Annotated in this window: 91 protein-coding genes and 8 pseudogenes (1 of these 99 running past the window's edge); 62 read left to right on the forward strand and 37 right to left on the reverse strand. The window is 65.0% G+C overall.

Translation table 11 applies throughout. The features are described 5' to 3' along the window. Window positions 1–115 precede the first annotated feature (115 nt). Window positions 116–892, reverse strand: a complete 777-nt coding sequence (locus tag ACP694_RS06390; protein WP_426011308.1) for an alpha/beta fold hydrolase — start codon at window positions 890–892, stop codon at window positions 116–118. Between the two features lie 311 nt (window positions 893–1,203). Between ACP694_RS06390 and ACP694_RS06395 the strand changes: the two genes are divergently transcribed. After that, on the forward strand, window positions 1,204–1,830 hold the full coding sequence (locus ACP694_RS06395; RefSeq protein WP_426011309.1) for a tyrosine-type recombinase/integrase: 627 nt from the start codon (window positions 1,204–1,206) through the stop codon (window positions 1,828–1,830). Between the two features lie 344 nt (window positions 1,831–2,174). Here ACP694_RS06395 and ACP694_RS06400 read toward each other — a convergent pair. Then, window positions 2,175–2,322: pseudogene (locus tag ACP694_RS06400) on the reverse strand (phosphoribosylamine--glycine ligase N-terminal domain-containing protein); the annotation flags it as partial. 189 nt (window positions 2,323–2,511) lie between these two features. On the opposite strand from ACP694_RS06400, the gene ACP694_RS06405 reads away from it, so the two are divergent. Next, window positions 2,512–5,550, forward strand: coding sequence for an alkaline phosphatase family protein (locus ACP694_RS06405; RefSeq protein ID WP_426011310.1), 3,039 nt, complete (start codon window positions 2,512–2,514; stop codon window positions 5,548–5,550). Between the two features lie 483 nt (window positions 5,551–6,033). Beyond that, on the forward strand, window positions 6,034–6,660 hold the full coding sequence (locus tag ACP694_RS06410) for a tyrosine-type recombinase/integrase (RefSeq protein ID WP_426011311.1): 627 nt from the start codon (window positions 6,034–6,036) through the stop codon (window positions 6,658–6,660). A 344-nt stretch (window positions 6,661–7,004) separates the two neighbouring features. Here ACP694_RS06410 and ACP694_RS06415 read toward each other — a convergent pair whose 3' ends face one another. Together ACP694_RS06415 and ACP694_RS06420 are read right to left on the reverse strand one after the other, a co-directional pair. After that, entirely contained in the window at window positions 7,005–7,454 is a 450-nt protein-coding gene (locus ACP694_RS06415) for a GNAT family N-acetyltransferase (RefSeq protein ID WP_426011312.1), read from the reverse strand. Window positions 7,455–7,616: 162 nt separating this feature from the next. Continuing rightward, complete coding sequence (locus ACP694_RS06420) at window positions 7,617–8,276, reverse strand: alpha/beta hydrolase (protein ID WP_426011313.1); 660 nt, start codon at window positions 8,274–8,276, stop codon at window positions 7,617–7,619. A 272-nt stretch (window positions 8,277–8,548) separates the two neighbouring features. On the opposite strand from ACP694_RS06420, the gene trbB reads away from it, so the two are divergent. The 3 genes and pseudogenes from trbB to trbE all read left to right on the forward strand — a co-directional run. Next, window positions 8,549–9,457 (forward strand): P-type conjugative transfer ATPase TrbB, encoded by a 909-nt coding sequence (trbB, locus tag ACP694_RS06425; protein ID WP_426011825.1) that lies wholly within the window; start codon window positions 8,549–8,551, stop codon window positions 9,455–9,457. A 103-nt stretch (window positions 9,458–9,560) separates the two neighbouring features. Then, window positions 9,561–9,821, forward strand: a pseudogene (locus ACP694_RS06430) (TrbC/VirB2 family protein); the annotation flags it as partial. 1 nt (window position 9,822) lies between these two features. Then, a pseudogene (gene trbE, locus ACP694_RS06435) lies at window positions 9,823–12,042 on the forward strand (conjugal transfer protein TrbE); the annotation flags it as partial. Window positions 12,043–12,131: 89 nt separating this feature from the next. On the opposite strand, the gene ACP694_RS06440 reads toward trbE, so the two are convergent. The 3 genes from ACP694_RS06440 to arsH all read right to left on the reverse strand — a co-directional run bounded on the left by ACP694_RS06440 (window position 12,132) and on the right by arsH (window position 14,388). Continuing rightward, entirely contained in the window at window positions 12,132–12,257 is a 126-nt protein-coding gene (locus ACP694_RS06440) for a hypothetical protein (protein ID WP_426011314.1), read from the reverse strand. Between the two features lie 32 nt (window positions 12,258–12,289). After that, a complete protein-coding gene (dinB, locus tag ACP694_RS06445; protein WP_426011315.1) occupies window positions 12,290–13,366 on the reverse strand; it encodes a DNA polymerase IV in 1,077 nt (358 codons plus the stop codon). Between the two features lie 278 nt (window positions 13,367–13,644). Next, window positions 13,645–14,388, reverse strand: a complete 744-nt coding sequence (gene arsH, locus ACP694_RS06450) for an arsenical resistance protein ArsH (protein WP_426011316.1) — start codon at window positions 14,386–14,388, stop codon at window positions 13,645–13,647. Window positions 14,389–14,447: 59 nt separating this feature from the next. On the opposite strand from arsH, the gene ACP694_RS06455 reads away from it, so the two are divergent. The 5 genes from ACP694_RS06455 (at window position 14,448) to ACP694_RS06475 (ending at window position 17,778) form a co-directional block, all read left to right on the forward strand. Then, on the forward strand, window positions 14,448–14,819 hold the full coding sequence (locus tag ACP694_RS06455) for an ArsR/SmtB family transcription factor (RefSeq protein WP_426011317.1): 372 nt from the start codon (window positions 14,448–14,450) through the stop codon (window positions 14,817–14,819). Next, window positions 14,816–15,352 (forward strand): arsenate reductase ArsC, encoded by a 537-nt coding sequence (locus ACP694_RS06460; RefSeq protein WP_426011318.1) that lies wholly within the window; start codon window positions 14,816–14,818, stop codon window positions 15,350–15,352. Before ACP694_RS06455 ends, ACP694_RS06460 begins: the two co-directional genes overlap by 4 nt. Window positions 15,353–15,379: 27 nt before the next feature. After that, window positions 15,380–16,459 carry an ACR3 family arsenite efflux transporter gene (arsB, locus tag ACP694_RS06465; protein WP_426011319.1) on the forward strand — a complete coding sequence of 360 codons (1,080 nt, stop codon included), beginning with the start codon at window positions 15,380–15,382 and terminating at the stop codon, window positions 16,457–16,459. 3 nt (window positions 16,460–16,462) lie between these two features. Continuing rightward, window positions 16,463–16,894, forward strand: coding sequence for an arsenate reductase (glutaredoxin) (gene arsC / locus ACP694_RS06470; RefSeq protein WP_426011320.1), 432 nt, complete (start codon window positions 16,463–16,465; stop codon window positions 16,892–16,894). 272 nt (window positions 16,895–17,166) lie between these two features. Beyond that, a complete protein-coding gene (locus tag ACP694_RS06475) occupies window positions 17,167–17,778 on the forward strand; it encodes a substrate-binding domain-containing protein (RefSeq protein ID WP_426011321.1) in 612 nt (203 codons plus the stop codon). A gap of 329 nt (window positions 17,779–18,107) precedes the next feature. Here ACP694_RS06475 and ACP694_RS06480 read toward each other — a convergent pair whose 3' ends face one another. From ACP694_RS06480 to ACP694_RS06515, 8 genes are all read right to left on the reverse strand, one after another. Further along, window positions 18,108–19,187 (reverse strand): ArsO family NAD(P)H-dependent flavin-containing monooxygenase, encoded by a 1,080-nt coding sequence (locus tag ACP694_RS06480; RefSeq protein WP_426011322.1) that lies wholly within the window; start codon window positions 19,185–19,187, stop codon window positions 18,108–18,110. 81 nt (window positions 19,188–19,268) lie between these two features. Further along, window positions 19,269–19,790, reverse strand: a complete 522-nt coding sequence (locus ACP694_RS06485) for a pyridoxamine 5'-phosphate oxidase family protein (protein WP_426011323.1) — start codon at window positions 19,788–19,790, stop codon at window positions 19,269–19,271. A 35-nt stretch (window positions 19,791–19,825) separates the two neighbouring features. Next, window positions 19,826–22,363, reverse strand: coding sequence for a cation-translocating P-type ATPase (locus ACP694_RS06490; protein ID WP_426011826.1), 2,538 nt, complete (start codon window positions 22,361–22,363; stop codon window positions 19,826–19,828). A gap of 31 nt (window positions 22,364–22,394) precedes the next feature. Then, complete coding sequence (locus ACP694_RS06495) at window positions 22,395–23,243, reverse strand: universal stress protein (RefSeq protein WP_426011324.1); 849 nt, start codon at window positions 23,241–23,243, stop codon at window positions 22,395–22,397. A gap of 100 nt (window positions 23,244–23,343) precedes the next feature. Continuing rightward, entirely contained in the window at window positions 23,344–25,650 is a 2,307-nt protein-coding gene (locus ACP694_RS06500; protein WP_426011325.1) for a glycoside hydrolase family 65 protein, read from the reverse strand. Continuing rightward, a complete protein-coding gene (locus ACP694_RS06505) occupies window positions 25,647–26,426 on the reverse strand; it encodes an HAD family hydrolase (RefSeq protein ID WP_426011326.1) in 780 nt (259 codons plus the stop codon). The genes ACP694_RS06500 and ACP694_RS06505 overlap by 4 nt, the downstream gene beginning before the upstream one ends. Window positions 26,427–26,434: 8 nt before the next feature. Continuing rightward, window positions 26,435–27,097, reverse strand: a complete 663-nt coding sequence (locus ACP694_RS06510; protein WP_426011327.1) for a cyclic nucleotide-binding domain-containing protein — start codon at window positions 27,095–27,097, stop codon at window positions 26,435–26,437. A 197-nt stretch (window positions 27,098–27,294) separates the two neighbouring features. After that, the gene (locus tag ACP694_RS06515; protein ID WP_426011328.1) at window positions 27,295–27,876 is read right to left on the reverse strand and encodes an NAD(P)H-dependent oxidoreductase; all 582 of its coding nucleotides are present in this window, start codon (window positions 27,874–27,876) and stop codon (window positions 27,295–27,297) included. A gap of 99 nt (window positions 27,877–27,975) precedes the next feature. Here ACP694_RS06515 and ACP694_RS06520 point away from each other — a divergent pair, with 99 nt between their 5' ends. Next, a complete protein-coding gene (locus ACP694_RS06520) occupies window positions 27,976–28,299 on the forward strand; it encodes a hypothetical protein (RefSeq protein WP_426011848.1) in 324 nt (107 codons plus the stop codon). Window positions 28,300–28,463: 164 nt separating this feature from the next. On the opposite strand, the pseudogene ACP694_RS06525 reads toward ACP694_RS06520, so the two are convergent. Both ACP694_RS06525 and ACP694_RS06530 read right to left on the reverse strand, forming a co-directional pair. Beyond that, window positions 28,464–28,682: pseudogene (locus tag ACP694_RS06525) on the reverse strand (GNAT family N-acetyltransferase); the annotation flags it as partial. Window positions 28,683–28,830: 148 nt separating this feature from the next. Beyond that, window positions 28,831–31,008: an acetate--CoA ligase family protein gene (locus ACP694_RS06530; RefSeq protein WP_426011329.1), complete on the reverse strand. Its 2,178-nt coding sequence runs from the start codon at window positions 31,006–31,008 to the stop codon at window positions 28,831–28,833. A gap of 208 nt (window positions 31,009–31,216) precedes the next feature. Here ACP694_RS06530 and ACP694_RS06535 point away from each other — a divergent pair, with 208 nt between their 5' ends. The 6 genes from ACP694_RS06535 to ACP694_RS06560 all read left to right on the forward strand — a co-directional run bounded on the left by ACP694_RS06535 (window position 31,217) and on the right by ACP694_RS06560 (window position 38,151). Beyond that, window positions 31,217–33,100 carry a PAS domain-containing sensor histidine kinase gene (locus ACP694_RS06535; protein WP_426011330.1) on the forward strand — a complete coding sequence of 628 codons (1,884 nt, stop codon included), beginning with the start codon at window positions 31,217–31,219 and terminating at the stop codon, window positions 33,098–33,100. Then, entirely contained in the window at window positions 33,090–33,725 is a 636-nt protein-coding gene (locus tag ACP694_RS06540) for a response regulator transcription factor (RefSeq protein ID WP_426011331.1), read from the forward strand. Before ACP694_RS06535 ends, ACP694_RS06540 begins: the two co-directional genes overlap by 11 nt. Before the next feature lie 74 nt (window positions 33,726–33,799). After that, entirely contained in the window at window positions 33,800–34,210 is a 411-nt protein-coding gene (locus tag ACP694_RS06545) for a response regulator (RefSeq protein WP_426011332.1), read from the forward strand. Between the two features lie 99 nt (window positions 34,211–34,309). After that, window positions 34,310–35,344, forward strand: a complete 1,035-nt coding sequence (adhP, locus tag ACP694_RS06550; protein ID WP_426011333.1) for an alcohol dehydrogenase AdhP — start codon at window positions 34,310–34,312, stop codon at window positions 35,342–35,344. Then, complete coding sequence (locus ACP694_RS06555) at window positions 35,344–35,754, forward strand: c-type cytochrome (RefSeq protein WP_426011334.1); 411 nt, start codon at window positions 35,344–35,346, stop codon at window positions 35,752–35,754. The genes adhP and ACP694_RS06555 overlap by 1 nt, the downstream gene beginning before the upstream one ends. 72 nt (window positions 35,755–35,826) lie before the next feature. After that, window positions 35,827–38,151, forward strand: a complete 2,325-nt coding sequence (locus ACP694_RS06560; RefSeq protein WP_426011335.1) for a heavy metal translocating P-type ATPase — start codon at window positions 35,827–35,829, stop codon at window positions 38,149–38,151. A 71-nt stretch (window positions 38,152–38,222) separates the two neighbouring features. On the opposite strand, the gene ACP694_RS06565 is transcribed toward ACP694_RS06560, so the two are convergent. Continuing rightward, on the reverse strand, window positions 38,223–39,770 hold the full coding sequence (locus ACP694_RS06565) for a DHA2 family efflux MFS transporter permease subunit (RefSeq protein ID WP_426011336.1): 1,548 nt from the start codon (window positions 39,768–39,770) through the stop codon (window positions 38,223–38,225). Window positions 39,771–39,970: 200 nt separating this feature from the next. On the opposite strand from ACP694_RS06565, the gene ACP694_RS06570 reads away from it, so the two are divergent. Together ACP694_RS06570 and ACP694_RS06575 are read left to right on the forward strand one after the other, a co-directional pair. Further along, the gene (locus ACP694_RS06570; RefSeq protein ID WP_426011337.1) at window positions 39,971–41,023 is read left to right on the forward strand and encodes a type III polyketide synthase; all 1,053 of its coding nucleotides are present in this window, start codon (window positions 39,971–39,973) and stop codon (window positions 41,021–41,023) included. Next, window positions 41,020–41,529 (forward strand): isoprenylcysteine carboxyl methyltransferase family protein, encoded by a 510-nt coding sequence (locus tag ACP694_RS06575; protein WP_426011338.1) that lies wholly within the window; start codon window positions 41,020–41,022, stop codon window positions 41,527–41,529. The genes ACP694_RS06570 and ACP694_RS06575 overlap by 4 nt, the downstream gene beginning before the upstream one ends. Before the next feature lie 32 nt (window positions 41,530–41,561). On the opposite strand, the gene ACP694_RS06580 is transcribed toward ACP694_RS06575, so the two are convergent. Then, window positions 41,562–41,945 carry a DUF305 domain-containing protein gene (locus ACP694_RS06580; protein WP_426011339.1) on the reverse strand — a complete coding sequence of 128 codons (384 nt, stop codon included), beginning with the start codon at window positions 41,943–41,945 and terminating at the stop codon, window positions 41,562–41,564. A 204-nt stretch (window positions 41,946–42,149) separates the two neighbouring features. Continuing rightward, the gene (locus ACP694_RS06585) at window positions 42,150–42,806 is read right to left on the reverse strand and encodes a TetR/AcrR family transcriptional regulator (RefSeq protein ID WP_426011340.1); all 657 of its coding nucleotides are present in this window, start codon (window positions 42,804–42,806) and stop codon (window positions 42,150–42,152) included. A gap of 267 nt (window positions 42,807–43,073) precedes the next feature. On the opposite strand from ACP694_RS06585, the gene ACP694_RS06590 reads away from it, so the two are divergent. From ACP694_RS06590 to ACP694_RS06650, 13 genes and pseudogenes are all read left to right on the forward strand, one after another. Next, entirely contained in the window at window positions 43,074–45,569 is a 2,496-nt protein-coding gene (locus ACP694_RS06590) for a TonB-dependent receptor (protein WP_426011827.1), read from the forward strand. Between the two features lie 81 nt (window positions 45,570–45,650). Then, window positions 45,651–47,468, forward strand: a complete 1,818-nt coding sequence (locus tag ACP694_RS06595; RefSeq protein ID WP_426011341.1) for a flavin-containing monooxygenase — start codon at window positions 45,651–45,653, stop codon at window positions 47,466–47,468. A 2-nt stretch (window positions 47,469–47,470) separates the two neighbouring features. Continuing rightward, a complete protein-coding gene (locus tag ACP694_RS06600; protein ID WP_426011342.1) occupies window positions 47,471–48,259 on the forward strand; it encodes an SDR family oxidoreductase in 789 nt (262 codons plus the stop codon). Window positions 48,260–48,273: 14 nt separating this feature from the next. Further along, window positions 48,274–48,426, forward strand: a complete 153-nt coding sequence (locus ACP694_RS06605; RefSeq protein WP_426011343.1) for a hypothetical protein — start codon at window positions 48,274–48,276, stop codon at window positions 48,424–48,426. A 655-nt stretch (window positions 48,427–49,081) separates the two neighbouring features. After that, the gene (locus tag ACP694_RS06610; RefSeq protein WP_426011344.1) at window positions 49,082–52,750 is read left to right on the forward strand and encodes a PAS domain S-box protein; all 3,669 of its coding nucleotides are present in this window, start codon (window positions 49,082–49,084) and stop codon (window positions 52,748–52,750) included. After that, complete coding sequence (locus tag ACP694_RS06615) at window positions 52,747–53,127, forward strand: response regulator (protein ID WP_426011345.1); 381 nt, start codon at window positions 52,747–52,749, stop codon at window positions 53,125–53,127. Before ACP694_RS06610 ends, ACP694_RS06615 begins: the two co-directional genes overlap by 4 nt. A 21-nt stretch (window positions 53,128–53,148) precedes the next feature. After that, a complete protein-coding gene (locus ACP694_RS06620; protein WP_426011346.1) occupies window positions 53,149–56,823 on the forward strand; it encodes a CheR family methyltransferase in 3,675 nt (1,224 codons plus the stop codon). After that, on the forward strand, window positions 56,820–57,203 hold the full coding sequence (locus tag ACP694_RS06625; protein ID WP_426011347.1) for a response regulator: 384 nt from the start codon (window positions 56,820–56,822) through the stop codon (window positions 57,201–57,203). Before ACP694_RS06620 ends, ACP694_RS06625 begins: the two co-directional genes overlap by 4 nt. Window positions 57,204–57,313: 110 nt before the next feature. After that, window positions 57,314–57,895, forward strand: a complete 582-nt coding sequence (locus ACP694_RS06630) for a chemotaxis protein CheB (protein WP_426011348.1) — start codon at window positions 57,314–57,316, stop codon at window positions 57,893–57,895. A gap of 168 nt (window positions 57,896–58,063) precedes the next feature. Then, window positions 58,064–58,537, forward strand: a pseudogene (locus tag ACP694_RS06635) (transposase); the annotation flags it as partial. Window positions 58,538–58,804: 267 nt separating this feature from the next. Next, complete coding sequence (locus ACP694_RS06640) at window positions 58,805–59,218, forward strand: hypothetical protein (RefSeq protein WP_426011349.1); 414 nt, start codon at window positions 58,805–58,807, stop codon at window positions 59,216–59,218. A gap of 1 nt (window position 59,219) precedes the next feature. Next, window positions 59,220–60,821 (forward strand): RAD55 family ATPase, encoded by a 1,602-nt coding sequence (locus tag ACP694_RS06645; protein ID WP_426011350.1) that lies wholly within the window; start codon window positions 59,220–59,222, stop codon window positions 60,819–60,821. A gap of 174 nt (window positions 60,822–60,995) precedes the next feature. Further along, window positions 60,996–62,150: a sensor histidine kinase gene (locus ACP694_RS06650; RefSeq protein ID WP_426011351.1), complete on the forward strand. Its 1,155-nt coding sequence runs from the start codon at window positions 60,996–60,998 to the stop codon at window positions 62,148–62,150. 63 nt (window positions 62,151–62,213) lie between these two features. Here the strand turns inward: ACP694_RS06650 and ACP694_RS06655 are convergent, their stop codons facing one another. Further along, the gene (locus ACP694_RS06655) at window positions 62,214–62,468 is read right to left on the reverse strand and encodes a CBS domain-containing protein (RefSeq protein ID WP_426011352.1); all 255 of its coding nucleotides are present in this window, start codon (window positions 62,466–62,468) and stop codon (window positions 62,214–62,216) included. Window positions 62,469–62,845: 377 nt separating this feature from the next. Between ACP694_RS06655 and ACP694_RS06660 the strand changes: the two genes are divergently transcribed. Both ACP694_RS06660 and ACP694_RS06665 read left to right on the forward strand, forming a co-directional pair. After that, a complete protein-coding gene (locus tag ACP694_RS06660) occupies window positions 62,846–64,852 on the forward strand; it encodes a protein-L-isoaspartate(D-aspartate) O-methyltransferase (RefSeq protein ID WP_426011353.1) in 2,007 nt (668 codons plus the stop codon). A gap of 332 nt (window positions 64,853–65,184) precedes the next feature. Beyond that, window positions 65,185–65,316 carry a hypothetical protein gene (locus tag ACP694_RS06665; RefSeq protein ID WP_426011354.1) on the forward strand — a complete coding sequence of 44 codons (132 nt, stop codon included), beginning with the start codon at window positions 65,185–65,187 and terminating at the stop codon, window positions 65,314–65,316. Between the two features lie 541 nt (window positions 65,317–65,857). On the opposite strand, the gene ACP694_RS06670 is transcribed toward ACP694_RS06665, so the two are convergent. Next, window positions 65,858–66,112 (reverse strand): hypothetical protein, encoded by a 255-nt coding sequence (locus ACP694_RS06670; RefSeq protein WP_426011355.1) that lies wholly within the window; start codon window positions 66,110–66,112, stop codon window positions 65,858–65,860. 1,214 nt (window positions 66,113–67,326) lie between these two features. Between ACP694_RS06670 and ACP694_RS06675 the strand changes: the two genes are divergently transcribed. The 4 genes from ACP694_RS06675 to ACP694_RS06690 all read left to right on the forward strand — a co-directional run bounded on the left by ACP694_RS06675 (window position 67,327) and on the right by ACP694_RS06690 (window position 78,693). Beyond that, window positions 67,327–68,184 carry a hypothetical protein gene (locus ACP694_RS06675; RefSeq protein WP_426011356.1) on the forward strand — a complete coding sequence of 286 codons (858 nt, stop codon included), beginning with the start codon at window positions 67,327–67,329 and terminating at the stop codon, window positions 68,182–68,184. Between the two features lie 163 nt (window positions 68,185–68,347). After that, complete coding sequence (locus ACP694_RS06680) at window positions 68,348–69,280, forward strand: diacylglycerol/lipid kinase family protein (RefSeq protein WP_426011357.1); 933 nt, start codon at window positions 68,348–68,350, stop codon at window positions 69,278–69,280. Between the two features lie 515 nt (window positions 69,281–69,795). Continuing rightward, window positions 69,796–69,990, forward strand: a complete 195-nt coding sequence (locus ACP694_RS06685) for a hypothetical protein (protein WP_426011358.1) — start codon at window positions 69,796–69,798, stop codon at window positions 69,988–69,990. A 93-nt stretch (window positions 69,991–70,083) separates the two neighbouring features. Then, window positions 70,084–78,693 (forward strand): GH36-type glycosyl hydrolase domain-containing protein, encoded by an 8,610-nt coding sequence (locus tag ACP694_RS06690; protein WP_426011359.1) that lies wholly within the window; start codon window positions 70,084–70,086, stop codon window positions 78,691–78,693. A 171-nt stretch (window positions 78,694–78,864) separates the two neighbouring features. Here ACP694_RS06690 and ACP694_RS06695 read toward each other — a convergent pair. Further along, window positions 78,865–79,879, reverse strand: a pseudogene (locus ACP694_RS06695) (IS481 family transposase). Between the two features lie 110 nt (window positions 79,880–79,989). Here ACP694_RS06695 and ACP694_RS06700 point away from each other — a divergent pair. Beyond that, a pseudogene (locus ACP694_RS06700) lies at window positions 79,990–80,604 on the forward strand (IS630 family transposase); the annotation flags it as partial. A gap of 62 nt (window positions 80,605–80,666) precedes the next feature. Here ACP694_RS06700 and ACP694_RS06705 read toward each other — a convergent pair. Continuing rightward, window positions 80,667–81,638 (reverse strand): annotated as a pseudogene (locus ACP694_RS06705) (integrase core domain-containing protein). A 66-nt stretch (window positions 81,639–81,704) separates the two neighbouring features. On the opposite strand from ACP694_RS06705, the gene ACP694_RS06710 reads away from it, so the two are divergent. From ACP694_RS06710 to ACP694_RS06745, 8 genes are all read left to right on the forward strand, one after another. Beyond that, window positions 81,705–82,382 carry an ATP-binding protein gene (locus ACP694_RS06710; protein ID WP_426011360.1) on the forward strand — a complete coding sequence of 226 codons (678 nt, stop codon included), beginning with the start codon at window positions 81,705–81,707 and terminating at the stop codon, window positions 82,380–82,382. Window positions 82,383–82,507: 125 nt separating this feature from the next. Further along, a complete protein-coding gene (locus ACP694_RS06715; protein WP_426011361.1) occupies window positions 82,508–82,852 on the forward strand; it encodes a hypothetical protein in 345 nt (114 codons plus the stop codon). 55 nt (window positions 82,853–82,907) lie between these two features. Continuing rightward, on the forward strand, window positions 82,908–83,663 hold the full coding sequence (locus ACP694_RS06720; RefSeq protein ID WP_426011362.1) for a hypothetical protein: 756 nt from the start codon (window positions 82,908–82,910) through the stop codon (window positions 83,661–83,663). 135 nt (window positions 83,664–83,798) lie between these two features. Next, a complete protein-coding gene (locus ACP694_RS06725; protein ID WP_426011363.1) occupies window positions 83,799–84,977 on the forward strand; it encodes an extracellular catalytic domain type 1 short-chain-length polyhydroxyalkanoate depolymerase in 1,179 nt (392 codons plus the stop codon). Window positions 84,978–85,000: 23 nt separating this feature from the next. Beyond that, window positions 85,001–85,210 (forward strand): hypothetical protein, encoded by a 210-nt coding sequence (locus tag ACP694_RS06730; protein ID WP_426011364.1) that lies wholly within the window; start codon window positions 85,001–85,003, stop codon window positions 85,208–85,210. Between the two features lie 12 nt (window positions 85,211–85,222). After that, window positions 85,223–85,879 (forward strand): PAS domain-containing protein, encoded by a 657-nt coding sequence (locus ACP694_RS06735; protein WP_426011365.1) that lies wholly within the window; start codon window positions 85,223–85,225, stop codon window positions 85,877–85,879. Window positions 85,880–85,936: 57 nt separating this feature from the next. Further along, entirely contained in the window at window positions 85,937–86,092 is a 156-nt protein-coding gene (locus ACP694_RS06740; protein WP_426011366.1) for a hypothetical protein, read from the forward strand. A gap of 684 nt (window positions 86,093–86,776) precedes the next feature. Further along, complete coding sequence (locus ACP694_RS06745) at window positions 86,777–87,034, forward strand: GlsB/YeaQ/YmgE family stress response membrane protein (protein ID WP_426011367.1); 258 nt, start codon at window positions 86,777–86,779, stop codon at window positions 87,032–87,034. Window positions 87,035–87,527: 493 nt separating this feature from the next. Here the strand turns inward: ACP694_RS06745 and ACP694_RS06750 are convergent, their stop codons facing one another. From ACP694_RS06750 to ACP694_RS06760, 3 genes are all read right to left on the reverse strand, one after another. Continuing rightward, entirely contained in the window at window positions 87,528–89,672 is a 2,145-nt protein-coding gene (locus ACP694_RS06750; protein WP_426011368.1) for a catalase, read from the reverse strand. A gap of 50 nt (window positions 89,673–89,722) precedes the next feature. Next, window positions 89,723–90,262, reverse strand: coding sequence for a hemerythrin domain-containing protein (locus tag ACP694_RS06755; protein WP_426011369.1), 540 nt, complete (start codon window positions 90,260–90,262; stop codon window positions 89,723–89,725). Between the two features lie 249 nt (window positions 90,263–90,511). Next, window positions 90,512–91,831 (reverse strand): dicarboxylate/amino acid:cation symporter, encoded by a 1,320-nt coding sequence (locus ACP694_RS06760; RefSeq protein ID WP_426011370.1) that lies wholly within the window; start codon window positions 91,829–91,831, stop codon window positions 90,512–90,514. Window positions 91,832–91,980: 149 nt separating this feature from the next. On the opposite strand from ACP694_RS06760, the gene ACP694_RS06765 reads away from it, so the two are divergent. Both ACP694_RS06765 and ACP694_RS06770 read left to right on the forward strand, forming a co-directional pair. After that, window positions 91,981–92,325, forward strand: coding sequence for a CsbD family protein (locus ACP694_RS06765; RefSeq protein ID WP_426011371.1), 345 nt, complete (start codon window positions 91,981–91,983; stop codon window positions 92,323–92,325). 564 nt (window positions 92,326–92,889) lie between these two features. After that, window positions 92,890–93,351: an SRPBCC family protein gene (locus ACP694_RS06770; RefSeq protein ID WP_426011372.1), complete on the forward strand. Its 462-nt coding sequence runs from the start codon at window positions 92,890–92,892 to the stop codon at window positions 93,349–93,351. Between the two features lie 645 nt (window positions 93,352–93,996). Here ACP694_RS06770 and ACP694_RS06775 read toward each other — a convergent pair. After that, a complete protein-coding gene (locus ACP694_RS06775) occupies window positions 93,997–95,379 on the reverse strand; it encodes a PLP-dependent aminotransferase family protein (protein WP_426011373.1) in 1,383 nt (460 codons plus the stop codon). 80 nt (window positions 95,380–95,459) lie between these two features. Here ACP694_RS06775 and ACP694_RS06780 point away from each other — a divergent pair, with 80 nt between their 5' ends. The 11 genes from ACP694_RS06780 (at window position 95,460) to ACP694_RS06830 (ending at window position 104,282) form a co-directional block, all read left to right on the forward strand. Continuing rightward, window positions 95,460–95,849 (forward strand): DUF983 domain-containing protein, encoded by a 390-nt coding sequence (locus ACP694_RS06780; protein WP_426011374.1) that lies wholly within the window; start codon window positions 95,460–95,462, stop codon window positions 95,847–95,849. A gap of 268 nt (window positions 95,850–96,117) precedes the next feature. Next, window positions 96,118–96,465 (forward strand): ArsC family reductase, encoded by a 348-nt coding sequence (locus tag ACP694_RS06785; protein WP_426011375.1) that lies wholly within the window; start codon window positions 96,118–96,120, stop codon window positions 96,463–96,465. Then, entirely contained in the window at window positions 96,465–97,124 is a 660-nt protein-coding gene (locus ACP694_RS06790) for an HAD hydrolase-like protein (protein ID WP_426011376.1), read from the forward strand. Before ACP694_RS06785 ends, ACP694_RS06790 begins: the two co-directional genes overlap by 1 nt. A gap of 155 nt (window positions 97,125–97,279) precedes the next feature. After that, window positions 97,280–97,687, forward strand: coding sequence for a DUF6249 domain-containing protein (locus ACP694_RS06795; RefSeq protein WP_426011377.1), 408 nt, complete (start codon window positions 97,280–97,282; stop codon window positions 97,685–97,687). A 31-nt stretch (window positions 97,688–97,718) separates the two neighbouring features. Then, window positions 97,719–98,306 carry an RNA polymerase sigma factor gene (locus ACP694_RS06800; RefSeq protein WP_426011378.1) on the forward strand — a complete coding sequence of 196 codons (588 nt, stop codon included), beginning with the start codon at window positions 97,719–97,721 and terminating at the stop codon, window positions 98,304–98,306. Then, on the forward strand, window positions 98,299–98,676 hold the full coding sequence (locus tag ACP694_RS06805) for a hypothetical protein (protein WP_426011379.1): 378 nt from the start codon (window positions 98,299–98,301) through the stop codon (window positions 98,674–98,676). Before ACP694_RS06800 ends, ACP694_RS06805 begins: the two co-directional genes overlap by 8 nt. An 81-nt stretch (window positions 98,677–98,757) precedes the next feature. After that, entirely contained in the window at window positions 98,758–99,585 is an 828-nt protein-coding gene (gene panB, locus ACP694_RS06810; RefSeq protein ID WP_426011380.1) for a 3-methyl-2-oxobutanoate hydroxymethyltransferase, read from the forward strand. A gap of 173 nt (window positions 99,586–99,758) precedes the next feature. Beyond that, entirely contained in the window at window positions 99,759–100,511 is a 753-nt protein-coding gene (locus tag ACP694_RS06815) for a tetratricopeptide repeat protein (protein ID WP_426011381.1), read from the forward strand. A gap of 11 nt (window positions 100,512–100,522) precedes the next feature. Then, entirely contained in the window at window positions 100,523–101,935 is a 1,413-nt protein-coding gene (locus tag ACP694_RS06820) for a PQQ-binding-like beta-propeller repeat protein (protein ID WP_426011382.1), read from the forward strand. A gap of 108 nt (window positions 101,936–102,043) precedes the next feature. Next, window positions 102,044–103,828: a ribosome biogenesis GTPase Der gene (gene der / locus ACP694_RS06825; RefSeq protein ID WP_426011383.1), complete on the forward strand. Its 1,785-nt coding sequence runs from the start codon at window positions 102,044–102,046 to the stop codon at window positions 103,826–103,828. Window positions 103,829–103,919: 91 nt separating this feature from the next. After that, a complete protein-coding gene (locus tag ACP694_RS06830; protein WP_426011384.1) occupies window positions 103,920–104,282 on the forward strand; it encodes a hypothetical protein in 363 nt (120 codons plus the stop codon). A gap of 18 nt (window positions 104,283–104,300) precedes the next feature. Here ACP694_RS06830 and ACP694_RS06835 read toward each other — a convergent pair whose 3' ends face one another. From ACP694_RS06835 to radA, 6 genes are all read right to left on the reverse strand, one after another. After that, on the reverse strand, window positions 104,301–105,203 hold the full coding sequence (locus ACP694_RS06835) for an NAD(P)/FAD-dependent oxidoreductase (RefSeq protein ID WP_426011385.1): 903 nt from the start codon (window positions 105,201–105,203) through the stop codon (window positions 104,301–104,303). A 106-nt stretch (window positions 105,204–105,309) separates the two neighbouring features. Beyond that, the gene (locus ACP694_RS06840) at window positions 105,310–106,062 is read right to left on the reverse strand and encodes an SDR family NAD(P)-dependent oxidoreductase (protein ID WP_426011386.1); all 753 of its coding nucleotides are present in this window, start codon (window positions 106,060–106,062) and stop codon (window positions 105,310–105,312) included. Window positions 106,063–106,103: 41 nt separating this feature from the next. Next, window positions 106,104–107,081, reverse strand: coding sequence for a bile acid:sodium symporter family protein (locus tag ACP694_RS06845; RefSeq protein WP_426011387.1), 978 nt, complete (start codon window positions 107,079–107,081; stop codon window positions 106,104–106,106). A gap of 136 nt (window positions 107,082–107,217) precedes the next feature. Beyond that, window positions 107,218–108,720 (reverse strand): amidophosphoribosyltransferase, encoded by a 1,503-nt coding sequence (gene purF, locus ACP694_RS06850; RefSeq protein ID WP_426011388.1) that lies wholly within the window; start codon window positions 108,718–108,720, stop codon window positions 107,218–107,220. Next, a complete protein-coding gene (locus ACP694_RS06855; protein WP_426011389.1) occupies window positions 108,717–109,340 on the reverse strand; it encodes a CvpA family protein in 624 nt (207 codons plus the stop codon). The genes purF and ACP694_RS06855 overlap by 4 nt, the downstream gene beginning before the upstream one ends. Then, entirely contained in the window at window positions 109,337–110,719 is a 1,383-nt protein-coding gene (gene radA, locus ACP694_RS06860; protein ID WP_426011390.1) for a DNA repair protein RadA, read from the reverse strand. Before radA ends, ACP694_RS06855 begins: the two co-directional genes overlap by 4 nt. A gap of 165 nt (window positions 110,720–110,884) precedes the next feature. Between radA and ACP694_RS06865 the strand changes: the two genes are divergently transcribed. After that, the gene (locus ACP694_RS06865; RefSeq protein WP_426011391.1) at window positions 110,885–112,036 is read left to right on the forward strand and encodes a Yip1 family protein; all 1,152 of its coding nucleotides are present in this window, start codon (window positions 110,885–110,887) and stop codon (window positions 112,034–112,036) included. On the opposite strand, the gene alr is transcribed toward ACP694_RS06865, so the two are convergent. The 3 genes from alr to ACP694_RS06880 all read right to left on the reverse strand — a co-directional run. Beyond that, window positions 112,023–113,105, reverse strand: coding sequence for an alanine racemase (alr, locus tag ACP694_RS06870; RefSeq protein ID WP_426011392.1), 1,083 nt, complete (start codon window positions 113,103–113,105; stop codon window positions 112,023–112,025). The genes ACP694_RS06865 and alr overlap by 14 nt on opposite strands. Window positions 113,106–113,154: 49 nt before the next feature. Continuing rightward, window positions 113,155–113,838, reverse strand: coding sequence for a MarC family protein (locus tag ACP694_RS06875; protein WP_426011393.1), 684 nt, complete (start codon window positions 113,836–113,838; stop codon window positions 113,155–113,157). A gap of 72 nt (window positions 113,839–113,910) precedes the next feature. Next, a protein-coding gene (locus ACP694_RS06880; RefSeq protein ID WP_426011394.1) for a replicative DNA helicase crosses the window boundary here: on the reverse strand, window positions 113,911–115,343 show its 3' portion. It continues 91 nt past the right edge of the window; only the last 1,433 of its 1,524 coding nucleotides appear in the window; its start codon lies off the right edge, out of view — the gene reads right to left on this strand; its stop codon occupies window positions 113,911–113,913.

Genomic DNA, 115,343 nt, shown 5'->3' on the forward strand with positions numbered 1-115,343 from the left:
GCTCGATCCGAGCCCACTGATCGTCCCGAAGAACTTCGCCTTCCAACACCGCCTCCAAAAAGCAGCGTTGAATCAGAACCGCCTCTCGATGGGAATCCTAAATCGTCACTACGGCCTAGTCAGTGGTCTGAACTATGATCCGAGCTGTTTCTTCGGGCTGGTCCCAGTGCGGAAAATGGCCGCACTTGTCAAACAAGTGCAGCTTGGCGTTCGGGAAAGCGGCCTGAGCGCGGTGGGCCTGTCGGGGTAGGAGAAGACGATCCTGACGGCCCCAGCCGATGGTCACGCGTCCGGGCGTGAAAGCCGTTCCAGCTTGTAACGGGCCGCTTGCCAACTCGTGCACCACCTCGTCGAAAACCCGGGTGGCGGCGAAGGTCCGCATCTCAGTCAGGACGATCTCGGGCGCGAGCGCCCACGGTCGGTCGGATAGCTGCGCCAGCAGGAGTGTCCGCGTGCCAGAATGGCGCGAAAGGAACGGCATCACCGGTTGGAGCCCTCGCACAAGCCGAATAGATGCCAAGATGGTGGTCTGGAAGAACCGCGTCTCCCAGCCTCGCCAGAATCCGCCCGGGTCCAAGGCGACGCAGTGGCGACCGACGCCCCGACGCGAGAGCTCCAGGACCAGGCGGGCGCCTACAGAACTGCCGACCAGATCCACCGCGCCAAGTCTTTCACGGTCGATGAAGTCTGTCAGGGCGTCGGCAAAGGCGGACATGGTTTGCCGTCCCGGGACCGGCGGCGACTCACCATGTCCGGGCATGTCGATCAGGATCAACTCGCGCGAAAGGCTGAGCGTCGGCGCGATGGTGTCCCACGACCGTATGCTTCCGCCAAGGCCGTGGACCATCAGCAGGGGAGGGCCAACGCCCATGCGCTCGAAATGCAAAGCCATGCTGACACAACGTCGCGTGGTTGCGGTGGTTCAACATAACACGCTGGCTTCTGAGTAAATGTGCGAAACTATAGGCCTCTCTTGGCGCTGTGTTTCTCACCGAGTTTTCTCGCCTCGATTTTGAGGTGAGCCGGACACGTTTAAGCATGTCACACCTCTTGCGAGGCGAAAGCGCTACAGCGTCTTCCATCTGCCGGAGGCCTCGTGGCCGTGACCAGCAATACTCTTGCGTAACAGCTTTCGCTGCTGCCTGAACGCGGAAAACGAGTGTAGAATTTAGAGGAGGGACGTTGGCGCGCTGGAGGCGTGACATGGCCCAGCTCGACCTTTTTCTTTCGCCCAAGCAACCTTGGAACCATCGCAAGCTCATCGGCCCCAAGCCGCCTTTTCAGCCCAAGCACGTTTGGGGGATCAGGCAGCAATTGAAGACCACGGGGCGTGTTCGTGACCTTACGCTATTCAACTGTGCGATCGATGCGAAGCTTCGCGGATGCGATCTGGTCAAGCTGCGGATTTGCGATGTCGCCCCAGGTGGTTCGCTGCGCGCACGCGCCACAGTCATCCAGCAGAAGACCGGCCAGCCGGTGCCGTTCGAGATCACCGAGCCGACGCGAGACTCTCTGGCTACCTGGCTGCAGCGCCGCGGTCGCCGAGCTGACGACTGGCTCTTCCCAAGCCGGTCCCGGCCTGGCGAGCACATCACGACCCGCCAATATGCTCGGCTCGTAAATCACTGGGTGGCGATGATCGACCTGGAGCCCTGCGCCTACGGCACGCATAGCCTGCGCAGAACCAAGGTGGCGCTGATTTACAAGAAGACAGGAAACCTCAGAGCTTGCCAACTGCTGCTTGGCCATCGAAAGCTCGAAAGTATCGTGCGTTATCTTGGGATCGAAGTGGACGATACTCTTGAAATGTCGGTGCAGGTCGCCCTGTAGCGCGCCTCCAAAATTTTAGGGGTGGAGCTATCGGACTGTCCCGAACGCTCCTCATCATTTTTACGGAAGTACTCGGCTATCGCTTTCCGTCGATCGTCGATTCTGAGGACTCGCGTCTCAAGCTGAGCAGCAAAATGTTCTGCTTGCGGGCAGCGCGTTAGGCCCGAGATATTGTTGTTGATGATCACCTGCTCACGCTGCCAAGCAATGTCGGCAGGATCTGAATAATTCGAGACCATAGCGTTGATAAGTGCGCGGTATCGCATCATAACATCGGTCAGACGTCGCACTAGCCAGGTGATTGGCTAGTTATCCATGCTTGGTGCTCGAAAAATGCTCTAGACATCGGTGAGCCTGAGGCTGCGCACCTCGGCGACCTGCTCGATCCCCGGATTGCCGGGAGCGGCCACCAGCCGGCGCACAGCGGCAACCGGCGATCTTCCAAGCCAGGGTGTGTTCGCGCCCACCGGATCCGACGAGGAGAATGGTCAGCTATTCTCTGAGCCGGGGCGTCGCGCGGGCCGGGCGCCGGGTCAAGGCGACTGCGCCGTCCACCAAACCGAACGCCCTCGACCAACAAATACCCCTTATCGTAGATATAATTGACACAACTCTCTATAAGGTAGCACCCTCCCGCCGCGTCTTGAGCGGTCTTGAGAACGCCAACCCGGGGGCATTGCCATGACGATCCAGAACATCGAACACATCGTCGTGCTCATGCTGGAGAACCGCTCGTTCGACAGTATGCTGGGGTGGCTCTACGAAAAGGACTCGCCCGCAGCCTACGTCCCGACGACCACCGGCGCGCCTTTCCGGGGGCTGCAGGCGATCAATCCGAACGACTTCGTCAACACCGCCTTGAACGGCAAGCTCAGCGTCAAGCCCACGCGCGGCGTCCAGGGCTTCACTGTCCCCGACATCGCGCCTGGCGAAGAGTTCGACCAAGTCCTAACCCAGTTCTACGGGACCAACAGCCCCGCCCCAGGCGCACCGGTCACGATGAAGGGCGTGCTGGAGGATTTCGTCGAGGTCCTGCAGAAGCGCAAGGTCGCCGAAGCCGACATCCTCCGCCTGGCGCCGATGGTCATGCAGAGCTTCACCCAGGGCCAGGCGCCAGTGCTGAATCAGCTGGCGCGGCACTATGCCGTCAGCGACGCCTGGCACGCCTCGGTGCCCTCGCAGACCAATCCCAACCGTTCGTTCCTGATGTGCGGCACCTCCAACGGGATGATCAACAACGGCGACCTGGAGACCGACCCACAGGCCAAGGCCCTGGAAAAGATCCTGGGCATGGCCATCGGCGACGACCGGGTAGACGCCCCGACGATCTTCAACGCCCTGCAGACGGCCGGCGTCGACTGGAACGTGTTCTACCAGACCAGCTACCTGCCGCAGAAGATCTCGGCGCTCCTGGAATACCGCACCGCCCTGCTGGCGCTGCTGGTGGTCAGCCCCCTGATGGCCGCCGCCGTGGCGGCTCTGCTGGTGGCGCTGGATCCCTACGTCAAATATCTGATGGACCTGACCTCGGGCGAGCTGGGCTCCTGCTACACTTGGCGCCTGTTCCCGCAGATCAAGGACAAGGTCCCCAACGCCGCCCAGAAGTTCCAGAAGCTGGACGACTTCCACCGCAAGGCTCGCGCCGGCCAGCTGCCGAAGTTCAGCTATATCGAGCCGTTCTGGTCGATCGCCCACAGCACGACCGACAACCCGACCTACGAGAACCTGTTTTCGGCGCTGGGCAACGACTACCACCCGCCCGGCAGCGTCCTGGCGGGCGAGCAGTTCGTCAAGGAGGTCTATACCAGCCTGATCTCCAACCGGGAGGCCTGGAACAAGACCCTCCTGCTGATCACCTTCGACGAGTTCGTCGGCTCGTTCGACCACCAGACGGCCGACATGCAGGCGGGCGCCGTGCAGCCGCCCTGGGCGCCGAACGGCCAGCCGCCCTACAAGAATTCGGCCGGCTTCAAGTTCGATCGCCTGGGTGCGAGGGTGCCGACGATCGTGATCTCGCCCTACGTCCAGAAGGGCACGGTGTTCCGGTCCTCGACCCAGACGCCCTTCGACCACGCCTCGGTCATCGCCACCACCCTGAACGCGATCGGCCGCAAGGACCTAGTGGCGCAGTTCGGCGCGCGGGCCAGCGCGGCGCCCACCTTCGACGGCGTCCTGACGCTGAACCAGCCCCGTTCGGACGCCGCGTCGCTGGCCTTCCTGGACACCCCGCGCGCAGCGGGCGACCTGGTTCACTACGGCGACACATTCAACCTGAAGAACCAGAACGGCCAGTATCTGAGCCCGGCCTACTGCACAATGAAAGTCGCCGGCGGCGGGTCGGTGATCCCAACCTCGCTGACGGAAATCTGCGCGGACCTGGGCGTGGCCGCCTACTTCCCGACGCTCGGCGCCCAACCGGCCCCGATGACCTTCGTGACGTCCGCGCCAGATCCGGCCGCCCAGATCGCCAACAACAGCCAGGTCCTGTTAGTGTCGCGCGAGTCGACCTCCGGGGCGCACAACATCCTGGGCGACTGGGCGGACTCCCACGACTGCTACTATTACGACGAGTACCTGGACGGCGATAATCTCAAGAAGCAGACTTGGATCGTCCAGAAGCTGGCCAACCCCGACCAGCCCCTGCGCTTCGGCGACCAGATCCACCTCGCCAACCTGTACGCCCAGGACAAGCGCCTGACGCGCGACACCCGGTTGTGGCAGTCCGAATGGATCGCCATCGCCGCCGAAGGGGACTACTGGACGGTCGAACCGGCTCCGGCCCAGGTGGCGTCCAACGGCTGGAACGGCGCGCCGCCCTTGGCCGCGATCGCCGCGTCGCAGCAAGGCGGCTCGCGCGGCGCCCAGCTGTGGGGGATCGACACCTCCGGCCAGCTGCGCTCGACCTTCCAGATCAGCGCCGGCGGTCCCTGGTCGGGGTGGTCGGAGGTCTGGAACGGCCTCTCGCCGGGTCAACTGCGGTCCCTGGCCGCCGCCCAGCAGAACGACGGCAAGGTGCGGCTCTGGGCCGTGGACGTCGGCAATGTCCTCTATTCCAACGCGCAGACCGCGCCGGGTGGCAACTGGACGGGCTGGTCGCCCGGCGGCTGGTCCAATCCGCCGCCGCTGCGCCTCATCGCCGCGTCGCAGCAGGGCGGGCCACGCGGCGCCCAGTTGTGGGGCGTCGACACCTCCGGCCAGCTGCGCTCGACCTATCAGGAGACGCCCGGCGGATCCTGGTCGGCCTGGTCGGGCGTCTGGAATGGAGCCTCGCCGGCCAGTCTGGTCTCCCTGGCCGCTGCCCAGCAGAACGACGGCAAGGTCCGCCTCTGGGTGGTCGACGCCAACCACTTGCTCTATTCCAACGCCCAGGCCTCCCCGGGCGGCAACTGGACGGGTTGGTCGCCCGGCGGCTGGTCCAACCCGCCGCCGCTGCGCACCGTCGCCGCGTCCCAGCAGGGCGGTGCGCGCGGGGCCCAGCTGTGGGGGATCGACACCTCCGGCCAGCTGCGCTCGACCTTCCAGGAAACGCCCGGCGGATCCTGGTCGGCCTGGTCGGGCGTCTGGAACGGCGCCTCGCCGCCCAACCTGGTCTCGGTGGCCGCCGCCCAGCAGAACGACGGCAAGGTGCGGATCTGGGTGGTCGACGCCAACAATGTCACCTATTCCAACGCCCAGACCTCGCCGGGCGGCAACTGGACGGGGTGGTCGCCGGCCCTCTAGCGATCCTGTGACGGTAACTCGATCACTCAATCATCATCGACGAAGCCTTTTTGGCCTTGGCTCGCCGCACCATGAGCCAAGACCGCGTGGCTGGCATCGAAGTATCAGGGGAAGCGCGCTTATTCGCGCGGCGAATGCTGGAACTGCAGGCGAGGGCTAACCGAATGGCCGCACCCTTCTCAACCTGGCTGCGCGCTTGCGCCGATAGGGTTTCTCCGGCGGCGCCCACAAGGATACAGAGTTATCGCTTGGCGCGCCTCGGGCCGACACGCCGTGATCTACGACGCAGGCGCGAGGGCATGATTGGGGACAATAAGGTCCTGGCCTCGTCGCCGGCGGTGGTCGTTGGCGGCGATCATTGCCGATTGGGCGCCGGCCTGACGGTCGTCTTTCCGGACCGACGCCAAGGTCCGCTTATGGCGCTAAACGCTGAAAACGATTGTAGAATGGAGAGGAGGGACGTTGGCGCGCTGGAGGCGTGACATGGCTCAGCGCGACCTTTTTCTTTCGCCCAAGCAAACCTGGAACCATCGCCGACTCTTCGGCCCCAAGCCGCCTTTCAAGCCCAAGCACGTTTGGGGGATCAGGCAGCAATTGACGACCACGGGGCGTGTTCGTGACCTCGCGCTATTCAACTGTGCGATCGATGCGAAGCTTCGCGGATGCGACCTGGTCAAACTGCGGATTTGCGATGTCGCCCCAGGTGGTTCGCTGCGCGCACGCGCCACAGTCATCCAGCAGAAGACGGGCCAGCCGGTGCCGTTCGAGATCACCGAGCCGACGCGAGACTCTCTGGCCACCAAGCTGCAGCGCCGCGGTCGCCGAGCTGACGACTGGCTCTTCCCAAGTCGGTCCCGGCCTGGCGAGCACATCACGACCAAGCAATATGCTCGGCTTGTAAATCACTGGGTAGCGATGATCGACCTGGAGCCCTGCGCCTACGGCACGCACAGCCTGCGCCGAACGAAGGTGGCGCTGATTTACAAGAAGACGGGCAATCTCCGAGCCTGCCAGCTTCTGCTTGGTCATCGAAAACTTGAAAGCACCGTGCGTTATCTCGGGATCGAGGTGGACGATGCGCTGGAGATGCCAGAGCAGATCGACCTTTGAAGTCACTTCACAGCTTGAATGAGGTCGTCCGTGGGTCGGGCTGTTGCTCTGCCCACTCCTGCGCCCTTCCCAGAAAATACTTTCAGCGCGGCCCGCTGATCTGCGGGGCTGAGATCCTGCGCTTCAAGCTCGGCGGCGAACCGCTCTGCGCGTGGACATCTGGCCAGGCCTGCGATGTGCTCATCTGCTCACGCGCCAAGCGATGTCGGCAGGGTCTGATGAGGTCCAGCGGCCCATGGCTTACCCTGTGCGCAGCCCCGAACATATCACTGGGGAAGACGTGGCGTCAGGTGAAACGAACGTCGTGTTCCTGGAGCGATCCCAAGGTCCGCTCCTGGCGCAACTCAGCTGCGCTTTCGTAGGGCGCGGGTGAAAATCTCGCCGCTTTCGACAAAACCCGTGGCGAGACAGAATGTGTGCAGATCCCCGGGCTCGGTCGGCGCGTGAAGCACAAGCTCGCCGCACCCCGCGGAGCGGGCGGCCTGGGAGACTGCCTTGAGAAGCAGGCGGGCGACCCCGTTTCGACGCCGGTCTGGATCGACGAGGAGGGCGGAGATCCACCCCACCTTCAGGTCGGCCGTGAGAACCGAATGCCAATGCACCGCGATGACACCCGACGGCGGACCCCATTCGTCGGCGATGAGCAAGGCCCCAGATTGGTCCTGCATGGCGCTCAGGCGCGGGGCAAGTTTGTCCCGGGCGATGGTCAGGCCCGCTGTTTTGAGCAGTTCAACCAATCCGTCCACGTCGCCATTGTCGGCGGCTCGAATAGACAGGCCATGGCGGCTCGACATGGCGGTTGCGTCTCCTGGTCGCGCGGGGTTGCGGTCCTGGCCGCTCACGCGCAAGCCATAGAACGCCTGTCTGGCTGTTGGAAGCGCGCCAGGGTTCTGGTTTGGCGGCAACGCCGCGGGCCCACATCGATTTTGTGGAGGTCGTGAGCGGAGGTTTGCCGCTCAGGCGAAGCGCTCGATCAAAAAGCGCGCGCCGAGCTGAAGACCCAGCTCGTCGATGCTGTGGCCCAGACCTGGCGAGACGTGGGATGCGACCTCGAAGTGCAGGCCTTTGAGCTGGACGTCGGCCTGATGCAGGGCTTCGACGGGTAGGACCTCGTCGCGGTCGCCGTGGATAAGCAGGATCGGTGGCTTGGTCACGACCTCGGCGGCCAGGGCGTCGGGGTCGGCCAGCATGCCCGAGAAGCCGATTACGCCGGCCAGGGTCCTGGTCCGGCGCGGTCCGATGTGCAGCGCCATCATCGTGCCTTGGCTGAAGCCGACCAGCGCCAGCTTGTCTTCGCTGAGGCTGTGGGCGGCGAGCTGGGCGTCGATATAGGCGTTCAGGGCTGGGGCCGAGACGCGCACGCCCGCCGCGCGCGCCTGCGGCGCCAGGCTGGTCAGGGGCCACCATTGACGGCCATAGGGCACGCCGTCGCAGGGCTGGGGCGCGTCGGGCGCGAGGAACAGCGTGTCGGGCAGGGCCGAGGCCCAGTGGGGCGCCAGGTCGATGAGGTCCGCGCCGTTAGAGCCGTAGCCATGCAGGAAGATCACCAGCGACTTGGCCGGGCCGCCGGAGGCGGGCGCCGCGCGGGGACCATCGTGCGTGGGAATCTGGGTCATGGTGGTTCCTGATCGGTTTGGCGGCTGGGCGCTCTTTATAGCCGCGTGGATTTCGGCGCGCCTAGACTTGAACAGAGCGTCGTCGGATCGTTTTGCGACCTTCGTCGGCGGCGTGAACCTGCCGATCGCCTGTCTTTGTACGCCACGGTACGACCGGCCGATTTGGCTGTTGAGATCGGCCGGGTCTAGGTCTTCTTACTCGTCCCCGTAAGCAACGGGGACCCGCCGTGGACCTTTCCGAAACCAAAGCCGGACTTGAGCGCAGCCGCCAGATGCTGCGCACCGCCCTGGGCCCCAGGCTGCTGGGGTTGCTGGAGGATCCGGGCGTGGCCGAGGTCATGCTCAATCCCGACGGCCGCGTCTGGATCGACCGCTTCGATGTCGGCCTGGTCGACGCCGGGTTGACCATTGGTGCGGCCGCCGCCGAGCGAATCTTGCGGCTGGTGGCCCATCACGTGGCCGCCGAGATCCATGCGGATCGGCCGCGGCTCTCGGCTGAGCTCCCCGGTACGGGTGAGCGCTTCGAGGGCCTGTTGCCGCCCCTGGTGGCCGCCCCGACCTTCTCCATCCGCAAGCCCGCCAGCCTGGTGTTTTCGCTCGGCGACTATGTCCGCGCCGGCGTGATGACCGAGCGGGAAGGGCGGGTGCTGGCCGCCGCCGTCGCTGATCGGGCCAACATTCTGGTCGCGGGCCCGACCTCCAGCGGCAAGACCACCCTGATCAACGCCCTTCTGGCCGAGGTGGCCAAGACCGGCGACCGGGTGATCCTCGCCGAGGACCTGCGCGAGCTTCAATGCGCGGCCCCGAATCAGGTGGCCCTGGGCACGCGCGACGGGGTGGCGAGCCTGTCGGACCTGGTGCGTTCGTCCCTGCGCTTGCGGCCCGATCGCATTATCATCGGTGAGGTGCGCGGGGCCGAGGCGCTGGATCTGATCAAGGCCTGGGGAACAGGCCACCCCGGCGGGGTTGGCACGCTTCACGCCGGCTCGCCGCTGGGCGCGCACCTGCGGCTGGAGCAGTTGATCCAGGAAGCGGTGGTCACCGTGCCATGCGCCTTGATCGCCGAAACCATCGACCTGATCGCGGTCCTTTCCGGGCGAGGGCGACAGCGTCGCCTGGCGGACCTCGCGCGTCTGGACGGCCTGGCGCCCGACGGCGCCTACCAGCTCAGCCCTGCCTGAGATCCCGCCCCTAAAACCCCGGAGTTTTCCAATGTTCCACCGACATCGCGCGGCGGCTTCGCCGCACGCGAACCCTCACCCGCGCCCGCTGCTCAGCGGCTTGATGCTGGCCTCGCTCCTCGTGGCCGGCAGCGCCCAGGCCGCCGGCTCGTCCATGCCCTGGGAAGAGCCGCTGCAGCGCATCCTCGAGTCGATCGAGGGACCCGTCGCCAAGATCATCGCATTGATCATCATCATCGTCACCGGCCTGACCCTGGCCTTCGGCGAGACCTCCGGCGGCTCGCGCAAGCTGATCCAGATCGTCTTTGGGCTCAGCATCGCGTTTGCCGCGTCCAGCTTCTTCCTGTCGTTCTTTTCGTTCGGCGCAAGCCCAGGCCTATCCGGTCAGCGCCTTTCCCGATCCGGTCTCGGCCTTGGTCGACGAGGAGCGCAAGGCCGCCTTCGTCCAGACCGGCGATCACTTCGAGAGCCGCTACTTCCTGACCCTGACCTATCTGCCGCCGGCCGATCGCCGAGGTCGCAATGAGAGTCTGTTCGTTGAGGGCCGAGCCCGGGCGGGGCTCGATTGGCGCGCCGAGCTGGCCGGCTTCGTTGATCGCTCCGATCGCCTTCTGGCCCTGCTGGACGGCTTGATGCCCAAGGCCGATTGGCTGGCTGACGCGGCGACCTTGAGCTTCCTGCATGGGGCGGTCTCCACCACCCGCCAGGCGGTGAGTATTCCCACGACGCCCATGCACCTGGACGCCCTGCTGGCGACAGAGGCCCTGACGGGCGGGCTCGAGCCGCGCCTGGGCCTCTTGTACCTGCGGGTCCTGACCCTGACCGGCTTCCCGTCCGCAACGGCCCCGGGCCTGCTCGACGAGCTCAATCGCCTGGGCATGACCTATCGCTGGACCACCCGGGCGATCTGCCTGGACAAGACCGATGCGGCCAGCCTGCTGGGCAAGATCCGGCCTCAGTGGTTCGCCAAGCGCAAGTCGGTGCTGGTCCTGCTGCGCGAGGCGCTGACCCAGGAGCCGTCGCCGCTCGTCGATAACGACGCGGCCAACAAGGCCGCCGACGCCGATCTGGCCCTGCAGGACCTTGGCGGCGACGCGGTGGCCTATGCCTATGTCACCTCCAGCCTGGTGGTCTGGGACGAGGACGCAGGATTAGCCGCCACCAAGCTGGCCCTTGCCGAGAAGGTCATCCAGGGCCGCGACTTCACCGTCATCCGTGAGAGCGTCAACGCCGTGGAGGCCTGGCTGGGTACCATCCCGGGTCATGCCTATGCCAATGTCCGCCAGCCGCCGCTCTCGACCCTAAACCTTGCCCACATCGCCCCGATGTCGGCGGTCTGGGCCGGGCCTGCGCGCAACGCCCATCTGGATGGCCCGCCTCTACTGATCGCCAAGACGGCCGGCTCGAGCCCGTTTCGGTTGAGCCTGCATGTCGGCGACGTCGGCCACACCCTGATCGTCGGGCCGACCGGAGCGGGCAAGAGCGTGCTGCTGGCGCTGCTGGCCCTGCAGTTTCGGCGCTACCCGCAAGCCCGGGTCTTCGCCTTCGACTTCGGCGCCTCCAGCCGGGCGGCCGTGCTGGGCATGGGCGGGGAGTTCCACGACCTCTCCGGCGACGGCGGGCCGGCCCTGACCCTGCAGCCCCTGGCGCGCATCGACGAGCCCGACGAGCGGGGTTGGGCGGCCGGCTGGCTCGCTGCGGTTTTGGCGCGGGAGGGCGTGGCCATCACCCCGGCCGTGCGCGACCACCTCTGGGCGGCGCCGGCGAGCCTGGCCAGCGCGCCGGTCACCGAGCGCACCCTGACAGGCCTGGTGGCCCTGTTGTCCAATAAGGCGCTCAAGGCCGCTTTCGGGCCGTTCATCCTGGGCAGACCGTTTGGCCGGTTGCTTGACGGCGCGGGCGAGGCGTTCGGGAAAGCCAGCGTCCAGGTCTTCGAGACCGAAGGCCTGGCGCGCGGCGCGGCTGCCCCGGCGGTCCTGGCCTATCTCTTTCACCGCATCGGACGGCGGCTGGACGGTCGGCCGACCCTGATCCTGATCGATGAAGGTTGGCTGGCGCTCGACGACCCGGCCTTCGGCGCCCAGCTGCGCGAGTGGCTTAAGACCCTGCGCAAGAAGAACGCATCGGTGATCGTCGCCACCCAGTCGCTGGCCGATGTCGTCGAAAGTCCAATCGCCGCCTCGATCGTCGAGAGCTGCCCGACCCGGATCTTCCTGCCCAACCCGCGCGCCCTGGAGCCGCAAGGGGCGGCGGCCTATGCCCGGTTCGGATTGAACGATCGGCAGATCGAGATCCTCGTCCGGGCCACGCCGACCCGCGACTACTACCTGCAATCGCGGGTCGGCGACCGCCTGTTCGACCTGGGTTTGGGGCCCGTGGCCCTGGCCTTTTGCGCAGCCTCCTCCAAGGCCGACCAAGCCGCGATCGGCGAGGTCCTGGCCGCCCATGGCCCCGAAGGCTTCGCCGCCGCCTGGCTTCGTCGCCGGCGCTTGCCCTGGGCCGCCGGACTGCTGGTCGGCTCCTCGGCGGACGCCACGCGCGCGCCCCGTCACCTTCCAACCCCCTCATCGGAGATGCTGTCATGACCCTGACCCGACGCCGTCTGGCGGCGGCGCTTCTGGCCGGCCCGGCCCTGGCCGGTCGCCCACGACGAGGTCCATGTTTTCTGGTCGCGCTAGGCGCCGGGCAGGACGACCACCAGCGCCCAGGCGGCCGCGCCGACGATCAGCGCCACGGCGAGCAGGCTGGCCCAACCGGCGGGGGTCAGCAGGCGGGCGGTGGGGCGAAGGCGAGGGGGCATGGAGAGAACCTAGAGCAGGGCGGAACGGCGCGCTAGCCGATCAGCGCCGGTTGGGGCAGGCGCTCGGCCGGCGCGGCTTGGAAATTGGACACCGTCACCCCGACCAGGCGGACGCCCTTGGGCGAGGGCAGGACCGAGCCGATCAGGTCGCGGCCCAGGCGGCGCAGGTGCTCGCGGTGCGACACCGGGCCGGGCGCCGAGCGGCTGCGGGTCGCCTGCTGGAAATCGGCGAACTTGATCTTCACCGTCACCGTGCGGCCAAACGCCTGGGCGGTCTCGCACCAGCCCCAGACCTTGTCGGCCAAGGCCAGGACCTCCGCCTCGATGGCGGCCGGGTCGGTCAGGTCGGTCTCGAAGGTGGTCTCCGAGCCCGATGACTTGCGCACTCGCTCGCCATTGACCGGGCGATGGTCCTCGCCGCGCGCTATGGCGTGGTACCAAGGCCCAGACTTACCGAAATGCTGCTGCAGGAAGGTCAGCGACTGGCGGTGCAGGTCCTCGCCGGTGTGGATACCCAGGCGCTTCATCTTGGCCTCGGTCACCGCGCCGACGCCGTAAAAGCGGCCGATCGGCAGGGTCTGGACAAAGGCTTCGCCCTTGCCCGGCGCGACCACGAACTGGCCGTTGGGTTTTCGCTGGTCGGAGGCCAGCTTGGCCAGGAATTTGTTGTAGGAAACCCCCGCCGAGGCCGTCAGGCCCGTGGCCGCCAGGATGCGAGCGCGGATTTCCTTGGCCGTGTCGGTGGCGGTGGCCAGGCCCGCGCGATTGGCGGTGACGTCCAGATAGGCTTCGTCCAGCGACAGCGGTTCGATCAGGTCGGCATAATCGGCGAAGATCTCGTGGATCTGGCGCGACACGGCCTTGTAGACCTCGAACCTGGGCGACACGAACACCAGCTGCGGACATTGGCGCAGCGCCGTGGTCGAGGGCATGGCCGAACGCACCCCAAATTGGCGCGCCTCGTAGCTAGCGGCCGCCACCACTCCGCGTCGCGCTCCATGGCCAACGGCAAGCGGGCGGCCCTTCAGGCTGGGATCGTCGCGCTGTTCCACCGACGCATAGAACGCGTCCATGTCGATATGGATGATCTTGCGAGGGAATTTGGTCATGACGACTCCGACCCTAGCAAAGCTAGAACGGAACAGGAACTGTTCGCTGCTTGAGTCTGGCTTTACCCCGGTTCGCCGGCCATCATGTGGAAGAGCGCCAATTATCGATTGAAGCCGTCGTAATGGGCGTCCGAAAAAAGATGCGAAAGTCAGCAAATTTGGGCGACTATAACGCGAATTTTATGTCAAAAAGTCTAAGTGAAAACAAGGGTTTAGCGCGATCCAAAATGACGTAATCGGTGACGGCGTTTAGCGAAACGTACAGTAGGAAAAGTGGGTCAAAATAGCCGCTTGGCTGAACCGTTGATGATTGAATGGGAATGACGGGGCGTCGTTTCTAGGCTGATCCGGCTGCTGGCTTTGCGTTCGCTGTAGCGATCAACCAGGTAGTCGGCACGGTCTCGGGTCAGCAGCGTGAATTTCACCAGCTCCTCCATCACGTCGACGACGCGATCGTAGTAGGCGGAAGGCTTCATGCGGTCGTTATCGTCGAATTCCTTGTAGGCCATCGCGACCGACGACTGGTTGGGGATGGTGATCATCCGCATCCAGCGACCCAGCAGGCGCAGGGTGTTGACCGCGTTGAACGACTGTGAGCCCCCGCTGACTTGCATAACGGCCAGGGTGCGGCCCTGGGTCGGCCTCACGCTGCCGATCTCCAGCGGGATCCAATCGATCTGGGCTTTCATGATCCCGCTGATGGCGCCGTGGCGTTCCGGGCTGCACCAGACCTGGCCCTCGGACCATAGCGACAGCGCCCGAAGCTCCTGGACCTTGGGATGGTCCGGACCCGTCGCGTCGGGGAGCGGCAGGTCGCGCGGATCGAAGATCCTGGTCTCGCACCCCAGCAGTTGCAGAATGCGCGCCGCCTCCTCGACCAGCAGCCGGCTGAACGAGCGTTCGCGGAGTGACCCATAGAGCAGCAGGATCCGAGGCGCATGAGCCGCGGGCGCCTTTGGCTCAAGCTGGCCCTGCGTTGGCGCGGTGAGAAATTGCGACTGGAGCGCGGGCAGGTCGGTCATGATTTCCAAATTCCTCGAACTGTCTTGGCTTCGTCACACGTTTCCATTAAATTAGAAATATGGAATCTAAAGTCGCCGTCGCAAGTCTCTCCGCACTCGGCCACGAAGGCCGGTTGGCGATCTTCCGTCTGCTCGTCAAGGCTGGTGACCTGGGCGTTTCGGCCGGCGAGATCGCGCGCCAGCTTTCGATGATCCCCAACTCCCTGTCGGCCAACCTCAATGTTCTGAGCCATGCCGGACTGATCGTGTCTCGCCGCGATGGCCGCTCGATCATCTATTCGGCCGCCTACGGCGCGATGACCGGCCTGCTGGGCTTCCTGATGGAAGACTGCTGCGGCGGCAATCCCGAGATTTGCGCGCCCCTGAACGAAATCGTCGCCCGGGCCGCCGAGTGCGATGGGACCTGCCTTGTCGAATTGGAGACAGAATGACCGCCACCCAAGCTGACGTGAAGCACGTCCTGTTTCTCTGCACCCACAATTCGGCGCGATCGGTTCTGGCCGAGTCGATCATGAACCGGGTCGGAGCTGGACGTTTCAAGGCCTATTCGGCCGGATCGATGCCCAGCGGCACGATCAATCCCTACGCCATCAACCTGCTCAAGCACCTCAACTACAAAACCGACACCCTGCGCTCCAAGGCCTGGGATGAGTTCGCCAAGGCGGGCAACCCCGACGCGCCGGATCTCGATTTCGTGTTCACCGTTTGCGACAACGCCGCCGGGGAGGTTTGCCCGATTTGGCCCGGCCAGCCGATGAGCGCCCACTGGGGCATTCCTGATCCGTCAGCGGCCGTCGGAACCGAGGCTGAGATCGCCTTGGCCTTTGCTCAAGCCTATCGCCAACTCAACAGCCGCATCACCCTGTTCTGCGCGCTGCCGATGGCGTCGATCGACAAGATGTCGCTGCAAAAGCGGCTCGACGAAATCGGCAAGTCCAGGGCGCCCGACGAGCCTGCCGCCTAACGCTCTTCCTCCGACCAAGGCTGCTTCATGTCTATTTTCGAACGCTACCTCACCGTTTGGGTGGGGCTGTGCATAATCGTGGGCGTCGCCCTTGGCCACTTCTTCGCGCCGGTCTTCCACGGGATCGCCGCGCTTGAGGTCGCCCAGGTCAACCTGCCGATGGCCGGCCTGATCTGGCTGATGATCATCCCCATGCTGATCAAGGTCGATTTCGCCGCCTTGGGCGAGGTCAAGAACCACTGGCGCGGGATCGGCGTGACCCTGTTTATCAACTGGGTGGTCAAGCCGTTCGGCATGGCGGCGCTGGGCTGGGTGTTCATCGCCCATGTCTTCCGCCCCTACCTCCCGGCCGACCAGATCAACAGCTATATGGCCGGCCTGATCCTGCTGGCGGCGGCTCCTTGCACGGCCATGGTGTTCGTCTGGAGCAATCTGACCGACGGCGAGCCCCACTTCACGCTCAGCCAGGTGGCGCTCAATGACACCATCATGGTCGTGGCCTTCGCGCCCATCGTCGGCCTGCTCCTGGGCCTGTCAGCCATCACCGTGCCGTGGTCGACCCTGACCCTGTCGGTCGGGCTCTACATCCTCGTGCCGGTGATCGCCGCTCAATTGATCCGGAAGGCGCTGCTGTCGTCCGGCGGTCAGGCCGCGCTGGACGCCTTGATGTCCAATCTGCAGCCGCTGTCGATGATCGCCTTGCTGGCGACGCTGGTCCTGCTGTTTGGCTTCCAGGGCGACCAGATCCTCAAGCAGCCACTAATCATCGCCATCCTTGCCGTGCCGATCCTGATCCAAGTCTATTTCAACTCTGGCCTGGCCTACATTCTCAACCGCCTGACTGGCGAAGCCCACTGCGTCGCGGGCCCGTCGGCCCTGATCGGCGCCAGCAACTTCTTCGAGCTGGCCGTGGCCGCCGCGATCTCGATCTTTGGTTTCCAGTCCGGGGCTGCGCTAGCCACTGTGGTCGGGGTTCTGATCGAGGTCCCGGTTATGCTGTCAATCGTCGCGATCGTGAACGCCAGCAAGCCTTGGTACGAGCGCGGCGCCGCAGTTCGCAAGCTCTCGCTAGGCCGTAAACCCCTTTCTTCCTCTTCGCACCGGTGACCCATGAGCGACGCTGACTTTCCTGTGGTGATCTTTCACAATCCCGCTTGTGGTACGTCTCGCAACGTCGTCGAGATGGTCCGCTCCGCCGGCTACGAGCCCAAGATCGTAGAATATCTGCAAGCCGGCTGGACCCACGATCAACTGCGCGCTCTGGCCGGTGAAGCCGGCCTGACCTTTCGCCAGTTGATGCGCGAAAAGGGCACGCCAGCCGCCGAACTTGGCTTGCTGGGGGACGGCGTCAGCGAGGATGCGATCCTCGACGCCATGGTCACAACGCCAGTTCTCGTTAATCGCCCGCTGGTGGTCACGTCCAAGGGCGTGAAGCTGTGTCGGCCGTCCGAAGTCGTCTTCGATCTGCTCGATCGCAAGCCCGACAGCTTCACCAAGGAAGACGGTGAAGTCGTTTCCCTGACCGCCAACCCCCAAGACTGATCAGGAACATCCCGATGAAAACCTTGCTATGCGTCGCCGCCGCCGTAGCCCTTCTGATCGGCGCCTCGACCGCCTAGGCCGTCCGGGACACGGTTTGGGCGGTGGGATCCTCGACCGTCTATCCGCTCTCCATCACCGTGGCAGAAGCCTTCCACAAGAAGACCGGCAAGAAGCCGCCGCGCATCGAGAGCCTGGGCGCCGGCGGCGGCTTCTAGCGCTTTTGCGCCGGGACCGGCGACAAATTCCCTGACATCGCCAGCGCCTCGCGCCCGATGACCAAAGCCGAGTTCGCCGCCTGTCAGGCGGCCGGGGTGAAAGGCATCGTCGAACTGAAGATCGGCCTGGACGGCATCGTGGTCGCCACCGACGACAAGTCGCCCGACTACGCCTTCAAGCTTGAACACCTATACTTGGCACTTTCCGCCAACGTGCTGCGCGGCGGCGACCTCGTGAAAAACCCCTACAAGCAATGGAACGAGGTCGGCGCCGAACTGCCGGCCAGCAAGATCATCGTCTATGGTCCGCCCGCCAGCTCGGGTACTCGCGACGCCTGGGTGGACCTGGCCATCGAGCCGGGGGCCCGCAAGTTTCCGACCAACGAGGCGCCGCGCGCTCAGGATCCGGCGGCCTTCAAGGCCAAGGTCGATCCGATGCTGTCGGACGGCGGCTGGGTCGACGCCGGCGAGAACGACGAGGATATCGTCGGCCTGATCGAAAAGATCCCCGGCACGCTGGGGGGCTATTCGTTCCTTGACGAGCACAAGCGGCAACTGAAGGCCGCTTCCATCAATGGCGTCAAACCCACCCCGCAAACCATCATCGACGGGTTCTACCCCTGTCTCGCCCGCTCTACATCTACGTCAAGAAGGCTAATGTCGGCGTGACGGCGTGCCTGCGTGCCTGCGGGAATTCGTGGCCGGGTTCGTCTCCGACGCCGCCATCGGGCGTGGAGGGTATCTGCAAGGCCACGGCTTGGCGCCGCAGCCGCGGCCCAGCAACAGGCCGCCAAGACGACCGCGATCAAGCTGACGCCGATGGCGGCTTCGTCCAAATAGCATCGCCATCGGCATCGGCATCGGCATCGGCATTGGCTGGCGTCGCGGACGGCTCGACGCCCGCGACGCCAGGCTGGGGCAACCGGACAATGACCAGCAAGGGGCTACGCCCGCTGTCGGATCTGGAGCGGGAAAGCCTCGCCTGGGTCAATCGCCTACTATCTGGCGCTTTCACCCTTGAGAACGCCGAAGACCTCCTGCGCAGTCTGCCGCGCGCCGCGCATGACGCCCACCAGTGTCGCCGAGGCAAAGCCCGTCCATTCGCCATAACCGACCAGCCAGAGCCTTGGCTCGAGAACCGACCGCGTACCTTGGACGTCGATCTTGCCTTCCGTGTTGACGACTCCCAGCGAGTTCAAGTGTTTCAGAGCCGGCCGAAACCCGGTGCACCAAATTACCGCATCAACCGTACTCTCGCTCCCATCCTCCCAAAGGACGCCGGTCGCGACGAACCTGGTGAATGGGCGCACGGCATGGAGCACGCCACGACCGCGCGCTGCTTGAACCGCCGGGATCATCACGATGTCGCCCAGGCCACCAGGTGGCGGACCTTCCGGCCCTGTCCCTCCCTGAGCCTTCCAACGTTGGGTGGCGCGCTCAAATAGAACCCGCCCGTCGACATCGTCAGGCAGAAAGCTTGGAGGTTGCTGTGTCACCCAGGCCGTCCCGGCCACTTGCGAAACCTCGGCTAGGATTTGGGCTCCGCTATTGCCGCCGCCGACGACCAGAACGGCTTGGCCGGCGAATGGCTCGGGGCCTTGATAATGGGCCGAATGGACCTGACGGCCCAGGAATTGGTCACGGCCTTGGTAGTCGGGGATATGGGGCGCACGCCAGGTGCCGGTGGTGCTGATCACGGCGCCGGCGCGCCAGGCCCCCTTGTCTGTCGCCACCTCCATGCCGTCAGAATTCGCGGTCACGTTCAGGACCTCGACCGGACGTTCGATTCGCAAGCCGTACCGAGCCTCGTAGCGACTCAGATAATCGATGACTTCCTCGCGGCTGGGATAGGCGTCCCCGGTGGGCGCCATCGGCCAGCCCGGGAGTGAACTCCATTGCCCCGGGGAAAAGAGACGCAAGGAGGGCCAAGCGTGACGCCATGCGCCGCCAGCCGCCGGTTCGCCGTCGAGAATGACGAAGGACAGGTTGGTGCGGCGAAGAAAGTAAGCCGTCGCCAAGGCTGATTGGCCACCGCCGATGATCGCGACATCGCGGGTCCGAGTTTCATTGGCGACCATCTCATCACCTCCGGGCAGCTTCGATCGAGGGCACTATCGCTGCTGGGGCGAGGCCCTCGACGCGTTCGGCGGCTTAAAAGCTCATTGAGGACCCTCTGTCCGCTGGATCGTCCAACGCTCGACGACGGTGAGGACCTCGCGATGGCCCGGTGGGGTCGCATAGTCCACCAGGGTGATGATTTGAGGCTGGGCTTCCAGCAGAACGACGCTGTTGGCGCCAGGGTGCGGTGTGAACCCGGACTCGGGTGGTAGGGCCTGGATCGTCTTGTTCAGGCGTTCGATCAGTTCGAAGTCGCGAACTTCGGTGGCATGGGCGGACATCGACAGGCTGTAGGGACCCGCCGCGCCGCCGCCGATGGCGATCGACACCCGCGGGTCTCGGGTAATGTTGGCGAACTTCTGGCTGCCGGTGGCGACCACGAAATAGAGCGCGTGCTCGCGCCGGAAATAGTTCACCAGCGTGACCTGGGGCCAACCGTCGGGCCGGTTCGTCGCCAGGGCCATCAGATGGCGACTGTCGAGGACAGAGAGGATGCGCGCCTGAAGGTTGGCTTCATCGGCGCTCTGCGGGATCTGACTTGAAGGCGGGGGCGTAAGGGGCATTGCTGTCTTCCTTTTCTAGCGGCTGAGATGGGTCATCAAGTTGAGCGGCTTGGCAGGCGCGCGCCCAGGGTTCGGACCAAGCCAAACCAGCCGCCACTGGCGAACCCGACCAGCAGGGCGCTGGCCAACAGGCCCGGTGAGGGCGGCGCGACCTTGAAGATGGCGTCCAGGGTCGGCACAGCGAAGATCAGGGCCAGGAAGCCCGCTGCGGCCGAGGTGATCAGCCAGTAGATCTTGCGATGCGGCGCGAACAGACGCCCCCCTGACGACGAGGCGTCGGCCAAGGCCAGCGTGAGGTTGCCGGCGACAAGCGTCAGGAAGGCCGCGCCTCTGGCCTGCTCCTCCCCTTGATGGCCGAGCGACCAGAGATAGACACCCAACACCCCGGCCAGGACGCCGGCGCCCTGCAACATGGCCAGGCCAAGTTGCCTGGGGCCAAATAGCGGCTCATCACGCGGTCTGGGCGGCTGCTTCATCGCGCCGGCGCCGCCCGGTTCGGCCTCGAACACCATGGCGCAGACCGGATCGATGACCAGTTCCAGAAACACGACGTGCATGGGGTAGAGCAGGGGCGGCAGACCCATGACGATCGGGATCAGCGCCACCCCGGCGATGGGAACGTGGATGGCGGTGATATAGACCAGCGCCTTGCGCAGGTTGGCGAAGATCCGTCGGCCCAATCGGACGCCACCGACGATCGAGGCGAAGCTGTCGTCGAGAATGACGAGGTCGGCGGCCTCGCGGGCCACATCGGTGCCCCTCTGACCCATGGCGATGCCGATATGCGCCGCTTCGAGGGCCGGCGCGTCATTGACGCCGTCGCCGGTCATGGCGACGACCTGGCCGCCGGCCTTGAGAGCCTGGACGATGCGAAGCTTCTGCTCGGGCATGATGCGGGCGAAGACCTGGGTCCGGCCAAGGCGCTCCGCCAGGGCGGCGTCGTCCAGGGCGGCGATCTCGTCGCCGAGCAAGACGCCGCCAGAGACATCCAGGCCCGCCGCCTTGGCGATGGCCAGGGCGGTGGCGGGATGATCGCCGGTGATCATCAGCACGGAGATCCCGGCTTCTCGCGCCTCTCTCAGGGCCGCGGGCACGTCTGGACGGACGGGATCGAGGAAACCGACAAGCCCAGCAAATGCGAACGGCGCCTCCACGGGGTCATCCGGGAAGGGGGTCTTCGTCTGGCAGGAGGCCACGCCCAGGACGCGCAGACCCTGGACGGCGAACTCTTCGACAAGGGAAGTCAAGCGCTCGGCCTGGTCATCGGGCAAGCGGCAAAGCCTGAAGATCGCCTCGGGCGCGCCCTTGGCGGCGGCCTGCCACTCACCTCCGGGCGCTGACCAGACCTGGATCATGGCCATCATTTCGGGGCGAAGCGGCCAGGTCCTGGCGGGCTCACTCGCGGTAACGGGCGAGACCGTGTCGCCTGGCGTCAGGAGCGCTCGAACGGCCTTGTCCATTGGATCGACCGGGCGAACGGCGCAGGCCAGTCCGGCGATCTCCAGCAGTTGCTCCGCGCCGCCGCCAGGCGCTGTATCCGGTTCGACGAGGCAGTCGCCGTCTTCCGTCCACAGGCGCGCGACCCGCATCTTGTTTTGGGTGAGGGTGCCGGTCTTGTCGACGCAGAGAAAGGAGGCGCCGCCCAGCGCCTCGATCGCGGCGCTACGACGGACCAGCACCTTTTGCCTGGCCAGCCGCCCGGCGCCCAGCGCCAGGAAGACGGCCAGCACCATCGGGAATTCCTCGGGGATCAGGGCGATGGCGACAGTGATCCCGGCCAGCATGCCCCCGACCCAGTCCTGGCGCAGCAGACCGTAGGCAAGGGTGACGAGGCCGCAAAAGGCGATGGCCGCCAGGCCAAGCAGCGTGACCAGGCGTCCGGCCGTTTTTTGCAGCGGCGTAGGCTCATGGACGATGGCCGCCAGCGACACCCCGATCTTGCCCAGCGCCGTTCTGGGACCGGTCTTGCCGATCCGGGCCACGGCCTGGCCGCGAACCACCAAGGTGCCGGAGAACAGATAGGGTCCCGTCTCGGCGCCGGGCTGGGTGTCGGCATCGGCCGTTTCACCGTCCGTCAACGGACGTTTTGAAACCGGTGCGGACTCGCCCGTCAACGCGGACTCGTCGACGCTCAGGACGTCGCCGGCCACCAGCGCGCCGTCGGCGGGCAGGCGCTCGCCTTCGCCAACCAACACGATGTCGCCGGGGACCAGGTCACGCGCGGCCAGGCGCGCTTCTACCCCATCGCGGATTACCCGGGCGTGCGGTTGCGAGAGATCACGCAGCGCCGAAAGGGCGCGCTCGCTACGGGCTTCCTGCAGGACCACCAAGCCGATGGTGGCTAAGGCCCCGGCCATCAGGAATAAGCCCTCGCCCAGGTCTCCGAGCACCAGATAGAGGCCGGCGGCGCCGATCAGCAGCAGGAACATCGGCTCACGCAGGGTGTCGAGGATGATCCGCGCCAGCCCTCGGGCCGAGGCTTGCGGCAGGGCGTTGGGACCAAATTCGGACAGGCGCTGGGCGACCTCGGTCTTGGTCAGTCCCCTCAGGACGTCGCGTGCCATAGTGCAGATCCGATCCGCCGGCGCTCGCCGGTCTTAGAGGTCAGTGCGACAGAAGGACGGGGCAGCCTGGACGCGCCAGCATGTGCTGGGTGGCGCCGCCCAGCAGGAATTCCTGGGTGCGGGAATGGCCGTAGGCGCCCATGACCAGCAGGTTCGGCGCCGTCCCATCGAGATATCGGTCAAAGGCCGGTCCGATCGCTTCGCCGCCGGCATCCACCTCGTCCAGCGTGGTGTTGACCCCATGAGCAGCCAGATGACGCTGCGCCTGGGCGCCGGTCGTCGATAGGACGCCAGGCTTCTCGTTCAAGACGGTCAGGATCCGCACATGCTTGGCGCGGATCAGGATCGGCAGCGCGTCCGCCAGGGCTCGGGCGGCGTTGCGGCTGCCGTCCCAGGCGACCACAACCTCCTTTGGGCCTTGGGTCAGCGCCGCCGCCGTACCCGGTCGGAAGGTCAGAATCGGTCGTCCGGACTCGAAGATCACACTTTGCGCGGTGTCGAGCTGACCGTTGGGGCCATCGACCAATGGCAACAGGCAAAGATCATAGGTCCTGGCGACCTTGGCGACCTTGCCGGCGACATCATAGTGATTTGCTTTGGCGGAGATGGCGTCCTTGTAGACCCCCGCGTCCCTCGCCCGGCCGATAAAATGCCCCAACACGTCCTGACAGGCTTGGCTGCTGCGCGACTCCTCGGCGGCGGCCATGGCGCTCAGCCCGATCAGGTAGTCGGCCAGGCGATTGCTATGAACGGCGATCTCGATCTCGAAGGCCAGGCCGGTGACCTTGTCGCCAAGGCTGGCGGCCAACAGGACGGCTTCCTCGATCACGGCCTCCGGCGTGGGCGTCGGATAGGTGTCGATATGCATCAACAGGTCACGGAAGGCCATCTCGACAACTCCGGATTTTGGTGGGATCAAAGGTGTCATCGGGCGGCGCGCGTGCCCGTCGGCCGATATCGACGACAGCGGAACGTTGGGGGAGAGCAGGTCACGGGGCTTGCCTAGGATCAGAGGCCAAGGGAGTGAGCTCGGCGATGACCGGTCGCCCAAGGCCAAGGTCATAACGTTCACCCTCGACCCAGAGCACCATCGCCCCGCCGGATTCCAGGGTCGCCTCCAGCCGACACGTCCTGCGGTCGATCTTGATCCTGACTTGGCGACCGCGCCATTGGACGGGGAAGGTCAGGCCGAGCCAGGCGTCGGGCAGTCGCGGTTCCAATGACAGGCCGTCGTCGCGCAGGCCCAGGCCCGCCAACCCGAGCACGGCGATCATCCAGACCCCGCCCTGGGCGGCGGTGTGGATGCCGCCGGCGATAGCCACATGGGTGTCGCCCAGATCTATGGCGGACGACTGCAGCAAATAGGACAACGCCTTGTCGAGCTGTCCCAGGCGAGCGGCGACCAAGCCATGCAAGGCCCGACTAAGCGAACTGCCGTGACCGCATCGCGCCTCGTAATAGGCGAAGTTTGCGCGTGTGGCTTGCGGCGTGAACTCGTCCGGTAACAGCGCCAGCAGGGCTACCACGTCGGCCTGTTTGATCACCTGGGACCGGGCGGTGCGATCGCGACCCAGCACGGTATCCATCGGCACGGACCGCCCGGCATAGGCGGCCAGGTCGATGTCTTCCAGATCGAGAAAGCCCTTGAACTGTGCGGTCAGGCCCGTCGCCAGGTCCTCGCCCGTAGCCATCGTTTCGGCGACACGGGACCAGTCGCTCATCTCGACCCGCGTCAAGCCAAGCCGACCCGAGAGCGCCGTCCACGCCGCTGGCCACCGCGCGGAGAAACAGGCCGCGACCTCCAGGGCCCGGCGGATGTTCCAGCGTGCCATGAGGTTGGTGTAGGCGTTGTCATCAACGCCTACGTGATACTCGTCAGGCCCGATCACGCGCCGGATGTGATGCACACCGTCTGTGTCCGGAGCGGCGCGGCTGGCCCAGAAGCGTGCAGTCTCCAGTAGAATCTCCGCGCCCGCTTCGCGCAGGAACGCCTCATCGTCGGTCGTCCGCCAATATTGCCAGACCGCATAGGCGACGTCGGCGCTGATGTGCTGTTCCTGCTCGCCGGTGAGGATATCGAGGACCTGACGATCGGGACCGACCCACTGGTCTGGGGTCGTTTCCGCGCCGGTGTCGGCTGACTCCCAGGCATATAGGGCCCCGCGCCAGCCCATGGCCGCCGCCTTGGCGCGCGCGCCTTCCAGGGTGTGGAAGCGGTACATCAACAAAGCCCTCGCCGCGCTTGGCCAGGTGAAGGTGTAGAAGGGCAGCAGGAATATCTCGGTGTCCCAGAAGGTATGACCCAGATAGTCCTCTCCGGTCAGGGCCCGCGCGCCGATAGACACGTGCTCGTCCTCCGGGTCGGCCGCGCCGTTCAGGTGATGCAGGGCGAACCGCAGGGCCTGCTGAGCGGCCGGGTCGCCGTCAATTTGCACGTCGCTTGATGTCCAGCGCTCGGCCCAGGCGGCGGCATGGTCCGCGATCAAGCCCGCAAAGCCGCGCCGGACGGCTCGGGCCAGGACCGACGGGGCCGCCTTGACAACATCGACGTCAAAGTCGGCGGCGTCCGTGCGGACAAAAGCAACGATGCGCTCGAAATCGATCTGCTGCCCCGGACTGGCCTTCCACGTCCAGCGCCGATGGAAGGGACTCAAGACTTCGCCCGCCAGCGTTTCGCCATCGATCAACACGGACGCCGTCGAGGCGATCGCCAGTCGCTTTGCCGAGCGCCGCGTGCGCCAAACGCCCCGGTCCCGCTCCTGGCATTCGGGGATGAGCCCCAGATCGAGGCCCTCGAAGTCGGCCTCCAGCGTCAGGTCACTCTCGCCGTCATCGACGCGGAGACGCAGCCCCTGAAGCCCGATCTGTCTTTGGCTCAGCGACACCAGGCGCAGCGACCGCACACCCAGGCGCAAGCCCCTAGCCTCGACGGAGTGGCAATCGCTCGATACAAGGCCGCGCCTCATGTCGAGCGTCATGCTGTGCTCGGAGATCGCCTCGGGATCGTGGGCGAGGAGTCCCGCAGCGGTCGCGAGCCGAACCCGTAGCCAATCGGGACCGGGCGCCAGGGCCGAAACCGACCCTTGCGCCGAGGCGGTGTCGAACAGGCCCGCGACATAGGTGCGGCTTGGCGCGACCCGGCCTCCGCCGCGATTCAGGGCCGGAGCGCCCCTGACACCCAGAAAGCCATTGCTGATCGCCAAGCGTGTCTCGCGGCTGCTCTGGCGCAGCGGGTCGCAGCCCGCCTCCGTCCATAACCAAGTGGGATCGGCTGTCGGCGCGAACGGGTCGGTCATCGCTCAACGTCCGTTCCCGCCAGGCGAAGGCCAAGTCGGCCCTGCTTAAGGCTGCGCAGGCTTATTTCATCGAGGCTGGAGACCACCAGATCGGCTCCGGCCGCGCGCAGCGGCGCCGCATCGTCCAATCGCGCGACGCCCAGCGCGGTCATGCCCGCGGCCCGCGCCGCCATGATCCCGGACGTCGCGTCCTCGATGACCAGACAACGATGGGGGTCAATGCCGAGTTCCGCTGCGGCCAGGCTGAAAATCTCGGGGTCCGGCTTTCCCCGGGCCAGGTCACGGCCACAAATCTCGGCGGCAAAAAAGTCAGCGAGGCGGCGGCCGCCCGTCAAGGTGATCACCCGCAACATGGCGCTCGCGTTCTTGGAGGCCGAGGCGACCGCCATGGGAAAGCCAAGGCTCGCCAAAGCCGCCACCAATCTTAGGGCGTCAGGAAAGGCGCGCACGCCGCCCTTTGCGATCAGGGCTTCGAGGCGGGTCTGCTTGGCTTTGGCATAGGCGCCCGCCTGGATTTCCCAGTTGGCCACCCCCAAGGCCTCAAGCGCGGCCCGCGCCCCATCCTGGCGCGACTTTCCAGCGACCTTGGCTTGATAGAGCCCCGTCGTGAATTGCGCCGAATCGCCGAATCCGGTCAGCGCCTCACGCCAGGCCCGCTCGTGAGGCGACGCCAGCAGCACACCATCTACGTCGAAAATGACGGCGGCCAGCGTGCTGGGTTCGCGCTGGGCGATGGGGCCGGGGGCAAGTCCCTGGACTTCAGGCGGGGGAACCATAAGGTCCTTCAGGCCGCCGCCAGGCAGGCCTGCCGGGTGTGTTGCAAGACCCGAAAGCGGCGGGCTCCGTCGAACACCACCAAACCTTCGGCCTGAATCTGGGTGACCATCCGCGACACGGTTTCGATCGTCAGGCCCAGATAATCGGCAATGTCCTGGCGGCTCATGGACAACTGGGTCCATGCGCCACGCGCTGGAGCGCCTATCTCGAACAGGAAACCCGACACGCGCTCGAAAGCGCTCTTGCGGGTGAGAAGCATCATGTGGTCTTCGGCGCGCTGAAGTTCGAGCCCCGTGGCTAGCCAACTCATACGCTCAACGCGGACCCCGTCTTCGCCATGGTATTTGAGCGCCGAGCGCTCGATGACGAGCACCTTCGCCGCATCCAAGGCTTCGGCCGAGGATCGGTGCTGGCCTCCGATCTCAAGGCCAAAGAAGTCGCCTGGGAAGTAGAAGCCGCCCACTTGCCGGCGGCCGTCTTCCAGCAGGCGGGTCCGGCGCACCGAACCCACCAGAACCCGGTAGAGCAGATCGGCGTCTTCCTCCTGAGCATAGATCTCCTCGCCCGCCTCGAAGCGCAGATGCGCGCCGATGGCCTCGAAAGAATCTTGCGGGGCGCATCCGGCGATCGAGATCGGCGCGCGATCAGGCGTGAGGGTGCAGAAGGTCATCCGGCGTCTCCAGGAACGCCATCATGGATATGGCGTCGCGGGGAGCGGTGACATTGGTGACAATACTTAGAGCGCCGCCGCCGCTAGAGCATTTTTCGAGCGAAGTGGTTCCGGTTCGCGTGAAGAAAAATGCGTCAAAACAGAAGATTAGAGCTCACGGCCTGACGAAGTCAGGTCGGGAAATGCTCTAGCGCCGGTTAGACGGCCAAGACCGAAGCGCGAACCCGCTGGAGAAGATCGTCGGCGGCGTCCTGGCGCATGGGGGCGACGATGCCGCCCAGGTGCTCATGTCCCAGGACCCGAAGGCCCGTCACCGCCGCCAAATGTAGATCGAACACGCTCATCAGGGCATTGAGGGCGCCGGTGGAGTCGATCCAATGTTCCGGCGCGCCAGAGGTCGAGAAGGTCATCAGGGTCTTGCCGACTAGAAGGGGATCGCCGCCGTGGGATCCAGGCTGGTAGCCAAAACCCATGCTGAACACCCGATCGATATAGCCCTTGAGAATGGCTGGCGGCGCGTTGAACCAGAAGGGGTAGACGAACACGAAATGCTCGACGTCAGCCAGGAGAGCACGTTCGGCGATGATGTCGGGCGCCATGGTCCAGCCTTGCGGCGTCGGGAGCTCGCCGGTCTTGAGGCGAGGATCGAAGTCCATCGCATAAAGATCCCGCAGCACCACCTCCGCGCCCGACGCCTCGATCGTCTCAACACAGGTGCGGCTGACCGCGGCGCAGAAGCTTGACGGCTTGGGGTGGGCGAGGATGACGGCGGTCTTCATGACGACTTCCTAGGAGGTGGACGGGCTGCTGGCGCCATCGCTAGCGGCAATTGGGCGCCTCGCCTTGATCCGGATCATGCGCCTTCGAGATCGGATGGCATGCACCTAAGGGAAATTGCGGATGTCGGCGGCGATCAGGGTGAACGACAACGAGCCGTGCCGCTGCGGGAGATCTCCATGCTCAGTTCACAATCGGACTTTGAGTTCGCCGAAAGTTCTCATCGCGAAACGATTCACGACCTGCGCAATCTTTTCACGGTCATCGTCTCCGCGCGACGTCTGCTGGGCAGGGACCGCACCTCCCAGCGGGGTGAGGATCTGTTGGCCGCCATTGAAGACGCGGCCTTTCGCGGAAGCCAGCTGACGACGAACCTCTTGGCGAGGGACGGGCAGGAGGCGGCTCCGCTCACGCGCGCGGAATAGCGCGGAGCCCTTCCCGGCTCAGCCGCCTGGCATGAGCGAGGCGGGCAGGGTGAGCCTGCGCTCCACGATGCGCAGCGCCGGCTCGTCGGGCAGGCGCGGACCGTGAAGCCCATCTCGCATTCCAGGCGGATCGCCCGATCACTGTCAGCGCTCTCGATCGATTCCACGACCTTCGCGCCCCGGGCGCGCGTGTAATGCAGGACATGGTCGAGCAGGGTCCAGCCCAGACCCTTGCTCTTCGGGTCCGAGCGCACCGAAAGGACGACCTCGGCGCGCTCCGGATCGGCTCCGGTGGCGAGCATCGCCGTAGCGATCACCGTCTGCCCGTCCTCAGCAAAGGCCAGGAAGGTGATCGTGCGGCAATAGTCCACCTGGGTCATCATCGCCAGGCGGCCACCATCGGCGGCGCTCAGGCTGCTGAGGAACCGGAGCGCAGGTCCTCGGGCGTCAGATCGGCGAAGAACGTGGTGATCGCCGGCTCGTCGTCGGGGCGAACCGGGCGAACGTGGAGGGCCAGGCCAGAGCGGGTCTTCAGATCGGCTGCGCAGTCAATGGCGCCGGCGCGATGACCATGCGTGTGCCTTGGCTGGCGTGCGCCGTTATGACGATCCGGGCGTCGAGCGCCAGGACGCCTTGGGCGTCGACCAGCAGGGGGTTGATGTCGAGCTCCAGGATATCGGGCAGGTCGACGGCGATCGCCGACAGCGCCTCCAGCACGGCGATCACGCCCGACACATCGGCGGGCAGCTCATCGCGATAGCCCGCCAGGAGCCGCGATATACGGGTCCGGTCGATCATGGCGCGCGCCAGGGCGTCATCGAGTGGCGGCAGGCCGAGCGCCTTGTCGTTCAGGACCTCGACGGCCTTGCCGCCAGCCCCGACCATGATCACGGGGCCGAAGGTGGCGTCGTCGGCGATCCCGACGATCATCTCGTGGCTTCCCGCGCGGACGACCATGGTTTCGACGGCGAAGCCCTTGATGTCGAACTCCGGATGCTCCCAGCCGATCCGCTCCGCCATGGCCCGTGCCGCCGCGACGGCCTCGTCGGCGTCGGCGAGGTCTAGAACCACGCCGCCGACGTCCGACTTGTGACTGATCCGTGGGGAGATGATCTTGACGGCGTAGGGCGCTTTGAGCCCTTCACAGGCCTGGCCGACATCGTCGGCGGTGGCGGCGAACCGGGTCGGGACCACGGGAACCCCGTAGGCTGCGAGCAGCGCCTTGGCCTCGATCTCGCTGAGCAGGGTGCGGCCTTCGACACGCGCCGAAGCGATCAGCGCCTGGGCCGCAGCCTGGTCGCCGACCCCCTCGACACGACCGGTCGGGGCGTCCGTCAAGCTCGCGCGGGCGCGTTGCGCGGCGACGAGGTAGCCGAACCCGCGGATCGCGGCGTCCGGCGTGTCGAACAGCGGGATCCTGGCCGCCGCGAAGATCGGGCCGACGGCCTCTCGATTGGTGTCGCCCAACCAGCAGGCCAGGATCGGCTTGAGCGATCGGCGCGCCGGCGCCTGCGTAAGGCCGGCGATCAGGTCCCTGGCGATTTCGTCAGGGGAGGAGAGGGCGGTCGGGCAGTTGATCACCAGGACCGCATCGACCCCGGCGTCCTCAAGCACGATATCGAGCGCCGCGCGATAGCGGCCGGCATGGGCGTCGCCCATTACATCAATCGGATGGCCATGCGACCAGCCTTCGGGAAGCGCGAGGTCGAGTTTTGAAAGCGTCTCCGGAGACAGATTGGCCAGTCTCGCGCCGGTGGAGGTCATAGCGTCGAGCGCCAGGATGCCCGCCCCACCGCCGTTGGTGACGATCGCCAGGCGGGAACCGGGAAGCGCCGATCGCGACGACAGGGCCGTGGCGGCGTCGAGCAGGCCGCTCAGCGTCTCGACCATGACAATGCCCGCGCGCTCGAACGCGACGGCATGGACGTCGTAAGCCCCGGCCAAGGCGCCGGTATGGGAAAGCGCCGCCTTGCCGGCGGCCGCGGTTCGTCCTGCCTTCAAGGCGATCACCGGCTTGATTCGCGTCGCCGCTCGCGCCGCCGACATGAACTTGGCGGTGTTGGTCACGCCCTCGACGTACATCAGGATGGCGTCGGTGTGCGGGTCGGCGGCGAACAGGTCGAGGAGGTCGCCCAAGTCCGCCTCGGCCATGTCTCCCACCGAAACGATCCCCGAAAAGCCGATATCCCGCGTCGAGGCCCAATCGACGATGCCGCTGATCAGGGCCCCGCTCTGGGAGATCAAGGCCAGGCGTCCGGGCGCGGCCGCGCCGCGCGCGAAGGAGGCGTTGAGCCGCGCCGGCGGAACCAGGAGGCCCAGGCCGTTTGGGCCGATGATCCGCAAGCCCGACGGCTTGGCCGCCGCCAGCATCGCTGCGCGCAATCCATTGGCGTGAGTGATTCCGGAAGAAATCACGACCGCCACCTTCACGCCCCGCGCGCCAAGTTGAGCGATGACCTCAGGCACGGCAGGTCCTGGCGTGATCACCACGGCCAGATCGGGAACCGAGGCAAGACCCGCGATACTGGCCGACCACAGGGCGCCGGCAACTTTCACCCGACGTGGATTGACGATGTGAACGGCGCCGGCAAAGCCCCCCACCATCAAGTTGGAAACCACAACCTGTCCCACCCCGCCTGGACGGTCCGACCCGCCGACAACGACCACGGAGTCCGGTGACAGCAGCTTGGAAAGGTTGTGCAGGGACATGGCGACCTCGGGCGGCGCACGCGGCGCGTGAAAGCCCAGGGACTTGGCTCAGGCGAGCGCGGTCCGGCTATCCGTAGAGTCCCTCAATCAACCGGCGAGGCCGGTTGTCGTTTGCGCCACGCTCACCAGACGGGCATGGTTGATATCTGGTGCGCGGTCCGGGGCGTCCTGTCCGCGTCGCGCTCCAGCGATGCCTGGCGGAGGGCCCATGCCAGACATCCGTCGCAGAGCCCAGATCCTTGCGCAGGGCTACGGCGCCACGTTCGTTACGGTCCTGCTCGCGGCTCTGGTCGGTTGGGTTTTGCAAACCTGGTTCGGGCTTCGCTCGTCCTACCTCCTGTTCATGGTTCCGGTCGTCGCCGCCGCGGCGTTGGGCGGGGTCGGCGCCGGGGTATGCGCCGCTGTCCTGGGGTTGCTTGCGAGCTTGCTCATCAGTGGCGGCCTGTCGCCGCAAGGAGAAAGGTTGATCGAACCGATCAGCTTCGTGATCGCCGCCAGTGGCGTGATCTTTATCGGAAGCCGGATCGGGGGCTTCCGGCGGCGTGCCATCGCCAGCGAGCTGGGCGCCGAACACCGCGCCCAGGAAGCCGCCCGCGTGGCTCGCGAGCTCAATTTGCTAATCGACGGCGCAACGGAATACGCGATCTACATGCTCGATCCGCAAGGTCGCGTGATGATCTGGAACGCGGGCGCCGAGCGTCTAAAGGGGTGGGAGGAGGGCGAGGCCTTGGGCCTCGATCTGTCGACTTTTTATCCGGAGGACGCCCGGCAGGCCGGAAAGCCTCAAGCCGATCTGGCGCGCGCTCGGGCGCAAGGTAAGTTCGAGGAGGAAGATTGGCGGCTGCGCAAGGATGGGTCGGAGTTCCTGGCTCATGTCTCGATCACCGCGCTACTTGACGAGACCGGAGTCCTCCAGGGGTTCGCCAAAGTCCTGCGTGATATCACCGACCAGCGGGCCAGCGAGCAATCCTTGAGCGCGGGCGCCAACCATCTGCGGTCCATCCTCGCGACCGTCCCGGACGCCATGATCGTCATCGACCAGAGTGGATCCATCCTGTCGTTCAGCGCCGCGGCGGAGCGTCTGTTTGGCAGTCCGGAAGCGCAGATGCTGGGCCTTAACATCCGATGTCTCATGCCGCAGCCGGATCGCGAGCGACATGACGGCTACCTCGAACGCTACGTCACGACCGGCGAGCGTCGCATCATCGGTATCGGTCGGGTGGTGGTCGGCATGCGGCGGGACGGATCCACCTTTCCCATGGAGTTGTCGGTCGGTGAGGCGGTCGGGGACGGGCAGAGGGTGTTCACCGGCTTCATCCGCGACCTCACCGAAAAACAGCGTACCCAAGCCCGACTAGAAGAGTTGCAGGCCGAACTCATCCATGTCGCCCGGGTCAGCGGCATGGGAGCCATGGCCTCAACCCTGGCCCACGAACTCAACCAGCCGATCACCGCCGTGACCAACTATGTCGAGGCGGTGCGTGATCTGCTCGCCACGCCTGATCTGAACGATATGCCGATGATCCGCGAAGCTTTGGCCGATGCCGCCGGCCAAGCCCTCCGGGCTGGCCACATCGTGAGACGTCTGCGTGATTTCGTCGCGAGAGGCGAGGTCGACAAGACTGCGGAAAATGTCGAGGCCCTGGTGCGTGAAGCCGCAGCCTTGGGCCTGATGGGCGCGCGAGAGAGTGACGTGGCCTTGGAGTTTTCCCTCGATCCGGCGATTGGCGCCGTCCTGGTGGATAAGGTGCAGATCCAGCAGGTACTGATCAATCTGGCGCGCAACGCTGCGGAAGCGATGGCGGATCGTCCCGATCGGCGACTGTGGCTGTGTAGTCGCCCGGACGGTGAGAACCTGGTGCGGATCACCGTCGCTGATAATGGACCTGGCGTCGCGCCGGCTGTCGCCGACGGACTGTTCACCGCCTTTGTCAGTACCAAGAGCGATGGCATGGGCCTGGGGCTGTCGATCTGTCGCACCATCGTCGAGGCCAATGGCGGCCGCATCTGGTTCGAGGCGCGTCCTGGCGGCGGCGCGCAGTTTCACTTCACGCTGGTCAGAGCAGAGCTGGAGCCTGGCGATGGCCGATAGGCGAATGATCCACATCGTCGATGACGACGAGGCAATCCGGCGCTCGGCCGGTTTCATGCTCAAGACATCGGGCTATGCGGTGACGACCTTCGCGTCGGGTGTCGCCTTCCTGAGCGCCGCCAAGACCGTCGAGCCGGGGTGCGTGCTTCTGGACGTCCGCATGCCGGACCTGGACGGCCTGGAGGTGCAACGCCAGTTGGCCGAACGGGGTGTCTCGATGCCGATCGTCGTGCTCACCGGCCATGGCGACGTGTCCATTGCGGTGCGGGCGATCAAGGCCGGCGCGGTCGACTTCATCGAAAAGCCGTTCGAGAAGATCGTCTTGTTGAGCGCCATCGTGGCGGCGTTCGAGCGGCTCGACGACGCCAACGGACGCTCGGCCCGCGCCACCGACGCCGCAGTGGCCATCGCGGCCTTGACGGGACGCGAGCAGGACGTCCTGAGAGGCCTGGCTCAGGGCCTTCCCAACAAGACCATCGCCTTCGATCTTGGCATCTCGCCCAGGACGGTCGAGGTGCATCGCGCCAATCTGATGACCAAGCTGCAGGTCAACAGTCTGTCCGAAGCCCTGCGGATCGCTTTCGCAGCGGGGCTTCAGGATGGGCAGCCTAGGACCAATACGTAACGACGGCCTGGTAATGCAGTGCGACATGGTGCCCAAGCGTCACCTTTGTCAGGCCGCGTCCGACAGGCCCTAAAATGAACCGCGATTTGATCCCGTCCGAGCAAAGTCGCCCCCAGGTGTTGCTGGTCGAGGATGACCACGGGGTCCGACGCTCTCTTCAATTGCTCTTGCGCGGCCGGGGCCTGGATGTCCGCGCCTACGCCTCAGGGGCGGCGCTGCTCGCCGACCCTCGTGCGCTATCGGCCGCCTGTCTGGTGGCCGACTACAAGATGCCGGAGCTGAGCGGGTTCGACGTTCTGAGGGGACTGCTTGATCTGGGTTGGACGGGCCAGGCGCTGCTGATCACCGGTTTTCATACCGCCGAACTCGTGGCGCGCGCTCACCAGGCGGGGTTCAGCGGTGTGGTCGAAAAGCCGCTGGTGGACAGCGTTCTGGTCGAGGCCGTGGAGCGACTGACCCGGGTCCCCCTCGATCCGGCGACCTAAGTAATAGTCCCAAATGCGCTCGCCGCGCCGGGTCGATATCCAAGGTGTGGATACACGCCGACCGGCTCTTGCTTGGTCCTGCGCCTTTGGAGATACGCCATGGACAAGACCATGAAGGCCGCCTCCGTGCGGTCGTTCGGCCAGCCGCTGGTCATCGAGGAGGTGAAGATCCCCAATCCCGGCCGTGGCCAGGTCCTGGTGAAGATCGCCGCCTGCGGGGTTTGTCACACCGACCTTCACGCGGCGCATGGCGATTGGCCGATCAAGCCGTCTCCGCCATTCATCCCCGGTCACGAAGGGGTGGGAACCGTGGTGGCGGTCGGCGAGGGCGTCGAGCACGTTAAGGAAGGCGACAGGGTCGGCGTGCCCTGGCTGTTCTCGGCTTGCGGCCACTGCGTTCATTGCCTGGGTGGCTGGGAAACGCTCTGCGAGGCCCAGCAGAACACCGGATATTCGGTGAATGGCGCATTCGCCGAATATGTCGTCGCCGACGCCGACTATCTGGGTCACTTGCCCGACAACATGGGCTTTCTTGAGATCGCGCCGATCCTCTGCGCCGGAGTCACCGTATACAAGGGCCTAAAGGTCACCGACGCCAAGCCGGGCGACTGGGTAGCGATCTCCGGGATCGGCGGCCTGGGCCACATGGCGGTCCAGTACGCCAAGGCCATGGGCTTCAAGGTCGCGGCCGTCGACATCGACGACGACAAGCTAAGCCTGGCCAAGAGCCTCGGCGCGTCCGTTACCGTCAACGCCCGCAACATCGATCCGGGTCCGTTCCTGCAAAAGGAGATCGGCGGCGCCCAGGGCGTCCTGGTCACGGCGGTCTCGCCCACGGCGTTCGCCCAGGCGATGGGTATGGTCCGGCGCGGCGGAACGGTGGCGCTGAACGGCCTGCCCCCCGGCGATTTTCCCCTGTCGATCTTCGACACCGTGCTGCGCGGGATTACCGTCCGCGGCTCGATCGTCGGCACCCGCCTGGACCTCCAGGAGGCGCTGGCCTTCGCCGCCGACGGAAGGGTGAAGGCGATCGTTCATGCCGAGGGGCTTTCGAACATCAACAGCATCTTTGATCGTATGAGCCGTGGCGAGATCGAGGGCCGGGTGGTGCTCGATTTCCAGGATAACGCCTGATGAAGACGTTCAATGTCGCGACGTTGGCCACCGGCGTTCTGCTGGCCAGTCTGGTCGGAGCCTGCACGTTGGCCGGGGCCCAACCTCAACGGCCGCCGACCGGGATGTCGGGCGGCCAACGGATCGCGGAACGTAACTGCGGCGGCTGTCACGCGGTGGCGGCGGGCGACAGCAAGCTCGCCGATGCGCCGCCGTTCCGCACGCTGCATGATCGCTATCCGCCTGGCGGCCTCGACGTGATCCTGCAAGAGGGCATGTTGCGTCCCAGCCGCATGCCCGAGGAAGGCTCACCGCCGTCTCACCCGCGCATGCCGATGGCCGATCTCGACGATGACGAGGTCGCTCAGCTCAAAGCCTATCTGAGAAACCTCGATCCGCGCCCGCTGGCCATCCAACCGCCAAGCCGCTGAAGCTCGACGCCGGGCCAAGGCTTGCTGCACCGCTCAAGCAACTGAAGCTAGGTGGAGCGCATTGGAGATTTCATGAATTCGCACCCGATCCCTTCGCCCTCGACCACCGTCAAGGATCCGGTTTGTGGCATGAGCGTCGATCCGGAAACCGCGCGCCACCATGTCGAGGCCCAGGGAGCAACGGTCTATTTCTGTTCAGCCAGGTGCCTGGGCAAGTTTGTCGCCGATCCAGGAGCCTACCAAGCCAAGCCCGAGCCCCCTCGGGCCGCCGCGTCAGGCGGGGCGCTCTACACCTGCCCGATGCACGCGCAAATCCGCCAGGTCGGTCCCGGCGTCTGTCCAATCTGCGGCATGGCTCTGGAGCCCGTGACGGTGACGGTCGACAGCGGCCCCAACCCCGAACTGGCCGACATGACCCGGCGCTTCTGGGTTGGTCTGGCGCTCGCCCTGCCGGTCTTTGTCCTGGAGATGGGCGCCCACGTGATGGGCCATGGCCGATGGGTTCCGGCTCAGATCTCCAGCTGGATCCAGTTCGCCCTCTCGACCCCGGTGGTGCTGTGGGCCGGCTGGCCGTTCTTCACGCGCGGCTGGACATCGTTGGTGACGCGCAAGTTCAACATGTTCACCCTGATCGCCATGGGCGTGGGCGTGGCCTATGGCTACAGCCTGTTTGGCCTGTTCGCGCCCGGACTGTTCCCGCCCGCCATCCGCGACGCCATGGGCGGCGTGCCGGTCTATTTCGAAGCCGCTGCGGTGATCACCGTCCTGGTGCTGTTGGGCCAAGTGCTGGAATTGCGGGCGCGCGAGCGGACGTCGGGCGCGATCAAGGCCTTGCTGGACCTCGCGCCCCGGACCGCTCGGCGGATCAAGGCCGACGGATCGGACGAAGAGGTGACGCTGGACCTGGTGGCTGTGGGCGATCGTCTGCGCGTGCGCCCCGGCGAGAAGGTCCCCGTGGATGGAGAATTGACCGAAGGCCGGGTGTCGATTGACGAGTCGCTGGTCACCGGCGAGTCCATGCCTGTCACTAAGGAAGCGGGAGCCAAGGTGATCGCCGGCTCGATCAACAAGACCGGGTCCTTCGTCATGCGGGCCGAAAAGGTCGGTGCCGAGACCCTGCTGTCGCGCATCGTCCAGATGGTGGCGGAGGCCCAACGCAGCCGCGCTCCAATCCAGCGCATGGCCGACCAGGTCTCGGCATGGTTCGTGCCAGCGGTGATCGGCGCGGCGCTTCTCGCCGCCGTCGTCTGGGCGCTCGTCGGACCCGAGCCGCGTCTGGCCTATGCGCTCGTGGCGGCGGTGTCGGTGATGATCATTGCCTGCCCCTGCGCGCTGGGACTGGCGACGCCGATGTCGATCATGGTCGGGGTCGGCCGCGGCGCCCAGGTCGGCGTCCTGATCAAGAATGCCGAGGCGCTGGAGCGCTTCGAGAAGATTGACACCCTGGTGATCGACAAGACAGGCACCTTGACCGAGGGGCGACCGGCGGTGACGGCGATCAAGCCGGCCGCCGGCTTCGACGAGGTCGAATTGCTGCGCCTCGCCGCCAGTCTGGAGCGCGGCAGCGAGCACCCCCTGGCCGACGCCGTTCTGCGGGCCGCCAAGGATCGCCAGCTGACCCTTTCCGAAGCCTCGGAATTTGACTCGCCCGTCGGCAAGGGGGTCGTCGGTGTGGTCGATGGCAAGCATGTGACCCTGGGCGGCGCCCGCTTGATGGCCGAACAGGGCGTGGATCTTTCGTCGCTGGAGGCCACGGCCGACGCCTTGCGCAAGGATGGCGCGACGACGATCTTCGCGACAGTCGACGGCAAGCTGGCCGGTGTCCTGGGGATCGCCGATCCGATCAAGGCCACGACGGCCGAGGCCATCCGCGCCTTGAAGGCCGACGGTGTGCGGTTGGTGATGATGACGGGCGACAACCGCACGACCGCCCTGGCCGTGGCCGCCAAGCTGGGCATTGACGAGGTCGAGGCCGAGGTGCTGCCGGAAGACAAGGCCAAGGTCGTGCAGAAGCTGCGCGCGCAGGGTCGGTCGGTCGCCATGGCAGGCGATGGCGTCAATGACGCGCCCGCCCTGGCCGCCGCCGAGGTGGGCATCGCCATGGGCGCAGGCGCCGACGTCGCTATCGAGAGCGCTGGGGTGACCCTGCTGCAGGGCGATCTGCAGGGCATCGTCCGGGCCCGGCGGCTATCGCGGGCCGTGATGCGCAATATTCGCCAGAACCTGATCTTCGCCTTCGCTTACAATGTCGCTGGCATTCCGATCGCGGCGGGCGTTCTCTATCCGACCCTCGGATGGCTGCTCTCGCCGGCCGTCGCCGCCCTGGCCATGGCCTTGTCTTCGGTCAGCGTAATCGGCAACGCCCTGCGACTCCGCACAGTGAAGCTCCAGGCATAGCGGGGGTGGGGGGCTAATCGTCTCTCGGAGTTGCCGCCGTTGCTTTGGCTTATCAAACACTTGGGTCGACGTCAGCCATGGGGCTTAATCGGCTCAGCGCCCCTCGCCACCGGAATAGCAAGCACGGCCGTGAGCGTCAAAAGGGCTATTAATGCCCACGCTTCGTTGATTGCGCGGACCAGCGCGAGGTGTTGCACCATTGGCGCCAGGATCGCCACGGTGTCCGCGTCGGCGGGTCCTGGTCCGCGGGCGAGGAACAGGTCCAGGGGTATGCCTACGGCCTTTGCGGTTTCGACGTCGCCGGCCTCCAGCCGTCCGGCGATTGCCCGGCCGAGGATCGGCGCTCGGCTGTAGATCACCGTGTCGATCAGCGCCAAGCCAATCGCGCCGCCGAGGTTGCGCATCAGGTTGAAGAGACCACTGGCGTCCGGAACCCGCGACGCTTCCAAGTGCCCCAGAGCCAGACGGGTGGGCGGCAGCAGGCAGAACATGATCGCCACGCCGCGCAACACCTGCGGCCAGAGCATCTGCGAAAAATCGGTGTCGGCGGTCTGGAAAGCGCTGAGGCCAAGGCCAACGGCGAAGAGAAGAAACCCCGCGCCTGATAGCAGCCGCGCATCGACGCGGCGTTCCAGCGCCACGGCGATCGGCGCGGTGATTAGTTGGGCCATGCCCGTCACCAACATGATCTTGCCGATTTCGAAGGCGTCATGGCCGCGCACGAAGGCCAGGAAGACAGGCATAAGATAGACCGAACCGAACAGCCCAATACCCAGGACAAAGCTCAAGAGGCAGCCGATGGCGAAGTTGCGATCCTTGAAGGTCCGCAGGCCCACGATGGGATGACCCGCCCTGAGGGTGCGCCGCGTGAAGAACCCAGACGCCACCAGGCTGAAGGCCAGGAGGCTCACCACCAGCGGCGAAATCCACCCACGCTGCGGCGCCGCCTTGAGCGCCAGCTCCAAGGCCGCCAAGGCCAGCGCCATCAGCACAAGTGACAGGATGTCCAGGCGCCGGGCCTCCCCCGCCACCGGTCGTTCCACCGGCAGCAGCCAGGCAGCCAGCAAGGCGCAGATCAATCCCGGCCCGACATTGACGAGAAAGAGCCACCGCCACGAAAAGGTGTCGGTGACCCAGCCACCGACGATCGGGCCAATCGTGGGAGCCAGGACGGCCAATACGCCTGCGATGGTCGTGGCCACGGCCTGCCGGCGTTCAGGAAAGAGCAGAAATACCGCCGAGAACACCGCCGGGATCAGCGTGCCACCTGAAAATCCCTGTAGGACCCGCCAGGCGACGAGAGGCGCGAAGCCAGTGCTCATGGCGCAGCCCAGAGAGGCCAAACTGAACACGCCGATGGCAAGGACGAAAAGCCAGCGCATGGTCAGCAGGCGCGTCAGAAACCCGGTCAGTGGAATCGCGATCACTTCGGCGATCAGATAGGCCGTCTGGATCCAACTCATCTGGTCGGGCGCGATCGCCAGGGCCTGCTGAATGGTCGGCATCGAGGTAGCGACGATCTGGATGTCCAGGATCGCCATGAACATGCCGAGGCACATGATGGCGAAGCCGGCCCACACCCTGGCCGGCACGCGGTCGTGTTCGAAGATATGGGGCAAGGCGAGCGTCCCGCAGCCGTGCCGGCCCCCCGGCGAGGCCGTGACGCGACGCTTGGCAAATGCGTTGGCGATGGATGACGTTCCGTCGTCCGGCGGCCAATACCACATGGGCGGAACCTTGAGCGCCGTCGACTGGTTAAGCTGATGACCACAAACCGACCGCGCGTCCGCCGCCGCGAGCGCCTGGTCGGAGTTGCATCATGCCAGCCCCCGTCGCCTTGCTGTCGCTGTCGACCGCGTCGCCGCCCCATCAGATGCCGCAGGTCCAGGTGGCCGAGGTCGCCCGGAGGCTTTTCGAAGGAAAATTTCCGCAGTTTGACCGGATGGCCAAGGTGTTTGAGACCGCCGGGATCAGCACGCGCCAGTCGATCTTGCCGATTGAATGGTACCTGCAACCGCGTTCCTGGCCAGAGCGGACTGCGGCCTATCTGCACGGCGCCGTCGAACTCTTCGTCGAGGCAGCTCAGACCGCGCTCGATGAGGCCAGATTGAAGGGGGCCGATGTCGACATCATCGTCACCGTCTCCTCGACGGGCATCGCCACGCCAAGCCTTGAAGCCCGCGCCATGGCGCGCGTCGGTTTTCGGCCCGACGCGGCGCGCGTTCCGGTGTTCGGCTTGGGATGCGCGGGCGGGGCCACCGGCCTGGCGCTGGCGAGCCGCCTGGCCAAGGCCACGCCGGGGGCAGTCGTGCTCCTGGTGATCGTCGAGCTTTGCACCTTGGCCTTCCGGCTCGAGGACCTGTCCAAGGCCGACATCGTGGCCACGGCGCTGTTTGGCGATGGCGCGGCCGCCGCTGTCCTGCGCTGTGACGAAGGCGGCTTTGCTCATGTGGAGGGCATGGCCGAGCACACTTGGCCGGGTACCCTGGACATCATGGGCTGGCGCGTCGATCCCCAGGGGCTGGGCGTGATCTTCGCCCGCGCCATCCCGCCGTTTGCCCGCGCCAATCTGCGGCCGGCCATGATTGAAATGCTCGCAAGCCAGAGACTGGGTCTGGAAGACGTCGATCGTTTCATTTGCCACCCGGGCGGCATGAAGGTGATCGACGCCATGGAGATGGCCCTGTCGATGGAGCAGGGATGCCTGGATCACGAACGTGCGGTGCTTCGCGACCACGGCAACATGTCGGCTCCGACGGTCCTCTATGTTCTTGATCAAGCGCGCCGCGCCGGCCTCCCGGGCAGGTCGGTCGTGACCGCCTTGGGCCCGGGCTTCACATCAAGCACCGTCACCTTGAGATCTGCGGCATGACGCTGTCGATCATCGTTCTCGGCCTGGTGACCGTCCAAAGACTGGGCGAACTCGTGCTCGCCAATCATAACACCCGCCGTTTGCTGGCCCGAGGCGCGGTGGAGACGGGGGCAGAGCACTATCCGCTCATCGTCATCCTGCATGCGGCATGGCTGGCAGGACTGTGGCTGCTGGCCTGGAACCGGCCGACCAACCTATTGTTGCTGGCGATCTTCATCGCGCTGCAATTGGCGCGGGTCTGGGTGATCGCGACCTTGGGCGATCGCTGGACGACGCGGATCATCACCTTGCCCGGGGCGGATCTCGTGCGAAGGGGGCCATACCGCTTCGTGTCTCATCCAAACTACGTGGTGGTCGCAGCCGAGATCGCCGTCCTGCCCCTGACTTTCGGCTTGCTCGGCTTCGCCGTCCTGTTCTCGTTTTTGAACGCCGCTGTCCTGTGGATACGCATTCGCAGCGAGGGGCGCGCGCTCGCGTCGGCGACCCAGGACCGGCCGCGCTCGTAGCCGCGCGCACGTGGCGCGAAGATCTGAGTTTCCTAGCCGCCGTGTTTGCGGACATAGGCCTCGAGATCGGCCTTGGCCTTGGTATTCTCGTCCACCGTGGCTTGGGCCAGCCTGCGGGCTTCGGGATCATCGCCAGTCTTCAGCACGCTTTGGCTCATGTCGATGGCGCCTTGGTGGTGAGCGATCATCACCTTGGCCCAAAGGACATCGATGTCGGGCGCGCGTGCCGACATCATGCCGCGGCTCATGCGCATGCCGTCGGATTTCAGCGCTTCAGCGCCAGCCTTGTCGCGGGGTGATTTCATCTGTGGTTGAGCGCCAGGGGTTGCGTGGCTGCTCATTGATTGGGCCATGGCCCAGTCGCAGCTCGCGCTCAGCAAGGCCGCCGTCCCTAAAACGCCTAAGATCGCTCGCATTCTTTTTTTAACCCCTGAAACCCAAGGACTGGCCTGCCGGACGCGGCATTGTCGTCGTTGGTAAGAATTTAGAGCGCCAAGCCGATATTTGTTGCGCCGGCGGAGGGATTATCTCGACCTCGTCCAAGCCGGCGCTTCGACACGGGAGCGGCCGGTCAATTGCGGCGCCCCATAGGGCGCGCGCAAAATCCGGCCCAGACATTCCTATGGCGAGCCCTGGTCCGAGGTATTGCTGATCTCCAGTCCCTGGAACGCCATCGCGCCGATGGCCGCCATCAGGCGATCTGGCGTCAAACCCTCTATTTCGGGCACCCATTTGGCCAGCCAGATCAGCATGCCAAGCATCAGATTGACCACCAGCTGCGCCTCGCAGCGCATGATCGAGCCGTCCTCCATGCCATCGGTCAGGAAGCGCTCCAGGTGGCCTTTCAGGAGATCACCCCACTGGGTGATCTCGCGACTCTGATCGTCGTCGAGATAGGAAAACTCCCCATAGTAGAGCTGGGGGCCGTTGCGCGCCGAGTCGCACAAAAGGACGTTGAAAAAGAAGTGCAGTTTTGCCGCGCCCGACCCGCTGGTCTGATCAGCTGAGGCCAGCAGCGCGGCAAACCGTTCCAGGGATTGGCGATGGCAGGCAAAAACCAAAGCCTGCTTGTTGGGAAAATAATAATAGAGCGCGCCTTCGCCTAGATCGAGCGTCGCGGCGATCTCCGCCATCGTGGTGTTGGCGTAGCCCTTAACATTGATGATTTCGATCGCGGCTCGAAGGATCGCGTCGCGCTTCTTGGCCGACTTGCGGCTGTTGGCCAGAGTCCGGGGCTGATCGCGGGCAGCGGGCTTCAAGGCGCCGAGCTTGTTCACGGAAGGCTATCCATCGGCCTTGATTTAGCGGCTCAGCGAGAGCTGATGCAAGCAAACTTAAATTTTGAGCTTGTGTTGAATTATTGAGGTCTGCTTTAAATTACGCCTGGACCGAAGGGCGTAGCATAACGCCACGGTCCGGGAGGAAACCCACGGACGCCCGCCACTCGTCGCGCCGTCGTCCGCGCAAAAGCCGATCAAGGCTGCAATCGAGGGAGGACTACCGTGAAGAAGCTTCAGTTTCTGGGCGTTTCATTGGCCGCGCTGATGGCCGCCAATACGGCGTGGGCTCAAGCTCCGGCGCCCGCTGCGCAAGCTGCGCCGCCCGCCCCGTCTGCATCGATGGTTGAAGAGATCATCGTCACAGCGACCAAGCGCGAGCAGACCTTGCAGGACGTGCCAATCTCGGTGGCCGTGACCGGTCAGCAGACCATTGAGCGGGCCCAGGTGCGCGACCTGATTGACCTGCAGTCGGTCGTACCCTCGCTGAAGGTTTCTCAGCTCAACGCCGTGAGTCAGACCAACTTCATCATTCGCGGTTTCGGCAACGGCAACGGTAATGACGGCATCGAAAGCTCGGTCGGGGTTTTCATCGACGGTGTCTATCGCTCCCGCTCGGGCTCGGCCCTGGACGACCTGCCTGAGGTAGCGCGCATCGAGGTGCTGCGTGGCCCGCAATCGACGCTGTTTGGCAAGAACGTCTCGGCCGGCGCGATCAGCATCGTGACGAAGCAGCCTTCGTTCGACTTCGGAGGCAAGGCCGAGGTCAGCCTCGGCAATTACAGCCTTCGCCAGTTCAAGGGCACGATCACCGGGCCTATCGCCAAGGATCTGGCCCTGCGCGTTTCGGGCAGCGTCAACAAGCGCGATGGCTACTCGCATAATCTGACCACAGACAACGACGTCAACAATCGCGATCGCTGGTCATTGCGCGGCGATCTCTTGTGGGAGCCCACAGACCAAACCTCGGTGCGGATCATCGCCGACTACAACAAGATCCACGAGGTCTGTTGCGCGGTGTCGTCGATCTATAACGGTCCCGCCACCCAATTCGTCGGCGCGCCCGCACCGTTCGGCCTTGGCAAACCGGTTGGCGATCCCTCGAAGGTCTTTTCCCGCGATATCATCTTCAACACCGATCCGGACAATCGCCTGACCGGCAAAGGGATTTCGGGGCAGGTCGATCAGGATCTAGGCTTCGCCGCCCTGACCTCGATCACCGCGTATCGCAAACAGACCACCCAATCAGTACAAGACGTCGACTTCACCGGCGCTGATTTGGCCAACAAGGCAGACGGCAACGACATCAAGACCTTCACCCAGGAACTACGCCTGGCGTCCAAGGGCGACGGGCCGTTCAGCTGGCTGATCGGCGGGTTCTACCAACACGAAAAACTCCAAACCGGCCGGACGATCAACTATGGGCGCGACATTCGCGCCTATGGCGATGGTCTAAGCGGCCAGGCGCCCGCGAGCCTGATCGGCGCGCTGCCGCCGGCCCTGCGGCCGGCCCTGACCGGCCGTTCGAACCTCTACGCCCTGGAGTTCCTGCAAAGCCTGGTCACCCCTTCCATCGTGCCCGGTAAGACCTATTTCCAGGCCGGCCAAGGCATCGACGATGACTATGCGATGAAGCAGACCTCGTACTCGATCTTCGGCCAAGCTGACTACAAGGTCACCGACAAGCTGACGATCACCGGCGGGTTGGCCTATCTGAACGATGACAAGCAGGCCACCTCGGGTGTGGTGCTGCGCGATCCGTTCTCGGCCCTCAATCTGAACGCCGTGCCGCAGTTCATCGCCCTGGGCCTGCCAGGTAATATCTACGCGCCCCTAGGCGGCCTGCAGTTCTACTACGGCAACACCCCCAACCACGGGCCGGTCAACTTCCCCAACGCCGCAGAGTCCGGCCAGTTGAAGGGCGACAAGGTCACCTACGCGGTTCGCGCCGCCTACGACTTTGGCTGGATCAACGCCTATCTCAGCTATTCCACGGGCTGGAAGGCGGGGGCGTTCAACCTGTCGTCCGACAGCCGACCACCGAACGCCAATGGCGTCGGCCGCACGGCGGCTCCCGAGAATGTCAGCGTTTACGAGGCGGGGCTGAAGGCCAAGTTCCAAGGCGGCTACCTCAACCTCGCGGTCTTCGACCAGTCGATCAAGGGCTTCCAGTCCAACGCCTATACCGGGATCGGCTACAGCCTGGTCAATGCCGGCGAGGAGTCGGTCAAGGGCTTCGAGGTCGATAGCGCCTGGCGGCCGACCAGTTGGCTGGCCCTGACCGGCTCGGTCACCTATCTCGACCCCACCTATGACAGTTTCACGGGCGCAGCTTGCGTCAACTATGACACCACCCGTTGTCCGGTGAACCCGGCGACGGGCCTGCGGCCCAACTTCCGCGACCTGACCGGCGATCGGCCGGCCGGCATCGCCAACTGGAGCTATTCGACCTCCGCGACGCTTTCGCACGACTTGGGCCGAGGCTTCAGCGGCTACCTGCGGGCCGAATATGACCACACCAGCAAGACCCAGCTGACGGAGACCACGCCGCCCAACCTATCGACCTGGGGCCAGAACCTCGTCAACGCCAGCCTGGGCGTGGTTCACGCCGACAGCCAGGTGGAAGTCATGCTCTGGGCGCGCAACCTGACCAAGGACGACAGTCTGATCGCGACGTTCCCGACGGTCGCCCAGGACGGCAGCTACAGCGGCTATCCCAATGCCCCACGCACCTATGGCGTGACGGTGCGCAAGACGTTCTGACCTACCTCGGAACGCACCTGCCGCCCGGCTCATCCTTCCCGGGCCGGGCGGCTATTTTTCCCATTCCTCGACGGAACCAAGATGTCTGAGCCCGACGAAACGCCCCAAGCCAACGCGCCGGATATGGCCGCCCTGCGAGAGCGCTATCGCCAGGAAAAAGATCGGCGGGCCAGTGCGGGCGACCGCCGCTACCTGGACCTCAGCGGCGACCTTTCGCACTTGTTGGCAGACCCCTACGCCGCGCCTGTTGCGCGCGGCCCCGTCGATGACTCGGTCGATGTGCTGGTGGTCGGCGGCGGCTTCGGCGGCCTGCTTTCGGCCGCGCGCTTGAAAGAGGCGGGCGTCGCCTCGGTGCGGATTGTCGAGGTCGCCTCCGATGTTGGCGGGACCTGGTACTGGAACCGCTATCCCGGCGCGGCTTGCGATATCGAGTCCTACATCTACTTCCCGCTCTTGGAAGAGACCGGCTACATGCCCGCCGAGCGCTACTCCAAGGCGCCGGAAATCCGGGCCCATACACAGCGCATCGCCAAGCATTTCGGTCTCTACGACAATGCTCTGTTCTCTACCCAGGTCACGGCCCTGGACTGGGACGACCAGGCCGCGCACTGGGTCGTCGCCACCGATCGCGGCGACACGATCCGCGCCCGCTTCGTGGTCCTGGCCACCGGTCCCCTCAACAAGCCCAAGCTGGCGGCGATCCCCGGCGTCGAGACCTTCAAGGGCCACAGCTTCCACACCAGCCGCTGGGACTATGACTACACCGGCGGCAGCTCGACGACGCCGCTCGACAAGCTAGGCGACAAGCGCGTGGGGGTGATCGGCACCGGCGCGACGGCGATCCAGTGCGTGCCGCCCTTGGCCGCCAGCGCGCAACACCTCTACGTCTTCCAGCGCACGCCCTCGTCGGTCGATGCGCGCAACAACAGCCCAACCGATCCGGCTTGGGCCGCGAGCCTTCAGCCGGGCTGGCAACAGGCGCGGATGGAAAACTTCACGGCCCAGATGGCCGGTCACCTGGCCGACGAGGACATGGTCGCCGACGGCTGGACCGTCCTGGCCCGGGCGATCAAGAAAATGTTCGCGGAAGACCAGGGCGCCGACTTTGGCCAGCTGCTCGAGCGCGCCGACATGGAAAAGATGGTTCAGGTGCGCGCGCGTATCGAAGACCTGGTCGAGGATCCGGCCACCGCCGAGGCCCTGAAGCCGTGGTTCAGCCTGTTCTGCAAGCGGCCTTGTTTTCACGACGGCTATCTGGGCGTCTTCAACCAACCCAACGTCACCCTGGTCGACACCGCCGGACGCGGGGTCGAGAAGATCACCGAGACGGGCGTGGTCGTGGACGGCCAGGAATATCCGCTCGACTGCCTGGTGTTCGCCACCGGCTTCGAGGTCGGCGGCGATTTCGCCAAGCGCTCGGGTTTTGATCTGCGCGGCGTGGATGGCCAGTCCCTGTCGGACAAGTGGGCGCAGGGGCCGGCCACCTATCACGGCATGCACAGCCGCGGCTTTCCCAACTGCTTCATCATCAGCCAGGCCCAGTCGGGCATGTCGCCCAATTTCCCCCACATGCTCAGCGAGCAGGCCAAGCATCTGGCTCACATCATCGGCCATTGCGTCCAGACAGGCGTCGCCACCGTCGAGGCTTCGGCCCAGGCGCAGGACGACTGGGTCGATCAGATCGTTCAGACCAGCGCCGACCGCATCAGGAAGCTCGAGACCTGCACGCCGGGCTATTACAACAACGAAGGTCGCCCCTCGATGGAGACCGCCCGGGCCCTCCCGCACGGCGCGGGCCCGGTGATGTTCATCGACATGCTGCGCCAATGGCGTGAGAGCGGCGATTTCGCCGGCCTGGAACTCGACGGCGCCCCCGTGCGCGCCAAGGAAAGCGTTTGACCATGACCGAGCAAAGCGGCCGCAAGGCCATCTTCATCACCGGCGCGGCCTCAGGGATGGGCCGCGAAACCGCCCTGCTGTTCGCGCGCCAGGGGTGGTTTGTCGGCGCCTATGACGTCAATGCCGAAGGGCTCGTCTCCCTGGAGGCGGAAATCGGCTCCGGCAACGGTCTGTGCTCGACCCTTGATGTCACAGATCCAGAGGCCTTCGCCACGGCGATGACGCGGTTTGGCGAGGCCACGGGCGGGCGCCTGGACCTGATGTTCAACAATGCCGGCATCGCCGTGGCGGGCCTCTTTGACGAGGTCGCCTGGGAGGACATCGTCAAGGTCGTGCAGGTCAATCTGCTGGGGGTGATGATCGGCGTGCGCGCCGCCATTGGCCTGCTGAAGGTGACGCCCGGTTCGCTGTGCCTGACCACCTCCTCGTCATCGGCGATCTTCGGCACGGCCGGTATCGCCACCTATTCGGCCACCAAGCACGCGGTGCGCGGGCTGACCGAGGCGCTGTCTATCGAATTCATGCGCCACGGCGTTCGCGCCGCCGATCTCCTGCCGGGCCTGATCGACACTCCGATCCTGTCGGACACGATCAAGGCGATGGCCCCGCCCGACGGGATGTGGCGACTGACGCCGCCCTCCGAGGTCGCCCAGACCGTCTGGTCCGCCTACCACGGCGACAAGCTGCACTGGTATGTGCCCGAAGAGCTCAAGGCCTTCGACATACAGGCCACCGCCGAGCCAGAGGTGGTGCGCCAGGAACGCGCGGCCCTGGCGGCTTTCCGCGAGTAGAGAAGGGCAAACCGATGTCGATCCTCGAAGCCTCCGCGCCGATTTCACCACCTGTTGAACGACAAGACCGGGCTATAGCCAACCTTCACATTGGCTTCGGCGCCCAGCGTGAAGCCTTCGCGGCCGATCGCTATCCGTCCCGGCAAGAGCGCAAGCGCCGCATCTAAGCGCTCATCGGTATGATGCTGGCGCATCGCGAGGCCATCAGCGGGCTTCCGATCGCGGCTTTATCCGCAGGCGGACGGGGAGGCGGGACTGACAGTATAGCGCGCACCTGTCTCTACCGCCATCAGCCGCACGCAAGGCGGCGGTGCATCTCGGCGATCAGAGCGAGAACACGCCAAAACATGCCCTTAGTTATGGCGGCGATCTGAGGTTCGAATCGTGATCGTCGCACCTACGCTATGTTGCGCCTGGGTATCCCAGATCTGCCCCGGAACCGCCGAAGCTACGCCAGGAGCTGCCCACTACGCTGCGACACGGAGACTTGCTGGCCGTCAGAACTGGGACGTTTTCATCGTCTGAGAAGGGGCGAAAAAGTGGACTTGGCGCCGGTGCAAACCGACAAGCCCATCGACAAATCGCAAGATGCACTCTGGCAATGATCTGAGCGCGGACGAGCGGAGAGAGAAAAAAACGTAGACTCTTTTTCGATACACGGCGAGGACTCCAATAGTCACCTGGACGGGAGGCCCGGCATGCCGACCTTAGAACCTGAAGTTAAAACGGTGGCTGTGACGATCGTCTCGGCAAGGTCACGTTAGTGCAACTTGAGCTACACAGCGGCGTTTCGCAAACGTGAAAGAGCACGCGGGCTACGACATGGATGCCGTCATCATAACCGGCGATCTCGATCGCCGGCCGTCCAGGGTGTCCGACTTCCAAGCTGAAAATCAGGCGCTCAACTCGCTCGCCGAAGCGATGAGCAACAGCCCCGACACGGTGTTTCAACGCTTGGTTGAGGTGGCGATGGAACTGACAGGTTCCGATTCCGCGGGGATCAGCCTGCTGGAGCCTGGTGGCGAGAACGGCGCCTTTCGCTGGGTCGCGACAGCCGGAGCCTGGTCGCCTTATCGAGACAAAACGATGCCGCGTGAGGCCAGCCCGTGCGGTGAAGTCATTGCGCGGGAAGCGGTCCTGCTGATGAAGAACCCCGCACGATTGTTCCCGGCGTTGCTACAGGCAGAACCCGGCATCAGTGAGGGGCTGTTCGCTCCGTTTTACATTAGCGGGGTTCCGGTCGGCACGGTATGGACAATTAAGCATAGCCCCAACAATCATTTTGAGGCTGAAGACGCTCGCATCATCAAGAGCCTGGCTCGTTTCGCCTCGGCCGCACATCAGACAGTGCAGGCTCTTCAGTTGGCAAAGTCCTCCGAGCAGCGGGCCGAGTTGCGTTTCCAGCAGCTAGTCACGCTGGCGGAAGTCAGCAGCGAGTTCTTTGGCACGTGCGACATGGAGTTCATGCCGATCTACGGCAACGCTGCGGCAATGCGAATGGTCGGACTAACCGATCTGGAACAGGTTCAGAGAACGCCGCTGCAGGAGTTTTTCTTTCCCGAAGATCTGGCCTTCATCACTGAAGAGTTCTTGCCGCGCGTGGTGCGTGAAGGTCAAGCCAAGGTCGAGATTCGTTTTCGCCATTTCGTCACAGGTGAGCCAGTCTGGGTCGATTACAGCCTTGTCGTCCTAAAGGACGAGACGGGGCGAGCGACTGGCTTGGGTACTGTCACTCACGACCTTACCGAACGCAAACGAGCCGAGGTCGCGCTTCGGGTCAGTGAGGCGCGGTTTCGTGCGCTTGCAACGGTCGGATCATCCTCAATCTATCGGATGAGTCCGGACTGGCGCGAGATGCGCCATCTCGACGGGGCCGCCTTTCTTGCTGACAGCGACGAGCCGACTGCCGACTGGGTTGATACCTACATTCCGTCCGATGAGCGTTCTCGCGTCCGCGAAGCGATTCATCGGGCGATCGGCGCCAAGGATGTCTTTGAGCTGGAGCACCGCGTGCTGCGCGCGGACGGTACGGTTGGTTGGACGTTTTCGCGCGCTATCCCGCTTTTCGACGACGTTGGGGAGATTTCCGAATGGTTCGGGGCGGCGACGGACGTAACCGCGCGCGTTAAGGCGGATCAGAGCTTCACACGGTTGTTCCGTGCATCACCAGCACCGTTCCTGGTCGTCAAGCCCGACGCGCCGCGCTTCACCATCGCCGAAGTCAACGACGCCTACCTGTCCGCTACCATGCGGACGCGCGACGAGGTGGTCGGGCGTGGGATTTTCGAGGCCTACCCCGATAATCCGTCCGACGAGACGACTGGAAGCGTGAGCACCTTGCGGGCCTCGCTTGAACATGTGCTCGCTTCACGACAGCCAAACACACTGCCCCGCCTGAAGTACGACGTCGCGCGGTCAGATGGCACATTCGAGGAACGCTGGTGGAGCCCAGTCAACTCAGTGGTGCTCGATGACGACGGCGAGGTGGAGGCCCTCATCCACAATGCCAACGACGTGACCGAGGAGCGCCGGGCCGCAGTCCTGTTGCGCGAAAGCGAGGTGCGGCAGACGTTTCTGCTCCAGCTGAGCGACGCTCTTCGTCCGCTTTCCGACGCGGCTGAAATTCTCGCTACCACAACTCATCTGCTGGGCAAGCACATAGGCGCGGACCGAGTGATGTACGCTGAGGTCGATGGCGAACTCGGCGCGGAGACAGGGACCATACGCGGCCAATATGTCCGGCCATCGAGTGGGGGGACGCCGTCAGCCGCGCCCTTTCCGGAGCGCTTCGCATTCTGTCCTTTTGGCACGCACACAATGGCCGCACGCCATCGTGGCGAAACGCTGGTCGTTGCAAACATCGACACCAACCCTGGCTTCGCCGATTTGGAGCGAACGGCCTGGGCCGTCGCCGACGTGCGGGCCGCCGTAGTCGCGGCCTTGGCCAAGGGCGGCCGACTGGTGGCCGAATTTGGCGTGCACGCCACGGCGCCTCGCGATTGGACCAAGGCGGAGGTTTCGCTCGTTGAAGAAGTCGCCGAGCGTAGCTGGGCAGCGGTCGAGCGCGCCCGCGCCGAAGCAGCGCTGCGAGACAGCGAGGCCCGCTTCCGCGAGTTCAGCGAAGCTTCTACCAATATCCTCTGGATTCGGAATGCGGCGACGATGCGGATGGAGTTCGCTAGTCCGGCGTTCGATAGGATTTATGGAATTGCGGGTCCCGATCGGGGCGGCGACCCCGGTTTGCGGGCCTGGGCTCGGCTGATCGAGCCGAAAAGTCGCAAGACCGCGCTGGCTAACTTTCGGCGGGTTCGCGCCGGCGAGCGGATCGAGGCGGAGCTTCAAGCCAGACGGGCCACGGACGGCTCGCTGCGCTGGGTCCGTAACACCGACTTCCCGATGTTTGATGCGGCAGGGCGCGTAACGCGGATCGCGGGACTGGGTGAAGATATCACTGACCTGAAGGCGGCGGAACATGCGCTGGCAGACGCCGAAGCGCGCCAACGCACGTTGATGGAAGGCATTCCGCAACTTGTCTGGCGGTCACGCGACGAGGGGCTCTGGACCTGGGCAAGCCCGCAGTGGCTCGAATTTACGGGGCAGGGGCAGGAGGAGAGCCACGGAATGGGCTGGCTCGACACCGTTCACGTAGATGATCGCGCGGCGACCACGCTCGCCTGGGAACAGGCTCGGTCGCACGGGAGGCTGGACGTGGAATACCGCGTGCGGCGTGCGGCCGATGGGGCGTGGGTATGGCACCATACCCGCTCTGCCCCGGTGCTCGACGCCGAGGGACGGATCTTGGAATGGCTTGGCACTTGCACCGACGTTCAAGACTTGCGCGAGTTGCAGGAGCGACAAAAAGTGCTGGTCGGCGAGCTCCAGCACCGCACCCGCAACGTCATCGGGATCGTCAGATCGATTGCGGAAAAGACTGTGCGGGAGAGTGCCGACCTGGCGGATTTCCGCGCCCGGTTCACGGACCGGCTCGACAGCCTCGCGCGAGTACAAGGCTTGCTCTCACGCCTGAACGAGCATGATCGGGTCTCCTTCGACGAGCTGATCGAGGCCGAACTCTCAGCTATGGATGCGGCTGGAGAGCGGGTGACGCTGGTGGGGCCGGTAGGCGTTCGTCTGCGCTCCTCGACAGTTCAGACCTTGGCCATGGCTCTTCACGAGCTGGCTACCAATGCGGTCAAATACGGCGCCCTCGGCCAGGCCTCGGCTGGAGCGCGCTTGGCCATCACCTGGTCCTTGGAGCCCATCGGACCCAGGGATCAGCCGTGGCTTCACGTTGATTGGCGAGAGAGCGGTGTCCAGATGGCGTCGGATGGAGCGCCGCCGCGAGGCGGGGGCCATGGGAGGGAGCTGATCGAGCGCGCCTTGCCCTATCAACTCGGCGCGAAGACCAGCTACTCGCTTGGACCGGATGGCGTGCATTGCACGATCTCGATGCCGGTCTCGGCAGACGAACCGGTGGGAATGCAAGTATGACTGAGCGGACACTGAGGGACTGCCACATACTTGTTGTTGAAGACGAGTATCTGCTCGCCGACGAACTCGCCACAAACTTGAGCGATGCCGGCGCGGTGGTGATTGGACCGGTTGCGACGGTTGAGGACGCCTTGGCGTTGATTGACGCCGAACCGCGCATCGATGGCGCCGTTCTTGACGCGAACCTACAGGGTGCGTTGAGTTTTCCCGTGGCTGACCGGCTGCTTGAGCGCGGCGTGCCTTTTGTCTTCACCACAGGCTATAACAGGTCCATGATTCCGAGCCCCTACCGAGAAATCGTCCGATGCGACAAGCCCGTGGATTTAGCTCAGGTAGCGCGCGTCATCGGAAAGGTGATCCACTCGGAGGCCAAGTAATGGCCGCTTGAACGAGGCTGAGTGGCGTCGCGTGAAGCCGACCAGATCAGCGTGCTTCACAGATCATCTGGGCAACGTCATTGCATTGACGGCAGTGCTGACCGATTGTTAGGTATGGCAAAGCGTCGATCATCTTCACCTATCCAGCCTGCGGTTCCTCCGCCGTCAGCCGCTAAGGTGCAGTCGGGCGGCGGCGCAATCGATAGCGGCCCCGCTCGGGTAGATCATCTGATCGTAGGCATCGGCGCCTCAGCGGGCGGACTTGATGCTTTCCGGGCATTTTTCGCGCAAATGCCAGCCGATAGCGGCATGGCCTTTGTCTTGGTCCAGCACTTGGACCCGGACTACAAGAGCGCCTTGGCCGAAATCATTGGCGAATGCACCGCGATGCCCGTGGTGCAGGCCTCCGACGGAACGGTCGCCGCCCCGAACACCGTCGCGGTCATTCCTCAAAACGCCATCCTGAAGATCGAGGCTGGCGTCTTGCGAGTCGCCCTCCCGGAAAGCCCGACGGCGCGACGGTCCTCCGTCGACACCTTTCTCGTGTCGCTGGCCGACGATCAGGGTGAAAACGCCGTCGGGATCATCCTCTCGGGCTACGGGAGCGACGGGACGATTGGGATCGCGGCGATCAAGGAAGGGGGGGGGCTGACCTTAAGCGAAGCGGCGTTCGACCACCGCGCAAAGTTTGGGATGCCGCAGAGCGCCACCGCCGGCGGCTTTGTTGACTACGTCCTCCAACCCGAGGAGATGCCTGCACGCCTGTTGGAGCACCGAGACTTCAAATCCCGAGAGGCGATCCATGGCCTCAATGAAACCGCCGAGCCCGGCCGGGTCAACCACCTGATGACCATTTGCGCGGTGCTCAACAGCCGCCTGGGTCGCGATTTTGGGCAATACAAATCCAGCACGCTGATGCGTCGCGTTCGCCGGCGAATGCAGGTGCTCCATATCGAAGACCCGGCCGAATATATCGCCCAGCTACGCAGTCTGCCGAATGAACCCGAGCTGCTGTTTCGCGAGATCTTGATCGGCGTAACCCGCTTTTTCCGCGACCCAGCCATGTTTGATGCCTTGGCCGCGACAGTCTTGCCGGACTTGATCGCCAACGGCGGTGCTGAAGAACCGATCCGGGTATGGGTCGCTGGCTGTGCGACGGGCGAGGAGGCCTATTCTCTCGCTATCCTGTTCCGAGAAGCGTTGGCCCGTGCGGAGTCGCCACGAAAGGTGACGATTTTCGCCACCGATATAGATGATCGCGCCGTCACGATTGCCCGGGCAGGCCTCTACAGCGATGCAATCGAGGCAGATACCACAGTCATCCGACTCGAGCAGAATTTTTGTAGAGAAGGCCAACGCTATCGCGTCGCGAAACACATTAGAGAAATGTGCGTTTTCTCAACACATGACTTAGTTAAAGACCCGCCGTTTTCGAGGCTCGACATGGTTACTTGTCGAAATCTGTTAATCTACTTTGAGTCTCCGCTACAGCAGCGCGTCATTGCAACCTTTCATTATGGACTTAAAGCCAATGGCCTCCTTTGGCTCGGCCCTTCAGAGACGATCGCCGCGAGTGGGCGTCTGTTTAAGGCGTTCGACAAGCGCAGCAAAATCTTCAGGCGTCTCGACGTCGCCCCCGAAATCCCGCGCCCCAAACCAAGTAGCCGAATGAGCCCAGCTTCTCCTTCTCAGCGAACCGCTGAGCCCGACAACATCGACGCTCAAGCAACGCGGATGATCGCGCAATACGCGCCCGCCTATATCGTTTTCGATGGCCAGCACGAGATCCAGCGGTTCTCGGGACCGGTCGAAAAGTTCATGCAGCCAACAACTGGCGGCGCCAGCCTGAATCTCTTCCGAATGCTGCACGCTCAGTTGCGGTCACCCGTACGCAGCCTCATTCGCAAGGCGCTCGAGCAGCAACGTCCGGCCCAGGAATACGTCACCTTCCAGGTGGCCGGCCAGCCGCACACCATCAATCTGATCGCTGAACCGATGGCGGAGCCAGCCGGGGGGCAGCGATGTTTCCTGCTGGCGTTCCAAGAGCTGACGTCGGCAGCGCCACAAGCTGATTCCGCGAAGCCTGATCAGCCCGTCGCGGCTGCGGATCCGGAGCATAGCGAACTGATCACGGCACGCGAAAAGCTGCAGACCATCACTGAGGAACTGGAGACGGCGAACGAGGAATTGCAGAGTTCCAATGAAGAGTTCCAATCCGTCAATGAAGAATTGCATTCTACGGTTGAGGAATTGGAGACTTCGAAGGAGGAGTTGTCGTCTATCAATGAAGAGCTCCAGACCGTAAACGCAGAGTTGAATAACCGCGCGGACAGCTTGGTGCGATCCAACAGCGATCTCGCCAATCTGTTCGATAGTACTTCGATCGCGACGCTCTTCCTCGACAATAAATCACATATTCGGAGGTTCACCCCGGCGATCACCGAGATTTTCAATGTCCGGGAAGGGGACGAAGGTCGCCTCATCAGCGATTTCTCATCCCGCCTGGCCGGCTCCGCCCTGACCCAAGACATCGTCACGGTGCTGCGTGATCTGGGCTCGATCGAACGCGAAGCGGAGTCTGAGGACGGCGCCGCGACCTATCTGGTTCGCGTGAAGCCATATCGTGACCTGAACAATGTCATCGATGGCGTCGTCATCACGCTCATCGATATTTCCGACCGCAAGAAGCTGGAGCGGGACCGGGCTCACCTTGCCGCCATTGTCGCGTCCTCTGAGGACGCCATCATCAGCCATGATCTCGAGGGGACGATCAGAAGCTGGAACGCTGGCGCGGAGAAGATCTACGGCTATACGGCGAGTGAGATGATTGGGCAGCCGATGTCGACCTTGCTGGACGACGTGCAGATCGACGAATGGCCGACCAATCTGGCCCGCCTACGGCAGGGCGAGCCCATTACCGACATCGACATCAGCCGGGTCACCAAGGGCGACCGGGTCATCTACGTATCACTGAACATCTCACCGATGCGCGACGCGCAAGGCGTTATCATTGGAGCCTCGGCCGTGGCGCGGGACATCGCCATGCGAAAGATGGCGGAAGAGCGCGCTGAGATGCTGATGGAGGAACTCGATCATCGTGTGAAAAACATTTTGGCCGTTGTCTCGTCAGTGGTCACTCAAACGCTCAAGGCAGGGGGCACTGCGGAGGCTGCGGGAGCCGAGATTGAAGGTCGGATCCAGGCAATCTCGCGCGCTCACGGCCTCTTGACCGAACTTGGCGGCGTGGAGGGGTCGCTGCGCGGGCTCGTGGCGACGGAGTTACAGCCTTACCAGCACCGCTCGAACGTCACGATGTCGGGCGAAGATGTTGTGCTTTTATCGAGGGCAAACCTGAGCGTGGCGTTGGCGATCCACGAACTGGCGACAAATTCGGCCAAATACGGAGCCCTTTCGACCGAGGAGGGGCGCCTTAACGTCACCTGGCGCGTTGTTCGAGTTGATGGGAAATCAGAGCTCGAAATCATGTGGCTAGAAACCGGCGGCCCGCCCGTTACTCCCCCCACGCGCCGGGGCTTCGGAACCAAGCTCATCGAGCTTAGCTTGGTTCGAGGACTGAAGGCCAAGGTGGATCGGGAGTTCCTTGCAACCGGGGTCCGGTGCCAAATCTCGGTGCCGTTTACCGAGGAGATCGGTCGCGTCCTTTCCGCAGCGGGTTCTGAGACGCCATCTCGATGACTGGTGGTTTAGCCAGATTGCGTGTGCTCGTGGTCGAGGATGAGCCTCTGATCGGGATGGACATAGAGGACGCCGTTGCAGGACTTGGTCATGAAGTCGTCGGTCCGATAGCCGAGCTCGATGAAGCCTTGAACGTAGCCACCATCGCGGCGCTCGGTTGCGCAATTCTCGACATCAATATCATCGGCGGCCATTCCTATCCCGTCGTTGACATACTTCTAAAGCGCGGCTTGCCAGTGTTGCTGCTGAGCAGCTACCGCGCCGAGACGCTGCCGGTGCGACTGCACCAAGAGTCCCGCCTTCCCAAGCCCTTCACGAGCACGCAACTGGTCGAAGAAATACGAGATCTGTGCGCCAGGGCCGTAGACTCGAGTCGTTAGAGGCCCGGGCCCCTTTGCTAGGAGGGGGACGACGATCAAACTAGCGGCGTTGGCGCGGGGCTCGCTGAGGTAGGCATCCGCTTTCGGCAACTTGCATAGGTGGCTAGGTTATGGCGAAGGACTTCCCGGTCGTTTGTGTCGGCGGCTCAGCTGGCGGTCTAGAGGCCTATATCCGGCTACTGAAAAATCTGCCGAGCGACCTGGGTGTGGCGGTCGTCATCGTCAATCACATCCGAACCGTTGCCACCAGGCTGCACCAAATTCTTCCGAACTCCACGCGCATGCCCGTGGAGTTGATTTCAGACAGGCTGGTCGTCCGCCCCAACTGCGTGTTCATCATCCCAGAAGATCGTGATCTGCACATCCTGAACGGGGAGTTTCGACTAAAGCCAATCTCGAAACCAAGGGGTTGGCCCGACGTCATTACGGTCTTTCTGCGCTCGCTGACGGAGAACTGGTCCGGCCAGCTGATCGCGGTGATTGTCTCGGGCTATGACGGAGACGGGGCAGCCGCATTGTGCGGGATAAAGGGCGTCGGCGGGATCACGATCGCTCAGAAACTCGACACTGCCGGTCAGCCCGACATGCCGCAAAGCGCCATCGACAGTGGCTGTATTGATTTCGTTCTTTCGCCGGAGGAAATCGCACATGAAATTCGGCGGATTGCGGACGGGGACCCGGTTATCCGCTGACGCCTCCATCCTGGGCGACGGGCGCCGTGGCGACGCCGATGTTCGGGGCGCCGCCGGGGATGCGCTAGAGCATTTCACGGCCTGACTGGGTCAGGCCGTGAGCTCCAACCTTCTGTTTTGACGCATTTTTCTTGACGCGAACCGGAACCACTTCGCTCGAAAAATGCTCTAGTGGCGGTGATGGACTGGGCGATGAGGAAGGTGCTGTCCTGGCGGCTGTCCAACAGCATGGACGCCGAGTTCTGCATCCAGGCCCTGGAGCAGGCCATGGCCCGTTACAGGCCGCCAGAGATCTTCAACACCGACCAGGGCAGCCCGTTTACCTCGCCCCGCTTCGTCGACGTGCTGAAGGACGCCGGCGTGCGGGTCTCCATGGACGGCCGCGGCCGCTGGATGGACGATGTCTTCATCGAGCGGCTCTGGCGCAGCCTCAAATACGAGTGCGTCTACATCCATGCCTTCAAGACCGGATCGGAGCTGCGGGCCGGCCTGACCAAGTGGATCGGCTACTACAACACCAACCGGCCCCACTCGGCCCTTGCCGGGGCCACCCCCGATGAGGCCTATGGGCAAATCCAGGCGCCGCCCTGTCCGGGGCTCGCCCCGGATAGGGCCAACCTCGAGCACAAACTGGCGGCGTGATCTGAACCTGAACCAACCTTAGCCAAGCCGCCAAACCGTGCGGAGAACCGGCGCCACCTCAGACCCTTCCGGCCTCGACCCGAAGCCCGCTGTTTGTCTAGGGCAGCACTATAATTAGTAGTCCGCGTTTTAATGGTGCAAGGTGAAGACCGACCCGTCCCGAGGCGACCGTCGTATGTCAACGAAGTCAGCTGGACGCTCAATGCCCCCACCTCGATCGCGAGCAAGGTTTTCTCTGAATAGCGCCGCGTTCGAGCACGTTCCTGAATGAACCGAACTACTCCGAAGCTGCGTATCTACGCTGAGCGTCTCATCGCTTATGAGATGGGCCAGAATGCGTATTCTAAATCAAAACCCACTGCGGGCTTTGTCGTCATAGAGACGTTGAATGCACATTTTGGCGCACTCATGGGCGCCGCAGGGTTTCGCGCGCTCATTTCGCGCGCCCTCGTGCTGGCTAGCGCGGAAGTTGCTTGGCTGAGCGATCTGAATGTCAAAGCGGATTGCTCTTTCGAAGGGCTGAACCAAGTTGAAGCCCAAGCGAACCCAGAAGAAATCGCTACTGGCGGGCTTGTTCTGCTTGCCCGGCTGCTAGGGTTGCTAGTAACTCTCATTGGCGAAAATTTAACACTGCAGTTGTTGAACAACGTCAACGGCTTTCAGTTGGTCCCGGAAGACTAAGATGGCAAAGAAACCTAACCCCGCAGCTACCCGCAAACTGACGGACAACGCCGCGAGCCAACCGGCAAAGGTCGCGATCCGTAAACTGCCGACCGGCGTTCGCGGCCTCGACGACATCATGGGCGGCGGCGTTCCGGAATTTTCGTTCAACGTCATCGCCGGCCTGCCCGGCTGCGGCAAGACCACGATGGCCCATCAGATCGTTTTCGCCAACGCGACGGCGGAAAAACCCGCGCTCTTCTTCACCGTCCTCGGTGAGCCCGCCATAAAAATGTTGCGCTACCAACAGCAGTTTTCATTCTTCGACGGATCCAAGTTGGGAAAGGCCGTCCGCTTCATCAATCTCAGCGACCTGGTGTTGAATCAGAACCTGGATGCGGTCCTTGCTGAAATTATCAAGCAGGTCACAGCGACCAATCCGGGCGTCGTGGTGGTGGACTCCTTTCGCACCGTGATGCGCAAACCACAGGCCGCCGCCGGTGAAATGGAGATGCAATCGTTCATTCAGCAGCTCACTCAGTTTCTAACCAGTTGGGAAGCCACGACGTTTTTGGTCGGCGAATTTGGGCAGGAAGAGACCCAAGGCAATCCGCTGTTCACCATCGCTGACGGCCTCTTCTGGCTTTCGCAGAAGGTGGAAAGAAATTCCGTGGTGCGAAAACTGCAAATCCTGAAAGTGCGCGGGTCCGGTTCGGTGCCGGGACTGCACACCGTCCGCATCAACGACGACGGGTTGCAAGCCTTCTCGCGCACGCTGGGATTCATCCCCAAAACGGGGAAGCCGGCCAAGCCCCGGCGGCTTTCGATGGGCATTCCCGATTTGGACAAGATGATGGGCGGCGGCGTTCTCGAAGGCGACAGCCTGCTCATCGCGGGGCCGTCGGGAACGGGCAAGACGGCGCTGGCCACCCAATTCATCGCCGCGGGACTGCGCAATGGCGAGCCGGGGATCATGGCGATCTTCGAAGAACGACCGAAAGGCTATGCCGATCGCGCCGACGGCTTTGGTTTGAATTTGAAGACGCCGCTGGAGAAGGGAAAGCTGGAAATCATCTACCTTCGTCCGCTCGACCTTTCGGTGGATGAAACCATGCAAGAGATTCTCGACGCCGTCGAAAGGGTCGGCGCGAAACGTCTGGTGATCGATTCTTTGGTCAGTCTCGAGATGGCGCTGGCGCCCGGTTTCCGCGAGGACTTTCGCGAGTCGCTGTACCGGCTGATCGTGGCGTTGACGGGAGCCGGGGTCACGATTCTCAGCACCGTCGAAATCGAGGATACGTTCACCGGGTTTTCCTTCAGCCATTACACGATCTCGTTCCTGACCGATGACATCATCAGGATGCGCTATGTGGAAATCGACGGCCAGCTACGGAAGGTCATGGTCGTGATCAAGATGCGCGGCGGCAATCACAGCAAAGACATCCGCGAGTATGTCATCACCGACAAGGGCGTGGTCGTCATCCAGCCGCGATCCACCGACTATGACGGACTGACCACCGGAATTCCCACGCGAACCGGCCCGAGCCCGGCGCAAAAAGCAGAGCCCCCTCCGGAGCCGAAGGCTGGGGCGAAGCCGAAGGCGAAGGCGAGGATTGTGAAATAGAAGCCTGGCAGCAAATAGACTTGAGGTCCGGTCTCTGGCAGGCCATCCGGGCCGCGCTTACCCTCGACAGGAGGGGGGTAGCCAAGCCTAGCCGCCCGTTCGATTTTCCGGCGCTGCCTCACGGTTGTGGTATACACGTTGGGAGACGAGCCTCTCGTCGGGCCGATGACCCAAATGACTGAAGCCACGCAGTTCCATAAAAATACGATCGCGATGAACGAGGCGCTGATCCTCAGTTCGTTGCGCCAGCAAGAATTCGTCGACACAGCAGACGCATTGAACGTTAGACTGCAACTCGAAATCACTGAGCGAAAGCTAGCGGAGGCAACGCTAAGCGCGAGCGAGGCGAGATTTCGGATGCTCTTCGAGTTCATCGACGAGGGCTTCTGCACACTCGAAAAGCTCGTTACCCGCGCCGGCGCGCCCAGCGACTTCCGCTACCTCTCCGCCAATGCCGGTTTTGAGAAACAAACTGGTGTCGGCGGCGTCGTCGGCAAGACCATTCGGGAAGCGTTTCCTGACGAGCCCCAGGAGTGGTTCGACACCTACGACGCCGTCATGGCGACGGGAGAGCCGATTCGTTTCGAGCGCGAGCTGGCGTCGCAAGGGCGGACACTGGAGTTGTTCGCTTTTCGCTTCTTGGATGGGGCCGTCCTGAAAATCGGTGTGATCTTCCTCGATGTGAGCCTGCGCAAACATCATGAGGAGCAGCAGGATCTGCTCCTCAAAGAGATGGATCACCGGGTCAAAAACCTGTTCGCCATCGTTGGGGGAATGGTGGCGTTGAGCGCCAAGTCGGCGACCACGCCCAAGGAACTGGCCGAGACAATTCAAGGCCGGCTCGGCGCGCTCGCCAGCGCCCACCAGTTGATCAGACCGCGGCTTGCGGCGGCCCCGGCCGAAAAGCGGGAAACCACCTTGGGCGAATTGGTCCGGCACGTGCTCTCGCCCTACGTCGATCCGGCGGGGACGGGCGAAGGCGCGCGCACCGAAATCGACGGGCCGGAGATCGCGATCGGCGCGGAGGCCGCCACGAACGTCGCGCTCGTCGTGCATGAGTTGGCGACGAACGCAGCCAAGTACGGCGCCCTCTCGGTCCCCGGCGGGCGTGTCCGCATTTCGTGGGCGGTGGCCGAGGGCCGCCTCGCTCTCTCGTGGCAAGAGAAGGACGGACCCGTGATCGAGGCCCCGCCCGACCGAGAGGGCTTCGGCAGCGTGTTGGCCCGCAGAAGCGTCAACGGGGGGCTCCGCGGGGACCTGATTTTCCACTGGAATCCCGATGGGTTGGTGGCCCTTCTTTCAGCAGAAACGGAACGTTTGGCACTTTGAGCGCTTACCCGTATGCGACGTTTTCCAACTTCGCGTCGCGGCGCCTTAATTGCTCAACCACTATCAGTCCTCGTGGCCGAGGATCAGCCGCCCATTGCCTTGGACATGACGCTCGTCGTGGAGGGCGCCGGCGGCAGAGTTCTCGGTCATGGCCCGGACTGCCATGTCCCGATCGGTGAACATTCCCACCAATCGGTCGTTCTCACCGACCGGCAAGAGACCGGCGTCGTTCTCCTTCATGGTCCGCGCCGCGTCCCCGATGGTGTCGTCCAGCGCGCAGACGCGCACATCGGTGCTCATGCATTCGCTGACGTTCATGTCGATTGTCCTTCGCTGACCAGAACTGCCTGATGAAGCAACCGTTCAGACACTTGAGAGACGACAACATGGATCAGTACACGTTTCGATAGAGCGGAGGTCGAGGCGGACCTGTGTCTTGCCTTGGCTCGGTGGCCTCGCGAAAGCCACCAGGAGGACGTCATGAACAGGCACTTGCCTCGGGCCGCGCGCCCAACACGCTGCCGGCCGGCATCGGCGGGCAGCGGCCGCTTGAGGGACGCGACCATCGCTGGTGAGGCCCCGGACATTCTGAAGGGCGAAAACACGGTGGAGGGCGGTGTCGAGAACAACGCCGGTCTCGTCGGCGGCGTCGATTCTGATCAGCGCCGCCGAAGCAAGTCCCTGAGGGTTCCGCCATGTTGGATCTGACCCATGCCCGCGAGTTGATGGTCGATCGCCAGATTCGGCGTCGCGGGGTGAATGACGACTACGTGCTGGCGGCGATGAGCGAGGTCCCACGCGAGATCTTTGTGCCTGAAGGCCTGCAGGAGTTCGCCTATGAAGACTCGCCGCTGCCGATCGAAGCCGGACAGACCATCTCCCAGCCCTATATTGTCGGGCTGATGATTCAGGCCGCCGCGATCCGTCCGGGCGACCGGGTGCTCGAGATCGGCGCCGGGTCAGGCTATGCGGCAGCGGTGATGAGCCGAATCGCCGACCAGGTCTTCGCCGTCGAACGCCACGACGCCCTCACAGAACTCGCCCGAGAGCGCCTGCAGCGTCTGGGTTATGACAACGTCGAGCTGCGCACCGGCGACGGCACGCGTGGCTGGCCCGAGGCGGGACCGTTCGACGCGATTCTGGCGGCAGCCGGCGGTCCGGCGATCCCTCAGGCGTTGAAGGACCAACTCGACCTGGGCGGGCGTCTGGTCATGCCGGTAGGCGAGAGCCAAGCCGAGCAGCGCCTGGTCAAGGTCACCCGGGTCAGCGCCAGCCATTTTGAGGAGGACGACCTGGGCGGGGTCCGCTTCGTTCCGCTGATCGGCGAGCATGGCTGGCCGGAGGCTAAGAATGAGCCCCGCCGGGACGCCGAGCCACGCAGCTTCCGCAAGGTTGAGCCGGAGCCTTCAATCTCGGCGCTGATCCGCGCGGCCGCCGAGCCGCTGCCAGACCTCGACGACCCTGCCTTCGGCCCGCTGTTTGACCGTTTCTCCGAGGCGCGCGTGGTGCTGCTCGGCGAGGCCAGCCACGGCACCTCGGAATTCTACCGCGCCCGCGCCGCCATTACCCGCCGGTTGGTCGAGCATCACGGCTTTACGATCGTCGCGGTCGAAGCGGACTGGCCGGATGCGGCCAGCCTGGATCGCTACGTCCGCCAGCGCCCGTCGCCGACGCATGCGCAGCCGCCATTCCGGCGCTTTCCGACCTGGATGTGGCGCAACACCGATGTCGAGGCCTTCATCGAATGGATGCGCGGCTGGAACGAGGGGCGGCCGGCTGAAGCGCGCACGGGCTTCTACGGCCTCGACCTGTACAATCTGTCCGGCTCGATCCAGGCCGTGCTGGATTACCTAGACCGGGTCGATCCCGAGGCGGCCAAGGTCGCGCGCGAACGATATGGCTGCCTGACGCCCTGGGCCACGGAGCCGCAGGGCTATGGTCGCATGGCTTTGACCGCCGGCTACTCGCGGTGCGAACAGGGCGTGGTCAGGACCCTGACGGAGATGCTGGAGCGACGCCTCGAGTACACCGCCCAAGACGGCGACAGCTTCCTCGACGCCAGCGCCAACGCGCGGCTGGTCAAGAACGCGGAGGCCTACTATCGCGAAATGTATTACGGCGCCGCTGCGAGCTGGAACCGGCGCGACACTCATATGTTCGAAACGCTTTGCGCCATCCTCGACGCCAAGGGACCGGACGCCAAGGCGGTGGTCTGGGCCCACAACTCGCATATCGGCGATGCGTCCAAGACCGAAATGGGCTTGGTCCGGGAAGAGCTCAACATCGGCCAGCTGTGCCGCGAGCGCTTTGGCCGCGACGCCGCCCTGATCGGCCTTGGAACGCATGCCGGCACGGTCGCCTGCGCCAGCGACTGGGGCGAGCCGATGGAGGTCAAGCCCATCAACCCTTCACGACCCGACAGCTACGAGCGCCTGGCCCACGACAGCGGGGTCAGACGCTTCCTCCTCGACTTGCGCGAGGGTGTGCATGAACCGCTGCGACAGCTTCTGCTCGCTCCGAAGCTGGAACGCTTCATCGGCGTCATCTACCGGCCGGAAACCGAGCGCTGGAGCCACTATTCGGGCTGTTCCCTGCCGCAGCAGTTCGACGCCTGGGTCTGGTTCGACGAGACTACTGCTGTCACGCCCCTGCCCACGCGCCAGTTGGAAGGCGAGGACGAAACCTGGCCGTTTGGTCTCTGATCAACCCGACCTTCTGATCCGACGAGGAAGAGAGGCCTGCTGTGTCTCAACGGCAGGGCTCCCCTCAGCAACGGCTCCCGCGTGACGACGACACGGGGGGTGTCAGGATGAGTTTTTCGGCTCGTGCAACAGGATCTTGAGCGAAAACCGGCGGCTGAGATCATTCCGAATTTGGCTGGCCGCTGTGTGGGTCTAAGCCTAGAGCATTTTTCGAGCGAAGTGGTTCCGTTTTGCGTGAAGAAAAATGCGTCAAAACAAAAGATTAGAGCTCACGGCCTGACGCAGTCAGGTCGGGAGATGCTATAGACGCAGTTAAGGCGACGGCAGATGTAGTGACGCTCGCGGACCATGGCACGGGCGCCGTCCACGCCGAAGGGCCGGACAATATCAACAGCATCTTCGACCGCATGGCGCGCGGCGAGATCGAAGGCCGGTTGGCGCTGGACTTCGATGATCGGCTGTGAGCGGCGTAAGGACGATCGGCGCTGGACTGGTCGCCATCTTGGTCCTGGGCATGGCGGCCCAAGCTTCGCCAAACCCAAGCCGCTGCGGTCTTCGCAGACGTTTTGGCGCCAGGCGATCGCCCAGTGCGATTGCGGGATCTGCCATGCCGTGGACGCCCGGCCCAGCCCGCTGGCCGATGCGCCGCCGTTCGCGACCTTGTATCGGCGCTGCCCGCCAGGCGGTCTTGACCAGATCCTGACCGAAGGCATGCTGGCGCCCAGCCGCAACCCGGGGAGGGCTCTGCCGAACGCCATCCGCGCTTGCCGACGGTCGAACTGGGTGACGAGGAAGTTGCTCAGTTGAAGGCCTCTCTCCGGAGCCTTGATCCTCGGCCTGGGACCAAGCTGCGGAAGGCGGCGCATTGAGAAGCCGTCTCGCGGAGCGCCGACAGCGCCTGCGGCGGCCAAGTTTTTTTCCCGCGATTGAGCAAGATCAAGTTCATCGGCGCGGCGCGGCGAGATCATCGGACAACGAACAGGAGGTTCGCGTCATGACCGTTCTTCAACTGGCCTTCGTCATCTTGAATGTCGCCGCATTCGCGACCGTCGTCCTGACCTTGAGCGCGGTGTCGGTGCAGGCCGCCGCCGGCGAAGGGACGGTCATGCGCAGGTCAAAAAGGCCCTGGGACGGGAGAACCGAACGATGACCCGCCGGCCTTCCTTCAAGCTTCAAGCCGCTTTGGTCGCGGGTCTTGTCGTTCTGGCCGTGGCGTCGGCGGCCGGCTGCCAACTGCGGCAGTTTCGTCAGCCCCATCACGAGCCAGCCATTCGGCCGCTGAGCGTTCGCTAGCCCTAGGACGTCCAAGGAGCCTTCCCGATGCCTATCCTTGCGGACATGCCCATCGACGCCCCTCGGATCATGGGGCGCGACGGGTGAAGCGACGATCGGCGCGGCGGTTATGCCTTGACCCGCGCTGGATCTTTCCAACCGTCGCGCTGGCCGCTCCGCTGGCGAGCGGCTCCTCGGCTTCGCTGTTGCAGTTTCGCCCTGCTCGCCTGAGGCGGCTTAACTAGCGGCTTCGGCGCCCTGCTGGCCATCCGCGATGCGCCCAACGGCCAGAGCCTCACCCTGGTGGTGCTGGTCGTGGCTGGGGCGCAGGCCTTGGCGCTGCTGGCCCTCGCCAGCCTCGCGACGACTGCGGGATGGCGCGCGCGAATACGGGCGCTGCTTTCGCTTTGCGGGCTCTTGGCCTTGGTGATCCTGGCCGTCAACGCCATGCCCGACTGGCGCAGCCTCGGGGCCGCCTTGGCGGTGGCGCTCGATCGGAGTGTCGCGCACCAAGATAGGGAACCAGGGGGAAATCGGAGAGTTGAGTGGAGGCGCCGCTTGCCCTGAGCGATCCCGCTTGTGGCGTCCAACTCGCTTATGGCCTCGTTTTATGGCCTGGTTTCAAGGAACGCATCGAGGCAGCCTCCAAGACGGCCGGATTGCCAATGAACCGTCTTCTGCTCGTGGCCCTGGCCTCCGTTAGCATGACCGCCGCCGCCGCGAACGCTGCATCTCCGGCCTCGACGCTGAAGGGCCACGAACTCGCAGCCCGGGCCAAAATCACGCTCGTAGCCTTGGCAAGGAGCTCGAGGTCGGGGTCGATGCCAAGACCGGAAAGGCGCCTGAGAACGGTTCCGAGACATTGGTCAAGGAGGCCCAGGAAGCCGTTGGGAAGGTCACCGCAGAAGTATTAAAAGCATCTCGGCGCATCGCCAGCATCGGCTTTTGGCGAGCGGGCATCTGGCTGTTTCTGGCGCGAACCCGCCGCCAGGGCCATCGATCCGATGGCCACTCTCCACCGAGCATGGGCGGATGCAGCGAGAGTAGCTTAGATTTCTGACCATCAGCTTTGGGTTGGGCTGAAGCGGTTCCCCGCGCCGCTCCGGCTCAGCATTCAGTAGATGTCAGGCCAAGCGCTTGATGTCGCTCAAGGCAGGGTGGGAGCCAGGGGTAGAAGAGTGAATGAAGCAGGAGCGACCGCCATGACCTATGCCAGCATTCTCGCCATCCTGACCAGCGGCCCGGACGATGCCGTCGTCCTATCCGCTGGCGCGCAGTTTGTCCGCGGACAAGGCGGCGAAGTGAGGGCCAGGCTGGCCCTGCCCACGGCCTCCAGCCTGATGTTCTCGGAAGGAATGTCCGGCGGCTATATCAGCCAGGAGATCGTCGCTCTCATCCAGCAGGCCAATGACGACGCTCGTCGCAATACCGAGACGTTGGTCTGCGAGACGTCCAAGCGCGAGGGCCTTACACTCGACGCAGAGGGCGGTCGCATTGTCTTACTACCGGAGGGGTCTATGGCCGAGTCGGACATGCTGGGCGAGACTCCGCTCTGCGATCTCATCATCGTCGGCCAATCGACGTTCAAGAGCCTAGGGCTCTGGAGCGGCCTGGTTTCTGGGGCGTTGATGCAGGCCAGGCTGCCATTCTACATCGCGCGCCGGGTGGCGCCCGAACATGGCGTCGCCGCGATCGCCTGGGATGGAAGCCAAGGAGCCGGTCGCGCGGTGCGTGCTGCTCTGCCGCTGCTGACCGCCGCATCGAAGGTAGTCCTCCTGCAGGATGCCGACCACATCAGCGCCACCGATCGTCTCGCCGCAGACCTGACAAGTCTGGGGGCCTACCTCAAGCTCCACGGCGTCAAAAACATCCTTGCCGTTAGCCAGTCTGGGCTGAGCCGTGGCGGCGGCCTGGGCGCAGCCGCGCGGCAAGCCCGCGCTGATGTGCTCATCGCCGGCGCGTTCAGCCATGCGCGCGCCATGGAGGCCCTTTTCGGCGGCGCCACCGACGACATGCTGCTGCAGCCCGCAGGCGATTTCAACCTGCTGCTGGTCCACTAGCCAGGTCACCCTTAGGCGCGTCTTCGCCCCGCCGAGCGACGCAGCGCTGCTTGAGAGCATCCGCCGATGAGGGCGCGCAGGTTTTTCATGGGTCAAAGTTTCTTACTTCCCACGAACCTGGAAGTTTGCCTCCTGCTCCGGTTATACTTGGACGAAAATGGGTGTGCTTCTCACCATGGATCTGACGCCTCTTAGCGTCCCAACGCTGCGCATTGGCGCGCTCGTCAATACGTCGAGCGGTGGCTACGCACCCGGTTTCGAAAACGAGTTGGAAGCCGTGCTGAAGGAGATGGGCTGCCGGGTAGCCAAGATCTGGTGTGTCCGGGGCGAGGCCGTGGACGCCGCATTGCAGGAGGCCCGGTCTCTTCAGCTCGCCGTCCTAATCGTGTTGGGAGGCGATGGCACGCACCGCGCCGCCGCCGAGGCGTTTCCGATTGGTGGCCCTTACCTGGTCCCACTTCCCGGCGGGACGATGAACAGACTACCCAAGGCCCTCTATGGCGCCCTCAGTTGGCAAGACGCGCTGGGCGCAACGCTAGCGGCGCCTACCGTGCAATCGATTGGCGGCGGACGCATAGGGGAGAAGCCGTTTTTTGTTTCCGCCATCATCGGCAATATCTCCCTGTTCGCCGAAGCTCGCGAGGCCCTTCGGGATGGCGATATCGGCGAGGCTGTTCGCGAAGGCCTTGAGGCGATTGGCAAGAGTTTCGAGGGATCCCTGCACTACGATTTCGAAGGCCAATCCGGCCAGGCGCAGGTCGTGTATGTTGGATGTCCGCTAAAGCCGATGGGCCTAAAACCCGATATCGTGGCCTTCCGCGTTGCAGTGATCACGCGCGATGGGGCTCTCGACGCCCTAATGCTGGCGCTACGAAAAGTTATTCCGGGGGCGGCAGCAGATCAAATGATCCGGAGCGCCAATGTCCGGCACGTGGAAGTACGATCGGACGAGCCCATGTCGGCGGTTCTCGACGGCGAAACCGTCGATCTAGGCAAAGTCGCCATCGTGGACTTCGTGCAGGCGGCTTTCAACGCCCTAGTCCCCCGTACACTGCCGGATCCTGCACAACTCAAGCGGGGGCGCTCCCTAGGTTGAGAATGTAGGCGATGACGTCTTCGCGATGACGCCACCGTCGGTCAGGCTCCAGACCGCCCACGATCACGTGGAATCGGTGCCCACCATCGCCTGGTACGGCTGCCCACGATCACTGGAATGCGCACGTGTCCGTAGCGGCTGGTCGTGCAGCCATTCCACGAAGAGAGCCGCAACGCCGGCCAGTCGAGGTCATCTTGTAGGCGCCCACCATGATTTCGATCAAGCCCATCGTCGATCGGTATCGACAGCCAGATCCGGTCTCGACGCTTGGTGGTCACGACGCTAATCCGGCGCCTCCATGGTCTGTGCCGCTTCACGTAAGGAACCCGGAACGACACGAACCGGCGATCGCCACGGACCGAGCCGCATCTTCGGAGTCATCCTGGCCCTAATGCCTGTCGACGTGAATCAAAGCGGCTCGCGCAGCACGACGCTTACTTGCGCTGGGATTACCCGCAGCAGCCTTTGCCAAGGTCGCGCGTTGCTAAACCACCAGCCAATAGAGGGCCTGCGCGATGATCACCTTCAACGTCGTCAAAGAGAGGCACGGATGGGCCATCCGGCTGGGTGAGGGCATGTCGACGCCATTCTGGTCAAGGGATTTGGCCGTTCGAGAGGCGAACTGCATCGCCGATGCGATCGGCCGTCACGGCGAGCGTACTGAGGTGGTCGTCGAACCCTCAGATCACCATGAGCGGGCGCGGGGTTGAGTTAGCCCGCCCACAAAGAGCGCACCGCCGCGGTTGCTGGGTAGGACTGTGGCGCACCAATGACTCCCCGCCCGGTAGAGGGCCTGCAACATCATGCGTTACGAGACAAATGCTCCCTCGCGCGAGCGCCGACTGCGCCACGGGTCGGATTTGATCGCCCCGCTCCACGGCTTGCTCGCTAGCGCTCGACAGAGACCACCCTGGGACGACGGAGCCCCCATCCGCGCCGAACTTTTCAGCGTCGATCGGCTTGAGGAGCACGCGAGAAGCCTGGCGTCCGCGCAGGCCGTGACGCCTCGCGAGGTGAAGGGCGCTTCGCTCGCGAAGCGGCTCGCCGACAACGAGGTTGTGCTCCTGTCAGCCTACCGTGACGTCTCTGACGCAATCGACGCGGGCGCAGCCATCACGCCCGCAGCCGAATGGTTGATCGACAATTTCCATGTCGTCGAAAAGCAGATTCGTGAAGTCCGGGGCGATCTGCCGCCGGGCTATTATCGGCAGCTGCCCAAACTTGCAGGGGGGCCCTTGGCGGGGTACCCGCGGGTCTTCGGGGTGGCCTGGGCGTTCGTGGCCCATACCGACAGTCTCTTCGATCCCGAAATCCTGCGTCGCTACCTCCGCGCCTACCAAGAAGTTCAGCCGCTGACCATCGGCGAGCTTTGGGCCGTCGCCATCACGCTCCGGATCGTTCTTGTCGAAAACCTCAGACGGATCGCCAAGCGAGTCATGGACAGCCGCGCCGGTCGCCGGAGCGCCGACATACTGGCTGACCGACTACTGGGCGCCAGGGGCCGTGAACCTGAACCGGCCGCGGCTGTCCTTCAGTCGCATCCCAAAATGACCTTCCCCGACGCCTTTCTGGTGCAACTGGTCCAGCGGCTCCGCGATCAGGATCCTAGCATCTCACCGGCGTTAGACTGGCTCGAAGAACAACTTCGACGAGCGGGAACGACCGCTGACGCCGTCGTCCGCGATGAGCACCAGAGGCAAGTGTCCGGCAGTGTCACAGTGCGAAACATCATCACCAGCATGCGTCTGATCTCTGACGTGGATTGGACGGAGCTGTTCGAGCGCGTCAGCCTGGTCGATGAAGTGTTTGAGGCCGGAAGCCCCTTTGGCGACATGGATTTCCCGACACGAAATCTCTACCGCAGCGCCGTCGAGCACCTCGCACGCAGCTCCGATCTCACCGAACTTGAAGTCGCGCATCGGGCCGTGGCGGCTGCGTCACGAGCGCTAAAGACCGACCAAGATGCGAGCGACGCTCGGATGGCCGACCCGGGCTACTATCTGATCGCTGGAGGCCGGGCCGGGTTCGAAGCGGCGATCGGCTTTCGACCGCCTGCCCAGGCCTGGCCGGGACAGTTCTATCGCACGTTGGGGATCGGAGGCTATGTCGCCGCGGGCGCCGCGGTCGCAGCCAGTCTCTTGGCCATTCCTCTAGCCATCGCGGCTGCAAGCGGCCTCGGCGCGACCTCGCTACTTGTGCTTGGGATTCTGGGACTGATCCCGGCGGTGGACGTCGCCGTCGCCATCGTGAACCACGTGGTGACCCAAGGATTTCGGGCCACCCTGCTGCCGGCGATGGCGTTACGTGGCGGGATCAGCGCGGATCTCCGCACGCTGGTGGCAGTGCCCACTCTCCTGACTTCGCTCTCGGAGGTCGGGGAATTGGTCGCCCGCCTGGAGGTTCACTACCTGGCGAGCCCCCCGGGGGACCTCCACTTTGCGCTGCTGTCGGACTGGTCCGACGCGACGAGCGAGCACGTAGGGGGCGACGAAGAACTATTGGCCGCAGCCAAGGAAGGCATCGACCGTCTGAATCGACGGTACGGGCCAGCTGCGGGCGGAGAGCGCTTCCTGCTGCTGCACCGGCGGCGGGTCTGGAATAAGGGCGAAGGACGCTGGATCGGTTGGGAGCGTAAGCGCGGAAAACTTTGTGAACTCAATAGGCTTCTTCGCGGTGCTTCGAACACGACATTTCTCTCGCCGCCTGTTGTGCCATCAAGTGTCCGTTTCGTCATCACCCTCGACTCAGACACACGCCTCCCGCGCGAGACCGTCGGTCGACTCATCGGCAAGATGGCCCATCCTCTCAATCGACCGCGCTTCGACGCTGAGCTAGGCCGGGTCGTCGAGGGCTACGCCGTGCTGCAGCCGCGGGTGACGCCGGCGCTTCCGGTCGGGCGCGAGGGCTCGCTGTTCCTTCGTATCTTCTCCGGCGCTTCCGGCATTGATCCTTACGCGGCCGCCGTGTCCGACGTGTACCAAGACCTGTTCGGCGAAGGGTCTTACACGGGTAAGGGCATCTACGATGTAGACGCCTTCGAGGCGGCGCTTGCAGGCCGTGTCCCCGAATCCAGCCTCCTCAGCCACGACTTGTTCGAGGGGATTTTCGCCCGCGCTGGACTCGCCTCGGACGTGGAAGTCGTGGAGGAGTTTCCTGCCCGTTATGAGGTCGCCGCCCAGCGTCACCATCGCTGGGTCCGGGGGGACTGGCAACTTCTGCCATGGATCGTTGGGCGCGGGCCGAAGGGGGCCTCCCATCGGCCGCGACGCGGCGTTCCCGCTATCGGGCGCTGGAAGATGCTCGACAATGTCCGACGTTCGCTCTCTGCGCCCTCGATCGTCATCGCGCTTATCGCCGGTTGGGCCCTTCCCATCCACGCCGCCGCGACCTGGACGATCTTCATCCTGTCGACGATGGCCCTGCCGCCCCTAATCCCGGTGATAATCGGGCTCGTCCCGCGTCGGCCCGGCGTGGCGCTTCGCAGCAATCTCCGCGCCCTGGACGCGGAGATTCGTGTCGCGCTTATCCAGGTCGGCCTGATGATCGTCTTTCTCGCGGACCAAGCCTGGCTGATGGGAGACGCCATCGCCCGCACCCTGATCCGCCTCGCGCTGACCCGCCGCCACCTGCTCGAATGGGTACCGGCGGCCCAGGCGGCGTCGGGTTCTAGCTTGGGGGTGCGCGGCTCCTACAAGCGGATGGGCGGCGCGGTGCTAACCGGCGCCGCAGCCATCAGCGTGGCGTGGATTTGGGGCCACGGCACTTGGCCCCTGGCCTTGGCGTTTGCGCTCGCCTGGTTCGCCTCCCCGGCGGTGGCGTTTTGGGCGAGCCTCTCGCCTCGGGTATTGGGCCGGCGTCCGTTGGCCGAGGCGGACGCCCGGTCCTTGCGATTGATCGCCAGACGGACATGGCGCTTCTTCGAGGACTTCGTCACGCCCGCCGAAAATGCCTTGCCGCCAGACAACTTCCAGGAGTCGCCGGAGCCTGTGGTGGCCCACAGGACCTCACCAACCAATATCGGCCTTTACCTGTTGTCGGTCGCTAGCGCGCGGGACTTCGCCTGGATCGGAACCGTCGAGGCCGTAGATCGGCTGGAAGCGACCCTGGCCACCATGGCTCGCATGGCTAAGCATCGCGGTCACCTTTACAATTGGTATGATACGCGTGACTTGCGTCCGCTCGATCCGCAGTACGTATCCTCGGTCGATAGCGGAAATCTGGCCGGACATCTGATCGCTTTGGCCAACGCCTGCGGTCAATGGCGAGGGGACACGTTGCCAGAACAGCGGCGGTTCCAAGGTGTCGCCGACGCTCTAGATTTGGTCCGGGACGAGGCACGTCGATTGCGCGATCTGCGCGATCTGCGCAAATCGCAAGACGTGTCGTGGCGGAGGCTAGGCGAAGAGATCGAACGTCTCGCGGGCGGTCTGCTTGAAGCAACCGCGCTCGGCGGCACGGTTGAAGGGCGTGTTGAGAAATTCTCGGAGCAGGCTGCGATCCTGGGGGACGCGGTTCGTGAAATTGTCCTTGAAGAACACGACGACGCTGGCGCGGATCTGCAGTTCTGGGCGGACGCCGTAGGCGCCTGCATTGAAAGTCATGGGCGTGATCGCCGGGCGCCTTTGGCCGCTCCGCTTGTAGCAAGACTTCAGGCGCTTGAAGATGCCGCGCGGTCGATGGCGATGGCGATGGAATTTGGCTTTCTGATCGACCCCGACCGCCTTCTGCTATCGATTGGGTATCTGCCGTCCGAGGGCGCGCTAGATCCGAGCTGTTACGACCTCCTTGCTTCTGAGGCTCGGCTGGCAAGCTTCATGGCGATCGCTAAGGGCGACGCGCCCGCCCGCCACTGGTTTCGCCTGGGCCGCGCTGTGACGCCGGTGGCCAATGGCGCGGCGCTGATCTCGTGGTCCGGATCGATGTTCGAGTACCTGATGCCGTCCATCGTCATGCGGGCGCCGGCGGACAGCCTTGTGGAACAGACCAATCGGCTCGTCGTCCGCCGTCAGATTGACTACGCGGCGACACGGGGGACCCCGTGGGGCGTATCGGAATCTGCCTACAATGCGCGCGACCTCGACTTGACCTATCAGTATTCCAACTTCGGCGTGCCTGGCCTCGGCCTAAAACGCGGGCTCGCCGACAACGCCGTCGTTGCGCCTTACGCCACCGCCCTTGCTTGCATGATCGATCCTCAGGCGGCAGCGCGCAACTTCGAGCGCCTCGAAGCTCTCGGCGCGCGCGGTCGCTATGGATTCGTCGAAGCGCTGGACTTTACCCCGGCCCGGATCCCGGACGGCGGGACTGTCGCCTTAGTGAGCGCTTTCATGGCGCACCACCAGGGTATGACGATCACTGCGATCGCCGATACCCTGCTGGATGGCTTGATGCGCAGCCGCTTCCACGCAGAGCGCATGGTGCAGGCGACGGAGCTCCTTCTGCAGGAGCGGGCGCCTCGCGAGGTTACCGCGACGCCGCCGTTGGTTTCCGAGACCACCTCTGAAGCGAAGGTCCGCGAGATTGAAGGGCCTGCTGCTTGGCGCAACACCAGCCCGCATAGCGCCACCCCCGCCACGCAGTTGCTGTCAAACGGCCGCTACGCGGTCATGCTGACGGCCGCGGGATCTGGCTACAGCGCCTGGGGGGATCTAATGGTGACCCGCTGGCGAGAGGACGCCACCAGCGATGACTGGGGCTCGTACGTCTTTCTGAAAGACGTCGCCAACGGGGACGTCTGGACGGCGGCGTACCAGTCGATCGGGAGCGAGCCGGAGGCTTACGAGGTCACGTTCAACGAAGATCGGGCCGAGTTTGCCCGCCGAGACGGGGCATTCGCGACCAATCTCCAGGTGCTTGTCTCTGCGGAAGACGACGCAGAGGTGCGCCGCGTGACGATCTCAAACCTCAGCGATAGCGCCCGCGAAGTCGAGGTCACATCCTACGCCGAACTGGTTCTGGCGCCCCAGGCCTCTGACGTGGCGCACCCGGCCTTCTCCAAGCTGTTCATCGAGACCGAGCACCTCGCCGGACTGGGCGCCATTCTCGCTACGCGGCGGCAGCGGTCGCCGACGGAGCCTCAGGTCTGGGCAGCGCACTTGGCGGTTGTCGATGGCGAGGCCGTGGGCAAACGTGAGTTTGAGACAGACCGAGCGCGATTCCTCGGTCGTGGCGGCAGCATTCGTGCGCCCGGCGCTGTCATGAGCGGCCGGCCGCTTTCAGGCGCCACCGGCGCGGTGCTCGATCCAATCTTCGCACTGCGCCGGCGTGTACGGATTGCGCCCGGGGCGACAGCTCGCATTGATTTCTGGACGATGGTCGCCTCGTCCCGCGAAGCGGCGCTAGATCTGGTCGACAAGCACCATGACTTGGGCGCGTTCCAGCGCACGGCGGTTCTGGCCTGGACCCAGGCCCAAGTGCAATTACACCACCTTGGCATCAATCGAAACGAAGCGGGCCAGTACCAGCGTCTTGCCGGTCACATGCTCTACGCCGCGCCGATGCTGCGTCCGCCATCTCAGACCATCGGCAGCGGGAGTGGCGGTCAGCCGGGTCTGTGGTCTCTGGGGATTTCCGGCGACTTGCCGATCATTTTAGTCCGGATCGATGACGTCCATCAGCTGGGTCTCGTGAAGGAGGCGCTTCAGGCCGTCGAGTATTGGCGGATGAAGCAACTCGCGGTCGATCTAGTGATCCTCAACGAGCGCGCTTCATCCTATGTACAAGAACTGCAGATCGCGCTTGAGACCTTGGTGAGAGCGAGCCAGTCCCGGCCACAGATCGGCGACAAGCGGCCACCCGGGCATACCTTCATGCTTCGGTCGGACCTTGTTCCGCCCGAGGCCCGAGCCCTCCTTGGGTCTGTCGCGCGGGTCGTACTGGTAGGCGACCGCGGGCGGCTGGTCGATCAACTCGAGCGAGCTTCAGACGCCGGGCTTGCGAGACGCGTCCCTCCAAGGCGTCCTCTCGCCACCTCCCAGCTTCAAGTGTCGCGTCCGGCGCCGGGAGTGGAATTTTTCAACGGACTTGGTGGCTTCGCCGAAGACGGCCGAGAATATGTGACGATCCTGGGGCCAGGCCAGTCAACGCCCGCCCCCTGGATCAACGTAATCGCCAATCCAGGCTTCGGCTTCCAGGTGTCGGCGGAGGGTGGCGGCTACGCCTGGTCGGTGAACAGCCGCGAACATCAGCTAACGCCCTGGTCGAATGACCCGGTGACCGACCGACCTGGTCAGGCCTTCTATCTGAGAGACGAGGATAGCGGAGATCTGTGGAGCCCCACAGCGCTGCCGATCAGGGATGAAGCGGCGACCTATGTTGCGCGCCATGGCTGGGGGTATAGCCGGTTTGAGCATACCTCTCACGGGATCGCCGCCGAGCTGCTGGAGTACGTGCCGCTCGCCGACCCGCTGAAAATCTCCCGGCTGAAACTGCGCAACCTCACTGGCCGCGCAAGGCGCCTCTCGGTGACAGCGTATGTCGAGTGGGTGCTCGGACCTTCACGGGCGGCAGCGGCGGCCTTCGTGACAACGCGGGTCGATGCCGAGAGCGGGGCGGTGCTTGCGAACAATCCGTGGAACCCGGCGTTTGGCGAACGGGTCGCCTTCGCCGATCTCGCGGGACGCCAGACGGCCTGGACGGGTGACCGACGAGAGTTTATCGGCCGAAATGGAACGCTGGCTTGGCCTGCGGTCCTGGCCAACGGCACTTTGCTTTCGGGGCGGGTCGGCTCTGGCCTCGACCCCTGTGCCGCGCTACAGACCACGGTCGAGATTGCGCCGAACGGAGTCGTCGAGATCGATTTCTTCCTCGGCGACGCTCTGGACGAGACCGAGGCGCGGTCACTGATCGCCCGCTACCGCGGGACCGATCTGGACACCGTGCTCTCCGACGTCCGGGCCTTCTGGGACGATATCGTCGGCACGGTTCAGGTGAAGACCCCCGACCGGTCGATGGACATTATGCTCAATGGCTGGCTGACCTATCAGACCCTTGCCTGCCGGGTCTGGGCCCGGTCGGGGTTCTACCAGGCCAGCGGGGCCTACGGCTTCCGCGACCAGTTGCAGGACTGCATGGCCCTGGCCACGGTGCGGCCATCGATGACCCGTGAGCACCTGCTGAGAGCCGCGAGCCGGCAGTTCGGGGAGGGCGATGTCCAACACTGGTGGTTGCCTCATTCCGGCCAAGGCGTGCGGACGCGGATCTCGGACGATCGGGCCTGGCTCGCCTATGCAGCGGCGCACTACATCAAGGTGACTGGTGACGCCGCCATACTGGATGAAGTGCGACCCTTCCTGACTGGTCCGATGCTTGAGCCGGGCGAGGGCGACAGCTTCTTTCTGCCGACCGTAAGTGATGAACTCGGCAGCCTCTACGAACATTGCGCTCGCGCCTTGGACGCCAGTCTGGCGGTCGGCCGCCACGGACTGCCGCTGATCGGCGGCGGCGATTGGAACGACGGCATGAACCGCGTCGGGGAGGGCGGAAAGGGTGAGAGCGTCTGGCTCGGCTGGCTATTGTACGCCGCGCTGGGCGACTTCGCAGACGTCGCTGTGATCCGCGGTGACAAGGCGCGAGTCGCGAAGTGGCGGGCGCACACCAAGGCGCTGAGCGACGCCCTTGAACGCGAGGCCTGGGATGGCCACTGGTATCGGCGAGGCTGGTTCGACGATGGCTCCCCGCTCGGCTCGGCGACCAGCGAGGAGTGCCGCATCGACTCCATCGCCCAGTCGTGGGCGGTCCTGTCCGGCGCTGCGCGGCCGGACCGCGCGGCCCAGGCGATGGAAGCCGTTGATCGCGAATTGATTCTGCCAAACGACAGACTGGCCTTGCTGTTCACGCCGCCGTTCGATCATTCGGCGCCCGACCCCGGCTATATCAAGGGCTATCCGCCGGGCCTGCGCGAGAACGGCGGGCAGTACACCCACGCCGCCCTATGGTCCGTGATGGCTTTCGCGGGCCTGGGGGAGGGCGACAAGGCCGCCGCCCTCTTCGGGCTGCTTAACCCGATCAACCACGCTCGTACACGCACCGACATGCATCGCTATAAGGTCGAGCCCTATGTGGTCGCGGCCGATGTCTACGCCGCACCAGGCCACGTGGGGCGGGGCGGCTGGACTTGGTACACGGGCTCGGCCGGCTGGATGCAGCGCGCTGGCGTCGAGAGCATCCTTGGGCTTCGGATTGAAGGCGGCCTGCTACGGCTCGACCCCTGTATCCCAGGGTCCTGGCCTGGCTTCAATATGACATTACGTCATGGTGCGTCACACTACGAAATCACGGTCGAAAACCCGCAGGGCGTGCAGCGGGGGGTCGCGGTCGCCGAATTCGATGGCGTGGCGATCGCGGCGAGGCCGGTGTCAGTCCCCCTGGATGACGACGGCGCCGTTCATCGCCTCGTCGTCCGGCTCGGGTGATCGATCAGGGCTGCAAGGCGAGACCGTGGACCTCATCAATCCGATGGCGGCCCGGGGCCCTGAGTGGTGACGGGCAGGCCAATTCGATCCGCATCAGAGGCCGCAGGTGCGGGACGCGGGAGCCAAAGGAGATAGAAGCTGATGTTAGGCGATGTCGATCCAGGGCTCACCTCATATGTGGACGACCCCCTCCTCGCAAGTTGATAGGCAGTCGTTTGGATTAGATCTGTAGGGTCCCGGAATGAGGTGGCGCGGGTTGATCTTGAAGATTGACGGGCCTTTCGTCCAGGCCTCGCAGATCACCTGGTAGGGTGTTCGCCATCGCAGGACTTCAGGTGCTTGGCGAAGTTGTAGGCGGTGACGAAGACCACGACATGGACCTTGAGGCTTTCCAGGTCGTCGTAGTGGTAAATCTTCACCGTGGCGTCCTTGATGGTGCGGTTTATCCGCTCGGCTTGGACGTTGGTCCACGGATAGTAGGGCTTGGTCAGCCTATGCTCGATACCGGTTTCGATGCAGACGCGGCCGAAGATGTGACCGCCGGCGGAGCCATGGCCTTGGCTATCGCGATATGTGGGCAGGTCGGCGAAGGCCATGCCGTCGTCGGTAAGCACGATATGGATCTTGTAGGGGAAGGCCTCCACGACGTTCCTGAGGAAGGCTGAGCCTGCCATCTTGCCGGCTTTGTCGTGGAACTCGACGTAGGTGAACTTCGAGACCCGGTCGATGGCCAGGAACATGATCGGCTTGCCGTCGGCATGGCGCAGCTCGCAGCTGTCGATGTGGACATAGCCGATCTCGTAGGTCTTGAACCGCTTGCGCTTGTCCTTGGTCTCTTCGACCGGCAGCCGGGAGATGCAGTGGCGCTGCAGGCAGCGGTGCAGAGCGCTGGGGCTGAGGTTGGGAATGGTGTCCCTCAGGCAGCCGAGCACGTCGTCCAGCGGCAGCAGCGTCTTCTGCCGGCAGGCCACCACGATGGCTTCCTCGGCCGGCGTCAGAACCGGCTTTTGGGAACCTTCGGCCCCATAGGCGCATCGGCCGTCGTCGTGCGCTGGCGCCACTTGCGTACCGTCTTGGGGTTCACGCCGTAGCGGGCGGCAAGGGTCCGGCTACTCTCTTGCGACGCTTGGAACTCGGCTCGAACACGCGGTGTCGTGCGGGCGCCGCCGTGAAGAACGCTTGCCATAGGCCATCCTCCTCCTGACGAGACAGGACCGATGATGCACCATCAGATTCCGGGACTACACACCTATTACCAGCTTCCCCGATTGCCTGATTCAGGATTCAGCGTTGGGGATGGTTCCCAAGGCTGCTGTGGTCCGGTTGCGTCCGGAAGGTCGTGTTGTTCTGGAGGCTCGGGTTCGGGCCCCGACGTCGCAGCAGCGTGACGTGCTTCGGGCACGGATAGTGTTGCTGGCTGACGAAGGGCGCTCGACGCGTTCGATCGCCAAGGCGGTGGCGGTGATGCCGCGCACGGTGAGCCTTTGGCGCGGTCGCTGTGCGCGCGAGGGGCTTGCGGGACTGGCGGAAAGGCCGCGCCGCGGGCCGCCGGCCAAGTACGACGCCCATACCGGACGGCGGGTTCTGGCGGGTTTGGATCGGCCGCCGCCGGCGGGGTTCGCCCGCTGGACGGGGCCGCTGATCGCCGCCGCGTTGGGGGATGTGCATGCCCAGCACGTCTGGCGGGTGCTGCGCGCGCAAAAGCTCGACCTGGCGGCCAGCAAGTCCTGGTGCGGGAGCCGCGATCCGGATTTCGTGGCCAAGGCCGCAGACGTGGTCGGGCTCCACATGGAGCCGCCCGAAAATGCGGTGGTGATCTGTGTTGACGACAAGCCGTCGATTCAGGCCCTGAAATTGCCCAACGGCCGGGCGCTCAGCGGCCATAGCCACGACGACAAGCGCCACGGCACAGTGAGGTGGCGCCGGTTCTCCGCACGGTTTGGCGGCTTGGCCAAGGTTGGTTCGGGTTCAGATCACGCCGCCAGTTTGGGCTCGAGGTTGGCCCTATCCGGGGCGAGCCCCGGATAGGGCGGCGCCTGGATTTGGCCACAGGCCTCGTCGGGGGTGGCCCCGGCAAGAGCCGAGTGGGGCCGGTTGGTGTTGTCGTAGCCGATCCACTTGGTCAGGCCGGCCCGCGTCTCCGATCCGGTCTCGAAGGCATGGATTTAGGCGCACTCATATTTGAGGCTGCGCCAGAGCCGCTCGATGAATACATTGTCCATCCAGCGGCCGCGGCCGTCCATGGAGACCCGCACGCCGGCGTCCTTCAGCACGTCGACGAAGCGGGGCGAGGTAAACGGGCTGCCCTGGTCGGTGTGGAAGATTTCTGGCGGCCCAGGTACAGGAAGCCCCGCCGCATCGGGATGTACGTAATGTCGGCGCACCAGACCTGATTGGGCTTGTCGATGGTCAGCCCGCGCAGCAGGTACTTGCAGGCCCGGTGCTCCGGGTGCGGGATCGTCGTACGCGGCTTCTGATAGATCGGCGCCAGGCCCATCCTGGCCATCAGCCTGCGCACCCGCATCCGGCCGACCCTGTAGCCTTGGCGGCGGAGATGGCGGGCCATCTGGCGCGAGCCGTACCAGGGCGTCTCCAGGAACGCCTCGTCGATCAGCCGCATCAGCGCCAGGTTCAGCGGGGTCTCGCCCGGCGGCTGGTAATAGAAGGCCGAGCGGCTGATCGACACCAGGGCGCACTGGCGCTGGATCGAGATCTTCGGGTCGTTGGGGTCGATCATCGATCGCCTCCCCTCGGTCGCCTCGGCCTTGCCCGACAACACCCCGGAAAGCCCCTCGATGGCCTGTTTGCGCCACGCTGCGATCATCGTCTGGTGGACGCCGTGCTTTGTCGCTCGCCAACTGCGACAGGGTCAGCTCCCCCTTCAACGCCTCCAGCGCCACCTTGGCCTTGAAATCAGCCGCGTATCGCTTCCGCTTCCCAGTCATAAAGTCCGCCCTTCATCGAGGTCAAACCTACCTTGGCCAACTGTCCGAATTTCCGGCGCCGCCACATTGGTCAACAGCGACCACGCCGAGGCCGGCGATTATGTGGCGATCACAGTGACCGACACGGGCCTCGGCATGCCGCCCGACGTGCTGCAGAAGGTTTTCGACCCCTTCTACACGACCAAGCCTCTGGGGGAGGGCTCCGGCCTGGGGCTGTCGATGATCTATGGCTTCATCCAGCAGTCCAGGGGCCACGTTGTCATTGACAGCAAAGAGGGACGGGGCACCACCATCCAGCTTTTCCTTCCACGTCATCAAGGTCCCGTGGAGCCGACGGCTCCGATCGACGAGGCCTTCGCACCGGCCGGCGCCGGCGAAATCGTTCTCGTTATCGAGGATGGCGCCGCTGTGCGCCTGCTGGTGATGCAGGTGCTGGAGGAGCTTGGCTATCGGGGCGTCGAGACCGCAGATGGTCGCCAGGCTGTGCCTATCCTTGAATCCTCGATGCATATCGACCTGCTGATCAGCGACGTGGGCCTGCTGGGCCTGAACGGGCGACAGCTGGCCGAGATCGCCCGCGAGAGCCGGCCGCAACTTCCGATCCTGTTCATGACGGGCTACACCAGGCAGGCCGCCGACCAGGCGGCTTTCCTCGACGGCGGCATGGAGATCATCAGCAAGCCGTTCGCCATCGAACAGCTTGGTCGTCGCATCGGTGAAATCCTGCGGCGCAACATCTCCTGAGGTCCACGACCGGATCCCGATGCGGCGAATTCCAAGCGGGAAATTGGCGCCTCAGCCGAACGATAAATTCAGGAACCTTGTCGGGTTGAAAAGTCTTTCTCTCCCACCTCTGGGAGATCCAAGACATGCTGAAATCAATGACGGGCCTTGCGCTGGCCGCGATACTGCTGGCCGCTTGCGGCCAGAAAAATGCCGACCATGAAAAGGTCGAGGGTCCCGCCGTCTCCACAGCTGAAGCGCCGACCAACGCCGCTGTCGACACGGCGCCGACGACCGGTGAAACAGGTCCCACGCCGGGCGCCAGCTCCTACACCGCCGACCAGGCACGGGCCGCGATTGAGAAGGCTGGATACACCGAACTTGGTCCGTTGAACCAGAACGCCAACGGCGTCTGGCAAGGCAACGCGACCAAGGACGGCAAGCAGGTCAGCGTTTCGATCGACTACAAGGGCGCGATCACCACGCTCTAGCTCTGACTAACCGCACCACAATCCATAAAAACCATAAAAATCTCGGGAAAAAGCCATGAGCAAGACGATTACCCGGCTGTTCGACAGCCATACCCAAGCCCTTGACGCGGTTTCCGACCTGGAAGCCCGCGGCATTGATCACGACAAGATCAGCCTGGTCTCCAACAACACCGATAAATGGCACGACGGCCACGCGCACGCCGGCGGGGCGCCCGGCGCTGACGGCCCGCTTGGCGATCGTAATGGCGACGGCGAGAACGATGTCGCCGACGGTGCTGGCAAGGGCGCGGCCACGGGCGGCGTCATCGGCGGCGGCGCGGGCCTGCTGGCCGGTCTTGGCATGCTGGCCATTCCGGGCCTGGGTCCAGTCGTGGCTGCGGGCTGGTTGGCGGCCACCGCCGTCGGCGCCGTGGTCGGCGCCATGGCTGGCGGCGCGACCGGTGGCCTGCTGGGCGCGCTGAAGGAAGCGGGTCACAGCGACGAAGAGGCCAATGTCTATGCCGAGGGGGTGCGCCGCGGCGGCGCCTTGGTCAGCGTCAAGGCGCACGACGACGAGATCGCGACCGTCGAGACCATCCTCAATGAGCGCCGTGGTGTCGACGCAACTAGCCGTGGTGGAGCCTATCGCGACACGGGCTGGACCGGCTTTGACTCGGCCGCAACACCCTATAGCGCCGACCAGATCGGTCGGGAGCGCACCTTGTACGGCGAAGATCGGGCTTTCAACTCGAATGATGAAGTCGCCGTCACGGACGACGAGTTGAGCCGCAGCGATCGTCCGGCCGCGCCGCCGACCACACGGTCCTACTGATCAGGCGCCGCATCCCCGGTTCGCCGGGGGTGCGGTCGTATCAGACCCAGAGGCCGTAACGAATCGTGATGCGACTCTATGCTGCACTGCAGCATTGTCTTGCTGGGCTCGTTAGCGGCCCGGGCGGACACACCGATGCAAGGCCTTGGCGAAACCACCGCGATGCTGGCGCGCCTGCGCCGTTCGATGCCCGGTTTGTTGAATCCTGCCGTTACCTCGCTGGACGGAATGGTGGACACTGAGACCTTCGGTGAGAACCCCGGTGCGCTACGCATGCTATCCTACTCGCCACCCGGCCTACCCCCGGGCGCGCCCTTGGTGGTCGTGCTCCATGGCTGCACCCAGAACGGTCAGGGTTACGCGCGCGACGCTGGCTGGATCACCTTAGCCGATCGCCTGGGCTTTTCCGTGCTGGCCCCCGAACAGCGGGCCGCCAACAATCCCAATCGTTGCTTCAACTGGTTTGAGCCAGGAGACACTCGGCGCGGCCAGGGCGAGGCCGCCTCGATCGCCGCCATGGTGACTACCGCGCTGGCGGCGTGCGAAGGCGATCCTCGCCAAGTGTTCGTCACCGGCCTGTCAGCGGGCGGAGCGATGAGCGCGGTGATGCTCTCCGCATACCCCGAGATGTTCGCGGGCGCGGCGATCATCGCCGGATTGCCCTATGGCGTGGCGCGCGGCGTTCCCGACGCGCTGCGGGTGATGGGCCAGGGAGACGGGCGCTCGGGCGCGGCCCTGGGCGGTCTGGTGGCCCGCAAGACAGGGGCGACCCTCAGGCTGTCGATCTGGCACGGCGACGCTGACTATACCGTCAATCGGGCCAATGCCGAAAATCTTGCCGATCAGTGGACAGCGGCGACGGCGCTGGACGGCGGGTCGGCGACGATCGAGCGACTGAAGGGCAGGACCCGTTCGGTCTGGCGGGGCGAGACTGGCGGTTCGGTGGTCGAACTCAACATCGTCCACGGCCTGGGTCACGGTACGCCGCTCGCGACCAAGGAAGCGGACGGGATTGGCCGTCCGGCGCCCTACATGCTGGAGGCGGGCATCTCTTCGACGCAGGAGATCGCGCGATTCTGGGGCTTGGGCGCCGGTGTGGCGCGTCGGGCTGAGGCGGGGCAATCCCCCGTGCGGCCGGAAGAGCAAGACGCCGCCGCCGAGGAGGCTCCCGTGCAGAAGTTGGGCCAGGACGCCGGTCCCGCGCGACCTTCGGGTGAGGCGGCGCAGGTGCTGGACGCGGTATCGGCCCACGTGCCAGCCGATGTGCGCGCGGTCATTGCCAAGGCGTTGCGCGCCGCCGGACTCATGACCTGATCGGCTGCGGCGCAGCAGGCCGAGTGCGCTATGAGCGACGCAGTCCAGCCGGCCATCTCTCTCTCTGCGGTGATCAACCCGCCGCGTCCACGGCGCAGGGTCGCGCCGACCGCAAGGAACTCGCGTTCGTCGCGGTCGAGCGCACGCGCATGCCCATGGTGATTGCCGACGCGCGAAATGGCGACCATCCAATCGTCCTGGCCAACCAGGCGTTTCTGGACCTGACGGGCTAAGGGCCTGATGAGGTGGTCGGGCGCAATTGCCGATTTTTACAAAGGTGGGAAACCTCGAAAGGGGCCATTGCCGAGATTCGCGCGGCTGTTGGCGAGGGCCAGGAGTGCGACGTCGAGATTCTCAACGATCGCAAGGACGGATCGGCGTTCTGGAACCAGTTGCATCTGAGCCCGGTCCGCGATGAAACTGGACAGTTGCTGTACATTTTCGCCACCCAGCGCGATGTCACCGAGTCTCGCAAGATCCGCAGTCTGGAGGCCGCCGAGCACCGGCTGCTTCGGGAAGTCGATCACCGGGCAATGAACGCTCTGGCCATTGTTGAAGGCATCGTCCGGCTGACCCGAGCCGATAATCCGTCTCAGTATGCCGCCGCTATCCAGATCCGAGTGCAACCCCTCGCCAGGGCCCACGCGCTCTTGGGGCCAGAAGGTTGGCGCGATCTTCAAGTCGACGTGCTGCTGCGTGCATTGGTCGAGATGCAAGGTGGCCGGCGTATCACGTTGCAGCGGCCGCCGATCGAGGTCGGCGCGGCGCTGGTTCAGCCCTTGGCGATTGTTCTGCATGAAATGATCGCCAATGCGGCCCAGCATGGGGCTCTGTCGGCGCCGAATGGCGAGGTTCGCCTGGGGTGGTCGCAAGGGGGCGGTGGGGGTCTCGTCCTGACCTGAACGGAAATGGGCGGACCGCCACCGGCGGCCGCGCGCCCACGCGGGTTCGGCGCGACAATGATTTCGGCGATCATCGAGCGGCAACTGCGAGGCCAGGCGCTGCTGGAATGGCGGCCGGAAGGCCTGTCGGCGCGATTTGACCTTCCGCGGCGCAACCACGCGCGGGGTTTCACGCTTTCGGCGGCGAACGAGGACGGCGCGTCGCGAGGCTGAACACGACGGCTGTGTTTTGCTGGGGCTCCGTGTCGGCAGGCCTCCAGCGAGCCAAGGTCGAGCTGAATCCTGATCATCGGTCGGTGGCTGTAGAGATGCGGCCCGCGATAGGTGGGCACCTCTGACGCGCATGTCAGGCGGCTTTGGCGCTGATCAAATGATGATCTCGGACGGGCGCTTGCGCCGCGCAGATGTCGCGGATCACCAGAGCCGCAGCCAAGACCTTGGATCGGACGACGCCACTCGTGCGCCTTCGGCCTTGCGCATCCAAGGTCTCCCAGCGCCAGCCGTCAGCCCGCAGACGGATTGAAAACCGCACCATGCTTGATTGGTCGTTCATAGTTCCCGCCCTGCCGGAGAAGGATGCAAAAACGGCAGGTGGTCAGCGTGGTTGCCTAGGGCGGGTTGGCGACACATCGCCTGATGGCCCACGGCTCTGGCCATCGGTCGCGGCGCTGCGCCGCCGATCGTCTCAAGTGAGCGGAATTGGCGAGTCGCAGTTCCCGTGTTTCAAGACCTGCCACAGCGATCTGTGTTTTCGCTTAACGGTCCCACACGGGAGCCAAGCCCGTGCGGCCTGTAATTATGCGAAATGGAAAGACGAAACGGCCGGAACAAAATTTTTCCCTGGGCCTTATTGCTGGCGACCGGCGCGAAGGCGCGCCATTCTTTAGGGAGGCAAACATGTCTATTCTCGCATGGATCGTTCTTGGCCTTGTCGCCGGGTTCATCGCCAGCAAGATCGTGAATCGTTCGGGCGGAAGCCTAGTCCTCGACTTGGTTCTGGGCATCATCGGCGCCGTCGTCGGCGGCTTTCTGTTCAATCAGTTCGGTAGCGCCGGCGTTTCTGGCCTCAACCTCTACAGCCTGCTCGTCGCCACGATTGGCGCGGTGGTCGTTCTGGTGATCTACCACATGCTTTCGGGCCGCCGCGCGCTCTAGCGCCGAGGTTCATCACGAACGCGAAAGCCCCCTGGCGACAGGGGGCTTTTTGCGTTTGGTCCCCCGCCGAAGGTCCATCAAATGAGGTCACTGGACCCGAACATTGGGCTTCGCGCGATGGGCAAAGGCGTTCCGTGGGCTAGCACGGAACAGCCTGACGCACTGGGATTGGGATTGGAGGCGAGCATTTCCATTGAAGGGGGTGTCCTGGCCCGCCTGCGACTGAACTTCACCATCGAGACACAATCCTGATCGCGGTGCGATCTTCCGCCTGCCGAAGCTGGGCGCCCTTCAATCTTCTTGAGGCTCTGCAGAGTTCGGTGGGTATGGACGACCGACATGCCAGGGGCGTTCGCGGTGTCCGACTGCGGGGCGGGGAAGGGACAGCGGCCGCGCACATAGCTCGGGATTGGAACGGGCCAGGGGTAAAGAGCCTATCGGCGTCCCATGCGCCTTGGTTCGGCGCATGGGACGAAACGACGGTTCAGGAGACCTAGAACACCTTGCGAACCGTGGGCTCGCGCGCCCAGATCCGCCCCGCCTGGGCCGCTGCGATGAAGTCGGCGACGGCCGCCTTGGGCAGGTTGATCAAACCGGCGTCGGCGTCCGGATTGGCCTCGGAGAGGCCGCCCTTGACGAACAGCGGCGCGGCTGACGGCAGGTAGGCGATCACCTTCAGATGGCCGAACGCGTCACGCACGAAATTTATCGCCGTGGCCTCTAGCGCCAGAGCCGCCCCGCCTTCATCCGACGGCAGCAGGACCACGGCGTCGAACAGCATCGAGGGACCACCATCAACCCGGAAGTCGGCGGCAACGAGTTCGCCGCTCGCCGTCACCACGCCGGAGATCGTCGGTGCGACGATGGCCAGCTTGGCGCCAGCGGCCGCCACCGCTTGGCGGACTTCAGCCAGAATGGCGTCGTCCACGCCGTCGGTCACCAGGCAGCCGACCTTTCGACCGATCAAACCCGGCGCGGCCTTGGCCAGGATACTGAGGGCCGGGGAGAGCTCCATCTCGCTAGCGGGGATGGGCGCAGGCGCCGGCGTGATTTCGCCACGCAGGCCAAGACCGGTCGCGACGCGCAAGGCCAGTGTTTCGTCGATATTGACCAGGCGCGACAGCATGGCTTCACGAACGGAGGCCAGATCGCATTTGCTCAGCTCGAAGATCAAGGCGGCGACGATATGGTTCCGTTCCGGCTCGGTCTGGCTGAAGAAGAACATCCGAGCCTGGGTGTAGTGGTCGGCGAAAGCGTCTGGACGCACACGCAACTGCTCGCCCGTCTCGAGCGCGGGGAAGGTCTTGTAGCCCGTCGCCTGGGATTCCCGCGCCACGTCCGCACCCATGTTGGAGGGCTCGTAGTTCACCTGACCCTTGGGGACGTTCATCTGCATGTGGCCGTCGCGCTGCAGATTGTGGAACGGACACTTGGGCTGGTTGATCGGGATCTGGTGGAAATTGGGTGAGCCCAGGCGCTTGAGCTGGGTGTCCTGGTAGGAGAACAGCCGGCCTTGCAGCAGCGGATCGTTGGTGAAGTCGATGCCGGGCACAACGTGCGAGGCGCAATAGGCGACCTGCTCGGTCTCCGCGAAGAAGTTGTCGGGGTTACGGTCAAGCACCATGCGACCGACGACGCGTAGCGGAATGACTTCCTCGGGAATGAGCTTGGTGGGGTCCAGGACGTCGAACGGGAGGGCGTCGGCCTGTTCCTGGGTGAAGGTCTGCAGGCAGAACTGCCATTCGGGGAAGTCGCCGGTGTCGATGGCCTCCCACAGGTCGCGGCGGTGGAAGTCGGGATCGGCGCCGTTGATCTTCACCGCTTCATCCCAGACGACGGACTGGGCATTGAGCTTGGGCCGCCAGTGGAACTTGACGAAGGTCGAGGCGCCGGCGGCGTTGACCAGCCGGAAGGTGTGAACACCGAAGCCCTCCATCATCCGGTAGGAGCGCGGGATGGTCCGATCTGACATGATCCACATGATCATGTGCATGCTCTCGGGCGTCAGGGAGATGTAGTCCCAGAAGGTGTCATGGGCCGTTTGGGCCTGCGGAAATTCCCGGTCGGGATCCTGCTTGGCCGCATGGATCAGGTCGGGAAACTTGATGGCGTCCTGGATAAAGAACACCGGGATATTGTTCCCGACGAGGTCGAAATTGCCCTGTTGAGTGTAAAACTTCACCGCAAAGCCGCGCACATCGCGGGCCAGGTCGGGCGAGCCCTTGTTTCCGGCCACCGTCGAGAACCGGGTGAACACCGGGGTTCGCTCGCCGGGCCGCTGCAGGAAGTCAGCGGACGTGATGTCGGACAGGTTCTCGAGACACTCGAAAAAGCCGTGGGCCGCCGAGCCGCGGGCATGGACAACGCGCTCGGGAATCCGCTCGTGGTCGAAGTGCATGATCTTTTCGCGCAGGATGAAGTCCTGCAGCAGCACCGGTCCGCGCGGGCCGACCTTCAGCGAATTCTGATTGTCGCTGATCGGCACGCCCTGATTGGTGGTCAACTGGCTGGCCGGGTCGCCGGCCTGCTGGTGCAGTTCGCCGCCCGGCGCGACCAGGGTTTCACCGACGGAGCCATTTCGGTCCTGGGCGCCGTTCACGGGAGATTTCGCAGTGGTGTTGGAGGGGCTCTTGGCCATGGGGTGTCCTTCGAGCCGCGTGGGCTCGCCGTGGAGGGAGGGGGGGGCTGTCAGACGGGAACGGGGGGAACGGCCAGCAAAGCCATCAGCTCTGCCTTACGCGCGACGAGCTTGGCGCCCAGAGCGTCCAGGTCGATCGTGGTCTGGCGGACTTCGGGAAAGAGCTCCTCCTCCTCCTCCTTGACGTGGTGGCGGACCTGCTCGCCCAGCACCTTGACCTTGGCGTCGTAGAGGGGCTGACGTGGCGCGCCGGCCTTGATCTGAGCGATGAGGGTCTTGGGCCCCATGTGCTCGACGATGGCCTCATCGATCAGGTCGTTGTCGCCAGTCTCTTCGCGGGCTGTTGGGTAGAAGAGCTCTTCCTCGATCCGGGCGTGAACCTTGAGCGCCAGGCAGATCTTGTCGGCCAGCGCCTTCTTGGCCGTGTCGTCGGTGAGGGTCTCGTATTGGTCGAAATAGTCGTCCACGTCGCGGTGGTCGGCGATGAGCAGCGAAAGGGCGTCGGGTCGGCTGGCCTTGGGTGCGGCAGCGGCCTTGGTCGCCGCGCGTGTCGAAGTCTTCCTGGCTTTGGTCTTAGCCGTGCTGGCCATGAGAGGAATTCCAAACGGGGATGAAGCCTGATCAACCGACCCCGTGGCCCCTCGTTCCAGTCATCGCGGGCAGCAACGTTTTTCCGAGCGGCTTGCAGGACTCACCAGCGAGGAGGGTTTGCGCGTGCGCGCCACCGAAATGGCCGGCAACACCCAATTTCATGGCTGTCGACCAGTTTGGCTTGATTGAGGATCACGCCGGCCAGATCGGTCGGCCGGTCGTCCCATCGGTCTCAGCGGGCTCGGAGCTCATTTATCAAATGATACATTGGCGGCGCGCTGTGGAGACTGCTCGATATCGTCGTCAATGAACTGGCCGTCGTTGCGAGGACGCCCCACAATCCGCGCCACGGCCAGGTCCGTGGTTACATTGCCCAAGGTTCGGAAGATGTCGGGGACAGTCTCGACCGCCAGCAAGACCGGCAGGGCGTCGAGGGGCACGCCCATCGCCAGACAGACCGGGCCGATGGTCGCGAAGAATGAGACCTGAGCGGGCAGGCCGACGGCCGCAAGGCTCACCGCCGCGGCGACGAGAACGCCTATGCCCAGATTGGCTGGCGACAGACCGACGCCGTGAAGATGGGCCAGATAGATGGCCACGGCGATATTGGCCGCCGCGCTCGCGGCCCGGAAGATTGACACCGAAAGCGGCAAAACGACCTCTGCGGCCCCGGGTGAGGTTCGCAGAGCACGGGTCGCGGTGATCATCGCGGGCAGGCAGGCGAGCGAGGACTGCGTGCCCAGGGCCACGACCTGAACGGGCAGGGCCGCCTTGGCGAAGGTCATGGGAGAAATTCGCCCCACCAACGCCGCCAGGACATACGCCGCAAGGGTGATCGCCAGGCAGGCGGCGACCACGATCAGGACGTAATGAGCCAACGCGCCAGCCGCCCCCAGCCCCATCTTGGCCCCAACCCCGAAGCCGAGCGCCATCACGCCAAGCGGGCCGGCCAGCAGCACCCAGCGAACGATGACCAACATGGTCGCCACGACCGCCTCGAAGAAGGTCGTCAGCGATGTCCGCAGGTGGGTTTCGATCCGGCTCGCCGCGAACCCGAAGAAGAGGGCGAAGACGACCAGGGGGGCCATGTTCATCTCGGCTGCGGCCTTGACCGGGTTCGCGGGGATCACGCCCTTGAACCATGCCCCAGCTTCGGCCACGACGGGCGGAGCTGAGCCGGCCACATGCAGGGCGCCGCTGCCCGCGAGGATCGGCGCCCAGGTCAGCGCCAGGGTCGTGAGCACCGCGCTCAGCGCGCAAGCCGCGACCAGCAAGACCACGAACCAGACCATCGCCCGGGCCGCGACGCCGCCCGCCGCGGCGCTGGCCGTCGCCGAGCCGACCCCCGTGACAAGCAGGCCAAACACCAGGGGAACGACCGTCATCGTCAAGGCGTCGAGCCACAGCTGGCCCATGGGCGCGGCGATGGCCGAGAGCAGATCGAGCATCCCCGAAGAACGCCCGCTGAGCGCCGCGCCAGCCAAGAGCCCGACGACAAGCCCCAGGAGGATTCGCGTGGACAATGTGTTCCAAAGTCTGGTGGTCAAACCTGGTCGCGGCGGGCTCATCGTCTGGCTCCTGTTGAGCAACGCAAACGACGATGAGGGACAATCGCTCCGCCGTGACGGCCGACTCGCGCTCGCGGAACAAGGCGCGAAGACAGGGGTTTGAGGAGGGCTTCGCGATCAAGCGGGCGTCAAACCAGCGGGAACCGGTGATGGACGAGCAAATGACGGGCGTGGCCAACCAGGGCCTGGGACGCCTTCAAGACGGGATTGGCGGCCTGACCGGCAACGACGAGCTCCAGGCCAAGGGCAAGCTCAAGGAAGCTGTCGGCTCGGTGCAGCAGGCGTTCGGCGAGGCCAAGAGCAGCGTCCAGGATGCGTTCGAAGACACGCTGGAAGGCGTGCGGGGCCAAGTTCACGAACAGCTCAATGCGGTTGAGACCTATGTGGTCTCCAAGCCGCTGCCTGCGGTGGCCATCGCCGGCGCCATCGGCATCGTCCTGGGGCTTCTCCTGCGCGGCCGCAGCAAGACCATCTATCTTCGCGACGCGCGCTGATATTTCGCAGCCGGCGACGATGAAGACGCTCTCGGAACGCGGTTCCGAGGGCGTTTTCCATGGGGCGACCACCAGCAGCAGGCGTTCGACGGGCTCGCGTCGCTCCGCGTCGCTGTCGGTCGGCGACGTAACCACGATCTTGCCGTTGTCCAGAGAGAACCCGGCCGCCACGCGCGACAGACGTTTCGCGGCGGCCTGGGCGGCGAGGGCCGTCAGGGTCAAGGCCACGCCCTTGGGGACGGCTCGGACCTGACGCACACCCGTGGCACGGGCGATGGCCTGTAGACGCGCCCGAGATAGCAGCGTCGTGCCCTGGGTTGGGATCGTGCCGAGCGCGGGACGACGACGAAGCTCTGGCCTCGCCGCTTCTCGCGAAGCAGGGCGACATCATTTGATGTGGAGCCCCAGACCCTGTCGATTGTCGCGCCCAAGCGCTCGCCGCGCCATACTTCAGGCGTTTGCGCCTAAGCGCCCTGTCGCATTTCAGACATGGGAAGCCTTTGACTTCGCGGCAGGAACACCTGTCCGCGCGAGCGGTTGGAGCCGGGCAGGAGGAACTTCCCCATGTCCGATAAGACCATTGCCCGCGTCTTGGAAAGCGATGCGCCTCTGACCGCCACCGTCCACCAGCGCGACATCGCCCACGAGGTCGCCGAGGAACACGGCTGGAACAACGCCGCCCTGGTCGGCCGTACGGTGACGACCAATCGGCCGCGCGCTGAGCTCTACGCCTTCTGGCGCGATTTCCGGAACCTGGCCCTGTTCATGGAGAACGTCGAGAGCGTCACGCCAAGCGACGGTGAGCGCTCGCACTGGGTCGTCAAGGCGCCGGCCGGCAAGACGGTGGAGTGGGACTCGGTCCTGACCGAAGAGGTCGAGAACGAGGTCCTGGCCTGGGAGTCGGCCGAGGGGGCCGACATCAAGAACGCTGGCCGGATCGAGTTTCGCGACGGCCCGCCCGGACGAGAGACCGAGGTCACCGCGACCATCGTCTACGCCCCCCCGGCGGCGACCTTGGAAAGCTGACCGCGAAGCACTTCCAGAAAAAGCCGAAAATCCAGGCCCGCCGCGAGCTTCGCCGCTTCAAGCAGTTGATGGAGACCGGCGAGATCTCGACCACCAAATCCGCGGACGCCGCGCCGCAAGGCTGACCCAAACCTCACATTGATGGAGAATCCCACGTCGCCGGAGCTTTGGCCCTGTCGCCGAACCTGGGCTACCGCAAAGGCGGAACAAGTGCTCTGATCCGCAGTTGCTTTGGCGACGGCGTCCTCTGGCGCGAACGCTTCGCTGACCTCAGAACTCTGTTGAAGGAAATTGAGCCATGACCGACGTCGCCCTGAAGCCCGGCACGCAGGACATCGTGGCCGACGAGGTGTTTTCCACATGCGCAGGAGACGCTTTGGAAGGCACTCACGACAGGTGACCTGATTGCCCGCCGGCTGATGGAGCCCACCGGCTTGGCGTGGATTGGAAAGTTTCGGAGTTCGTTCTGATCCACAGCCTGGTCGGCCAAACCCGGCACATTCCCTTGGGGCGACGGAAGCTTGCCTGATGTCCCAAAGGACATCGCTCTCCGGACTGAACCAATCGTCAGCTGGCGAATTGTCTAGCCGTATCCCCCTCTTGATTTGCACTGTCCCGGAGCTTCGCGCTCCGGGACTTTTTCGTTCAGACGACCAGGCGCTGGCCCGGTCCCCTGGCGAGTAGCGCCGCGACATGGCTCAACGCCTCGCGCAGCACAGATTGCTTGGCCGGGCCGCCCAGCGAGATGCGCAGGCCGTTGGCGTGGTCTGGCGTAGTGGCGAAGGCCTCGGCGGCGACCAGCGACAGGCTTTGGGCGGCCCCCTGGGCGTGCACCCGTCCCGCATGCCAGCCCGGAGGCAGGTCGAGCCACACATGAATAGACTCCGCCGCGCCCCTCGCGGTCGGCAGGATTTCGCCGGCCAGGGCCCGCCGCGCGCGAGCCTCGAGACGGACCGCCGAAAGAACGCGCTCGGCGGCGCCGTCGCGGATCCAGCGCACGGCCACCGCCGTGGTCAAGGGCGAGCCCATCAAGGCCGTGGCGCGCAGGCGCGACGTGATCCGCTCGGCCATTCCGCTGGACGGCGCGACCACGAACGCCGTCCGTAAACCCGGAGACAGCGTCTTGGACAGTGTCGCTACATGGAAGGCCAGATCCGGCGCAAGCGTGGTCAGGGCCGGAAGCGGAGCGTCGAACAGGCGGCTATAAGGATCGTCCTCGATCAGCCAGACGCGGTGTGCGCTGGCGATCGCGGCGACCTCGCGGCGTCGGGCCAGGCCCATCGTCGTGGCGACCGGGTTCTGGGTCGTCGGCACCACATAGATCGCCGCAGGCCGCTGCTCGCCGCAAAGTCTGTCCAGCGCCTCGGGCACGAAGCCCTGGTCATCGACCGGACAGGCCAGCAAGCGAAGGTCCAAGGTCTCGGCCAGGGCGAGCAGGCCGGGATAGGTCAGCGGCTCGACGACCAGACTCTGGCCGCGGCCGGCGATCGTCAGCAGGAGAGCGGTGAGGGCGGCCTGGGCGCCGGGGCAGACCATGATGCGGTCAAGGGCGATCTCGCCCATGACGGGGGCGAGCCAGGCCGCGCCGGCCGCGCGCTGACCCGGCGTGCCGGGTCCAGCGTGATAGGCCATCAGGGTGGCGAAGTCGGTGCGATCCAGGATGGCGGCGGTGGTCTCCTTCAACAGCGCGGCCAGCGACAGGCCGGTCGGCGGCGGCGGAAGGTTCATGCTCAGATCCACTACCCCCGCGTCATCGTCGCCGACCCGGCGGCGCACGAAGGTGCCGCGTCCGACAGCCCCCTCCACCAGGCCCTTGGCCCGGGCCGCGCCATAGGCGCGGGTTACCGTCGTGAAGTCGATGCCGAGCTGAGCGGCGACGGCGCGCTGTGGAGGAAGTTGGTCGCCTGGTTGCAACTCTCCCCCCCGGATCGCGGTTTCAAGAGCCTGGACCAGCGCCAGATAGATCGGCAGGCCGCCGCGTGGCTCGATACGCCTCAGCCAGCCGGCGATGGGAAGGTCGCGGGTCACGGTTGTGTATCCATGACGAAATACATACATTCTAATCATAATGTATGCAATTCGCTCCACTTTGTATGTAAGGCCCGGCGATGACTCCCGTCCTCAATTCTCCATCGAGCCTGAAGGCGGGTTTGCTCTGCCGGTGTCCGCGCTGCGGTGAAGGGCGGCTCTACAGCGGGTTCCTGACGCTGGCGAAGGCCTGCGATCGCTGCGGCCAGGACTTCGCCTTCGCAGAACCCGCCGACGGCCCGGCCTTCTTCGTCATGACCGGCGTCGGCATATTGGTGATCGCCGTCTGGGCCTGGAGCGTCGTGGCTTTCCAGCCGCCGATCTGGGTTCAGTTCGCGACGGTTTTCCCCGCGCTGCTGGTGGGTTGCCTGGGCACGCTACGGCCGGTGAAGGCCTGGCTGGTCGCCGAGCAATATATTCACAAGGCCAGCGAGGGCGGCGCTTCGAGCGTCCAGAGCCGACCGGAGTAGCGGGGAGCGCCGCCTGGTTTCAAGATCACCAGTTGAACAGTGCGCCGTCTTCGAGGCGGTTCACCGGCAGGCTGGCGGGGCGGTAGGGTGCTGGGCGGCCAAGGCCTCGTCGATATCGACGCCATGGCCCGGCGCTTCGCCAGGGTGAAGTTCGCCATCCTTGAAGGAGTAGGCGGGGAATGAGCCCGCCCTTTTTCCGTTTTGCCCGATGGCGCGCGAACTCTACTGTGGCCAGAACAAGAATCTGACCGCGCACGGAGCAATCGGCGTGACGACCACGATCTACGGGATCAAGGCCTGCGACACGATGAAGAAGGCGCGCGACTGGCTGGACGGTCACGGCGTGGCCTACGGATTCCACGACTACAAGGCCGCCGGTGTCGATCCCGCCAGCCTGGAGGCCTGGGCCAAGGCCGTGGGCTGGGAGACCCTGCTCAACCGCGCCGGCACGACCTTCCGCAAGCTGCCCGAGGCCGACAAGCAGGACCTGGACGAGACCAGGGCCATCGCCCTGATGTTGGCCCAACCGTCGATGATCAAGCGTCCGGTGCTCGACTTTCGGGGCCGACTCCTGGTTGGGTTCAGGCCCGATCAATACCAGGAGGCGATGGGCTGATGGGCGCCCGCATCGATCTCGTCATCTTCGACTTCGACGGCACCCTGGCCGATAGTACCGCGTGGGCGATGCGCGCGGTGCGGCCGCTGGCCGAGCGGTTCAAGTTCAAGGCCGTGACCGAAGACGAGATCGCCATGCTGCGAGGCCGCTCCAGCCGCGAGATCATCGCCTATCTGGGCCTGCCGCTCTGGAAGGTTCCGCTGGTCGCCGCCCAAGGCAAGAAGATGATGGCGGCCGAGGCCCATTCCATTCCGCTGTTCTCCGGCACCGGCGACTTGCTGCGCAGCCTGTCGGCGGCGGGGCGGAGGCTGGCGATCGTCAGCTCCAATTCCGAGGCGACCATTCGTTCTATCCTCGGGCCCGACCTGGCCGTCCTGGTCAATCACTTTGGCTGCGGCGCGGCGATCTTCGGCAAGGCCGCCAAGTTCAGGTCCGTGGTCAAGGCCTCGGGCGTCGCCAAGGACCGCGTGCTGTGCATCGGCGACGAGACTCGCGACATCGAGGCGGCCCGCGAGGCGGGTCTGGCCTGCGGAGCCGTGGAATGGGGCTACGCCACCCGGCGGGCCCTGGCCGACCACGCACCGACCATGATGTTTTCGGCCATGGATGAAATTATTTCCAAGGTCGCCGCATCCAATCAGGGCCTCGGCGCCGACTAGTCTGGCAATGCGGCGAGCAGCCAGGTGTTGGCCCATCGCTAGGCTTACGAAAGTTTCATGTGCCCGGGCGCCTCCAAACGCCATGGCCCAGGTCTCTTACTTACAGAGGGCGATGGCGAGACGCCGCCGCCAATACCGTTGAGGGGACTTAAGCCATGGACCTGGGATTTCTGATTCCGATGTCACCGTTTTTGATGGTCGCGGCCATCGTCATCGTGCCAATTTGGCTGAAAAGCCGCGAGCGGCGCGAAATGCAACAAACCGTCCGAGCGGCCATTGAAAAAGGCCAGACCCTTCCCCCGGAACTGATCGAAGCGCTGTCCAAGGATACGAGGTCGCCGCGAGTGTCCTCCGCGCATCGCGACATGCGGATCGGCATCATTCTTCTGTTTATCGCCGGAGGCACCGCACTGACCGGCCTCGCCCTGGGGCAAGTCAACAATACCGGGATGCACATCGCGATGTATTGCACCATGGCCGGCGCGGCTCTCCCTGGTGCTGTCGGCCTAGCCTTCGTCATTCTCAGCTTCTTCAATCCCGTCAAGCATCCGCCGCAAGACTGATTCCGAACGCGGGGAAGAGGGGACAGATCTGATGGGCATCGAGCGCCCACCCACCGGCCACGATATCGAGCTGGCCGCCTTGGCGGCGGCGGGAGATCGGATGGCCTTCGGCGAGCTGGTGCGTCGCCACGGCTCGGCCGTGCGGGGCCTGCTGCGCCGGCTGGGCGCGGACTCCGCCACGGCTGACGACATCGCCCAAGACGCCTTCCTGGTCGGGTTCGAGCAGATCGCCGACTATCGCGGCGAGGGGTCCTTTGGCGGGTGGATCAAGAAGACCGCCGCCCGGCTCTATCTGCGCCGGGTCAAGCGGGACTCGCGGTTCGTGCTGACCGAGACCGCCGAGGACTCCGCGCCGATCGCGTTGGACGGCCCCGGGGCGACGGCCGACCGTATGGATCTGGACGAGGCGCTCAAGATCCTGTCGCACGCCGAGCGCCTGTGCATATCCCTCTGCTACGGAGCCGATTGGTCGCACACCGAGGCCGCAGAGCTCTTGAATATCCCCCTGGGGACGGTCAAATCCCATGTCAAACGTGGTCTGGATAAACTCAGGACCCGAATGGCCTCGCCATCGGGACGCGTCTCGAACGACTCCGCGAGGAGGGAAAACCTTGGCTGACCTCGATTTCGAAACCCAACTTTCGCGGCTCTTTGGCCAGCCGCCCGTGTTCCGCGATTCCGAACAGTTCACCCAGCGCGTCACGGACAAGCTGGATCGCGGCTGGGCCCTGCGCCGCGCGGTGATCGGCGCGACTGGCGTTGTCGCCGGTTTGGCGGTGGCCGTGCAGTTGATCGGTAGCCGTTTCGCCGAGGAGTTCTCGAACGTCTCGCGCGACGGCGCTCAGCAGCTCGACCTGGGCCTGGGCAAGGTGGTGGCCCGCTACGACCAGTTCTTCTCGATGGGCAGCACCGAGACCATCTGGCTGGCGGCGGTGCTGGCGGCCCTGGCGCTGGCCTTCGTGGTGACCCGGCTGGTGGACGAGGTTTAAACCCGCCTTTTTCATCGATCATGTTGCGGTGCGGAACGATCTGGCGGAAAACGGCGCACGCTTTTTCCAGGAGGGCTCGCCTTGTCCGCTCATCGCGAAGAAAAGATCCGTCGCCTGGCGGCCCCTGACATCACCGCCCGCAAGGGGGGCGAGCCTCTGGTTTGCCTGACGGCCTACACCGCGCCGGTGGCTGCTGCCCTGGACGACGCCTGCGACGTGCTGCTGGTGGGCGACTCGCTGGGCATGGTGGTGCACGGCCTGCCCAACACCGTTGGCGTCACCATGGAAATGATGATCCTGCACGGCCAGGCGGTGATGCGTGGCTCACGCAAGGCGATGGTGGTCGTCGACATGCCCTTCGGCTCGTACGAGGGCCCGCCCGAAGAGGCCTATGCCAACGCCGTGCGGCTGATGAAGGAAACCGGCTGCCAGGCGGTGAAGGTCGAGAGTGGCCCTACGGTGCCCGAGACCATCGCCTATCTGGTGCGGCGCGGGATCCCGGTCATGGGCCATGTCGGCCTGCGCCCGCAGGCGGTGCTGGTCGATGGCGGCTTCAAGGCCAAGGGCAAGGACGAGGCCGGCCGGGCCGTCGTGCTCGAAGAGGCTCGCGCCACCGCCGAAGCCGGGGCCTTCGCCGTGGTCGTCGAGGGCGTCGCCGAAAACCTGGCTCGCGAGATCACCGCCGCCATCGCCCCACCGACCATCGGCATCGGGGCCTCGGCGGGGTGCGACGGCCAGATCCTGGTCACCGACGACATGCTGGGCCTGTTCGACTGGACGCCGAAGTTCGTGCGGCGCTACGCCGACCTGAAGAACCAGATCCAGCAGGCCGCCGCCGACTACGCGCGCGACGTCAAGGCCCGCACCTTCCCGGGCGAGGCCGAGACCTATTACGCCAAGAAGGGGTAGGGCGGCTGTCGCGTTGAGGCCGCTCCGCCCCGTTGCGGCTGACCCAGACACGCTATAGGTTCGCCGCCTCGGCGAGCCCGCTCGCCATTGGTTTTCATCTATGGCGGCAATCTCGGAGCAATCCGGCGTTGCCGCCGTCGGGCGCTGTTCTCGCCCCTACCGGAGCCTCGTTCGTGGTCGATGTGTTTGACGAGGTCGAAGAGCAACTGCGCTCCGACCGCTACAAGTCCCTCGCGCTGAAGTCGCTGCCTTGGCTGGGCGTACTGGCGGCCGTGGCGATTCTCGCCGTTGGCGCCTGGTGGGGCTGGACCCATTATCAGGAGGGCCAGATCGCCAAGGCTTCAGAAGCCTACCAGGCGGCGTTGGAGAGCGAGCAAAAGATCGGCCCGGTCAAGGCGTTCCCGGCCTTCGAGGCGATCTCCAAGACCGGCCCGGCCGTTTACAAGACCCTGGCCTTGATCGAGATGGGCGGGGCGCGCCTTGAAGAGAACAAGACCCCCGAAGCGGTGGTCTATTTCGACCAGGCGGCCAAGCTTGCGACCAATCCCATCCTGGCCGACCTGGCCGGCCTCAATTCCGCCTTGGCGCTCCTCGACACGGCTTCCTACAAGGATGTCGAGGCGAGGCTGACCCCGTTGATGGGCGAGAAGAGTCCCTATCGCGTTCAGGCGAAGGAAGCGCTGGCGTTCGCCAAGCTGCAGGCTGGTGATCTGGCCGGCGCGCGGGCTGACTTCAGCGTGCTTTCCAACTCGCTGGACAACCCGTCGGACGAGGTCCGCCAGCGCGCCCAAGGCGCGATCGCGATGATCGATTCCGGTTCGGCCAAGAATCTCGCCGCCGTCGTCAAGGCCGCCAAGGCCTTGCCGCCGTCGGCCCTGCAGGCGCCGCCCGCCGGCCTTCCCGCCGCCCTCAATTCCGCCCAATGAGCCGCCGCACCATGACTTCAAAGCGTTCCCTGCTTCTCGCCGCGCTGCTGACGACCGCGGTGTCGGTCGCCGGCTGCTCGACGATTTCCAAGATCAATCCGTTCGACAAGAAGGAGGCCAACAAGACCCTGGCCACCCAAGGTCAACGGATTTCGGTCATCGCCTTCGACCAGAAGGTCGAGCCGGCCGAAGCGCTGAAGGGCTCGGACTTCTTCCTGCCCGAAGCAAAGGTGCAGACCGACTGGCCCCTGCCGGGCGGCAACGCCGAGCAGTCGGTCGAACACGTGGCCGCCGCAGCCAACTTCGACATTGCCTGGCGCAAGGGTTTTGGCCAGAAGGCCAACAGGAAATTCCACGTCACCGCGCCGCCCGTGGCCGCCGACGGCAAGATCTTCGTGATGGACGGCGAGGCCACCGTCGTGGCCATGGACGCCCGCAGCGGCGCGACCGTCTGGCGCAAGGACCTGCGTCCCGCCAAGGCGCCGGGCAAGAAGCGCGGCATGTTCGGCTTCGGCGGCTCGGGCGATCGCACCGGCTTTGGCGGCGGCGTCGCCTATGCCGGCGGGAAGCTCTACGTCTCGTCCGGCTTCCGCTTCGTGGCCCAACTGGACGCCGCGAGCGGCGCCGAGGGCTGGCGCCAGGAAACCAGCACTCCTGTCCACTCGGCGCCGACCGTCTCTGACGGCCGGGTGTTCGTTACCTCGACCGACAACGAGCTCCTGACCTTCAATGCCGCCGACGGCGCGCCGGGCTGGACCTATCAAGCCCTGATCGAACCGGCGCGGATCCTGTCCGCCTCGAGCCCGGCGGTCAGCGGCGACACCGTCGTGGCTGGCTTCGCCTCGGGCGAACTGGTGGCCCTGCGCACGACCAACGGCAACGACCTGTGGAGCGAGGCGCTCAGCCGCGCCAGCCGCACCAACGCCCTGTCGGAAATCCGCGACATCGCCGGTCGTCCGGTGATCTTCAAGGGCGACGTCTTCGCCGTCAGCCATTCGGGCGTCTTCGCCGCCACCGACCTTCGCACCGGCCAAGCCCGCTGGACCCTGCCCGTAACCGCCATCACCACCCCCTGGGCGGCCGGCGACGTGGTCTTCGTGGTCGACAAGGCCGGACAGGTGATCTGCGTGTCGCGGGAAGCCGGTCAAGTCTATTGGATCCGCGACCTCAACAACACCGACAAGCTGTCGAAGCGGCAAAAGAAGAAGCGCGCCAAGCATCCGCTGCTGTGGTCGACGCCGATCCTCGCGTCGGGCCGCCTGATCACCGTGTCGAGCGAGGGCGAGGCCGTGGCGTTGAACCCCAAGACCGGCGAGACGCTGAAGACCCTGAAGATCGGCCAATCGGTGCTGCTGGGTCCGATCGCCATGGGCGACGCCGTCTATCTGGCGACCGACGAAGCCAATCTGATCGCTATCCGCTAGACGTTTCGGGCGTCGCCCGAAGCCACAATTCAAGCCGCGCGAACCCGGGCTGGTGCTTACCAGTCCGGGTTTGTCGCTTTTGTCCCCGAAATCGACTAATCACACTCCATGCCTTTGAAACTCGCCATCGTCGGCCGCCCCAATGTGGGCAAGTCGACCCTGTTCAACCGTCTGGCCGGCCGCAAGCTGGCCCTGGTCGATGACCAGCCCGGCGTCACCCGCGACCGCCGGTTCGCCCACGGACGCCTTGGCGACCTGGACCTCGAGCTGATCGACACCGCCGGCTTCGAGGATGTCACCGACGAGAGCCTGGAGGCGCGGATGCGCGCCCAGACCGAGCTGGCGATCGACGAGGCCGACGTCTCTCTGCTGGTGTTCGACGCCCGCGAGGGCCTGACGCCGCTGGACAAGACCTTCGCCGAGATCCTGCGCAAGCGGAACAAGCCGGTGCTGGTCGCGGCCAACAAGTCCGAGGGCAAGGCCGGCGACCACGGCGCGGCTGAGGCCAACAGCCTGGGCCTGGGCGAGCCGATCCAGATCTCGGGCGAGCATGGCGAAGGCATGGCCGAGCTCTATGCCGCCCTGATCGCCATCGCCCCCGAGGAACTGCAGGGCGAGCACGAGGAACTGGGCGACGACAAGCCGATCAAGATCGCCATTGTCGGCCGTCCCAACGCCGGCAAGTCGACCCTCATCAACCGCCTGATCGGCGAGCAGCGGCTGTTGACCGGCCCCGAGGCCGGGATCACCCGCGACTCCATCTCGGTGGATTGGGACTGGGGCGGCCGCAAGGTCCGTCTCGTCGACACCGCCGGCCTGCGCAAGAAGGCCAAGGTCAACGAGAAGCTGGAAAAGCTCTCGACCGGCGACACCATCCGCTCGATCACCTTCGCCGAGGTCGTCCTGCTGATCATGGACGCCACCCACCCCTTCGAGACCCAGGACCTGCAGATCGCCGACCTGGCCGAGCGGGAAGGGCGCTGCGTCGTCTTCGTGCTGGCCAAGTGGGATCTGGTCGAGGACCAGGCCGCCACTCTGAAGGGCTTCGTCGAACACGCCGAACGCATGCTGCCACAGCTGCGCGGCACGCCGGTGGTGGCCCTGTCGGGCGAGACCGGCAAGGGCGTCGAAAAGCTGATGCCGGCCGTGCTGAAGAGCCACAAGGATTGGTCGACCAAGGTCAAGACCCGCGACCTCAACGACTGGCTGCAGATGGCCATGCAGCGTCACCCGCCGCCCAGCGTCGGCGGCAAGCGGATCAAGCCGAAATACATGGCCCAGATCAAGGCGCGCCCGCCCACCTTTGTGCTGTTCTCCAGCCGCGCCGACCAGATGCCCGAACAGTATCGGCGCTATCTGATCAACAGCCTGCGCGAAAGCTTCGACCTGCCCGGCGTGCCGCTGCGCATCACCATCAAGTCAGGGGCCAATCCCTACGCCGAGGGCGAGGCCAAGGGCCACTCCGGCAAGGGCAAGCGCGAGTTCGAACGCAAGGAGCGCGAGGCCGAACGCATCAAGGCGTCGCGCAACACCGTCAAGAAGTCGGTCCGCCTGGCCGAGGCTGCGGCGGCCGCGGCCGGCGTCGAGTTCGAGCCTGGCCATCAGGAGGCCACCCCGACCAAAGCGGCCGTCCGGATCGCCAGGAAGGCTGGCCCCACCGTGACCAGAACCGCCAAGCCAATCGTTCCGACCAAGGCCGCGCCTGCGGTCGAGCCCGGCAAGGCGGCGGTCAAGTCGGTCAAGAAGCTGGGCCCCAAGGCCCAAAAGAAGTCCGAGACCCCGAGCTACAAGGTTGGCTTCAAGGCGGCTGGCGGCAAGGCGGCGGGTCCGCGCCGTCCGGTGGCCGGTTCGCGCACCGTGCGGGGCAACAAGGCGCCGCCCAAGGGGCGCTAAAATCGTTCCTCGATCGCCGATCGCGATCGACTTCAGGTGGCGCTTCCCCTGACAGCTTGGCTATAGTTGCCGTGTCAGGGGGAGTGATTACATGTTTCTTGCCGCCGTAGGGTTCGCCGCCGCGCTGAACCAGGCCGACGCCGTCGCTGGCGCGGCGCCGATCGCCAAGCTTTCCAGCCGTATCTGCAGCGCGCCGACGCCGCCGCAAACCATCCGGCCCACCTTGCCGCCTATTCCGAAACTGCCGTCCTGCGTTAATGTGGCCAAGGGCACGCACACCTGTCGGAAAGGCGAACTCGATCGCTACAATGCCAGCATGAAGGTCCGAAACCGCGCGATGGACGAATTCATCGGCGCGGTGAACGGCTATACGGGCCTGCTCAACCAGTACACCCTGGCGGCCAACGAATACGCCCGGTGCGAGATCAGCGAGATCCGCAAGGCCGATGAATAGAGGCGATCACCAAGCGCGTCAGCAACCTCTCAGACGATTGTGCATCGCCGTCGCGGCGATCGACCCCTCGCCCTGGGCCGTGGTGATCTGGTTTAGGCCGCGCACCATATCTCCAGCCGCGTAAAGGCCGGGGATCGAGGTTTGCTGGTGTTCATCGACCACCAGCCGGCTCGACTCGTCGTGGTGGGCGCCGATCGCCAAGGCCAGGCCCGTGCGCGGCGTGACTCCCAAGGCCGTATAGAGCGCGTCAAACTCCAGGCGACTGGCGCCTGAGAAGCAGAGGGCGCGTGGGCGGTCGATCTGCAGTTCGACGCTCTCGATCGGGGTTTCGACGATCGTGATGTCCGCGCGCGCCAACTGATCACGCTCGTCCGCCGTCAGGGCGTCAGGCGCGCCCACATGGATCAGGGTAAGTTGGTCGGCATAGGTTTGAAGGAACAAGGCCTCCCGCGCGCCCAAGCCGTCGCCGCCGATCACGCCCACGCGCTTGCCGATCACTTCGAAGCCGTCGCAGATGGGGCAGGTGCGGAGCAAGGTTTGGCGCACGGCGCGTTCGACGCCAGGCAGGGCCGGCTCGTTGTCCTCGACGCCGCATGCCAGCAGGACGGTGGGCGACAGCACGGTTTCGCCGTCAATCGACAGGCTGAAGCCTTCGCCGGTCGATGAGAGGGCGTCCACGGTCCCCGACCGGATCTGCGCCCCGTAACGCACAGCATGCCGGCGTTGCAACTCCAGCAAATCCAGGCCGGAAACGCCTTCGGGAAAGCCCGGATGATTGTGGGTCTCGGGGATCCAGGCGGCCCGGCTGTCGCCGCCATCGATGACCAGGACCTGGCGGCGGAACCGAGCCATGTAGAGCGCCGCAGTCAGGCCAGCCGGACCCGCCCCGACGATCACGGCGTCATATGAGGTCTGGCTCATGGGTGGGCGACGGACAGCGAAGGGCAATTCGTCATTGCGAGTCTCCAGCGCCCATAGACGCGCAAGCCCCTCCTGAGGTTGCGTGAAGGGTCTCGCAAAGCGCGCCTTATCCGATGCTGGCCGATTCCTGACCGCGCGCCTTGAACACCACGACGCCTCCGGGCGGCTCCCGGTCGGCGCGAGCCAGCTCGACGATCAGCGGCGCGAGGGTGTCGGGGGCCGGCACGCTAAGTGGATCCTCGCCGGGGAAGGCGCCGGCCCGCATGCGGGTGCGCATGGCGCCCGGATCGACGCAGAGGGCGCGGACCGTGGTGTTCTCCATTTCGTCGTTGTAGCAGCCGACAATGGCCTCAAGTCCGGCCTTGGACGCCGCGTAGCCGCCCCAGAAGGCGCGGTGGCTCTTGGCGACGCTGCTGGTGATGAAGATCGCGCGGCCGGCGTCGGCGCGGCGCAACAAGGGGTCCATGGCCCGGATCAGCCGCCAGTTGGCGGTCAGGTTGGTGGCCATGATCATGTCCCAGCCCTTTGGGTCCAGATGGCCCACGGGCGTCAGGGCGCCCAGCACCCCGGCGGCGCCGACCAGGATGTCCAGCTTGCCGAAGCGCGTTTGAAGGGCCGCGGCCAGCTGGTCCAGGCCATCGGCCTCGCGCAGGTCCAGCGGGACTAGCGTGGCGTGTTCGCCGGTGGCGGCGAAGATCGTGTCGTCCAGGGCTTCCAACGCGCCCTGGGTGCGGCCCAGGGCGATGACATGGGCGCCGGCCTTGGCCAGGCCGACGGCGATGGCTTCGCCGATGCCGCGCGTGGCGCCGGTGACGAGGGCGATGCGGCCGGCCAGCGGCGTTGCGGAGTCGGACTTCATGAGCGGGTTCTAGTGGCTAAGGCGACGGATTGGAACCGCTGTCAGGCCTCGTCCGCCGGTCGCGCGCCATAGTGCTGGGCGATGACCGAGCAGGCCATCAGCTGGATCTGGTGGAAGATCATCAGCGGCAGCACCAGTATACCGGCCGTGGCGCCGGGAAACAGGATGCCGGCCATCGGAACGCCACTGGCCAGGCTTTTCTTGGAGCCGCAAAACACGATGGCCACTTCGTCAGCCTTGGAAAAGCCCAGGGCCCTGGCGCCGAACACCGTGGCGGCCATGACGATGGCCAGAAGCACCGCGCAGACGGCCAGCAGCAGAAACAGCTCTGGGATCGACACAATTTTCCAGATGCCGCCAACCACCGCCGCGCTGAAGGCCGAATAGACGACCAGCAGGATCGAACCGCGATCCACCTTGCCGACGATGGCCTTGTGCCGTTCGATCCACGGGCCCACCCACGGTCGCAGCAGTTGGCCGATCACGAACGGCAACAGCAGTTGCACGACGATCGATACGATGGAGTCCAGCCCGCCGCCGGTGTCCCCGTGGGCATGGATCAGCAAGGCCACCAGCACCGGCGTCAGGAATATGCCCAACAGGTTCGAGGCCGAGGCGGCGCAGACGGCGGCGGCCACATTGCCCCGGCCGATCGAGGTGAAGGCGATCGACGACTGCACGGTCGAGGGCAGGCAGCACAGGAATAACATGCCGGTCGAGAGGGTGGGGGACAGCACGCCCGACCTGGCGATCAACAGGCCCAGGAGCGGGAACAGCACGAAGGTGAAGGCCAGGATCAGCAGGTGCAGCCGCCAGTGGATCATGCCCGCCACCACAGCCTCGCGCGACAGCTTGGCGCCGTGCAGGAAGAACAGCAGGGCGATGGCGATCTTGACGATCCAGCCGAGGATCACGGCCAATTCGCCGCGCACCGGAATGATCGAGGCCAGGATCACCATGCTGACCAGCAGCAGGATGTAGGGGTCGATCTTCAGCTTGGCGAGGAGGTCTTTGAACAAGCGCAGCATCCTAGCGGCGACGCCCTGCGTCCTTCGAGGCCGCTGCGCGGCGCCTCAGGATGAGGGATTCAAGATTTGGCTCAACGTTCCTCGTCCTGAGGTGCGAGCCATCGGCGAGCCTCGAAGGACGCAGGGCCTAGGCGCTGACCAGAAGCGACAACTGACGGTCAACCTGGTCGTTGCGGCCCTCGGCGATCTCGCGGTCGGTCAGGCGCGTGGGATAGTCGCCGGTGAAATAGTGGTCGGTGAACTGCGGGCGGGCGGGGTCACGAGGACCGGCCTCCAGCGCTTGATAAAGGCCATCGACCGACAGGAAGCCGAGGCTGTCCACTTCCAGGAACCGGGCCATCTCTTCCAGCGACTTGTTGGCCGCCAGCAGTTGGTCGCGCTCGGGCATGTCGATGCCATAGAAGTCAGGCCACTTGATCGGCGGGCTGGCCGAGCGGAGGTGGACCTCCTTGGCGCCGGCCTCGCGGACCATGCGGACGATCTTCAGCGAGGTTGTGCCGCGCACGATCGAGTCGTCGATCAGGATCACGCGCTTGCCTTCCAGCACGGCGCGGTTGGGGCTGTGCTTCATGCGCACGCCCAGTTCGCGCACGCCCTGGGTGGGCTGGATGAAGGTGCGGCCCACATAGTGGTTGCGGATGATGCCCAAGTCGAAGGGCAATCCGCTCTGCTGGGCGTAGCCGATGGCGGCGGGCACGCCGCTGTCGGGCACCGGCACCACGACGTCGGCCTCGATGCCGGTCTCGATGGCCAGGCGCTGGCCCATGCGCTTGCGCACGTCATAGACCGAGCGACCGTTGACCACGCTGTCGGGGCGGGCGAAATAGACATATTCGAACACGCAGGGGCGAGCTGGCAGGCTGTTGAACGGCTTGGTCGACTTCACCCCGGTCTCGGAGATGACCACCATCTCGCCGTGCTCGACGTCGCGCACGAAACGGGCGCCGATCATGTCGAGGGCGCAGGTCTCGGAGGCCAGAACCGGCTTGCCGTCGAGATCGCCCAGGACCAGCGGGCGGATGCCCAGCGGGTCGCGCACGCCGATCATCTTCTTGTTGGTGATGGCGACCAGAGCATAACCGCCCTCGATCTGGGCGACGGCGTCGATGAAGCGATCCACGATGCGAGCCTTCCGCGAGCGGGCAATCAGGTGGAGGATCACCTCGCTATCGCTGGTCGACTGGAAGATGGCGCCTTCCTGCACCAGCCGCTCGCGCAGGGTCAGGAAGTTGGTCAGGTTGCCGTTGTGGGCGATGGCCACGCCGCCGGTCTCGAGATCGGCGAACATTGGCTGGACATTGCGGATGCCGCTGCCGCCGGCCGTGGAATAGCGGGTATGGCCGATGGCCATACTTCCTGGCAGACGCTCCACCAGGTCATTGCCGGTAAAGGCGTCGCCCACATGGCCCATATGCCGTTCGGTGTGGAAGCGCTGGCCGTCGAAGGCGGCGATGCCGCAGGCTTCCTGGCCGCGATGCTGCAGGGCGTGCAGTCCCAGGGCGGTGATGGCGGCGGCGTCGCGAACGCCATAAACGCCAAAAACCCCGCATTCGAGACGCAGGGTGTCGTCCTCCGGGTCACGCCAAGGGGCGGAGGAAAAGCGGTCGGTCGACTGGCCGAAAGACGTCATCGCGATTTCTCCACCAGCTCGTCGACGGAGCGACGCTGGGTTCTATCATAGCCTGGTTCGCCCGGCTTGGGTTCGGACGGTTTGTCGCTGGCGCCATCATGGACGGCGTCCTCGATGGCGGGCGCCAGTTTTCCGGCAAGGCCGGCGCCCTTGGGGGCAAAGACCTTCAGCACCTTGGCGCTGGCCGTAGATAGGGGGTAGAGCGCCGATTTCGAGACCCAGGCGGGAATGCGGTCGGGCGGTGTGGCCATGTTAAACACCAGATTGAACACCCCCAGCACCACCAGGCCCCGGATCAGGCCGAACGCCATGCCCATCAGCCGGTCCAGGGTTCCCAGCGCGCCGTCGGCGTGCAGCGTCCGGCTGATCGAGGCGCCCAGTAGCCGCAGCAGGATGAAGGCGATGACGAAGGTGACCAGGATGGCGGCCGCCGTGGCCGCCCAGTCGGGGTCCATCAGGCCACGAAACAGCGGTCCGGTGATCCGCAGCCCCAGCAGGGCGACCAGCGCGGCGATGATGAACGACAGGGCCGAGGTCAGCTCGCGGGAGGCGCCGCGCGCGAAGCCCACGATGGCCGAGACCAGCAGGATCAGGCCGAAGATGATGTCGAAAGGCGTCACGTCAGCTGACCCCAGATTTCGTCGCCGATCCGCCGCACCGCGTCGGCCAGTCGCGACACGCCGGCCACCGGCAGGGCGCCGCCGCCTTCGGGCAGGCCCGACAACGGACCCAGGGCTCGACCAAAGCCGAGTTTCGCGGCTTCTTTCAAACGCGTCTCCATACGGCTCACGGGCCGCACCTCACCGGAAAGACTGACCTCGCCGAACACGACGCAGTCCTGCGGCAGGGCGATGTCCAGGGCCGAGGAGGCCAGGGCCGCCGCCGCCGCCAGGTCCGCCGCGGGCTCGGTGATCCGCAAGCCCCCAGCGACGTTCAGATAGACGTCCTTGTTGCCAAAACCAAGGCCGCATCGGCTTTCTAGCACGGCCAGCACCATGGCCAGGCGCCCGGAATCCCATCCGACCACCGCGCGTCGCGGTGTTCCGTACGCGGAGGGCGCGACCAGGGCCTGGAACTCCACCAACACGGGTCGCGAGCCCTCGATACCGGCGAATACCGCCGCCCCCGCCGCCCGCTCGCCGCCCTCGTTGAGGAACAGGGCCGAGGGGTTTTTGACCTCGCGCAGGCCCGAATCGCCCATCTCGAACACGCCGATCTCGTCGGTGGCCCCGAACCGGTTCTTGGCCCCGCGCAGGATGCGGAACGGATAGCCGCGCTCGCCCTCGAAGCTGAGCACCGCGTCGACCAGATGCTCGACCACGCGCGGCCCGGCGATCTGGCCGTCCTTGGTGACGTGGCCGACCAGCAGGATGGCCACGCCCTTTTTCTTGGCAAGGCGCACCAGTTCTTGGGCGCAGGCCCGCACCTGGGTCACCGTGCCGGGACCGGCCTCGTGGGCGTCGCTCCACATGGTCTGGATCGAGTCGATGACCACCAGGTCGAAATTGTCGCGCTTCAGTCCGTCGAGGATGTCACGCAGGCTGCTCTCGGCGGCGAGCTTCACATCGGCATGGGCCAGGCCCATGCGCTCGGCGCGGCCCCGGATCTGGGCCACGGCCTCTTCGCCGGAGATATAGGCGCAGGACGCGCCGCGCATCGAGGCCTTGGCCACCACCTCCAGCAACAGGGTGGACTTCCCCACTCCGGGGTCGCCGCCGATCAGGATGGCCGAGCCCGGCACCACGCCGCCGCCGCACACCCTGTCGAATTCGTCGACCCCGGTGATGATGCGGGGTGGGGCGGGGGTGTCGCTTTCCAGGCCGGTGAACTGCAAACCGCGCGCGCGGCTGGCCTTGGTGACCGACAAGGCCCCTGGGGCGCGAGCGCCGGTTTCCTCAACCAGGGTGTTCCAGCCCTGACAGGCCGAGCATTGCCCCGACCACTTGGTCGTGACCGCGCCGCAGGACTGGCAGGCATAGACGGCGCCGTCTCGGGCCATGGGGTCTCCTGATTCGCGCGTGACTGGAGACTACAGGGTGCCGGGGCGATGCGCCAAAGCCGGACGTGGGATGGGCGTCCGTCCGAGCGGGGAAGAATTGGCTCCGACCACCACACCGACCTTGTATGTTCGGCGGTAGATGTTCGGATTCGGGGGAAACGCACGATGTCAGCTGCTGAACACGGCGCCGGTTCGTTCAACCTTTTCGGCCGCTTGGCGAATTTGTTGCGATCTCCTTCGGCCGAATGGGATCAGATCGACCAAGAGCCAACCAGACTTGGCTATCTCAATCTTGGCTATGTAGGACTTGTCGCCGCGATCCCATCGGCGGCCAAGTTGGTCCTCATCCAGCTCTTCGGCCACGGGTTCTTGCCCTTAAAACCGATGATCGCCGGCGCGGCCGTTCAGTATGCGCTGACCTTGTTGTCCGTTTTTGCTCTCGCCTTGGTCATCAACGGTGTTGCTCCGGGTTTCGACGGGCGACGCGATTTCGTTCGGGCTCTGAAGGTTGCCGCCTACGCATCTACACCAGGCTGGCTCTTTGGTCTGCTGGGTGTGTTCCCTCTGCTGGGCATCGTGGGCGTTTTGGCGAACCTCTATGGCGTGTACCTGTACTATGTCGGGCTGCCCAGGCTGATGAGGTCGGCCAAGGAGAAGGCGTTCGGCTATATGGCCGTTGCAACGATTTGTTGGATCGTGCTGTTCGTCGGGACCAGTACAGCAACCAACCTGACGGCGGGGTGGATCGCCTTTCATGGCGACGCCTTCACGGGAAGCACGCCGAAATCCATCCTAAACGACGACAAGGCCGCTGCCGAGATGTTCGAGGCGATGCAGGCTCAAGCGGCTACGAACGCCAATGTCGCAGCCGCCCGTGCACCGGTGAAGGGGCTGGGCGCTCTGCTGCCGCTTGATATCGCGGGTTATCAGAGGGCTGGCGGTGAGAGCGGCTGGAACGAGACCACCGGCACCTCGGTGGGCAAGGGTGACTATATTCGGGGCGCGTTGAAATTCAGCCTGACGATTACCGATCTGGGGCCATCTTCTATCATGGCGAGCGTGGCGACGGCGATTAGCAATCCCTCCACGCGCAAGACGGCCAACGGCTATGAAACCGTCGAGAAGCTCAATGGAAGGCTGGTCACGGAAAAATGGGACAACACCACTAACTCGGGGAGCTACAGCATGCTGGTGGCTGACCGCTTCACGGTGGAGGCTGCTGGTCAAACGGCGGACATCGACGAACTGCGGCAAGCGGTGAATGCGGTGGACGCCGCGCGGCTGGAGGTCTTGTCCCGCGAGCCTATCGAGCCTTGACCACCCGCCGCGCCCGGGGCGCGATGCGGGTGAGCAGCTCATAGGCCGTGGTGCCCGCCGCCGCCGCCGCGTCGTCGACCAGGCGGTCGGGGCCGATGATCTGCATCATCGCACCCGGCCTTGCCGCGTCGCAATCGGTGATGTCGACGGCGATCAGGTCCATGGAGACCCGGCCCAGCATCGGCCGCAGGGCGCCGTCGAACCACATCGCCCCGCGCGGATGGGCGGCGCGGGGCACGCCGTCGGCGTAGCCGGCCGCCAGTATGGCGACGCGGGTGGTCTCGGTGGCGGTGAAGGCCGCGCCATAGCCGATGCTCTCGCCGCGCGGCACGACCCGCGCCTGCAGGATCGGCGCTTCCAGGGTGGCCACGGCCTTGATCCGGGCGTCGGGCAGGTCGCGCGGGCCGCCGCCATAGAGGCTGATCCCGGGACGCGCCTGATCGAACTGGTAGTCGCCGCCCAGGAAGATCCCGCCGGAATTGGCCAGGCTGCGACGGGCGTTGGGGAACAGGGCCGCCGCCTCGGTGAAGCGGGATAGCTGCCGGGCGTTCAAAGCATGGTCCGGCTCGCTGGCGCAGGCCAGGTGGCTGATCACGAGGGTGAGGTTGACGTGCTTGAGGCGGTCCATGGCCCCGGTCAGCACGACGGCCTCCTCCGGACGCAGGCCCAGGCGGTTCATGCCGGTGTCGATGTGCAGGGCGGCGTCCAGCACTCGGCCGCGCGCATGGCTATTCCAAGCCTCGATCTGCGGCAGGCTGTTGAGCACCGGCGTCAGGCGCGCGGCCTCGATGGCCGGGGCCGCGCCGGGCGTCACGCCGTCGAGCAGGTAGATCGTGGCGTCCCGATCACCCAAACTCGCGCGCAAGGCCAGGCCCTCCGACAGCCGGGCGACATAGAAGCTCCGCGCGCCTTCGTCCCACAGCCGGCCCGCCACCAAGGCCGCGCCCAGTCCGTAGCCGTCGGCCTTGACCGCCGGCGCGATCTCGGCCCCGCCCGCCGCGGCCTTGAGCACGGCGTGGTTGGACGCCAGGGCGTCGAGGTCGAGGGTGAGCAGGCTGGTTTCGGTCACGGGGCAGGGCGTAACCGAGGCCGCCGTCCAAGGCCAGTGGAGATCGCGTTCAGTGATGCAGCAGAAACTGTGTCGCCAGGTTCTCCACACCGCTGGCCAGGATCTGCACGCCGATGCACAGCAATAGAAAGGCGACCAGACGCGACATCACCCGAGCACCAGAGACGCCAAGCAGGGCCATGACCCGATCCGAGGCGCGATACAGCAGCCAGATCGACAAGGCGATCGCCACGGCCGCCAGGCTCGCGCCCAGGAAAAATGGCACCACGGTGTGTCCGCCGGCCGGCCTCTGGGAAGACAGGGCGATGGCCACGGCGATCGAGCCTGGTCCGGTGGTGAACGGCATGGTCAGGGGGAAGAAGGCGATGTCCTCGGCGCGTTGCTGGGCCGGCGCGGCGTCGCCGCTCTTGCGGTCCTCGTAGTCTTCTGGATCCATCAACAGGCCCCACGCGCGGATCGCCACAACCAGCCCGCCAGCCACCCGCAGAGCGCCCAGGCTGACACCGAAGAAGTTGAGGATATAGCCGCCCAGTAGCAGCGAGCCGAGCAGGATGGCCAGGGCGTAGACCGCGATCTTGGCGGCCAGGGCGTGGCGCTCGGCCGGCGTGCGATGGCTGAGCACCTGGTGGAAGATCAGCGAGGCGCCGACCGGATTGACGATCGAGAACAGCGCCGGAAAGGCTAGCAGGAAGGCGCCTGCCACGGTGTCCAGGGGCAGGGGGTGGAAGTCCATCGATCAGCCTCGCGATGTGAACGGCGCGACCCTGACCCGTGTTTGTCCGTCAGGTCAAACCTCAGCGCGCCCCTATTCCTCGCTGCCGCTGCGGTGCTGGTGGAAATAGTGGTCGCGGGCCAGATTGCCAAAGCGGGTGGTGTCGCTGTTGAACGACAGGCGCACGGTCCCGATCGGGCCGTGCCGCTGCTTGGCGATGATCACCTCGGCCAAGCCCTGCAGGCGGTCCATGTCCTCCTGCCATTGGAGGTGCTCGGGCGTGCCTTCGCGGGGCTCGGCGCGGCCGACATAGTAGCTCTCGCGATAGACGAACCAGACCATGTCGGCGTCCTGCTCGATCGAGCCCGATTCCCGAAGGTCGGAGAGCTGGGGCCGCTTGTCCTCACGGTTCTCGACCTGGCGAGATAGCTGCGACAAGGCGATCACCGGGCAGGCAAGTTCCTTGGCCAAGGCCTTGAGACCCATGGTGATCTGGCTGACTTCCTGAACCCGGTTGGCGTTGGCGCCCAGGTCCGAGCCGGTGACCAGCTGCAGGTAATCGACCACCACCAGGTCCAGGCCCACCTGGCGTTTCAGGCGACGGGCCCTAGCGGTCAGCTTGGCGATCGAGATGCCGCCGGTGGCGTCGATATAGAGCGGCGCCTCCTGCAGCTCGATGGCCGCGTCGCGCACCCGGCCAAACTCCGAGGCGTCGATCTCGCCCTTGCGCAGCCGGTCGCCCGACACGCCCGAGGCGTCGGCCAGCATCCGCAACGCCAGCTGCTCGGCGCTCATTTCCAGCGAGAAGAAGGCGACGACGCCGCCGCTGACCGTCTTCTTGCTGCCGTCCGGCTGGGGTTCCCAGGCATATTTGCGGGCGATGTTGAAAGCGATGTTGGTGGCCAAGGCCGTCTTGCCCATCGATGGGCGGCCAGCCAGCACCACGAGGTCGGAGGGGTGCAGACCGCCGATCTTCTGGTCCAGGTCGATCAGGTCACAAGCCAGGCCCGACATGCCGCCGTCGCGGCTGTAGGCCTCGGCGGTCATCTCGACCGCGCCGCGCAGGGCGTCGCCGAAGCTGACGAAACCGGAGCTGGCCACGCCGCTTTCGGCCAGGGTGTAGAGCTGCTGCTCGGCCGCCTCGATCTGGTCACGGGCCGGAAGCTGCACCTCGCCATGGCCGTGGGCGGTCGTCGAGATCGTCCCGCCGATGCGGATAAGGTCGCGGCGCAGGGCCAGGTCGAACACCGCCCGCGCATAGTCGCCGACATTGGCGGCGGGGGGCGCGCGATCGACGAGGTCGGCCAGATAGCGCAGGCCGCCCAGTTCCTCGAAGGCCGGGTCCTTCTTGAACTCGTCGGCCAGCAGGATCGGCTCGGCCAGCTGGCCCTTGCGAATGTGGGTCTCGATCGCGCCGAACAGCCGGGCGTGGAAGGGCTCGTAGAAGTGACGGCCCTGCAGGCTGTCGGTCAGGCGCTCATAGGCGGCGTTGTCGTACAGCAGCACGCCCAGCAGCGCCTGCTCGG

The sequence above is a fragment of the Caulobacter sp. DWR2-3-1b2 genome, from assembly GCF_049896345.1.
Classification (GTDB): Bacteria; Pseudomonadota; Alphaproteobacteria; order Caulobacterales; family Caulobacteraceae; genus Caulobacter.

Excerpts from the sequence above, each read along its gene's own strand:
- ACP694_RS06390 (WP_426011308.1), bottom strand. The coding sequence starts at position 892 with ATGGCTTTGCATTTCGAGCGCATGGGCGTTGGCCCTCCCCTGCTGATG.
- ACP694_RS06395 (WP_426011309.1), top strand. The coding sequence starts at position 1,204 with ATGGCCCAGCTCGACCTTTTTCTTTCGCCCAAGCAACCTTGGAACCAT.
- ACP694_RS06405 (WP_426011310.1), top strand. The coding sequence starts at position 2,512 with ATGACGATCCAGAACATCGAACACATCGTCGTGCTCATGCTGGAGAAC.
- ACP694_RS06410 (WP_426011311.1), top strand. The coding sequence starts at position 6,034 with ATGGCTCAGCGCGACCTTTTTCTTTCGCCCAAGCAAACCTGGAACCAT.
- ACP694_RS06415 (WP_426011312.1), bottom strand. The coding sequence starts at position 7,454 with ATGTCGAGCCGCCATGGCCTGTCTATTCGAGCCGCCGACAATGGCGAC.
- ACP694_RS06420 (WP_426011313.1), bottom strand. The coding sequence starts at position 8,276 with ATGACCCAGATTCCCACGCACGATGGTCCCCGCGCGGCGCCCGCCTCC.
- trbB (WP_426011825.1), top strand. The coding sequence starts at position 8,549 with ATGCTGCGCACCGCCCTGGGCCCCAGGCTGCTGGGGTTGCTGGAGGAT.
- ACP694_RS06440 (WP_426011314.1), bottom strand. The coding sequence starts at position 12,257 with ATGCCCCCTCGCCTTCGCCCCACCGCCCGCCTGCTGACCCCCGCCGGT.
- dinB (WP_426011315.1), bottom strand. The coding sequence starts at position 13,366 with ATGACCAAATTCCCTCGCAAGATCATCCATATCGACATGGACGCGTTC.
- arsH (WP_426011316.1), bottom strand. The coding sequence starts at position 14,388 with ATGACCGACCTGCCCGCGCTCCAGTCGCAATTTCTCACCGCGCCAACG.
- ACP694_RS06455 (WP_426011317.1), top strand. The coding sequence starts at position 14,448 with ATGGAATCTAAAGTCGCCGTCGCAAGTCTCTCCGCACTCGGCCACGAA.
- ACP694_RS06460 (WP_426011318.1), top strand. The coding sequence starts at position 14,816 with ATGACCGCCACCCAAGCTGACGTGAAGCACGTCCTGTTTCTCTGCACC.
- arsB (WP_426011319.1), top strand. The coding sequence starts at position 15,380 with ATGTCTATTTTCGAACGCTACCTCACCGTTTGGGTGGGGCTGTGCATA.
- arsC (WP_426011320.1), top strand. The coding sequence starts at position 16,463 with ATGAGCGACGCTGACTTTCCTGTGGTGATCTTTCACAATCCCGCTTGT.
- ACP694_RS06475 (WP_426011321.1), top strand. The coding sequence starts at position 17,167 with ATGACCAAAGCCGAGTTCGCCGCCTGTCAGGCGGCCGGGGTGAAAGGC.
- ACP694_RS06480 (WP_426011322.1), bottom strand. The coding sequence starts at position 19,187 with ATGGTCGCCAATGAAACTCGGACCCGCGATGTCGCGATCATCGGCGGT.
- ACP694_RS06485 (WP_426011323.1), bottom strand. The coding sequence starts at position 19,790 with ATGCCCCTTACGCCCCCGCCTTCAAGTCAGATCCCGCAGAGCGCCGAT.
- ACP694_RS06495 (WP_426011324.1), bottom strand. The coding sequence starts at position 23,243 with ATGGCCTTCCGTGACCTGTTGATGCATATCGACACCTATCCGACGCCC.
- ACP694_RS06500 (WP_426011325.1), bottom strand. The coding sequence starts at position 25,650 with ATGACCGACCCGTTCGCGCCGACAGCCGATCCCACTTGGTTATGGACG.
- ACP694_RS06505 (WP_426011326.1), bottom strand. The coding sequence starts at position 26,426 with ATGGTTCCCCCGCCTGAAGTCCAGGGACTTGCCCCCGGCCCCATCGCC.
- ACP694_RS06510 (WP_426011327.1), bottom strand. The coding sequence starts at position 27,097 with ATGACCTTCTGCACCCTCACGCCTGATCGCGCGCCGATCTCGATCGCC.
- ACP694_RS06515 (WP_426011328.1), bottom strand. The coding sequence starts at position 27,876 with ATGAAGACCGCCGTCATCCTCGCCCACCCCAAGCCGTCAAGCTTCTGC.
- ACP694_RS06520 (WP_426011848.1), top strand. The coding sequence starts at position 27,976 with ATGCACCTAAGGGAAATTGCGGATGTCGGCGGCGATCAGGGTGAACGA.
- ACP694_RS06530 (WP_426011329.1), bottom strand. The coding sequence starts at position 31,008 with ATGTCCCTGCACAACCTTTCCAAGCTGCTGTCACCGGACTCCGTGGTC.
- ACP694_RS06535 (WP_426011330.1), top strand. The coding sequence starts at position 31,217 with ATGCCAGACATCCGTCGCAGAGCCCAGATCCTTGCGCAGGGCTACGGC.
- ACP694_RS06540 (WP_426011331.1), top strand. The coding sequence starts at position 33,090 with ATGGCCGATAGGCGAATGATCCACATCGTCGATGACGACGAGGCAATC.
- ACP694_RS06545 (WP_426011332.1), top strand. The coding sequence starts at position 33,800 with ATGAACCGCGATTTGATCCCGTCCGAGCAAAGTCGCCCCCAGGTGTTG.
- adhP (WP_426011333.1), top strand. The coding sequence starts at position 34,310 with ATGGACAAGACCATGAAGGCCGCCTCCGTGCGGTCGTTCGGCCAGCCG.
- ACP694_RS06555 (WP_426011334.1), top strand. The coding sequence starts at position 35,344 with ATGAAGACGTTCAATGTCGCGACGTTGGCCACCGGCGTTCTGCTGGCC.
- ACP694_RS06560 (WP_426011335.1), top strand. The coding sequence starts at position 35,827 with ATGAATTCGCACCCGATCCCTTCGCCCTCGACCACCGTCAAGGATCCG.
- ACP694_RS06570 (WP_426011337.1), top strand. The coding sequence starts at position 39,971 with ATGCCAGCCCCCGTCGCCTTGCTGTCGCTGTCGACCGCGTCGCCGCCC.
- ACP694_RS06575 (WP_426011338.1), top strand. The coding sequence starts at position 41,020 with ATGACGCTGTCGATCATCGTTCTCGGCCTGGTGACCGTCCAAAGACTG.
- ACP694_RS06580 (WP_426011339.1), bottom strand. The coding sequence starts at position 41,945 with ATGCGAGCGATCTTAGGCGTTTTAGGGACGGCGGCCTTGCTGAGCGCG.
- ACP694_RS06590 (WP_426011827.1), top strand. The coding sequence starts at position 43,074 with ATGGCCGCCAATACGGCGTGGGCTCAAGCTCCGGCGCCCGCTGCGCAA.
- ACP694_RS06595 (WP_426011341.1), top strand. The coding sequence starts at position 45,651 with ATGTCTGAGCCCGACGAAACGCCCCAAGCCAACGCGCCGGATATGGCC.
- ACP694_RS06600 (WP_426011342.1), top strand. The coding sequence starts at position 47,471 with ATGACCGAGCAAAGCGGCCGCAAGGCCATCTTCATCACCGGCGCGGCC.
- ACP694_RS06605 (WP_426011343.1), top strand. The coding sequence starts at position 48,274 with ATGTCGATCCTCGAAGCCTCCGCGCCGATTTCACCACCTGTTGAACGA.
- ACP694_RS06610 (WP_426011344.1), top strand. The coding sequence starts at position 49,082 with ATGGATGCCGTCATCATAACCGGCGATCTCGATCGCCGGCCGTCCAGG.
- ACP694_RS06615 (WP_426011345.1), top strand. The coding sequence starts at position 52,747 with ATGACTGAGCGGACACTGAGGGACTGCCACATACTTGTTGTTGAAGAC.
- ACP694_RS06625 (WP_426011347.1), top strand. The coding sequence starts at position 56,820 with ATGACTGGTGGTTTAGCCAGATTGCGTGTGCTCGTGGTCGAGGATGAG.
- ACP694_RS06630 (WP_426011348.1), top strand. The coding sequence starts at position 57,314 with ATGGCGAAGGACTTCCCGGTCGTTTGTGTCGGCGGCTCAGCTGGCGGT.
- ACP694_RS06640 (WP_426011349.1), top strand. The coding sequence starts at position 58,805 with ATGAACCGAACTACTCCGAAGCTGCGTATCTACGCTGAGCGTCTCATC.
- ACP694_RS06645 (WP_426011350.1), top strand. The coding sequence starts at position 59,220 with ATGGCAAAGAAACCTAACCCCGCAGCTACCCGCAAACTGACGGACAAC.
- ACP694_RS06650 (WP_426011351.1), top strand. The coding sequence starts at position 60,996 with ATGACTGAAGCCACGCAGTTCCATAAAAATACGATCGCGATGAACGAG.
- ACP694_RS06655 (WP_426011352.1), bottom strand. The coding sequence starts at position 62,468 with ATGAACGTCAGCGAATGCATGAGCACCGATGTGCGCGTCTGCGCGCTG.
- ACP694_RS06660 (WP_426011353.1), top strand. The coding sequence starts at position 62,846 with ATGTTGGATCTGACCCATGCCCGCGAGTTGATGGTCGATCGCCAGATT.
- ACP694_RS06675 (WP_426011356.1), top strand. The coding sequence starts at position 67,327 with ATGACCTATGCCAGCATTCTCGCCATCCTGACCAGCGGCCCGGACGAT.
- ACP694_RS06685 (WP_426011358.1), top strand. The coding sequence starts at position 69,796 with ATGATCACCTTCAACGTCGTCAAAGAGAGGCACGGATGGGCCATCCGG.
- ACP694_RS06690 (WP_426011359.1), top strand. The coding sequence starts at position 70,084 with ATGCGTTACGAGACAAATGCTCCCTCGCGCGAGCGCCGACTGCGCCAC.
- ACP694_RS06715 (WP_426011361.1), top strand. The coding sequence starts at position 82,508 with ATGCTGAAATCAATGACGGGCCTTGCGCTGGCCGCGATACTGCTGGCC.
- ACP694_RS06720 (WP_426011362.1), top strand. The coding sequence starts at position 82,908 with ATGAGCAAGACGATTACCCGGCTGTTCGACAGCCATACCCAAGCCCTT.
- ACP694_RS06725 (WP_426011363.1), top strand. The coding sequence starts at position 83,799 with ATGCAAGGCCTTGGCGAAACCACCGCGATGCTGGCGCGCCTGCGCCGT.
- ACP694_RS06740 (WP_426011366.1), top strand. The coding sequence starts at position 85,937 with ATGATTTCGGCGATCATCGAGCGGCAACTGCGAGGCCAGGCGCTGCTG.
- ACP694_RS06745 (WP_426011367.1), top strand. The coding sequence starts at position 86,777 with ATGTCTATTCTCGCATGGATCGTTCTTGGCCTTGTCGCCGGGTTCATC.
- ACP694_RS06750 (WP_426011368.1), bottom strand. The coding sequence starts at position 89,672 with ATGGCCAAGAGCCCCTCCAACACCACTGCGAAATCTCCCGTGAACGGC.
- ACP694_RS06755 (WP_426011369.1), bottom strand. The coding sequence starts at position 90,262 with ATGGCCAGCACGGCTAAGACCAAAGCCAGGAAGACTTCGACACGCGCG.
- ACP694_RS06760 (WP_426011370.1), bottom strand. The coding sequence starts at position 91,831 with ATGAGCCCGCCGCGACCAGGTTTGACCACCAGACTTTGGAACACATTG.
- ACP694_RS06765 (WP_426011371.1), top strand. The coding sequence starts at position 91,981 with ATGGACGAGCAAATGACGGGCGTGGCCAACCAGGGCCTGGGACGCCTT.
- ACP694_RS06770 (WP_426011372.1), top strand. The coding sequence starts at position 92,890 with ATGTCCGATAAGACCATTGCCCGCGTCTTGGAAAGCGATGCGCCTCTG.
- ACP694_RS06780 (WP_426011374.1), top strand. The coding sequence starts at position 95,460 with ATGACTCCCGTCCTCAATTCTCCATCGAGCCTGAAGGCGGGTTTGCTC.
- ACP694_RS06790 (WP_426011376.1), top strand. The coding sequence starts at position 96,465 with ATGGGCGCCCGCATCGATCTCGTCATCTTCGACTTCGACGGCACCCTG.
- ACP694_RS06795 (WP_426011377.1), top strand. The coding sequence starts at position 97,280 with ATGGACCTGGGATTTCTGATTCCGATGTCACCGTTTTTGATGGTCGCG.
- ACP694_RS06800 (WP_426011378.1), top strand. The coding sequence starts at position 97,719 with ATGGGCATCGAGCGCCCACCCACCGGCCACGATATCGAGCTGGCCGCC.
- ACP694_RS06820 (WP_426011382.1), top strand. The coding sequence starts at position 100,523 with ATGACTTCAAAGCGTTCCCTGCTTCTCGCCGCGCTGCTGACGACCGCG.
- der (WP_426011383.1), top strand. The coding sequence starts at position 102,044 with ATGCCTTTGAAACTCGCCATCGTCGGCCGCCCCAATGTGGGCAAGTCG.
- ACP694_RS06830 (WP_426011384.1), top strand. The coding sequence starts at position 103,920 with ATGTTTCTTGCCGCCGTAGGGTTCGCCGCCGCGCTGAACCAGGCCGAC.
- ACP694_RS06835 (WP_426011385.1), bottom strand. The coding sequence starts at position 105,203 with ATGAGCCAGACCTCATATGACGCCGTGATCGTCGGGGCGGGTCCGGCT.
- ACP694_RS06840 (WP_426011386.1), bottom strand. The coding sequence starts at position 106,062 with ATGAAGTCCGACTCCGCAACGCCGCTGGCCGGCCGCATCGCCCTCGTC.
- purF (WP_426011388.1), bottom strand. The coding sequence starts at position 108,720 with ATGACGTCTTTCGGCCAGTCGACCGACCGCTTTTCCTCCGCCCCTTGG.
- radA (WP_426011390.1), bottom strand. The coding sequence starts at position 110,719 with ATGGCCCGAGACGGCGCCGTCTATGCCTGCCAGTCCTGCGGCGCGGTC.
- ACP694_RS06865 (WP_426011391.1), top strand. The coding sequence starts at position 110,885 with ATGTCAGCTGCTGAACACGGCGCCGGTTCGTTCAACCTTTTCGGCCGC.
- ACP694_RS06875 (WP_426011393.1), bottom strand. The coding sequence starts at position 113,838 with ATGGACTTCCACCCCCTGCCCCTGGACACCGTGGCAGGCGCCTTCCTG.